Here is a 115,343-nt window from a genome sequence, read left to right as displayed (position 1 = left end):
TTATCTTCAGCTGATTTGATGACGCGGAATATGGAAAAACGAGTAGAAATATCCTTCCCAATTCTAGATATTGAAATGAAAGCGAGAATAAATTCAATTTTACAGCTTATTTTAGCTGATAATGTGAAAACACGTGAACAAAATAAAGATGGTGACTATTATTATATAACTAATAGTAGTATAGAAGAAATTGATAGCCAATTGAATTTATTTAAGATGGCGTATCAAAATACAGACACTGAATAATAGAAAAAAATAAAAACCTCTTAATCGAAATTAAGAGGTTTTTATTTTTTTCTCTACTTATATGTTCCGTAAATGGAAGAATGAGTAGAGAGGATAGTTTTTATCCCCCTATTTACGGGCAGTAAGACTCCCACCTCAAAATTCGGCGAATGCGAGGAGATTAAGTGGGAAATCAACTGCCCGTAAAAGCCCGATTGGTGAAGGCTAATAATCAGTGAGGATGTCCCCCACTGAATAAAGTTTCACTTTATTATAAGCGTGTGATGCGTCGGTTCGTTGAGAGAGTAATATTTGGAAGAATCGTTGTTTTAAATTAGTAATAGTATGGTTGTTGACAAGGCCCTCCGTAACAAGGAAAGGGTGCCGGTGGTGGGAAAGGCGGTGGATATGGCGGATAAAACGGTCTAGGGCCGAAAGCTAATGCTCCACCGAGTAACCCTCCAGCAATTCCAGCTAGAAATGGAATACCGAAAAATGGAAAGAAGCGTGAGTCGCCTGCTGGGCCAATAGGTGCTGAACGAAATGGGATTGGTTGATAATATGGATACATGAACAAACCTCCTTTACTGGACTCATTTTTATCATATGGTGGACCAAGTGTGGATGAGCGCGTACAAGAAAGGATATGTAAGAAAATAGGCGAATTGTTACGAATGTTGTAGGATGAAGAGTGTAATTTCAGGTTTTGACATAAAGCGGAATGGGACACGTGTTCTTCCAATACCTCGATTGACATAGAGAGTCAAACCTTGAATGTTATAGAAACCTTCAATATATTCTTTTGCAAGCGACGGGGTAATAATAGCACCTAAAAAAGGAATTTGTACTTGTCCGCCATGGCTATGACCAGAAAGTTGAAGATTGATTGGATATGTAGCGATTTGTGGCGCGATATCTGGTTCGTGAACGAGAACAATTGTATAAATATTTTGTTTTGCATGTTGTAAAGTTTCCACTATTTTTGGTTTACCTAGTAGCATATCATCGAGCCCGAAAATAGAAATTTCACTATTATCCAGTAAACGAATTCGCTTTTCGCTATTTTGCAAAAGTTCAAATCCAGATTCGCGCATGATGTGATCATAGTATTCAGTTCCATATCCACCATGGTCGTGGTTACCATAAATAGAAAATTTACCGAAGGGTGCCTGTATATTCTTTAAAATGGATGCAACAAAAGGAGCCTCGGTATATGTTTGGTAATCATCAATGAGATCACCAGTAAAAAGGACAATATCTGGCTTTTCAGCATTAATCTTGGAAACGATTTGAGATAAATGTTGGAGAGAGAAATAGTATCCTAGATGTAAATCGCTAAATTGAAGGATCTTCATACCATGAAAACCTTTTGGTATGAGCTGTGATTTAAGTGTGTGTTGCGTAAAAGAAAGCAAATAGGGCTCTATATATTTAGCATAATAATAGCCGATACTAGCGGTTATAAATGAATATAGACAAGTGTTTATTATAGATTTCAAAAAATCTCTTCTTGTAATTTTCTTCATATATGGGTTACTCGAATCTCCCTTCAGTTTTTTTAAAATATATTTTAAACACTAAAAAAGTAGTATAGATTACGAAAAAAAATGAACGAAAAGAAACCTCTTTACGTCAAAAAAGTCAGAAAAAATTGAAAAATATAAAGATTTCTATCAAATATAGTGATAAAATGAATGTATATTCATTTTTTGGAGGGGATGTATGTGAAAGAGAAGGTAGTTATTATAACAGGTGGATCAAGTGGAATGGGAAAAGGGATGGCTACTCGTTTTGCAAAAGAAGGGGCACGAGTTGTTATTACAGGGCGTACAAAAGAAAAGCTAGAAGAAGCAAAGTTAGAAATTGAACAGTTTCCAGGGCAAGTATTATCTGTACAAATGGATGTACGAAATACTGATGATATTCAAAAAATGATTGAACATATTGATGAGAAGTTTGGACGAATTGATATTTTAATAAATAATGCAGCCGGAAACTTTATTTGTCCAGCAGAGGACTTATCTGTGAATGGCTGGAATTCGGTAATTAATATTGTATTAAATGGTACATTTTATTGTAGTCAGGCTATCGGTAAATATTGGATCGATAAAGGTATAAAAGGAAATATTATTAACATGGTGGCAACATATGCATGGGATGCAGGCCCAGGGGTTATCCATTCGGCAGCAGCTAAAGCTGGTGTATTAGCGATGACAAAGACTCTTGCTGTTGAGTGGGGACGTAAATATGGGATACGAGTTAACGCTATCGCACCAGGACCAATTGAACGTACAGGTGGTGCCGATAAATTATGGATTTCAGAAGAAATGGCTAAGCGTACAATACAAAGTGTCCCACTTGGTAGGCTGGGGACACCAGAAGAAATTGCGGGTCTAGCTTATTATTTATGTTCAGATGAAGCTGCATACATAAATGGAACTTGTATGACAATGGATGGTGGCCAGCATTTGCACCAATATCCATTTTAAAAGGAATGAAAAATGAATGATTTATTAATTTTTCTTCGGTGAAATGTGACGAAGTTGTGACATGTGAGAGAAAGGTGTTTACAAAGGGGAATATATACGTTATATTTAAGACCTCTTTTTTCTTCATAGTAGAATTGCTAATTCCCCTTAGCATTTTACCCCTCTAATCCCTTCAGGAAAACTGAAGGGATTTTTTATTATTTTTCCGTAAATATCGTGTTATAATTTTTGAAAAGTAAAGGGAGGGAAGCACGTTGATAGATGCATTAGATGTAATGAGTAACTTGGATAAAGTCCTTCCTTATTATCAAGCTATTTTTAGTGCTGATGAACATACAGTAATTGGATATGAAGTTGTAGGACGTATTCAAACAGAAGAGGGTATACAAAGTTTAGCATCTTTCTTCCATGATGATTCTATTCCGAGTGAGTTCCAACTTGAAGCGGATAACATCATTGTAGAAAAAGCGTTAAATAGGTATTTAGAAACGGATCAAAAATTATTATTATTTATACATCGGAATGCTAATGTATTAATGAATGATGAAGATGAAAGTTTACTTCAACTTTTGCTGATGTATGAAGAACAAGGTTTGAACTTACAACGCATTGTTCTGGAAATAACAGAACATGAATGTAAAGAAGATATAGAACAATTTAATCATTTACTCATGTATTATCGTACATATGGTATTCAAATTTCGATTAATAAAGTCGGAACGGGTACAAGTAATTTGGAGCGTATTAGCGTGTTAGCACCGGATATTTTAAAAGTAGATTTAACAAATTTAAGGCAAACTGCACTTTTACAATCTTATCAAGATATTTTATATTCCTTATCTTTACTTGCTAGAAGAATTGGTGCGACATTGTTATATGAAGAAATTGATGCTTTTTATCAACTACAATATGCTTGGAAAAACGGTGGTAGATATTATCAAGGTAATTATTTGAAAGAATGTTTACCTGATTTTATTGAAACGAATGTTTTAAAAGAGCGACTTGGTAATGAATGTCATCAATTTATTCTGCATGAGAAGAAGAAGTTGCAAAAAATTTATAATTTAACAGAGATGTTACGTGATCGAATTGGTGATGTTCTGTCAAAACAAAAAAAGAATGAAGATATAAATGATTGGTTATTACAATTTAGCCAAAGCATATCACAATATAGTTTTCGGATATTTATTTGTAATGAAGATGGTTTTCAACAATCTGGTAATATTATGAAAAAAGATGGTGAATGGATCATTATGCCAGAGTATTATATGAAGAACTGGAGCTGGCGCCCGTATTTTCTAGAAAATATAATGAAAATGCGTTTTGAGAATAAGGCAAGACTTTCAGATTTATATGCTGATATCGAAACTGGTGAAATGGTACGAACATTTTCATTCCCGATTGATGATGAAAACTTTTTATTTATAGATTTATCGTACGAATATTTATATGAAGAAGATGTTTTATTTTAATGCACGAAGAGATTCGTGCATTTTTTTTGTTTGTTTTTATCATAAATTGGTAATAGTGAAAATGATGATGAAAATGCTGTCTATCGTTGTAAAGATTTTACGAACGAAATCATCCCTTTCTTTGCATAATCATTGTTACAATGAATACTACAAAGACAAGCTCTTTTAAAAGGAAGGTGAAAAAATGAAGAAATATGGAATATGGTTTGTTCTATTTATATGTGTTGCCTTTCTAGTTGGCTATAGTGTCACAACTGTTTTAGGAAAAGAAGAAGTGAAAGTGGATCGGAAAGAAGTGTTTACAACGATACAAAAAGGTTATGAGACGCAATTTTCAATTCGTGGGAAGCAAATATCTATGAATAAGATGATAGAGACGCTATCACCATATTTTACAAATAATTTCCTTCAAGTTTTTACAGATGAAAACAGTAGAAATGAAAAACAAAGTGGTGAATATTTACTTCCAGCAAAAGAAGCTCCGTTTTCCTTTAATTCAGAAACAAAAATGTCTTATGATGAAGAACATAAAAATTTATATGTCTATGAGCGGGCAAAGAGTGGACAATATCAAATTGTGACATTGCAAAAGGATAATGGAAAATGGAAATTAGCAGGGTATCATGAAAGTCAGGAACTATTGACTGAAATAAAAAGGTTACAACAATTATGAGAATAGGAATAGGTATCCCTATTCTTATTCTATACCGAGTAGTTGTTGTAATTTTTCAATTTGAAAACCTGCGACAACTTCTCCGTCAATTACAACTGTTGGAGTTGAATAGGATTCATAGTCAGATAAAAGACGATTGCGTGCAGCAGCGTCTTTTTTTACGTCAAATTCTTCATATACAACGTTATTATGTTTTAAAAATTCTTTCACAATGGTACAAGGCGGACAATCAGGTTGTGTATAAACCTCAATTTTTTTCATTGTAATTCCTCCCTTTTTCTGTTTTTTATTATATTCTGCCAGTATAAAAAGCGCAATAAAGAAGTAAAAAGATGCTCTTTCATCTTTTTACTTCGTATTTCGACAAATTTTAGTTGAGTTTCTGGCCAAGAACCTTTATCCTAGATTGTGGAACGTTTTTTCTGTTATGACGGATAGAATGAGTATAGCTGTAAAACCTATTGGTAGGAAGATCAGAGAAAGGAGAGATTTCATGTCTCTACTCCAAGGAATTTTAACTCGACTTGTTAGTCTACAAGAACAAGCTGAAAGCGGTGAAGTAGCACAACGCTATTTTGAAGTGAACGGTGAGCGCAAATGTAGCGTGAAATTTTTCGATAAAAGTGAAATGTATGAATTAGAAGTGTATCAACAAGGTGAAAAACCTCAAGTGTATCAATTCGATAACATCGATATGGTTGCAATTGAGATTTATGATATCATTAATTGATACATATAAAAAAGGTACTGCCAATGGCGGTACCTTTTTTAGTTATATTAATTAATGGGCTATACAGGTAGTAGAAGTTGCAATTTAAGTCGCGATTAAATAAAAGAGTTTTTACAAATGTATATGTATAGGAATTTTTTATTTTTCCTACAATGATAGTAAATATTAATAGGAGGTGCAAAGGATGGAACGCTTACCGATTGTTATTTGTCCTAATTGTCACAGTCATGCTGAAATTAATCATGTATTAACCGCCCAGTCTAATCAAAATGTAATTTATACATGTAAGTTTTGTAATTATGTAATTCGAAATATTGAAACGAATAAAGGGTAGTAAGTTATAATTTTTGTTTTTGTCCCATACAATGAGAATACGAAAAGTCTGCCTAATTGAAAGGACGTGACTATGTGGACGGTGAGCATACATTTTATAATGTTTCAGAGAGACATTTGAATTTTGATATGGTATTTAACCGTATTTGTAGTTTCATTGAAAAGGATCCACGAAATTTATATCGATTATCTATTGGGACAGACTCACAAGCGCATCAAAAGGATACGAGGTTTATTACAGCGATACATATTCATCGGGTTGGAAAAGGAGCATGGGGATGTTTGCATCATAAATCAGTGAAAAATAAGCCAGCAACGTTGCGAGAGAAAATATATTTAGAAACACAGTTTAGTCAAGAAATCGCCTATCTATTTACTCCCAATCATATACAAGCAATATGGGATTTATTGCACCCATACGCTCAAGATGGAGCAGGATTCATAATGGAAATTCATTTAGATATCGGGAATGATGGTTTAACAAAAGAATTTATTTTAGATATGACGATGAAAATTCAAGCAATGGGATTAACAGCAAAAATTAAACCAGATGCTTATGCGGCATTTAGTTATGCGAACAGATATACGAAATAATGTCTATATATTCGCAGTCGTTAAGTATTTTTATCGAAAACTGAATATTACGTCTGTTAAATAAGCTGAAAAATTTATATAATGAGAGTGCAAGGAGAGGAGCATATGGAAAAGGAATTTGTTTTAACAAGAGAAGAAGAAAATTTATTGTTGGACATTCTGTTTCGGCAAAATTACGCGAGCGAAATTTTAGCGGTGGAGCTTACAGACATTGAGAATGGTTTAAAACAGGCAGATGTGACGCAATATAAAAAAATCACAAGATTGTTTTACCGATTAAAAAATAAAGGGTATTAAGCGCTACCGGAATGGTAGTCTTTTTTTTATGTTGTATGCTAAAATAGTTGTGTATCTTTATTTTTATTAGAAGAATGTTAGGACAAAATAATAATGTGAAAACGCTATCATAAAATGTGAATAGGATTGGAGAATATAAGCAGGGGAAATGGGGGATGTAACATGATTAGTATTCCGAAAGATGAGTTTCAACAAATTCTTGTGAAGGATTTAATAATTTCATCAGAAAAAGTAGCACATGTCCAAATAGGGAATGGTTTAGAACATGCGTTACTCGTTCTTGTGAAATCTGGATATTCGGCGATTCCTGTTTTAGACCCTATGTATAAATTACATGGGTTAATTAGTACTGCTATGATTTTAGATGGTATTTTAGGATTAGAGCGCATTGAGTTTGAAAGACTTGAGAATATGAAAGTTGAACAAGTGATGAAGGAAGAGATTCCAGTTCTTATGTTAGAAGATTCTTTTGCAAAAGCTTTAGAAATGACAATTGATCATCCTTTTATTTGCGCTGTCAATGAAGAAGGTTACTTCGAGGGTATTTTAACACGTCGGGCTATTTTAAAATTGTTGAATAAAAAAGTGAGACAGCATAATCGATAACGTAGGGAAAGTGACTTCACAGAAAAGGCGAAGTCACTTTTTTTCGTGCATATCAGTTGTGTATGTATTATATTTAAAAAGACATAAAACATAAGAAAAGTTTGAACTAATAAACCGTTCTAATGTATAAAAGTATTCAATTAAATTAAGAATGAAATGCTTATTAAAATTAGGTGTATGGAAGCTAAGGAAAGAGGGAGAAAGTTGCAAATTGATGATTTTCAAATGATGGTTGTGTTAGCTCAGGAATCAAATATGAGAAAAGCGGCGGAACGTTTATTTGTTTCCCAACCTGCGCTTAGTCAACGATTACAATCTATGGAGAAACAATGGGGAATGAAATTTTTTATTCGTTCACAAAAAGGATTAACAATTACACCTGAAGGGGAAAAAGTTGCAAATTATGCAAAGGAAATGTTACAACGGGAAGAGGATATTAAAAGTGAACTGGCTCTTTTTAGAACGGAAACATACGGTACGTTAAAAATAGCTGTTGCATCAGTCATTGGTCAATATTGGCTTCCACCTGTTTTGAAAAAATTTGTGCATAAGTATCCTTCTGTGAAGATATCTCTGTTTACTGGCTGGAGTAGCGAAGTGCAAAAGCAATTTTATGAAGGAGACGTTCATGTCGCCATATTAAGAGGAACACAAGAATATAAAGGTCAGAAGCAACAATTATTTGAAGATGAATTATACTTAGTTGATAAAGAAATAAAAGATATTTCGATGTTAAAAGAGACAAATAGACCATTTATTCAATTTAAAAGTGATTCGACCTACTATGGACAAATACAAAATTGGTGGTACGGATTATTTTCAAATCCACCTAAGCGAACGATTGTAGTTGACCAAATTGAAACGTGCAAACAGCTTGTTTTAAATGGAATAGGTTATGCTCTTTTACCTTCGACTGTTTTAAGAGAAGTGCAGGAAAATATGTATAAAACACCTGTTCAATTAACGAGAGAAACATGGTTATTGACGAGTGACTCGGCAAGGCAGTTGAAGCAAGTACAAGCATTTTTAGAAATTATAGAAGAAATTCAAATGGAAAAATAAGATTATTGTCTTGCTACTCGCTCTATCGTTTGGTAGAGTAACATTATAAATGGATTTAGGAGGCAACAAGAATGAAAATGATGGACGCTAACGAAATTATTTCGTTTATTCAAAACAGTGAAAAGAAAACACCTGTAAAGGTATACATAAAAGGGGATTTAAAAGAGGTAACATTCCCTGAAACAGTACAAGCATTTGTAAATAAAAAATCTGGTGTATTATTCGGAGAATGGTCTGAAATTAAGGCAATTCTTGATGAAAATAACACGCACATTGTTGATTATGTAGTTGAGAACGACCGTCGTAATTCTGCAATTCCAATGCTTGATTTAAAAGGTATTAAAGCTCGTATTGAGCCAGGCGCGATTATTCGTGACCATGTAGAAATTGGTGACAACGCTGTTATCATGATGAATGCAACAATTAACATTGGTGCTGTAATTGGTGAAGGTACTATGATCGACATGAACGCAGTGCTTGGTGGACGTGCAACAGTTGGTAAGAACTGTCACGTAGGTGCAGGTGCTGTACTTGCAGGTGTTATTGAGCCACCTTCTGCAAAACCAGTTATCGTTGAAGATGATGTTGTAATTGGTGCAAATGTAGTTGTTCTAGAAGGTGTTACAGTAGGTAAAGGTGCAGTTGTAGCAGCAGGAGCTGTTGTAACAGAAGATGTGCCTCCATATACAGTTGTTGCGGGAACTCCGGCACGTGTAATTAAAGAAATTGATGAGAAGACAAAAGCAAAAACTGAAATTAAACAAGAGCTTCGTCAATTAAACCCAGAGAAATAAAAAACAAAAAGCGTAAGAGCATGAATGTGCTCTTACGCTTTTTATAGATAGAGGTGCAAAAATGACAGTAAGCAAATTTGTCCAAGTTCGTAGAGATTTACATAAAATTCCGGAAATCGGATTTAAAGAGTGGAAAACACAACGGTATATTTTAGATTATATAGGAACGCTTTCTAATGAATATTTGGAAGTGAAAACATGGAAAACAGGTGTAATTGTTAAAGTAAATGGAAAAAAACCAGAAAAAATAATAGGTTATCGTGCAGATATAGACGGTCTACCAATTACAGAGGAAACGGGATATGAATTCTCTTCCGTCCATGAAGGAATGATGCATGCATGTGGGCATGATTTGCATACAACAATTGGCTTAGGACTTCTAACAGCGGCTGTAAGCGAAAGAATAGATGATGATCTTGTGTTTATATTCCAACCAGCTGAAGAAGGTCCAGGTGGTGCACTTCCTATGTTAGAAAGCGATGAGTTAAAAGAATGGAAGCCTAATATGATTCTTGGACTTCATATTGCGCCTGAATACTCTGTGGGAACAATTGCTACAAAAGAAGGTTTATTATTTGCGAATACATCAGAGTTATACGTTGATTTAAAAGGAAAAGGTGGACATGCTGCATATCCCCATACAGCAAATGATATGATTGTTGCAGCGAGTCATCTCGTTACACAACTTCAATCAGTTATTAGTCGTAATGTAAACCCTCTTGACAGTGCGGTAATTACGATTGGGAAAATTACAGGTGGTACAGTTCAAAACATTATCGCAGACAAGTCTCGTTTAGAAGGAACAATTCGAACGCTATCAGTGGAATCAATGAAACGTGTTAAAAGCCGAATTGAGGCAATTGTTGCGGGAATAGAAGCTTCTTTTCAATGTGAAACTGTTATTGACTACGGAGCGATGTATCATCAAGTGTATAACCATGAAGAGTTAACGAGAGAGTTTATGCAATTTACACGTGAACAAACGAATATGGACGTAATTACATGTACGGAGGCAATGACAGGTGAAGACTTTGGTTATATGCTTCGAGAGATACCTGGATTTATGTTTTGGCTTGGAGTAAATTCAGAATATGGTTTACATCATGCGAAATTAAAACCAGACGAAGAGGTTATTGAGAAAGCGATTGTATTTTTAAATCAATATGTGAAGTGGAAGGGAAATAGAAAGTGAACTTACTCGCTAATTGTGCAATAGTTTAGAGTAGGGACTTCTTAGTTCAGAGACGAAAACATCTTTTGTATTTGTTAGTGTTAGACATCTTCACACAAATGAGTAAAGTTAAATTTGATGTCTTAATAATGAGCAGGGGGTTTTTTAGCCACTGCTCATTATTAATTATTGCTAATAGGGAAGATAATTATTTAACTACCCTATATATGTTTACTTTTAGTATGAAAAGTGTGTAAAATCAATGTGATACATAGAAAAAAGGGTGGGGAATTACGTGCAAATTAGCAGTGCGATTTTATGTTTCGTCTTATATGCATATGTTATTATTGCGGCGGTTTATTTTGGGATAAGTTTTTACGCCTATCGTTTAGCAAATAATAGTGAATATGAAGAAACATACAAATGGGTGAAAAGATATTTGTCACCTGTACTAGAAATTATGAATGGATTTGTTCTTTTTTTATTTATTGGATTAATTGCTTTCTCAACGAGTTTAGTAGGGAATAAGACTACATTATTTGTACTAGGTATCATTATTTTTATGCTATTAGGAATTCGGATTGGTAATACGGTGTTTTGGAACGAAAGAAAAATAGATGGTTGGACAGGGATGTTTATTCCATGTATGTTAGCTGCAATCGTGACGAATATAGAACATGAATATTATCAATTACATTTTTGGCTTATCATTGTTTTAACAATCCTTTCTGTTTTGTATATAAGTACTGTCGTGCTAACATACATTGCAAATGAAAAAGGAGATGCAAAAGGTGCACGCTTCTTTAGAGGGCGTGCATTATTATGGAGTGTACCTACGATGGCGGTTATAGGAATTATTGCGATATTAGTAAATGGATATCAATTTACTAATTGGCAACTGTTTTTAGAAACTTGGTGGATCTTCATTGTTTCGCTTGTAGCTTTTTTAGGCGCAACACATTATTTATTCCATCAACATCATTACATATTGGCACTGTTATTCGCATTTACACAACTTTTATTTGCTTTTTTCGGACAAGAAACGCTATTGTTCGTTTTTGAAACATTTAGTTCATTTGGAAATATATTTGTATTTGGTATGTTAATTTTCGGTGTCGCGTTTTATTTACAACAGTATTTTTATATGCAAAAACAAAAATAAGAATTATATACGGGTTTTTGTAGCAAATTTAAAGTATGTTACAATAAAAGTACATAGTACTTGATGTTATTGGAGGAATTCCTGTGGGCGAAAAAGAGAAAGAATTTGCTGTTATTGGGCTTGGCCGTTTTGGTGGAAGTATTTGCCGAGAACTCGCTCAATTAGGTATGGAAGTAATGGCAATTGATTCAGATGAGGATAAAATTAATGAGTTTGCAAATATAGCTTCGCATGCTGTAATTGCAGATTCAACAGATGAGATGGTATTAAAAAGTCTTGGTATTCGTAATTTTGATCATGTAGTCGTTGCTATTGGAGATAATTTGAATTCAAGTATTTTAACAACGTTAATTTTGAAAGAATTAGGTGTGAAAAATATTACTGTGAAAGCTCAAAATGACTATCATGAAAAAGTGTTAAGTAAAATAGGGGCAGATCATATTGTGCATCCAGAACGAGACATGGGAAAAAGGATTGCTAATAATATCGCATCAAGTAATGTGTTAGATTACCTAGAGCTTTCAGATGAGCATAGTATTGTAGAGATTATCGCAAATAAAAAAATTGATGGGCATTCTTTAATTGAATTAGATATTCGTGCGAAGTTTGGTTTGAACATTGTAGCAATTAAACGTGGAAAAGAAGTTATTGTATCTCCTCGAGCTACAGAAAACATTCAGGCGGGAGATATATTAATTGTAATTGGTCATGACGATGAAGTAGATCGTTTTAAGCATTTTTTAAGATAAGAGAAAAGGACAATGCCGAGGAGGCATTGTCCTTTTTCTTATATTTCCATAATGATTGGTAAAATCATTGGACGACGTTTCGTTTTTTCGTATAGGAATGGTGCTAATGTGTCTGTAATCTCATTTTTAATTTCAGACCATTGTGTTGTTTTTCGTTCCATTACTTTTTCTAAATGTGTTGTAATTAATGTTTGAGCATCGTTGATTAAATCGCTGCTTTCACGCATATAAACGAAACCACGCGAGATGATATCAGGTCCTGCTGCAACTTTAAATTCTTTCATATCAATGCTTACAACTACAATAACAAGTCCTTCTTCAGAAAGAATGCGACGATCACGTAATACGATATTACCGATATCTCCAATACCATTTCCATCGATATAGACAGAGCCAGATGGGATTTTCCCAGCTACGCTTGCTTCATCTGAACGTAAAGCAAGAACATCTCCATTATCCATGGTGAAACAGTTTTCTTCTGGAATACCACAATCATTCGCTAATTTCATATGCATACGTTGCATACGATACTCACCATGAATTGGCATGAAATACTTCGGTTTAATTAGACGTAGCATTAGTTTTTGCTCTTCTTGTCCACCGTGTCCACTCGTATGAATATTTGAGAGTTTGCCATGGATTACATCAGCACCAGCACGATACAACATGTTAATTGTACGGCTTACACTAATTGTATTGCCTGGGATTGGTGAAGAAGAGAAAACAACTGTATCGCCAGGGATAATTTGAATTTGACGATGTGTACCATTGGCAATACGTGAAAGTGCTGCCATTGGCTCCCCTTGACTACCTGTACATAACATAACAACTTTATTAGCTGGTAGGCGGTTTAGCTGAGATGTGTCTATGAATGTATCCTTTGGACACCGGATATAACCAAGGTTTTGTCCGATCTCAATAGCTGCCTCCATACTGCGGCCGAATACAGCTACTTTACGATTGTTTTCAACAGCAGCCTCAACGACTTGTTGTAAACGATGGATATTCGATGCAAAGGTTGCGAATATAATACGACCGTCTACTTTGCGGAATATATCTTGAATACTATCACCAACGCGGCGCTCAGACATCGTAAAGTTTGGCACTTCACTGTTTGTACTATCAGATAAGAGACAAAGTACACCATCTTTTCCGATTTCGGCCATTTTTGTTAAATCTGCTGGCTCACCTACTGGTGTGAAATCAAATTTGAAATCACCTGTATGAACGACTTGTCCTTGAGGTGTTTTCACAACAACTCCGTATGAATCCGGAATACTGTGAGTTGTACGGAAGAAGGAAACAGATGTCTTTTTAAATTTAATAACATCATCTTCTTGGATTTCGTAAAGTTTTGCTTTACGAAGTAATCCGTGCTCTTCTAATTTGTTTTTTATTAGGGCAATTGCTAATTTTCCACCGTAAATTGGAATGTTTACTTGACGTAATAGATAAGGAATTCCACCGATATGATCTTCGTGACCATGTGTAATGAATAACCCTTTAATTTTATCTTCGTTTCGCACAAAATAAGTGTAATCTGGTATTACATAATCGATCCCGAGGAGTTCGTCTTCTGGAAATTTAATTCCAGCGTCAATTATAATAATTTCATCTTGAAATTGAACAGCATATGTATTTTTACCGATTTCACCAAGACCACCGAGAGCAAAAACGGCAACTTGATCATTTTTTAGGAATTTCATATGACTATACGATCTCCGCTAATATTAAATCAGCGTTTTGTTTTTCATATTCAAGATGAGCGCCAGTAACAGACTGAACGAACTCGATATTATATGCGAACTTCTGTAATTTTTTACGAACATCCTTTTGAGACGTAGCCTCTAAATATAAAACTTTTGTATTTTCACGTACTGGGACCTCAGTTAATTTTTCTTGATAAAATACTTTAAAAATCATTTGGAAAACCTCTCCTTGTCTATGTTTTGCATTATCTGTTACTTATTATAAAGCAAACAGTCACGATTTTCATGTTTTTTCGAATGAGAATGAAGAAAAAGCCCGAAATGGGCACAATTTAAGCGATTGTCTTCTTACGGACTAAATCGTTTAAATAACGCTTGAGCTTTTTCTTCAGCTTCTTCAGCATGATTACTCCTTCCTTTCCTTATTTTAAACATGCATATTACTAATGATAACTCCGTCTCCCATACAAGAAAGAAGATTAGAAGTGAATAGTGAATCTTGTTCTTTTTAGTATAGTGTAAGTTATCCTGTAGTAACGATTAGTAGCCGTTAGTTATAGATATAGTATGAGGAAGAATAGAAAAGAAAATTCATCCGAACAAGTATCCACATTTTTTTGCTAATAGTATATGCACATTTCATAAATAAGGTCAGAAAGTGAACGCTTTCTTCACAGATGTTTAATATGTTATACTTTTTTTTGAAATTTGAAAAGTGATAATCAAATTAGGAATATAGAGTGCCAGAAAGGATTTTGACAAATGAATGATAAAATTGTCTTTTTTGATATTGATGGAACATTATTAGATCATGATAAAAAAATTCCGCAATCTACAAGAGATGCAGTAAGAGATTTACAAGAAAAAGGTGTGCATGTAGCGATTGCGACAGGGCGTGCGCCATTTATGTTTGAAGATATTCGTGAGGAACTCAATATACATAATTATGTTAGTTTTAACGGGCAGTACGTTGTATTTGAAGATGAGGTAATATTTAATAATCCGTTACACCCAGCTGCTCTACATAAGTTTACTCAGTTTGCAAAACAAGAAGGATATCCACTTGTATATCTTGACCATCAAGAAATGAGAGCGTCAGTGGAATATCATGACTATGTAAAAGAAGGTTTTGGAAGCTTACAATTCGAGCATCCAGCATATGAACCTGATTTTTATGAGAAACGCGATATTTATCAAACGCTTCTTTTTTGTGAAGTAAACGAAGAAGAAAAGTTTATTCATCATTATCCAGATTTTCATTTTATACGCTGGCATGCATATTCAATGGATATTATTCCTAATGGTGGTTCTAAGGCAAAAGGGATTGAGAAGTTTATTGAGAAAATAGGATTTAATCGTGAACAAGTATATGCATTTGGGGACGGATTAAATGATTTAGAAATGATTGAAGCAGTAGGAACGGGCATCGTGATGGGGAATGGTCATGAGGATTTGAAAAAACTTGCTAATTATGTGACAAAAGATGTTAATGAAGACGGTATTTATCACGGATTAAAGTGGGCTGGCTTGTTATAAGTAAGTGTGGAACCCATTTCATATAATAAAAAGGCGGAAGGTTAACTTCCGCCTTTTTATTATTATCGCTCTAGAGGTTTTGAGTCATCGGGAGCCACAAATGGATTATCTTTATTAATATGGTCATAGAACATAACACCGTTTAAATGGTCGATTTCATGTTGGAATACAATTGCTGGTAAACCTTTTAATCGCAGTTTTACGTCTTCACCGTTAATCGCTGTTGCCTTTACTGTAATTCTTGTGTAACGAGGGACATAACCAGGTACTTCACGGTCTACAGATAGACAACCTTCACCATTTTGTAAATATGTACGTTCAACAGAATGACTAATGATTTTTGGGTTAAATAATGCGTAGCTATATAACGTACCGTTCGTATCAGTTACATGAACCGCAATCATTTTCTTTGAAATACCGATTTGCGGAGCCGCTAATCCGATTCCGGGGCGTAAATTATATTTTTCAGCCATTTCAGGGTCCTGGCTATTTATTACAAATTCAATCATTTCTTCAAGGGTATTTGTATCTTCCTCGCTAGCAGGTAAGGAGACCTCTTCTGCGACGTCGCGCAAAACTGGATTTCCTTCACGAATTACCTCATTCATTGTAAGCATATGTAATCTCTCCTTTCTTCTTTAGTCTACCAAAGGAGATAAAAAAAGTCATCGGCAAGTAAGGAAGAGCTACTTGGAAACAAATCTTCTACAGATAAGTTATGTAATAAAAAGAAAAGACGGCAAAGCCGTCTGTTTCTTTCCATAGTTGTTTTATTTTACATTAATTAGCGAATGCAAGCAGCACCAACGATAATTAAAAGGATAAACAACACAACGATTAAGGCGAAGCCGCGTCCAGATCCGCCACAAGAACCGCCATAACCGTAGGAAGGATATGAACAAGTTGTTGGATAGCAATATGAGTATCCGTACATGAGATGACCTCCTTTATCAGTTCCCGCTAATACTGCGGTTACTATAATGTATGGAGGAATGATCAGAAATGTATAGGTATTTACCTATAAAAGGAAGAAGTGTTTGTATAATTTTATTGAGAAGAGAGAAAAACTAAAGAGAATTAAATCGTTTACATATTATTCTAAGAGAAAAAATAAGTTAAAAAGGGAATAATATAACAGTAGGTTATTGCTTACTAATACAGATGTGAAAAATAAAAACACGTTTGTGTAGAGGAAACCTGCATATTATTTATAAAAAAACGTATTCAAAGTAATTGACATCGTAATTAGAATAGTTGTAAACTAAAAAACGTGATCAAGATTGTATTAATATGTTTTTGAAAAAACATTAGTACAGATTGTTAGGTACACAAAATTATTCTCAACCGACAGACAAATTTGTTGGTTTACATTGTTGCGCTTTCAGTCTAGTTAATAGATAGTGAAAGCGTTTCAGAATATGGTTCAAGAGAGGAAGAGGTGAACGGAATGGGTACTAAAACAAAAAAGACCCTATTTAATGTTGATGAGCAAATGAAAGCTATCGCAGCTCAATTTGAAACATTACAAATTTTAAATGAAAAAGGCGAAGTTGTGAATGAAGCAGCTATGCCTGAATTATCTGATGATCAATTAAAAGAATTAATGCGCCGTATGGTGTATACTCGCGTACTAGATCAACGTTCTATTTCTTTAAACCGTCAAGGACGTCTAGGCTTCTACGCACCAACTGCTGGACAAGAGGCTTCTCAATTAGCAAGTCATTTCGCACTTGAAGCAGAAGATTTCATCTTACCAGGATATCGTGATGTTCCACAATTAGTGTGGCACGGTCTACCATTATATCAAGCATTCTTATTCTCTCGTGGACATTTCATGGGTAACCAAATGCCTGAGAATGTAAATGCACTTGCTCCACAAATCATTATCGGTGCGCAAATCATCCAAACTGCTGGTGTTGCGTTAGGTATGAAATTACGTGGTAAAAAATCTGTTGCAATTACTTACACTGGTGACGGTGGTGCTTCACAAGGTGACTTCTACGAAGGTATGAACTTTGCGGGTGCATTCAAAGCTCCAGCAATCTTCGTTGTACAAAACAACCGTTATGCAATCTCTACTCCAGTAGAAAAACAATCAGCAGCTAAAACTGTAGCACAAAAAGCAGTAGCAGCAGGTATTTACGGAATTCAAGTAGACGGTATGGATCCATTAGCTGTATACGCAGCAACTGCTTTCGCTCGTGAGCGCGCAGTAAATGGCGAAGGCCCTACTCTAATCGAGACTTTAACATTCCGTTATGGTCCACATACAATGGCTGGTGATGACCCAACTCGTTACCGCACAAAAGATATCGAAAACGAATGGGAACAAAAAGATCCAATCGTACGCTTCCGTGCATTCTTAGAAAACAAAGGCCTATGGTCTCAAGAAGTTGAAGAGAAAGTAATCGAAGAAGCAAAAGAAGATATCAAACAAGCAATTGCTAAGGCTGACCAAGCTCCAAAACAAAAAGTTACTGATTTAATGGAAATCATGTACGAAAAAATGCCTTACAACTTAGCTGAACAATATGAAATTTACAAAGAAAAGGAGTCGAAGTAAGCCATGGCTCAAATGACAATGATTCAAGCAATCACTGATGCTTTACGCGTTGAAATGAAAAATGATCCTAACGTACTTGTGTTTGGTGAAGACGTTGGTGTAAACGGCGGAGTATTCCGTGCTACTGAAGGTTTACAAGCTGAATTCGGTGAAGATCGTGTAATGGATACTCCACTTGCAGAGTCTGGTATTGGTGGACTTGCAGTTGGACTTGCACTTGAAGGTTTCCGTCCAGTTCCAGAAATCCAATTCTTCGGTTTCATTTATGAAGTAATGGATTCAGTTTCTGGTCAATTAGCTCGTATGCGTTACCGTTCTGGTGGACGTTGGACTGCTCCAGTAACAATCCGTTCTCCATTCGGTGGTGGTGTTCATACTCCTGAACTACATGCTGATAGCTTAGAAGGATTAGTGGCTCAACAACCTGGTCTAAAAGTTGTTATTCCATCTACTCCATACGATGCAAAAGGTCTTTTAATCTCTGCGATTCGTGACAACGATCCAGTTATCTACTTAGAGCATATGAAATTGTACCGTTCATTCCGTCAAGATGTACCAGAAGGCGATTACACAATTGATTTAGGTAAAGCTGATATCAAACGTGAAGGTACAGATGTATCTGTTATCGCTTACGGTGCTATGGTTCATGCTGCATTAAAAGCTGCTGAAGAACTTGAAAAAGAAGGTATCTCTTTAGAGGTTGTTGACTTACGTACAGTTCAACCATTAGATATCGAAACAATCATCGCTTCTGTTGAGAAAACAGGCCGCGTAGTTGTGGTTCAAGAAGCTCAAAAACAAGCTGGTATTGCAGCTAACGTTGTAGCGGAAATTAACGACCGTGCAATCTTAAACTTAGAAGCTCCAGTTGTACGTGTTGCAGCTGCTGATACAGTATTCCCATTCTCTCAAGCTGAGAGCGTATGGTTACCAAACCATAAAGATATTGTTGAAGCTGTTAACAAAGTAATGAACTTCTAATTTTTAGTTTTTCATGTGCAGAAGAAATCAGCACATGCTGGTTTCTTTTGTACATATTCCATAATAATGAAATGAATCAGGGGGCTGAATTCCGTGGCATTTGAATTTAAACTACCAGATATCGGTGAAGGTATCCACGAAGGTGAAATCGTAAAATGGTTTATTAAACCAGGCGATGAAGTAAATGAAGACGATGTACTTCTTGAAGTACAAAATGATAAAGCAGTAGTAGAAATCCCTTCTCCTGTTAAAGGTAAAGTACTTGAAGTACTTGTAGAAGAAGGAACAGTTGCAATTGTAGGAGATACATTAATTAAATTTGATGCTCCTGGATACGAAAACCTTAAATTTAAAGGTGACGATCATGATGAAGCTCCAAAAGCTGAAGAAGCAGCAGTAGAAGCTCCAGCAGCGGAAGCTACTCCAGCAGCAACTGCAGAAGTAGTAAATGAGCGCGTTATCGCTATGCCATCTGTTCGTAAATATGCTCGTGAAAAAGGTGTAGATATTCATAAAGTAGCTGGTTCTGGTAAGAACGGCCGTGTTGTGAAAACTGACATCGATGCATTTGCAAATGGTGGACAAACTGTAGCAGCAACTGAGGCTCCAGCAGCAGTAGAAGCTACTCCAGCAGCAGCGAAAGAAGAAGCACCAAAAGCACAACCAATCCCAGCTGGTGAATATCCAGAAACTCGTGAGAAAATGAGTGGTATCCGTAAAGCGATTGCGAAAGCAATGGTTAACTCTAAGCATACAGCTCCTCACGTAACATTAATGGATGAAATTGATGTAACTGAGCTTGTTGCTCACCGTAAGAAGTTCAAAGCTGTTGCAGCGGACAAAGGTATTAAATTAACTTACCTTCCATACGTTGTTAAAGCTTTAACATCTGCATTACGTGAATACCCAATGTTAAACACTTCGTTAGACGATGCATCTCAAGAAGTAGTTCATAAACATTACTTCAACATCGGTATCGCAGCTGATACAGACAAAGGTCTATTAGTACCAGTTGTTAAAGATACAGATCGCAAGTCTATCTTCACTATTTCTAACGAGATCAATGATCTTGCTGGTAAAGCACGTGACGGTCGTTTAGCTCCAACTGAAATGAAAGGTGCTTCTTGCACAATTACAAACATTGGTTCTGCAGGTGGACAATGGTTCACTCCAGTTATCAATCACCCAGAAGTAGCAATCCTTGGTATCGGCCGTATCGCTGAGAAACCAGTTGTGAAAAACGGTGAAATCGTTGCAGCTCCAGTATTAGCTTTATCTCTAAGCTTTGACCATCGTTTAATTGACGGCGCAACTGCTCAAAAAGCATTAAACCAAATTAAACGTCTATTGAATGACCCACAATTATTAGTAATGGAGGCGTAATAACAATGGTAGTAGGAGATTTCCCAATTGAATTAGATACAGTCGTTGTTGGTGCAGGTCCTGGTGGATACGTTGCGGCAATTCGTGCAGCACAATTAGGTCAAAAGGTAGCGATTATTGAAAAAGCTAACCTTGGTGGCGTATGCTTAAACGTTGGATGTATTCCTTCAAAAGCGTTAATCAATGCAGGTCATCGTTATGAGAATGCAATGCATTCTGATGACATGGGTATCACTGCAGAGAACGTAAAAGTTGACTTTACAAAAGTTCAAGAATGGAAAAACGGCGTAGTTAAGAAATTAACTGGCGGTGTTGAAGGCCTTCTTAAAGGTAACAAAGTTGAAATCATTCGCGGTGAAGCTTACTTCGTAGATGCTAACACATTACGCGTAATGACTGAAGATGCAGCACAAACTTATACGTTTAAAAATGCTGTTCTTGCAACTGGTTCTACACCAATCGAAATTCCTGGATTCAAATACTCTAAACGTGTTATCAACTCTACAGGTGCATTAAGCTTACCTGAAATTCCTAAAAAACTTGTTGTAATCGGCGGCGGTTACATCGGTATGGAATTAGGTACTGCATATGCTAACTTCGGTACAGAAGTTACTGTAGTAGAAGCTGGCGACGAAATCTTAGCTGGTTTCGAAAAAGCAATGAGCTCTGTTGTTAAACGTGCTCTTCAAAAGAAAGGTAACGTAAATATCCATACAAAAGCTATGGCTAAAGGCGTTGAAGAAACAGAAACTGGCGTAAAAGTTAGCTTCGAAGTTAAAGGTGAAATCCAAACTGTAGAAGCAGATTACGTATTAGTAACTGTAGGTCGTCGTCCAAACACTCAAGAAATCGGTCTTGAGCAAGTTGGAGTTAAAATGACTGACCGCGGTATCATCGAAATCGATGAGCAATGCCGTACAAACGTACCAAACATCTATGCAATCGGTGATATCGTTCCTGGACCACCATTAGCTCATAAAGCTTCTTACGAAGGTAAAGTAGCTGTTGAAGTAATTAGTGGCCATGCATCAGCAATCGATTACATCGGAATTCCAGCAGTATGCTTCACTGATCCAGAATTAGCATCTGTTGGTTACACGAAGAAACAAGCTGAAGAAGCAGGAATGACAGTAGCTGTATCTAAGTTCCCATTCGCTGCAAACGGTCGTGCGTTATCATTAAACAGCACTGACGGTTTCTTACAACTTGTAACACGTAAAGAAGATGGTCTTCTTGTAGGTGCACAAGTTGCAGGTGCAGGTGCTTCTGATATTATCTCTGAGATTGGTTTAGCTATCGAAGCTGGAATGACAGCTGAAGATATCGCTCAAACAATCCATGCTCACCCAACATTAGGTGAAATCACAATGGAAGCAGCTGAAGTTGCTCTTGGAATGCCAATTCACATTGTAAAATAATTTAATGTAAATACCCCATCTCTTATTTAAAGAGATGGGGTATTTTTATTTTCATAAAATGACTGCAAGGTCTTTATATGTACTTGTCGAATGAATATATAATACTTAAAATGAACCGTTAGAATATATGCCGTTATATAATATGTAATTGATTCATACTTAATCCCATATGTTAATAAAATAGAGCATGTCAAAGGAGAAGGTTCCATGAGAATATTACATGTTATATTTTATCATTTTCTATTATGGAGTGGTTTTTCCATTGTATTAACATTATCGAATGGTGATAAGTTTCATTATAAAGTAATTCTCTTTTTCGTATTTCTTTATTTGGCATATGTAATTGCATGTTTTGTATTACACGTAAGAAAGCAGGCATTATTCCTTACGTGTTCAAATTGCATACTTTTTTTAATCATATTCTCTATTTTTTAAATTAACGTTTATAGAAATACATTGTTCTTCCATTAAATAGTTGTAACTCTCCTTCTAATTTCTTCGCTAGAAAACGGCTAAATTCATTTGCTTTTCCTTTATCACCAAATGTTGCTGTAGTAGGTAAAGAAACCTGAATGAAAGATTGTTCCTTTTCTATTCCAATCCCAACATAAATAGAATCATATCGATCGTGACTCGATTGGAGTTTTAATGTTGTTGCTGATGTATCTAATATTTCATAAGGAAAAGCTGTATTTGTATAAGCATAATTAATTTGATCACCAGTCTTGGAAGTAACGGTTTTATAGTTATGAAAAAGGTGTTTAACATCCTCTATTGAAACAGATTGTTGATTGGATTTAGGTACAAGTGTGATAAAGGCGTGTTGCATACAAATTCCCCCTTAGCTTAGTAGAATACTATCATTCTACATCCTACTGAATTTTTTGACAATTAAAAGGAGTATTGCTTTTTTTGTTTAATATATTAATAAGTAGGAAGTGTTATTTAGAAAGGTGGAAACTGATGTTTGAAAAATTGTATGATGAGCATGAAAGTGTGAAGGTACGATTTTTAGGATTTATGACGCATGATACACGTTATGATTTTGGAGTTATTTATACAAATATGTTTTTTGGAAAGCCACTTATTGTTTGTATGCAAACAGGGAGATCTACTTTGCTTGGGCGAGATGATGTAGAAAACGTTCCATATATACAAGAAATTTTTAAGTTAGGATCGGAAGAAGAGGCGGAGGAGTTAGCTCAGTTTTTTAAATTTCTTGTTCCGTCTACTTCTTTGCATGCGGAGTATGAAGAATAATTAACACGAAACAGTCGTACGTATGAGATATGGCTGTTTTTTTGTGTTAATATCGCATACTAATTTAATTTTAAAATATTTAATGTGTTATACTGAAAACCTATTGACGTAAAAAGTATAACATATTAAAATAAAGACAGAAAGTTAAGCGGTTACAAAAGTTTTTGGGATTATAAACTTAGGGGGAAATGAAAAATGGGAACAATCGTATGTCAAGATTGTGAAGGTACAATTGCACACTTCGAGGATGAGAAAGTAACGGTACTTTACGGGAAATGTGGATCTTGCGGATGTGATCACACAGAACATACAAAAGCCCAATAATTGATAGGAAATTGACAGCTAAAAGTTTTTAGGACCATAAACTTAGGGGGAAATGAAAAATGGGAACAATCGTATGCCAAGTTTGCGAAGGAACAATCGGACATTTTGAGGATGAGAAAACGACAGTACTTTATGGGAAATGTGGTTCTAATTGTGACTGTGCTAGTAGAGACAATGCGAAAGCTTAATCATATATAAGTAGATTACTCTTAAAACTCAGGGGGAAATGAAAATGGGAACAATCGTATGCCAAGTTTGTGAAGGAACAATCGCACATTTTGAAGATGAAAAATCAACAGTACTTTATGGGAAATGTGGATCTCATTGCGAATGTGACCATAAAGAACATACAAAAGCTTAATAATTAAGAAAAAACGCCTACACATGTAGGCGTTTTTTTAATAGATTGTAGTTGTATTTCCGACTGTTGCAACGATTGCATCATCTCTAATAGGAATAAATCCTATTGATGTTTGTGGCGTGTTAGGAGAGGCATATTGACTCATCATACGGCTATCAATACGTGTAATAAAATCGGTTAAATAAGCTGAAATAAAAGCATAAGGAATCCTTCGTTCATTTAATGAATAAATAATTTCCTCTTTCGTTTTTACGCCTACGCCATGTCCGTAAAAAAAGAAGTTTCCTAGATAGATTGTATTTTCTCCTTGCCACTCAATCGTAGCTGGATTAACTTGTGGGTTTTTAAAGTAAACGAGGTCACCTGGAACGATATCGCCACTCGTTTTTGTTATGAGCTTTAAGTCGCGATCGTAGTCCCATGTATAAAGTAAGAGGTTTGCGAATAGACGGTTGAAAGTTTTTTCCTCATATAATGATAGTAATGCTTTGTAAAAAATGATAATCATTGCGGTGGCACATTCAGTTCCATATAGTTTTCCGTTTTTAAAAATATCTTGGATGGCAATAGAGGGTGGTACGTTTGGGAGTAGTTGAAATCCGCCAAGTGATGTTCTTTCCCAAAACTGAGGGTTGCAAAAAGATTGTTGAAACGTACGAAACTGAAATCCACTTTGAAAAAGTTCTAGCGCGGAAGTAATAATATTAACTCGTAAATTAAGATCAAAGCTGAGTTCATCGGCTGTTCGGAAGGAATAAACTTCTTGATTTCCCGCCATTATGGATAAAATCTGTTGTTTTTCAGCTGCAAATGGCTCATATTCATTTGTGATATAAGGGTGTACAATAGAACGGCCTATCACAATCATAATGGTATCCCCACCTATACGTTACAGATTTCGCGATACGGGAAAGCTTATATTGGACTTTAGACATAGGATGAAAGTATCGCTTTTTCATAGAAAAACATTTATCCCGCTATTTGCGGGCAGTAAGACTCCCACCTCAAAATTAGGCTGGAGCGAAGAAGTTAGGTGGGAGCCCTGCGGCCCGTAAACGCCCGATTGGTGAAGGTTAATAATCAATGGGGGATGAACAAAACCCCCACTGATTAAAGTTTCACTTTATATTTTGGTAGACTTTAACTACAGACAAGTACAAGTCTTTAAAACGCCAATGTGTTCTTTGAAAAAAGGTAGCATAGGGAGTTCGATAGCCGAATTCAAGCTATCGGTAAAATGATATGTGTCGTCAAGAACAAGACGCTAAAACACCTGAACACGAATCTGTACGGTATGGTATAGTACCGTAGCTCACGAACCTATACGGTCTGTTGTGAGAGTGGTGATGGCACACCGCAATCTTGCACGTCAGCGATACAAAAAATGGACTTCGCCTTTGGTAGCAAGAATCCCACTGATGTTAGTCAGCTTGCCCCATTAGGGGTGGGAATGTCAAATTCTTTAGTATCGTATGAAAAAAAGAGAAGAAAGGTGAAAGAAAAGCCTATCAACTGATAGGCTTGTACTCTTTAATAACACGCAATGTTTGTAATGTCATATCTTCGGGACCTTGTACCGGTAACCCAGCTTCTAAATTTTTACGAATATACTCTAAGTTATCTTGTGTAATAATTTCTCCCGGAGTAAAGATTGGAATCCCTGGCGGATAAACCATAACAAAATCAGCTATAATACGACCTGCTGCGTTTTCAAATGGAATGACTTCTGTTTCTGAATAAAAAGCATCTCTAGGAGAGAGTGCTAGCACAGGTATTTCTGGTATTTCTACTTGTACTTGGACACCTTTATCTGCTCTATTTCTATATGTTGCTGCTAAATCTTGTAATGCTGTAATAAGTGTATCTGTTTCACTTTCTGTATCTCCAAATGTGATAAGACAAAGTATGTTATATAAATCAGAGAGTTCTACTTCAATGTTGTAATGTTCTCTAAGCCATACTTCAGCCTGATGGCCTGTAATACCTAAATCTTTTACAGATACAATTATCTTTGTAGGATCATAGTTAAAAGTAGCATCTGTGCCTAGCATCTCTTTTCCAGGACAATAAAGATGCTCAATAACATTTATAGCATCACGAACATGTTCAGCTAATTGTATTGTTTGTTCTATGAGAGCTTTTCCTTCTGTAGCAAGACGTTTTCTGGCAACATCAAGAGATGCTAACAAAATGTAAGAAGTTGATGTAGTCGTAAGCATGCTAATAATGGATTGAACATGTTTTACGTTAACAAGACCCTCTTTTACATTAAGAATAGAGCTTTGGGTTAAAGACCCTCCTAATTTGTGAACACTTGTTGCTGCCATATCTGCACCCGCTTGCATAGCTGATATCGGCAGTTCATCATGAAAATGGATATGAACACCGTGAGCTTCATCAACAAGTACAGGAATATCGTAAGAATGAGCTAATTCTACAATTTGCTCTAAGTCTGCAGCAAACCCAAAATATGTTGGATTTATAACAAGTAAGCCTTTCGCATCTGAGTGCTCTTCAAGAGCCTTTTTGACAGATTGAATTGTGATCCCATGTGAAATGCCGAGCTTCGGATCAATCTCAGGATGCATGAAAATTGGTTTTGCACCTGAGAAAATAATAGCGGACATTACTGATTTATGCACATTCCGTGGCACGAGGATTTTATCCCCAGGACCGCAAACGCTCATCACCATTGTCATAATTGCACCACTTGTACCTTGAATCGAAAAGAACGTATGATCCGCACCGAAAGCAGCGGCTGCTAAATCCTGTGCTTCTTTAATCATACCCTTTGGATGATGTAAATCATCGAGCGGCGCAATATTAATTAAATCAATTGCTAATGCATTATGCCCAATAAATTCGCGAAATGTAGGATCCATGCCCTGTCCTTTTTTATGACCAGGAATATGGAATTGAACTGGATTTCGCTTACTGTGCTCAACTAAAGCGGTAAACAATGGTGTTTCGTATTGGGACAATCTATACACCCCTTCTTCTTCGTAATATTTATTAGAGTTTGTTTTATATGATTTCATCTCATTCTAAAAGCAAATTAAGATGGCAAACTTTTAGAACTTGACTTGTTTTTCTGCCATTCGCAAAAGCCTTTTTTGGGATGGTAGTCTCACTTTATTCTCTATAAAACACAAGCATTATATCACCAATAATTATAGATGTATAGAAAAATCTCATTTTCAAGGTGAGTATGTTTAATGGTTATATTTTAAATACTGCAAAGAGGAAGACAATTCCATTGAAATGGATAAATGGTGTATAATGCAGAGTGGCTATAGTGAAGAATAAAAGGTTCTCTTAAAGGTAGCATAATGGAAAAAGAAAGAATACTGAATGAGGTGCAAAAATGGAATATCAATATCCACTTGATTACGATTGGTCAAATGAAGAAATGGTAGCAGTTGTAAAGTTTTATGAAGCGATTGAAAAGGTATACGAAAAAGGAGTTTTGAGAGAAGATTTGATGGAATTATATCGTCGTTTTAAAGAGATTGTGCCATCGAAGGCAGCGGAGAAAAAAATTGATAAAGAATTTCAAGAAGTAAGTGGATATTCTATATATCGTACGATTCAAAAAGCAAAGGAAGTAGCAGAAAAAAAGATTGTAAAATTGTAAAAATATTTTGAAAAATAAAATACGAAGTGCTATAATGTGATAACAACTAAAAACGGACAATATAAATTGTCCGTTTTCTACTATCGATTACAAAGTGCATATAAAGGAAGGAGTGGTTGCATCGTAGATTCAATCTTAGCAAGGAATTGTTCGTTGGTCATTGCTGAAAACTCCTCTGGTGATATATGAATACCGACTAATAACTCTGCTTTTTTCACAGTAGCTAAACGTTCAATAATCTTTTGTAAGTCTTCCGTTTCAAGCGTCTCATGTAATTTTACACCTGGTTTAGTATGGTCAATGGACCAAACGAAGTTATTTGGAATATTTGTTTTTAAATCATTTAAATGTTCTAAGAAGGCGTGAGCCGTCTCCACTTTTTGTGGACACTCATAGATTAAACCAAAGTATATGAAGGCATGAGTACCCCATAAACCAATTTGAAAGTGTGGTAACATTTTATATCCACGTTTATTTGTTGAAAAAGCAACCCAAGTATCGTTTGGTGGATTGACTTTGCGGCGTGCATGTTTTGCTACATGGTAGAAAAAGTTTTCATCAGTTTGTTGTGATAAATATTCTGCAAACTGTTCCCCTAAAGCGTCTAGCTTAGGATGAATATTCGTTTTAATTGCGCTCATTCGTTCTTCAAGACCATCAACAGTAAAGACTTCAAAATCAGTTGATGTGAATGTTTGTAGTGTCATGATTGTTCCTCCAACTCCTATTTTGTTTTAATTTTAGCATAGCTTGTACTATTCATAAAAAAAACAGCACAAAAAAATTTAAATAAAAAAATATAATTTTGTTGCATAGATGATTTATCCAACATAGTATAGTATAAAACAAAAAATCAGAAAATTGAATCAATTCTAGTCCGAGGGCAAACGAATATTGGGAGGAGGCAAAAAAATGAGACAGGTGATTAATGCGTTAAAGAGAACAGATGCTGAAAAGAGAATTCCGGTGCTACGTTTGGAGCTAGATTATGAATTAGCAACTTTATATGATGCGATGATGGATAACGACAAACAGAAAAAAGAAGAGTGCGTACAAAAATTAGAAGTGTTAAGACTTGAAATGATCCGTTTAGAAGCGTAATAATAGTATATGTATAAATAATTAGTTGGTGCGAACCTTATAAAGGGTTCGTTTTTTCTGTGAACAGTATAGATCGGAGTGTTTAAACATGCAAGAAGTATGGAAAGACATCGATACACACGCGAAACAGTGGATTCGAGAAGCCGGAGAACATTTAATGGCGTCACTGAAAAAAACACTTATTATAGAAACAAAGTCAAATGCAGCTGATCTAGTAACAAACATGGATCGAGAAACGGAGCAGTTTTTAATTGGGAAAATTAAAGAAACATTCCCGGCTCATAATATTTTAGGAGAAGAAGGCTACGGAGATGAGATTACCTCTTCTAATGGGGTTGTTTGGTTAATTGATCCAATTGACGGCACGATGAACTTTGTTCATCAAAAAAGAAATTTCGCAATCTCAATCGGAATTTATGAGAACGGTATCGGAAAGATTGGTCTTATTTATGATCCAGTTCATGACGAACTATATCATGCGGTAAAGGGAGAAGGGGCTTTTTGCAATGATCTAGCTATTCCGATGTTGGAAAAAGGAACGGTAGAGCATGGAGTTATAGCTTTGAATGCGATATGGCTTACCGATAATCCATTGCTTAATATGGAAAAAATGATAATGCTCGTTAAGAAGGCGAGAGGTACGAGGTCATATGGTTGTGCAGCGTTAGAAATGGTATATGTTGCAACGGGCAGATTGGATGCATATGTAACACCGCGCTTATCGCCATGGGACTTTGGCGGGGGACAGATTATTGTAGAAGAAGTTGGCGGTAAAGTGACAACGTTCTTGGGAACGCCTCTTTCTATTGTAGAGAAAAGCAGTGTGTTAGTTGCAAAACCGGGAGTATACGAAGAAGTATTACCATTTGTATCGCAATAATGAAAAAAAGTAAGAGGCATAAAGAAGCTTCTTACTTTTTAATGTTATTGCGATTTACGCATTTTTCTTTTTGTTACAAAACCGTATCCAACTGTAACAAATGTGCCGATAATGCAAATAATAATGCCGATGGGACTATTTTCAGCAATCATAATTCCGATACCAATTAAGAAGATAACACCGATAATTGCTGTTAATAAAAAGCGATATTGAATGTGTTCCATTTCTTCACCCTCCAATCTCATTTTACTTTCACAAAAGTAAGAATACAACTATATTTTCATTCTTAGTTTTATTTTGATTGCCATTGTATCCCCTTCGCTCTTATAATAGAGAAGGATTAAAAAGACATTAGGAGTTGGACATGTTGAAAAAACGACAAGATTTACGAAATATAGCAATTATTGCCCACGTTGACCATGGTAAAACAACACTTGTTGACCAGTTATTACGTCAAGCGGGGACGTTCCGTGCGAATGAACATATTGAAGAACGCGCAATGGACTCAAATGATCTAGAAAGAGAACGTGGTATTACAATTTTAGCGAAGAATACTGCGATTCACTATGAAGATAAAAGAATTAACATTTTAGATACACCTGGTCACGCTGACTTCGGTGGAGAAGTAGAACGTATCATGAAAATGGTTGATGGTGTTCTACTTGTTGTTGATGCATATGAAGGTTGTATGCCACAAACACGATTTGTTTTAAAGAAAGCTCTTGAGCAAAACTTAACTCCAATCGTTGTTGTAAACAAAATTGACCGTGACTTCGCTCGCCCTGATGAAGTAGTTGATGAAGTAGTTGACTTATTCATCGAACTTGGTGCAAACGAAGATCAATTAGAGTTCCCAGTTGTATTTGCATCAGCAATGAACGGAACAGCAAGCTTAGATTCAAATCCAGCAAATCAAGAAGAGAATATGAAATCATTATTTGACACAATTATTGAACATATTCCAGCACCAGTTGATAACAGCGAAGAGCCACTTCAATTCCAAGTAGCACTTCTTGATTACAATGACTATGTTGGTCGTATTGGGGTTGGACGCGTATTCCGCGGTACAATGAAAGTAGGACAACAAGTTGCATTAATGAAAGTTGACGGAAGTGTAAAACAATTCCGTGTAACTAAATTATTTGGTTACATTGGATTAAAACGTCAAGAAATTGAAGAAGCAAAAGCTGGAGATTTAGTAGCTGTTTCAGGTATGGAAGACATTAACGTAGGTGAAACGGTATGTCCGGTCGAGCATGAAGAGGCTTTACCATTATTACGTATTGATGAGCCAACACTACAAATGACATTCCTTGTAAATAACAGCCCATTTGCAGGTCGTGAAGGTAAATTCATTACATCTCGTAAAATTGAAGAGCGTCTTCGTTCACAATTAGAAACAGATGTAAGTTTACGTGTAGATAATACAGATTCTCCTGATGCATGGATCGTATCTGGACGCGGGGAATTACATTTATCTATCTTAATTGAAAACATGCGTCGTGAAGGTTATGAACTACAAGTATCTAAGCCTGAAGTAATTATTAAAGATGTTGATGGCGTAAGAAGTGAGCCTGTAGAGCGCGTACAAATCGATGTGCCTGAAGAATACACTGGTTCTATTATGGAATCAATGGGTGCACGTAAAGGTGAAATGTTAGATATGGTGAATAACGGAAACGGTCAAGTTCGCCTTACTTTCATGGTTCCAGCACGTGGTTTAATTGGTTACACAACAGAATTCCTAACATTAACTCGTGGTTACGGTATTTTAAACCACACATTTGATTGCTACCAACCAGTACATGCTGGACAAGTGGGTGGACGTCGCCAAGGTGTTCTAGTTTCACTTGAAGCAGGAAAAGCATCACAATACGGTATTATGCAAGTTGAAGATCGCGGTGTAATCTTCGTTGAACCAGGTACAGAAGTATATGCTGGTATGATCGTTGGAGAACATACACGTGAGAATGATTTAACAGTTAACGTTGTAAAAATGAAACAACAAACTAACATTCGTTCTGCGACGAAAGATCAAACTTCAACAATGAAAAAACCACGCTTAATGACTTTAGAAGAGTCATTAGAGTACTTAAACGATGACGAGTTCTGTGAAGTAACTCCAGAATCAATTCGTCTACGTAAAAAGATTCTTGATAAGAGTGAGCGCGAAAGAGCTGCTAAGAAAAAGAAATCTGTTGAAGCATAAAATAATAGAACAGCTACCTTTTATAAAGGTAGCTGTTTTTTTTTTTTTTTTTTTTTTTTTTTTTTTTGTTGGTTTTTTTAGAATATTTACTCTTTTTTGTGGACAGTATTTTTTTCGCGAGTTACTCTTGTATTAAGTAAATAAAGAGAATTTGTTTCATGAGAAGAGGTGAAAGATAGTGTTAGAAAGAATGTCATTTTTCGCGAAACTTTGTAAAGTTGATGAAAATCCAGAGTTAGGGATGTGGTTGCTTTATGGAACAATAATTTTATTAAGTGCACTTGTATATAATTTAGGATTTGCAAGGAAGCTGTCGGTACTAAAAAATATAGTGATATATACATCTTTAGCAATTGGATGCACGGTATTAACTTTTTTTGCAGTTTTTTTACCCGTTGGAGAGGGACTCGTTGTAGCGGCAATTGTACTTGGAATTTATAGACTGCGTTTACGTCAAGCGAAACAACAAAAAACAGGGTGAAAAAAGGAGGGGCTTTCATGCGCTCAGTACAAGATGCACTATATAATTGGTTAACAATTAAAACGGTTGCGGAAGCACGTCCAGATGATAGCGCTGCACAAGAAACGTATGTATTATTTCAAAATATGATATATGAAGAGCATAAATTACGAAATGTAGAAGTTGAAAAGAACGAGGAGATGTATTTGATTACATATGAAATTGATGGAGAAATAAGGTGTGCAAGATTTCCGGTAGAAGCCATTGATTGTTTTTTGGATCAGATGAATCGTGACCCAGAAAAATACAAATAAGTCCTTATCTATATGATTAAGGACTTATTTCCGGTTTACCAATCGTCTTCTACTTTTTTATCACGATATAATCGGAAATTACCACTCGCATGGCGTTCCATAGTACGCTCTGCAATTCGTTCCGTACATTCCATGCACATATATGTATGAATAGGGCGATTACGCAGTTTTTTTGCCATAGGATTTTCGTCATCTAACATATCTTTTTTATCACAAATCATACATTTGACTCTCATTTCGTCACCTCAATACGAATTCTATCAGTATAAGTATATCATGGAAGTATAATGTTTTTGAATAATAGCGGGAAAAAATAATATTTTCGCAATTCGAAAAATAGGTTATGATAAGGATATATCAAGAATATTTGGAGGTGGAAATATGGCGAATGTAGTTGAGCCTACATTGACAGATGACTTAGTACAATCTTTGCGTAAAGAGTGTATCGTTATGATAGCAACAACAGATTTCGAAAAACAAATCCCTAACGTAAGTGCTATTTCTTGGGTATATGCAGTGAGTGAAACTAGTATTCGATTTGCGGTAGATCAACGCTCACGTATTGTGGAAAATATGCGGCATAGTGCAGGGGTAGTATTGACTATAATGGCGAATGAATCCGTATTTTCCATAAGTGGTGAAGGTAACATTTTAACAGATAGAATGGAAGGGATTCCTCTAAAATTAACGGTAGTAGAAGTGACTGTGCAAGAAGTTCGTGATGTTATGTTTTATGGTGCGAAACTTGCTACTGAACCAACATATGAAAAAACATACGATCTTCGAGCTGCTAAAAAGCTTGATAATCAAGTATTAGTAGGAATGAAAGAATTAAAAAGAAGATGAATAGGAACATCGTTCATAAACTTTTACAAGTGAGTATTGTGATTTAATGTGAAAAATTATAATTAAAAGTAATATATTGAATAGAAATGAATAAAAAATAAAGAAAAGGTTTAATTTCTATGAATTTCGATTCTACCTCGTTTTTACGGTACATATAATTATAACAATGGTTCGTCCATATTTTATGGATGAAACCCTTGTTCTACAAATTTAAAAGTGGAGTCAGGGGGTAACAGGTTGGATAAAATTTATGTGTTAGATACGAATGTACTTTTGCAGGATCCTTTATCTATTTTTTCATTTGCAACAAATGAAGTAGTGATTCCAGCAGTTGTATTAGAAGAGGTTGATTCGAAAAAACGTTATATGGATGAAGTAGGACGAAATGCTCGCTATGTATCTAAGTTAATCGACAAATTTCGTGAAATAGGAAAGCTGCATGAAAGTATTCCGTTAGAAAACGGCGGTACATTTCGTATTGAATTAAATCATCGCTCATTTGTTCAACTACAAGATATTTTTGTGGAAAAAACAAATGATAATCGAATTTTAGCGGTAGCCAAAAACCTAGCTTTAGAAGAACAAGAAAAAGAGGACGGGAAATCAGTTATTTTAGTAAGTAAAGATGTACTCGTAAGGGTAAAAGCTGATGCAATCGGATTGCAGGCCGAAGATTATTTAAGTGACCGTGTAATTGAAGTGGAAAATATATATTCAGGATTTTTAGAAGGGTATATATCAAAAGAACAGTTAGATTATTTTTATGAAAAAGGTGAACTGCCTTTATCTGAAATCGCAAATCATCCTTTTTATCCAAATCAGTTTGTTGTAATGAAAGATGCACTAGGGGGTTCTAGTTCTGCACTTGGGATTGTGGATCATTTAGGTAAGAAGGTAAAGAAACTTATTTTTCACAATGAGCAAGTGTGGGGGATACGTCCGCGAAACGTGCAGCAAATTATGGGATTAGAATTGCTACTTCGGGAAGATATTCCACTTGTAACGTTAACAGGGAAAGCTGGTACAGGAAAAACGTTACTTGCATTAGCTTCGGGACTAATGCAAACCGAAGATTTAGGGTTATATAAAAAACTACTTGTCGCGAGACCAATTGTACCGGTAGGAAAAGATATAGGTTATTTACCAGGAGAGAAAGAGGAAAAATTAAGACCGTGGATGCAGCCGATTTTTGATAATCTAGAGTATTTATTCAATACGAAAAAGCCTGGGGAGCTAGATGCTATTTTAGCTGGGATGGGTTCGATTGAAGTAGAAGCGCTTACCTATATACGCGGGAGAAGTATTCCAGACCAGTTCATTATAATTGACGAGGCACAAAATTTAACGAAGCATGAAGTAAAGACGATATTAACAAGGGTAGGCGAAAAAAGTAAGATTGTATTAATGGGAGATCCTCAGCAAATTGATCACCCGTATTTAGATGAATATAATAACGGTTTAACATATGTTGTGGAGAAGTTTAAAGAACAACGTATTAGTGGACATGTAAAGTTTGTTAAAGGAGAGCGTTCTAATTTAGCGCAACTAGCAGCGGATTTATTATAAAAAGGAGTGAGCCTAAGCTCACTCTTTTTTGCTTTTTAATTATACAATTTAAATGATTGTAAATTTACGGATGTTACGAATCGGATTTTGTCTATTAGATCCATCATGGAAATATAGATGAACAGGCCCGTCTTCTCGTAATGGTTTACCTTCTTTTGAAAAACCGAGAATAGCTTTATGGGCTGTTTCTAACGGAAGTGTAATTGTATTGTCTGTGGTTTCAATTTCGACTTGAGTAGCATCTTCTAAAATTTCAGCATTTTTAAGAAATGGATGAAGTGGTATGCCAAATGTCCCGTTAATAAGCTGTTCTTTTTTATATTTCTTTACACTTTGTTGTATTGGCGGGAAGGCAGCACCATCACGGATTTCGCGATCCCAATGCTCTGAAGTATGTTTTAAGTATGTTTCTAATTCGGATGATTCTTCTCTAGTTTCATCAAAGTAGGTTGTCAAATCTATTTTTCGGTCATCGAAAATCCATACAGTTGGATCGATAGTGATTGGAAAACGAACTTTTCCATTAATAAATAAAATTTCGCTCATTGTTGTTCCCCCATTTGTGTTATACTCCCACTTTTCAGTATAATAGTATTAGGCACTGTTGTCACAAAAAATGTTTCTATTGCAATTTATTAAAACTATCGCTAATATTAATAGATATGAGAGAGTAGGACGGAAACGGAGGGAATCAATTTGGCGTCTGAGACAGTATCAAATCATCAGGAAAAGGCACTAGCCCTTCTACAAGCGGATGCAGAGAAGATTTTAAGACTTATTAAGGTACAAATGGACAATCTTACAATGCCGCAATGTCCATTATATGAAGAAGTTTTAGACACACAAATGTTTGGACTATCCCGCGAGGTCGATTTTGCGGTTCGCCTTGGTCTTATTGCAGAAGAACAAGGGAAAGCAATGTTAGGAGAGCTCGAACGTGAGTTGTCTGCACTTCATGAAGCATTTACAAACAAACAACAATAACGGGTTCAAATAAGGGGGCTCAAACTGAAATAGTTTGGGCTTTTTATTTGTATAATAAAGCAGGAAGAATCAATGTACATATGGAATACAACAATAATTAAATTGAAACAGAGAGAGGAAATGAAATGAAAAAAGTATGGAAATCAATGGATTATTCATTGTTACTTCCTCTTGTTATCTTATGTGTGCTGGGAGTTATAATGGTATATAGTTCGAGTTCCATTGTTGCGATTTCGAGGTTTGATAAACCAGCAAATTTCTTTTTTAAAAGACAATTAATTACTTTAGCTGCTGGAACAGTGTTATTAATAATTCTTGCTATTATCCCATATAAAGTGTGGAGAAAACGAATCTTTTTATTGGGGAGTTATGGAATTAGTGTTGCATTATTAGCAGCAGCTGCATTTTTTGCTAAGACAGTAAATGGTGCAAGTGGATGGATATTTGGAATACAGCCTGCGGAATTTGTTAAGATAACAGTTATTCTTGTGTTGGCCAATTTCTTTGCGAAGAGGCAGGAAACGAATACGCCTGTTTTTAAAGGGTCAGGGCCAGTACTTTTGGGTGTTGGTTTAATTATGTTCTTAATTTTAAAACAAAATGACTTAGGTACCGATTTGTTAATTGCGGGAACGGTAGGAATTATGTTTCTTTGTTCGGGAGTCCGGATTAACTTATGGATTAAACGAATTGTTTTAACTTCTATAGTGTGGATTCCGGCACTATATTTTCTCGGAAATTATGCATTAAGCCCATATCAAAAGGCACGTTTTTCAGTTTTTCTTGATCCATTTAGCGATCCGCAAAAGGATGGATTCCAATTAATAAATTCATTTATTGGAATTGCTTCAGGTGGGTTAAATGGTCGAGGATTAGGAAATAGTGTACAAAAGTATGGTTATTTACCAGAGCCACAAACAGATTTTATAATGACGATTATATCTGAAGAGCTTGGGTTTATAGGTGTAGCTATCATTTTAATCTGTCTATTGCTTATTATTATTCGATCATTTAGAGTTGCACAAAAGTGTACAGATCCATTTGGAAGTTTAATAGTTATTGGAATTGCAAGTTTGTTTGGAGTTCAAACTTTTGTTAATGTCGGTGGTATGTCCGGATTAATACCGCTTACAGGAGTACCTTTACCATTTGTAAGTTATGGTGGTAGTTCTTTATTGGCTAATTTACTTGCAATGGGTATACTATTAAATGTTGCAAGTTATGTAAAACGACAAGAGAAACAACAAAACGAATTGACTAACGAAATAGAACAAGGTGGACCGCATCTTGTTGTTGTAAAATAAAAAACACATTGAGCTCTAGAGTTCAATGTGTTTTTTGTTTTGTTAGGTTTTAAATGTGATACAATATTGATTCTTTTGAAATGAAAAGTATATTACATTTAAGTAAATGTGATATACAATAGTATTGTTAGAAAAGGAAGAGATATGCTATACTATTTTTGTGAAACAAATTGATCAGAAAACTTATCATTTGTTGAAAAATAAGGTATGATGGATAAAAATAAAGTGAAGCTTTCTAAGTATAATATAATGTAGAAAGTGAAGAACTTCACGCTCTTTAGAGTGTGTATGTATTTTATCTCTAGAGTGGTAGGAAAATAGAGGGGGAAAATCATGACAAAGCTGCAACGTATTCAAAAAGTATTGGTAGCTAACCGTGGAGAGATAGCAATTCGTGTGTTCCGAGCATGTTCAGAACTTGGACTAAACACAGTTGCGATCTATTCTAAAGAGGATAGCGGTTCTTATCATCGCTATAAAGCCGATGAGTCCTATTTAGTTGGGGAAGGGAAAAAGCCAATTGATGCTTATCTAGATATTGAAGGCATTATTGAGATTGCGAAAAGTAATCATGTAGATGCAATCCACCCTGGATATGGTTTCTTGTCAGAAAATATTCAATTTGCAAAACGTTGTGAAGAAGAAGAGATTATCTTTATCGGTCCAAAAAGTAAGCATTTAGACATGTTTGGAGATAAAGTTAAAGCAAGAACACAAGCGCAGCTAGCACAAATTCCAGTTATTCCTGGTAGTGATGGTCCAGTAAATTCACTAGAAGAAGTCGCGGAGTTTGCTGAAAAGTATGATTACCCGATTATTATTAAAGCGTCTCTTGGCGGTGGCGGTCGCGGTATGCGTATTGTACGTGCTAGTGAAGAATTAAGAGAATCGTATAATCGCGCGAAATCAGAAGCAAAAGCAGCCTTTGGTAATGATGAAGTGTATGTTGAAAAATTCGTTGAAAAACCTAAACATATAGAAGTACAAATTTTAGCAGATGAAGAAGGTAATGTTGTTCATTTGTATGAGCGTGATTGCTCTGTACAACGACGCCATCAAAAAGTAGTCGAAATCGCACCAAGCGTGTCGCTTTCAGACGATTTGCGTCAACGTATTTGTGATGCTGCTGTTAAGTTAACGAAAAATGTAAACTATTTAAATGCAGGAACGGTAGAATTCCTTGTAAAAGGTGATGAGTTTTACTTCATTGAAGTAAACCCACGTGTTCAAGTTGAACATACGATTACAGAGATGATTACAGGAGTCGATATCGTTCAATCGCAAATTTTAATAGCTGATGGACATGCATTACATAGTAAAATGGTAGGTGTTCCTAAGCAAGAGGAAGTGGTTGTGCATGGATTTGCAATACAATCGCGTGTAACGACGGAGGATCCACTAAATAATTTCATGCCGGATACAGGGAAAATAATGGCGTACCGATCAGGTGGTGGTTTTGGTGTGCGTCTTGATACAGGTAATAGCTTCCAAGGTGCAGTTATTACACCTTACTATGATTCTTTACTTGTAAAAGTTACAACATGGGCGCTTACTTTTGAACAAGCTGCTGCAAAAATGGAACGTAACTTAAAAGAATTCCGTATTCGTGGTATTAAAACAAATATTCCATTCCTAGAGAATGTAGTAAAACATAAAAACTTTTTATCAGGAGAATATGATACTTCGTTTATTGATGTGTCACCTGAACTATTCTTGTTCCCGAAACGTAAAGACCGCGGAACAAAGATGTTAAATTATATTGGTTCAGTAACAGTAAATGGCTTCCCAGGAGTAGGGAAAAAAGAGAAACCAATTTTCCCAGATGCTCGTATACCGGATGTGAAGCATTCAGAACCAATCCAAAATGGCACGAAGCAAATTTTGGATGAGCGTGGAGCGGACGGGTTAGTAAAGTGGGTACAAGATCAAAAACGTGTACTTTTAACGGATACAACATTCCGTGATGCACATCAGTCCTTACTTGCAACTCGTATTCGTACAAAAGATTTACATCATATTGCAGAGCCAACAGCGAGAATGTTACCAAACCTATTCTCAGCGGAAATGTGGGGCGGTGCAACGTTTGATGTCGCGTATCGTTTCTTAAAGGAAGATCCATGGGAACGATTACTAGATCTTCGTGAAAAAATGCCGAACGTTTTATTCCAAATGTTACTTCGTTCTTCAAACGCAGTAGGTTACAAAAACTATCCAGATAATTTAATTCAAAAATTTGTGGAGTGTTCTGCTCAAGCAGGAATTGATGTGTTCCGTATTTTTGATAGCTTAAACTGGGTAGAAGGCATGAGAGTTGCAATTGATGCTGTGCGAGATACTGGTAAAATTGCAGAAGCAACAATGTGCTACACAGGAGATATTCATGATCCATTACGTAGTAAATATGATTTGAATTATTATAAAAACTTAGCAAAAGAGTTGGAAGCATCAGGAGCTCACATTTTAGGTATTAAAGATATGGCTGGCTTACTAAAACCAAACGCAGCATATGATTTAGTTTCAGCATTAAAAGAGACGGTATCGATTCCGATTCACCTGCACACACACGATACGAGTGGAAATGGTATTTTAACGTATACGAAGGCGATTGAAGCCGGTGTTGATATTGTCGATGTAGCGGTGAGTTCTATGGCTGGTCAAACGTCACAACCGAGTGCGAACACACTATTCTATGCACTAGGTGGAAACGAAAGACAACCAGATGTTAATATTGATTCTTTAGAAAAGCTATCTCATTATTGGGAAGATGTACGCAAATACTATGCACCGTTTGAAAGTGGTATGAATGCACCTCACACAGAGGTATATATGCACGAAATGCCGGGCGGACAGTATAGTAATCTTCAGCAACAAGCGAAGGCGGTTGGTTTAGGAGATCGCTTTGATGAAGTTAAAGTGATGTACCGTCGTGTGAATGACATGTTTGGAGATATTGTAAAAGTAACACCATCATCTAAAGTTGTGGGTGATATGGCATTATTTATGGTTCAAAATCACCTGACAGAGCAAGATATTTTAGAACGTGGACATGCTATGGACTTCCCAGGATCCGTTGTTGAAATGTTCTCTGGAGATTTAGGACAACCATATGGTGGTTTCCCGAAAGAATTACAAAAAATTATTTTAAAAGGGAAAGAGCCATTAACAGTAAGACCGGGTGAATTATTAGAGCCAGTAGATTTTGACGCTTTAAAAGAAGAGTTATTCCACAAACTTGGACGCGAAGTAACAATTTTTGATGTGGTCGCATATGCATTGTATCCAAAAGTATTTATGGACTACGAAAAAGTTGCTGGGCTTTATGGAAATGTATCTGTACTTGATACACCGACATTCTTCTACGGTATGAGACTTGGTGAAGAAATTGATGTGGAAATCGAGCAAGGTAAAACATTGATGGTTAAGCTAGTATCAATTGGAGAGCCTCAGCCAGATGGGAATCGTATTCTTTACTTGGAATTTAACGGTCAACCACGTGAAATCGTAGTAAAAGATGAAAGTGTGAAAGCAACAGTTGCACAACGTGTGAAAGGGAACCGTGAAAATCCAAATCATATTAGCGCAACGATGCCAGGAACAGTTATTAAAGTAGTTGTAAAAGAAGGCGATGAAGTGAAAAAAGGTGATTCCATGGCGATTACAGAAGCGATGAAAATGGAAACGACGGTTCAAGCGCCATTTAGTGGTAAAGTGAAAAAAGTATATGTAAATGATGGGGATGCAATTCAAACGGGAGATTTACTCATTGAATTAGATCATTAAAATAAAGAAAAAGAGCTGTGCGAAAGCAGCTCTTTTTTGTGTGTAAATAATACCTTGCCGAATTGGCAAGGTATTAAAATTTTACTTTATTTTGTTTGTTTAGAAGTTGATTCAGTTTCTTTTGCATTGACGGTACTTCTTGTACCTATCATAACTAAATAGCATAGTACAGCAAACAGGCAAGAAATGAAGAGTGAATGTAATAATGCCATTGCTAAACTAGCATTTGTCAATACGACTAAAATTCCTACTATAGCTTGAAGTGTAACAAGGATAAAGGAAATAATCCATCCCCAGTATACTACACGCTGCTGTTTGTAATGACGAATAGCTATAAACATTGCGTATAGTATCCAAACGAATATTAACATAGCTGCAACTCTATGCCCCATTTGGACCCACTCATGTAGTTGAGTTGGCATAGGTCTATTTTTACTGCATAAAGGGAAGTCTGGACAGGCTAAGGTAGCTCGTTCGTGACGTACTAAAGCTCCTGTGTAGACAACGATATAACTGTAAATTGTTACACCATAAATATGAAATTTCATTTTTTTGTCCATAATAAGTGAACGTGCATCAAATTTCTGATCAATTTCAAAAATAAGACACGTTAACAAGATGACAGAAGCAAATGAAATTAAGGAAATACCGAAATGAATAGCTAATACAGCAGGCATTTGACCCCAAACAACCGCCGCCGCCCCCATTAATGCTTGTGCAACTAAAAATACGAAGGATAAAATTGCTAACGTCTTTGTTTCGCGCACATGTTTATAATATTTCCAGGACAAGATACAAAGAAGAGTAACAAGGATTCCTGCTGATCCAGATGTTAAGCGGTGACTTAGCTCAATAATAGTTTCCATTGATAAATTAGATGGAACAAATTCACCGTTACAAAGAGGCCATGATTTGCCGCATCCTTGGCCTGAACCCGTTTTTGTAACTAAAGCGCCTCCTAGTAAAACTAATAATAAATCGAGACTTGTAATGACTGCTAACCATTTAATAAAGCGTTGCAATCTCTTTCACCATCTTTCTGCTATGAAGTTATTGAGAGATATTTTCATTCCATTATGTATAGAATAAAACGTGCTACAGTCCTATGATATATAAAAAATAATAAAATAGCAAAGAAATGGAGGGCGAGGACAACGCACGTAGTATAAAGAAAAAAATGGGATTTTAAATACATATTTTAGGAGTAATTTAGGCTATTTTGAAAAGAAATGGGGAGAATACATGCTAAATATGACAAAATAGTTTATTATAGAAGATAACATCATGTTATGATAAGGATAAATTAGAATAAAGTTTTTTAATGTTCGACACAAAAAGTTCATGTTTTCTTCACAAAATGTTCGGGAAATGTGATTTAATATATTGGAGTATGGGCGTAGATTAGTAGTAGAATGGGTTAACAATATTTCTACTGTAATAATATTGCTATATAGAAGCGAAATATTTCACATGAAATATGTGCTTAGAAAGATGATAGGTTTAAGAGGGGGTTAAAGTGATGAACCATGCAACAAGTGAGCTGCATGATGAGTCAGCTGTTTCAAGTGTACCGGAAACAACTCGGTTACAAGATTTATCAGCGCTCGTTAAAATGGGGATTGTAAACTCAAATACACTTACTGTATTTACAGGATTTTGGTTGGCTTTACATTTTAATGGATTGAGTGTTATGGACAATCTAGATAAGCTATTTTTCACAATCGTTGGTTCTGCATTAATTATGGCTGGGGTATGTTGTTTAAATAACTACATTGACCGAGATATTGATCCATTAATGGAAAGAACAAAAAACCGTCCAACGGTAACAGGTAAATATAAACCTGGCTTTGCACTTGCATTTGGACTTGTAATTTTACTACTTGGCTTTGCATTTTTATTACTTACTACACCGATGGCAGTGTTAATCTCATTTATTGGTGCCTTCACATATGTTGTTTTATATACGTTATGGACGAAGAGAAAATATACGTTGAATACTGTTGTAGGTAGTATATCAGGAGCAGTTCCACCTTTAATTGGATGGGCGGCAATTGATCCGTCTTTAAATCATCCAATTGCTTGGATGTTATTTTTAATTATGTTTATTTGGCAAATCCCACATTTCCTCGCATTAGCGATGAAGCGTGTTGATGAATATCGAAATGCAGGAATCCCAATGCTTCCTGTTGTACAGGGATTTGATATTACGAAACGTCAGATTATGATTTGGACAGTATGTTTATTACCACTACCATTTTATATGAGTGGGCTTGGAATAACATTCATGGTAATTGCAACATTGCTTAACATCGGATGGATCGCATTAGGGTTTTATGGCTTCCGTAAGCAAGATGACATCAAATGGTCCGTAAAAATGTTTGTTTATTCCCTGAATTACTTAACAATCTTATTTGTGTCAATGATTGTAGTTACATTCTTCTAAGACAACGACATGATTGGATTTCTTTACGTTGAGATTTACTTTACTTAACTATAAAGTACAATCTAATTCACAAAGAAAGTGGGGGTTGTTTGTATGAAGAAACAGTGGCGACTGCTTTCGTTCGTTTCACTGCTGGCTTTACTGTTAGGGGGATGCGGTAAAGCTTTTCAGTCTACTTTAATTCCGCAAGGGGAAGTAGCAAAAATGCAATATGATTTGCTCTTACTAGCGAGTGCAATCATGGTAGGAGTAGTACTTGTAGTTACTATTATTTTCTTATATGTAATTGTGCGTTTCCGACAAAAAAAGGGTGAGGAAGATTATATTCCAGAGCAAGTTGAAGGAAATCACAAACTAGAAATTATATGGACAGTTATTCCGATTATTCTTTTGTTAATCTTGGCTGTTCCGACTGTTACATATACATTCAAGCTTGCTGATGTAAGTGCGATGGAGAAAAAGAATATTGATAAAGATACTATCGTTGTTGATGTAACAGCGAATCTTTATTGGTGGGAATTTTCTTATAAATCAGAAAAAATAGTAACTTCTCAAGATTTAGTTATCCCCACAGGTAAGAAAGTGTATTTGAATTTAAAGGGTGCCGATATTAAACACTCGTTTTGGGTTCCATCTTTAGCTGGGAAAATGGATACAAATACAGATAATGTAAACAAAATGTGGTTAAAGGCAGATAAATCGGGCACTTATAATGGTTTTTGTACAGAATTTTGTGGCCCATCACATTCTTTAATGCAGTTCAAAGTGAAAGCTCTGGATGAAAGCGAGTACAAAAAGTGGCTTGCTGACATGAAGAAAATTGATGGGAAAAAAGAAGTAGCTTCTACAAAGGCGCAAGAGGGTCAAGAAATATTTAATAAAAGCTGTATTGGTTGTCATGCAGTTGGATCAAATGATAGTAGACCACCTTCTGCTCGTATCGCACCGAACTTAGCAAACTTTGCAGATCGCGATATGGTTGCTGGTATTGCCGAAAATAATGAAGAAAACTTAAAAAAATGGCTCAAAGATCCTGAAAATATGAAACCAGGTAATAAAATGACTGGTAAATATGGCAACTTAACGGATGATCAAATTAATGCATTAAATGCATATTTACAAACGTTAAAGATTGAAAAGTAAAGAGGGATCATTTGCGAAGGGGAGGTTGAAAACGTGAGTTCTGTAGCAAAAAAACAGGGGATGGGTGCTGTCATATGGGATTATTTAACGACAGTAGACCATAAAAAGATTGCCATTCTCTATTTAATTGCAGGTGGATTGTTTTTTGTAATAGGTGGAATAGAAGCACTATTTATTCGCCTGCAGTTAGCGATTCCTAACAATGCTTTTCTTGTTGGGGATGCTTATAATCAAGTATTAACGATGCACGGTACAACAATGATTTTCCTCGCAGCTATGCCACTCGTGTTTGCATTTATGAACGCCGCTGTGCCACTTCAAATTGGAGCACGTGATGTGGCGTTCCCGTTTTTGAATTCGCTCGGATTTTGGTTATTCTTCTTTGGTGGATTATTTTTAAATTTAAGTTGGTTTTTAGGAGGCGCGCCTGATGCAGGGTGGACATCGTATGCATCTTTAGCTTTAGCCTCTAAAGGACATGGTGTTGATTTTTATGTACTCGGCTTGCAAATATCAGGTATTGGTACATTAATTGGAGGTATTAACTTCCTTGTTACAATTATTAATATGCGCGCGCCAGGGATGACGTACATGCGCATGCCGATGTTTACATGGACAACATTTGTAACATCTTCACTTATTTTATTTGCATTTCCACCATTAACTGTAGGGTTAGGACTTTTAATGTTAGATCGTTTATTTGGCACAAGTTTCTTTAATCCGGCACTAGGTGGGAACACGATTATATGGGAGCATTTATTCTGGATCTTCGGTCATCCGGAAGTATACATTCTTATACTTCCAGCTTTCGGAATATTCTCAGAAATCTTCGCCACATTTTCGAAAAAACGATTATTCGGTTATTCCTCGATGGTGTTCGCGACAGTATTAATAGGGTTTTTAGGATTTATGGTATGGGCGCATCATATGTTTACTGTTGGTCTTGGCCCTGTTGCAAATGCTATCTTCTCGGTTGCAACAATGGCGATTGCAGTCCCGACGGGTATTAAAATATTTAACTGGCTCTTTACAATGTGGGGGGGCAGTATTCGCTTTACAACACCAATGATGTGGGCAGTAGCTTTTATTCCATCATTCGTTATGGGTGGAGTTACTGGAGTTATGCTTGCGTCTGCACCAGCTGATTATCAGTTCCATGATAATTATTTCGTAGTAGCACACTTCCATTACGTAATTGTCGGTGGTGTTGTATTTGGTTTACTTGCAGGTGCACACTATTATTGGCCGCTTATGTTTAATAAAGTATTAAATGAGACGTTAGGAAAGATAACATTTTGGTTATTCTTTATAGGTTTCCATTTAACATTCTTTATCCAACATTTCCTTGGTTTAATCGGTATGCCTCGTCGTTACTACACATATTTAGAGGGGCAAGGATTAGAGGTTGGAAATATGGTTAGTTCAATTGGAGCAGTTTTCATGGCTCTTGGAACGATTGTTCTTTTGTTCAATGTTATAAAAACAACAGTATCAAAAGAAAAAGCTGGTCGTGATCCATGGGATGCACGTACATTAGAGTGGACAATGCCCGCACCTACACCGGAATACAATTTCAAACAGTTACCATTTGTTCGTGGACTAGATCCGTTTTGGATTGAAAAGCGCGAGGGTAATAAAGAGATGACAGCGGCGGAACCAGTCGGTGATATTCATATGCCGAATGCTTCATTTTCACCATTTATCATTTCTCTAGGTCTATTTATAGCCGCTTTCGGTGCGATGTATATGCAAGGCGGCAAAGATAAGTTTTGGTTATTAGTAGCAATTATAGGTTTGATCATTACATTCGGTACAATGTTCCGTCGCTCAGTAATCGATGATCATGGATATCATATTCATAAGGAAGATTTAGAAGATAAGGGGGGCAAGGCATAATGCATGTAGATGAAAAATTAACGAATGAAACATTTCCAGCAGAGCCTGAAAAAGCAACCCTTGAGGGAAAAAATAAGTTTGTCGGTTTTTGGTTATTTCTTGGAGGCGAAACAGTGTTGTTCGCTTCCTTGTTTGGCACATATTTAGCGTTAAAGAATTCTACAAATGGTGGGCCAACATCTCAAGAGATGTTTCAAATGCCGCTCGTTTTCATTATGACGATGCTTTTGTTAACAAGTAGTTTAACGAGTGTATACGCAATGTATCATATGAAAAATTTCAACTTTAAGAAAATGCAACTTTGGTTACTTGTAACAGTGTTGCTTGGCTTAGGATTTTTGGGGTTTGAAATATATGAGTTTTATCATTATACGCATGAATTTAAGCATACTATGAGAAGTAGTGCATTTGGTTCTGCATTTTATGCTCTTGTTGGTACACACGGGCTCCACGTGTTGTTTGGATTATGTTGGATTTTAACATTAATCTTTAGAAACGCGAAGAGAGGTTTAAATTTATATAACGCACCAAAGTTTTATGTTGCATCAATTTATTGGCACTTTATTGACGTAGTTTGGGTGTTTATTTTCACTGTAGTATATTTGATGGGAATGGTGGGATAAACAATGGCTTTTAAGCAAACGAATAATCCTAAGGTGGATCTTGTTTATCGGAAGAGAAAAAGTGCAGAGGAAATGAAGCACCAAGTTATTACATTTTCACTAATGATTTTTTTAACATTAGTTGCATTTGCAGCGGTGGCATATCCGAAAACATTTAGCCCGATTTTTTCGGTTCCATTTATATTATTGTTAGCAGTCGTTCAAGTTATATTTCAGTTATATTATTTCATGCATATGAGTCATAAAGGGCATGAAGCGGCGAGTTTCTTCTTATACTCTGGATTGTTAATTGGTTTATTAACAATATTAGCCTTTATGACAATTGTGTGGATTTAAACAGTGATAGTAGGGGGCTCTGATTTATCATAGCCCTCTTTGTATATGAAATATTAGGATTTTGAAAAGGTAGGTGTGGAAATGGAAAACTTATGGGTATTTGGTTTTCAAGCTTTATGGAGTCCGATTTTTTTATTATTTATGATCTCGATTCTTATTAGTTATTTTTTAGTTATTGGACCATATAGAACGCGATTTGAAAATGCGACGAAGGTAAGTAAGAAGCAAATTTTTTATTTTACGACCGGGATTGTTCTTTTGTATTTTGTAAAGGGAGGACCTATTGATTTAATTGGTCATATTATATTTAGTGCACATATGCTTGAGATGGCAGTAATGTATATTGCGGTGCCTCCGTTATTACTGCTTGGTATACCCGTATGGTTATATCAATATATTACTTCTTTTAAGTTCGTTCAAATTGTGCTAAAGGTTTTTGGAAAGCCGCTTATTGCGTTGTTGGTATTTAACGGTCTGTTTTCCTTTTATCATTTGCCAGTTGTTTTTGATACAGTAAAACAAAGTCAAATAGCGCATCCTATTTGCCTTGCTATATTGTTTTTTGCAGCAATGATGATGTGGTGGCCGATGTTAAATCCGCTACCAGAATATCAAACTTTAAGTGATATTAAGAAGCTTGGTTATATGTTTGCTAACGGTATTTTATTAACGCCAGCTTGTGCGTTAATAATTTTTGCGACTGCACCATTATTTGCAACATATACAGATCCGGCCGCTTGGATGAAGGCAATGGAGCTCTGTGTACCGGCGGGGACCTTATCAGATTTAAATATAACTGGACCAGAATTTTTACATTGGATGCCGGTAGTAGAAGACCAACAAACAGGCGGTATCATTATGAAAATTGTCCAGGAAATAGTGTACGGTACGATTATCGGTTATGTGTTCTTTAAATGGGCACGTAGAGAGCGTGAAAAGGATAAAGAGCAGTTGCAAGAATTGCCGCCGTATTTACAGACTAAGTAAAAAAAGTGTATGGGATTGCATACACTTTTTTCTTCTTTGGTTTTAGCTAATTATAAAAGATTGAATTTTCAAACTTTTTATGTTAAGTTAGTGTAGGCATGTACTAAAGTGGATATAAAACTTACTACTAGCTTTAATACGTAATAATTCCATATGTAGTACAAGTTTTTTAGAGAATTACAAATTTATCCCGCATTAACGGGCAGTAAGACTCCCACCTCGAAATTTGGCGACTGCGAGGGAGTTAGGTGGGAGATCAACTACCCGTAAAAGCCCGATTGGTGTAGGCTAATAATCAGTGGGGGATGGACAAAACCCCCACTGATTAAAGTTTCACTTTATATTGTTATCTTTAATAAACATGAACTATTTTAAGGGGGAATTTAAATGGGTAGTAGTGGAAGCATGGTAAAGCCGATTAGTGGTTTTTTAACAGCGTTAATTCAATATCCAGTACCGGTAGTAGAGTCGCGTGCAGACATTGATAAACAAATTAAACAGATCATAAAAACAATTCATTCAACGAAATCAGGTTATCCTGGATTAGAATTGATAGTATTTCCCGAATATAGTACACAGGGGCTCAATACAAAAAAATGGACTACAGAAGAGTTTTTATGTACAGTTCCTGGACCAGAAACAGACTTATTTGCTGAGGCATGTAAAGAATCTGAAGTATATGGTGTTTTTTCTATAATGGAAAGAAATCCTGATGGTGGAGAACCGTATAATACAGCAATTATTATTGATTCACAGGGTGAAATGATTTTGAAGTATCGTAAGTTAAATCCTTGGGTGCCAGTCGAACCTTGGAAAGCTGGAGATTTAGGCTTACCTGTTTGTGATGGACCTGGAGGAAGTAAATTAGCTGTTTGTATTTGTCATGATGGCATGTTCCCTGAAGTAGCCCGTGAAGCGGCCTATAAAGGTGCAAATGTCTTGATTCGTATTTCCGGATATAGCACACAAGTTAGTGAACAATGGATGTTAACTAATCGTTCAAATGCATGGCAAAATTTAATGTATACATTGTCAGTGAACTTAGCGGGTTATGATGGTGTATTTTATTACTTTGGTGAAGGACAAGTATGTAATTTTGATGGGACTACTTTAGTGCAGGGACACCGAAACCCTTGGGAGATTGTTACTGCCGAAGTATATCCAGAGCTAGCAGATCAGGCTAGATTAGGATGGGGTCTCGAAAATAATATATATAATTTAGGTTCAAGGGGATATGTAGCGACTCCTGGTGGGGTGAAAGAAAACCCGTATACGTTTGTAAAAGATTTAGCTGAAGGTAAATATAAGGTTCCTTGGGAAGATGAGATTAAAGTAAAAGATGGATCCATTTATGGGTATCCAATCAAAAAGACGATTCATTCTTAGGTAAGAGAAATAGAACAAGCGCATCGATATGATGCGCTTGTTCTATTTACTCAATAATTTGAAATTCTTTCAACTCTTTTTCAATATTTTGTAGGAGTTGTTCGCTTTTTTGAAGTACATTCGTTGGAAAAATCTCATCATCTCCATATTCAACGCCATGAGGATAATAATGTTTTCCTAATAAGGGTGGCAATAGTTTTACTTGGGCGTGTCTGCCGCCGATGTCACCTTCAACAGCAAATCCTTGTACACGTAAATAATAAATATCCTTTAATATTTCAAATTTATAATCATATGTAACGCGTTCGTAATCCCATTGTCCAGCAAGTACAAAATGATTGTTTTCCATAATCTCAGTTAAAAGAGTTAAATCAACGACTGCATCATTAAAGTTTGTATTTGTAAATTGCATAGAATACCTCCTTCTTTTAATGTTAGTTCATTATTTTTATAATAGTATGAATAATAAGAAAGTGCAATTCATATTGCGAGAAAAGGGATAATCCAGACTTTTTTCGTGAAAATATGATATAGTGAAAAGAGTACGGTACACACAAAAAAAGGAAAAAAAAGGATTTGTGTATATCTCGATTTTATGCTTTGTTCAGGAGGTATATCGTTTGAAGAAATTATTGCGTATCGTAATGATTACATTTTTAATTTTAGCTGTTGATTTATACGGGAAGTTACTCGTGTCACAATATATATTAACCCCATCTCACTCTAAGCAAGAAAATAAAATTGTGAAAAAGAAGAAGCAAGTAAATGAAGAATCCACAGACACTGTTTTAAATATGATTGGTGGGGACTCTGAGAATTTATTAGCAAAGTGGGGCGAACCATCTCGAATAGAGCCATCTGCTTATGGATATGAATGGTGGGTGTATAATCAAGATTTAGCTCAGTATGTTCAATTTGGAGTTGCTGAACGTAAAGTTGTAACGGCGTATGTTGCTGGTGAGCAAGTTAAGGTGGCTCCCTATTATATAAATGAAAAGTATGAAGAGGTATATAAAAAGAATCCACTTTCACATGAGATATCATTAAAAAGAGGAAAGAATAGTTATCAATTTGAGTTATCTGATACGGAAGTAATGGAACAACCGCTAGTACCTGTAGAAGATGGATGGGCACAATTATATTTTGATCACTTTACGCATGAACTTGTTGGTCTTCGTTATATGGATGATGAAACGTTATTACGACAAAGACCATATCAACTTGTTTATTCAGGTGAATTAATAGCGGAACAGCCGCTGACGCCAGAAAAAATGAAGCAAGTAGAAAATGGAAATATGCAGCAAATTCTCGATTTAACAAATATTATTCGAAGTCGTCATCAATTACCGTTGTTAACATGGGACCAACAAACTGCAACTGTTGCATTTGGCCATAGTAAAGATATGAAGGATAATAATTATTTTTCGCACGATTCACCTACTTTTGGTACGTTAGGAGATCGTTTGCAACGTGGGCAAGTGGCTTTTCAACTTGCTGGTGAGAATATAGCGGCGCAACATAGTGATGGAATTGCGGCGGTACAAGGTTGGTTAAATAGTGAGGGTCACAGAAAGAATTTATTAAATGAACAATTTACTGGATTAGGTGTTGGGGTATATGATAAATTTTATACTCAAAACTTTATCCGAAAATAAAATGAAACTTTAATCAGTGGGGGCATCCTTCACTGATTATTAGCCTTCATCAATCGGGCTTTAACGGGCAGTAAGACTCCTGCCTAATTTCTGCGTATTCGTAGAAGTTTAAGGTGGGAGTCTTACTGTCCACAAATAGGGAGAAAAAAAGGTGCATGAATCGTCTAAAAATAGGCGAACCATGTGCCTTTTTTTTCTTACAATATAGTAGATATACATGGAGAGGTGAGGATTATGCCAATAACAAAAGGGCCGTTACATCCATCGGTTCAACAGTTTAAAGAGTTTGTGAACCATCACCCTAAAATGGTTCATGAGGTTAGAAGTGGTCAAAAAACTTGGCAGCAATTTTATGAAGAATGGTACTTACTTGGTGAAGAAGATCAAATATGGACAGCGTATAGACCTGATGGAGCACCTGCTTTTTCTTCGATAAAAGAAAGTAAAGAAGAAAAAGAAAATCGAACAGAAGAGGAAAAAACTGCTGATGTGATGGGGCAAATGCTTTCTTTCTTTAAAAAGCTAGACGTAGAACAAATGCAACATCATTTAGCAAATGTAACGAGTGCGATTGGTAGTGTGCAACAAGTTATCCAACAATTTCAAGGGAACCGTGCGCAGCAAGAACAAAGTACTTCTGAAAATAATCCTTTTTTCTTTCAAAAGGACTAGGGGGAAAGAGGATGAGAGCGGAAATTATGGAGTTTATAAAAGCTGATGAGGATTTAGCTAGCTATATTCGGGAACAGCCATACTGGTACCGGAAATTGACGCGTAACCCAGAAGAAAAAGAAGCTTTTGAGTTAGCTGCCATGCAGCATTTCAAAAAAACGATACCAGATAAAGTGGAAAAATTTCAAAATCAATTGGCCGTTGCTTCAATTATGATTGATATGTTCCAGTATATGAAGCAGCAAAATACGACGTAATTGGAAGGGAAAACTATGTCCGTTATGCAAAACTTTTGTTACAATAGAATCGGATTATTTAAAAAAGGAGTTGCAGCATGACGGAAATTTGTTTAGTACGACATGGACAAACTGATTGGAACTTTCAAGAGATTATTCAAGGGCGCGAAGATATTCCACTCAACGAAGTTGGGAAGAAGCAAGCGAGTCAAAGTGCAGCTGCCTTGCAAGCGGAATCGTGGGATGTAATTATAAGTAGTCCGTTAATTAGAGCGCAAGAAACAGCTAAGGAAATTGCTGGGGCTATTGGATTACCATCTATTTTATTAGATGAGCGATTTATGGAACGTAATTTTGGGGAAGCTTCTGGGAAACCAGTTGCGTCCGTTAGAGAGTTAATTGCAGAAGGTAATATAGAAGGAATGGAGCAGGATGAAGAAATTGTAGAGCGCTGTTTTACAGCTTTACAAGAGGTTGCAGCAGCACATGGAGATAAACGTATTATCATTGTTGCGCATTCACATGCAATAAAAGCTATTTTACATGCAATTGCACCAGATGAAATTACATTTAAAACGCCGTTGAAAAACGCATGTATTAGCTACGTGAAAGAGAATAGCGGGAAATGGGATGTTCTTAAATATAATATTGCGAAGCATATTAGTGTATAAGAGTGCAAGGGGATTGTATGAAAAGTAGTTAGAATCATATCTTTCTTTTAGGTGAGACACTTCAATTAGTAGTTCTGTTCCAAATGTGTTATGATGAATATTCGGAGGTGTCTCTCATGATTGTAGCGACGCTGGAAAGCGTATTGATTTTAGATAAGGCAGAGCAGCTTGCAAAAGCGATCATCTGTTCAGATATAGCAGAAGATTACCGTAAGTATTATAAGGATTTACAAGAAGATATAGAAGTTCAGACGTTAATTCAGCAATTTACAGCGATGAAAGAGCGATACGAAGAAGTGCAACGTTTTGGTAAATATCATCCTGATTATACTTTCGTTTCGACGAGAATGAGGGAATTAAAGCGTTCAGTAGATATGCATGATAAGGTTGCAGCCTTTAAAAGAGCAGAAACTGCTTTACAAAAGTTATTAGATGAAGTTAGTGTAGCAATTGGTTCTGAGGTGTCTCCTTCCGTTAAAGTTCCAACAGGAAATCCATTTTTTGATGCGGGTGGCTGTGGCGGTGGTTGTGGTACCGGAGGCGGTTGTGGTTGTAAAAAAACAGGGTAATTTACCCTGTTTTTTAGAATATAGAAGAAAACGTATACAGAGTTTGTCCTTTAATGTCATAAATTTTTGATTGGTTTTCATAAAATATAAGAATATAAGTTTTTAAAAGGAGAAGATGGAGAAGATTATGTTCGGGCAACGACAAAGTATGATTGTTTATTTACATTCATTGAAACATGCCAAGATTTTAAGGAAATATGGTAACATTCATTACATATCAAAACGTTTGAAATATGCCGTTGTATATTGTGATATGGAACAAATTGAGCATATGATGCAAAAATTGAATAAACTTCCTTTTGTAAAAAAAGTAGAACAGTCGTATCGCCCATTTTTAAAAACGGAATTCGAAAATTCGCGTCCTGATCGGGCAAAAGAATACGATTATAGCTAAGTAAAAAAATCCCCTGCTAAATTTAGCAGGGGATTTTTTTACTTGAAATAACGTGTTATTTCATTGGAGGAATGAAATTGTTCATTCGTAAAATACCAATTAGATGATTAAAAAATAGTTCTTTTTCAGGGAAAGTTGTTGATGGTTTTACAGTAAAGGGAGTAACTTTTTTCCCTATTTGTTCCGCCATTTCTTCAAATAAAACGACACGTTTACTTTTTTTATTTTCAAGTACAGGAATGCCTTCACGACATATGTATAATGGTTGGAAATCACCAGTAGTTGTCGGTTTTAGTATTACAACAAGTGAACACACTTTTTTTTCGTTTTTTACAGTTTCGAATTGTAACATATGTGTTACACGTTCTTGGTTTGTTTTGGCAATTTCAAGTAATTCATATAAGTCAGAGTAGCCTTCTCCGAGTTCTATAAAGCGTTGAATCATATTTTTTCCTCCTCTTTCTTTTACTGTACCACCTCACTTTTTAAATGAAAAGTAGACAAATAAAAAAACCCTGCAAAGCAGGGCCCTTCTAATACTAGTATGTACTAGTAAGAAGGCAAAGGGAGAGGAGAAACCGGAGGAAGAACTTATGGGGAAACGTAAGTCTTCTCCGCGGTTGGCAACAACATCGAAGATGATGTTGTTATATTTATTTATGTCCAATCTGAATGAAGATATACATAATGAAATTAAAATTTATGTTAGGCTTTTTATTTTTCTTTTTTTTATTTTATGATAGGATAAAAAAGGTAAAGTGGAACTGATGTGCATAAAGGGTTTTTGTTCGCAAATAGTGAGATGAATATGCAAGAAATAGCGAACGGTTATTTTAACTAAAGTTATCTATAGGTTAAGTAACGAATTAGTGAAGAATTGTATGGTTTGGTAGCGGTTACTGACTTGAGATGGATTTACTGTAATCGCTCGATAGATTGAAATAAAGGTAGTGACAACAGATGAGAGTAGTTTCAGGAAAATGTAAAGGGCACCCACTTAAAGCGGTACCTGGTAATACAACACGTCCAACGACAGATAAAGTGAAAGAATCTATTTTTAATATGATAGGTCCTTATTATGATGGTGGTATCGCTCTTGATTTATTTGGTGGTAGTGGTGGTCTTGGAATTGAGGCCATAAGTAGAGGGATTGATAAAGCGATTTTTGTTGACCGAGATAGTAAAGCGATAAAAGTCATTCATCAAAATTTAGAAAGCTGTAGAATACAAGAACAAGCTGAAGTGTACCGAAATGATGCGGAACGTGCGGTAAAGGCGCTTGTAAAGCGTGAAATATCATTCGATCTTATACTAATAGATCCTCCATATAAAGGTCAAAAAATTGTGTCTTTAATTAGTGTGATGGATCAACATGGATTGTTAAATAAAGATGGAATCATTATGGCAGAGCATGGGGATGACGTGGTTTTACCTGATTCTATAGGAGAACTTGTAAAAGTACGAGCAGAAAACTACGGGATTACAGCAATTTCGATTTATAAGTATGAAGGTGAGGGGACAGAATGACAAGTATAGCTATTTCTTCAGGGAGTTTTGATCCAATTACCCTTGGACATTTGGATATTATTAAAAGGGGAGCAAAAGTATTTGATGAAGTGTATGTAGTTGTTTTAAACAATTCATCAAAAAAACCATTCTTTTCGGTAGAAGAACGCCTAGAGTTAATTCGAGAGGCGACAAAGGATATTCCGAATGTAAAAGTTGATTCACATAGTGGATTATTGGTGGAATATGCAAAAATGCGTAATGCAAATGCAATATTACGTGGTTTGCGAGCGGTTTCTGATTTTGAATATGAGATGCAAATTACGTCAATGAATCGAAAATTAGACGAAAGTATCGAAACCTTCTTTATTATGACGAATAATCAATATTCATTTTTAAGTTCAAGTATTGTGAAAGAAGTTGCGAGATATGGGGGAAGTGTAGTAGACCTTGTTCCTCCGATTGTAGAGCGTGCTTTAAAAGAAAAGTTTCAAACCCCGTTAAAGTGAACGGGGTTTTTCTTTATAAATGCGTAAAAACAATAAGATAACATATAAATATAAACAAAATAAGGTGAAGATTGGTCCGTAGTGTATAAATGATGTCCAAATATCAGTTAGTGTATAAGAATGATTCAATAAAAATACGGGAAGATCTTCTTGCGTAGGCGAGAAAGAATGAACTTTTTCATAAAATGGTCCCCAAAATATAAAAGTGAAAATAGGAGCGAGAATACTTTGGATAATTCGAGCTAAAAAATATGGTTTAAAGCGGATATCTGTCTCCGCTAATATGCTTGCTACTTGTGCCTGAATAGAAAGGCCGCTGAATGCTAAAATGAAGCTTGTTACCATCGCTTGTTGAAGAAGTGTTGATTCATTAATTTGACTAATCATTTGGCTTCCAAGCGTCATTTCAAAAATACCGGATAATATCGGAATACTAAAATGGGATGTAAGTTGGAAGAATGATAAAATATGTTGCATAATAAAAGAAAGCGCTTCTGTAATTTGGAAAACAGTAATCATTTTATTTAAAACAGAGAATAAAATAATAAACCCACCAATCATGAGCAATGTTTGAATAGAAGAAACAATAGCGTCACCGAGTAGTTTTCCGATTGGTCTTTTTTCTTGCATACGTGCTTGGTGGAGGATGGAAAAAGGGTTTTGAAAGGCACGCTTTTGATTCGTATGTTTGTCTTTTATGTAAGTATCGTTATTACCATAAAAGCGCATAAGTAATCCGACGATAAAGTTACTTATATAATGTGCTGCTGCTAATACGAGCCCTAATTTCGGATTATTGAAAAAACCAATAGAAACCGCTCCAAAAATAAAAAGTGGATTAGAAGAATTTGTGAAAGATACGAGCCGTTCCGCTTCAATTTGTGTTAGTTGATTGCTCTTGCGTAGTCTAGCGCTTAATTTGGCGCCAGCGGGAAATCCTGAAGCCATTCCTATTGCCCAAACAAACCCACCTACCCCTGGAACACGAAACAGTGGACGCATTAGTGGTTCTAATATAACGCCGATAAATTTTACCACACCGATACTGATTAGAAGTTCTGCAATGATGAAAAACGGTAGTAGTGAAGGGAATACAACTTCCCACCATATATTTAACCCGCGAATTGAAGCTTGCAAAGCATCTTGGGGGTGAAGTACAAGAGAAAAGGTTAAAAACAACATTGATATGGTAAGAAAAGCAGTTTTCCATTTTTCGTACATGTAAGAAAATCCCCCTTTGTCCCAAAAACGTTCATTTCAGTATACGTGGATATGTGGTGAATTTAGACCATAAGTATGAAAAAGGAATGAAAAAAATTAAAGGGTGAGAAAAATGAAGGAACCAAAAATCGGTTTAGCACTTGGATCCGGAGGTGCAAAAGGTTTTGCTCACATAGGGGTAATAAAAGTGTTAAGGGAAGCTGGTATCCCTATTCATATGGTAGCAGGTAGTAGTATAGGAGCGCTAATTGGTACATTTTATGCAGCGAGTTGTAACGTTGAAAGACTGTATAAATTGGCAGCTGTTTTTAAAAGGAAATATTATTTGGATTTTACAGTTCCTAAAATGGGATTTATTGCTGGAAAACGTATTAAAGATATGATTAAAATGTTTACATATAATAAAAATTTAGAAGAGTTAGATATCCCGACTGCTGTTGTGGCTACTGACATTTTGAAGGGGGAAAAAGTTGTTTTTACAAGTGGTCCGATTGCGGAGGCGGTTCGAGCTAGTATATCTGTGCCAGGGGTGTTTGTTCCAGAAAAAATAGATGGCCGCTTATTAGTGGATGGAGGGGTAATTGACCGTATTCCCGTATCGGTTGTAAAAGATTTAGGTGCTGATATTGTTATTGCTGTTGATGTATCTCCAATTAAGGTGAATGGAGAGGTTACATCGATTTATGATGTGATTATGCAAAGTATTGAAATTATGCAACATGAACTTGTGATGAACCGGCAAATAGCATCAGATTTAATGATGCGGCCAGCCGTAGAACAATTTAGTTCGCGTGCTTTTACACATATTGAAGACATCATTCGGGTCGGAGAAGTGGAAGCAGAAAAACACATTTCAAACATTTATTTACTAATTGAGCAGTGGAAGGAGAAACATAATGTTTAAGCGTTTTCGGTTTATATATGCAATTTTAATAGGGGTTATATTGGCGATGCTACTTGTTTATGTGCGTTTGCCGTATTATGTGACAAAACCAGGTATGGCGGCGAAATTAGCGCCATACGTTCAAGTAGATGGTGGAACGAAAGAGTCTGGTGATTTCATGCTTGTCACTGTCTCAATGGGACCTGCCAATGTGGTGAACTTAATTGCTGCGCAATTTAATAAATATACACACATTTCGAAGGCGGAAGAAATATTGCAAAAAGGTGAGAGTGATGAAGAATATCAATTTCGCCAAAATTATGCAATGAAAGATTCGCAAAATGCAGCGATCTATAACGCATATAAACGTGCAAATCGCTCTGTTTCTTTTGAAAATAAAGGAGTACTAGTGGCTGGTGTAGCAAAGGGTATGCCGTCAGAAGGAAAGCTTAAGCTTGGAGATGTTATTATAGCTGTCGATGGAAAAACATTCGACAAGACGGAACAATTTATTGAGTATATGACAGGGAAAAAAGAAGGGGATGCAGTAAATATTGAATACAAGCGGGGCGGAAAACAGTTTAAAGAAAATTTAAATGTAAAGACGATTCCTAATGGGAATGGGCGCGTCGGTATAGGGGTCTCTATCGTTACGGAAAGAGAGTTAGTAGTAGATCCGAAAGTGAAAATTGATTCCCATGAAATAGGGGGACCATCAGCGGGGTTAATGTTTACACTAGAAATTTATAATCAGCTCGTTGAAGAAGATTTAACAAACGGGCATGAAATAGCTGGAACAGGTACAATCAATGATAAAGGAGAAATTGGTCCAATTGGTGGTATTCAGCAAAAAGTAGTAGCTGCTAGTGATGCGGGAGCTGAAGTGTTTTTTGCGCCAAATGAAAAAGGTGTAGAGAAATCGAATTATAAAGATGCTCTTGAGGCTGCGAAAGATATTAAAACAAAGATGAAAATTGTACCGGTGGACACACTGGATGATGCATTAACGTATTTGGAAAAAATGGGTAAAACAAAGTGAACCTCTCTGAAGAAGAGAGGTTTTTTTTATAGAAATTTTTTCGTTATTTCATCATAACGAATTGGATGATGCGTTGCGTCTTGTTTTAGCAGTTGTGTCCGCAAAGGTTCTTGCATTATGGAGAAATATACAGCATTTGATTTTCGTTCTATGTCTAAAGTTGGATGTTCGAATGTTTTTGTATGAGTAAGGATTGGAAGTTCTATTTTTTTCTTATTTCTAGAAAGATAAGTTTGTCCCTTTTGTGACATTCCGAGAAGACGGATATACGGGGCATGTTGCTCTATATTTGCTTTGTGTATTTCTTCCTTCGTTGTATTTGTTAAAATATGTGTACAAGCTCTTTGCAATCTAGTCCATGTATAACGTTTTGTTTTTAATGCTTCCATGAATGAATAGAAAGATGAACTGTTTTGTATTTTTGATAAAATACGATGCTCTAAACCTTCTTCCATTTCATATATATGTTGTAAGTCCTCTGAAGACATCGTCATAAGTTTGTATTTAAAAAATGAAAAGTATTTTTCCCAGTTATGTAACGTCCCGTAGTTTTGCTTGTAGTTTTCTAAAAGAGAAGCAGTTATTTTTGGGATAAAAGGCTCAATAGTTGTAGAGGAACTGTTTTCATTAAATAGCTGTTTGCGAATACTTGTTGCACTTGCAATATGTTGATCATGAAATGTTTCATCATGATAATGAGAGGCGAATCTTTTTATAGTTTGTGCTTGCATGGAACTATTTTGTAAGAGAATTGCTTTAATGTACTGTAAGCCTAAAATGTTATTTGGTTGTGACATATCTACGTTTTTTTCGGGTGGTAAGATGTGTAGAAAGGCTTCAGATGTAGCTTTTGCATAACTATTACCTGCATTCATAAATTGCTTCACAAGACGATTAAAAGTCTCTTCTTCATTTTTTTGTATAGCGATGGTAGTGTAGAAATTTTCAGTTTGTCCATCTTCACTGCCGAAACAAATGTCAGAAACACCAAGGGCGTTTAAAATCGAAATTGCGCCATTTGCGAAAGTTTCGGCCTTTTGTGTTGCGAATGCATAAGGAAGCTCCACAACAAGGTCTACGCCGTTTGTTAAGGCCATTTTAGTACGATACCATTTGGAGATGAGTGCGGGCTCACCACGCTGTAAAAAAGGACCGCTCATAACGGCGATAATAATATCAGACTGTGTTAACTTTTTTGTTTGTTGCACATGATAAGCATGACCGTTATGAAAAGGGTTATATTCAACAACAATACCACTGGATTTTATGGTAATCTCTCCTTTCGATGTAGCATCTTTTTGGAAAACGTGATAATCTATATATTATTTCCTATGATGACTTCATTATAGTGTAAAGAAAAAACATTGACAAATATAAAATGGCTAGCTATAATTTTGTTTGTTGCCTTGAGGTGATATGATATGAAATGGTCCATCCATCAATTGAATAAATTGAGAAATAAAGGATTGACATTAAATGAAATGGTAGATGTAAGTGAGCTAAAAGAGGTCGAGAAAGATATTCGTGAAATTAATCCTGTTCATGTAACAGGAAGAGTTGATTTTGGCTCCGGTAAGTTTACGTTTCATCTACATATAACTGGAAACATGGTTTTACCATGTTCTCGCTCTTTAGTAGATGTGACATTACCATTTGACATTAAAACAACTGAGGTGTTCCAAACTTCAGAAGAAGAATTTGAAACAGAAGCTGAAATTCATTGTTTAGAAGGAGAAGTACTTGACTTACTGCCCGTAATCAAGGAAAATATACTTTTGGAGATTCCAATGCAAATTTTCAGTGATGATGTTTCTGATGGAGCACCGATGCAAGGTCAAGACTGGCAAGTGATTTCGGAGGAAAACAAAGAAAAGACTGTTGATCCAAGATTAGCAGGACTTGCAAAGTTTTTTGACAAATAATCGGAAGACTGGTTTAGGCCTTCATATGAAAATAACTATTTCTTTTAAGGAGGTGGGAAGAATGGCTGTACCTTTTAGAAGAACTTCTAAAACAGTAAAAAGAAAGCGTCGTACGCATTTCAAATTATCAGTACCTGGTATGGTAGAGTGCCCAAGCTGTGGTGAAGCGAAATTAGCTCACCGTGTATGTAAAGCATGCGGTACTTACAAAGGTAAAGAAGTAATCAGCAAGTAATTGCGAAAAATAAACGTAGAAGATATCTTCTACGTTTATTTTTTTTGTCTTATTCTTTATTTGTTGTATTCTATCTTTTCTAGTAACTGCATATGCTTAATAAAAAATGCATAGGGAGGACTAGAGAGATGGCGACAACAAGACAAGATGCTTGGATTGATGATGAAGATTTGCTTCTGGCAGAAGTAGTACTCCGGCATATTCGTGAAGGTGGAACGCAACTTTCTGCTTTTAAAGAAGTGGGGAGGCATTTGTCTCGTACACCTGCAGCTTGTGGATTTAGGTGGAATTCTTACGTTAGAAAGCAGTATAAAGAACGTATTGAAGAAGCAAAGCAACTTCGTAAGGTAGAAAATTATGAAGTGAAAGAGACAACCGTAGTAGAGCCAAAATCTATTACGTTGAATGATGTTATTGAATTCTTGCGAAATTATAAAGATGAAAGCTCTTTAATGGTGTTGCAACAACAAATCGAATCGTTACAAACAGAGAAAGAACGTCTTCTGGAGCGATTATCAGTATATGAGGAAGAATATAGAACATTACTTGACTATATCGATCAAAAAAGAAGTGTAATGGTAGCAGAAAGAAATGGTGCTCGCTCGAATGGAGAATTAGAAAAATTAAAGAAATAAAAAACAGCTGTTACGCAGCTGTTTTTTTATTTCTTATGCAGATTCTTCGTTTGTAATCGCATTCGAATTTGTTTCTGGATGCCAAATATAAAAATCACCATTAGTTACTGATACTGGCTGGAAACTTAATTTATCCCAAAAACCAGCTGACTGGATACGTGCTATCGTTTTAATTGGGAATTGTAGTTGTTTCGCATAATTAACAAGCATTTGTCCGAATCCTTGTTTTTGAAAAGTCGGCAATACTTCAAGTTTATAAAGTTCTAGGTAAGTACCTGTAATTTCAAATGGTTCTCCACCGTTCCTTTTCATATATAGACTCATACGTGCGATTAGCGATCCTCCATAATAAATACCGTAAAATGGAGACTCACTATCATTTTCAATAATGTTTGCTTGTAATTCTTCCAGCATGGATAGTTCTTGAGCTCCGCACCCTTTAAATTTTTTAAATTCATCTAATGTTTTATAATTGATGAGCAAGCGTTCGACTTTTGGGAATCCCATTACATCACATCCTTTTCTTATCTTGTTGAATGCAGAAAAGTTAAAATATTTATAATAATATTATAACTCATTTTTTAATTTTTATGAAGAAGATAGAATATTTCTTTCATTATTTTTTTGAGGATTTGCTAAACTAAGAATAGAACTATGTATATAGGTAGTATATACATAGTGAAAGAAGAGGTTGCGTTTGTTAAAAGATAATTGAACCCTCAACTATGTAATTGTAATTTAATAAGATGTAAAGGGGGAAGGGCAAGGGAACTTATATCACTTGTTAATATGAGTTCTTTGTGTGAAGATGAAAATTGGAATTGTTGGACCGGGAGCTATTGGTCTCCTATACGCATTTTATTTACAAAAAAGCAATCAAGATGTTACGTTGTTTACAAGAAGCGCTAAGCAAGCAGAAGAATTAAACTTAACGGGTGTAACTTGTATTAGGAATGGAGAACGTGAAACAGTATTTCCGTCTATTTTACCGATAGAAAGTATGCTGGATAAACAGTTAGATTATACATTTATTGCTGTAAAGCAATATCATATAACTGATATATTACCTTTTGTGCAGGGAGAATCGTCATTAATCTTTTTGCAAAATGGAATGTCACATCTTCACGTTATGCAAAAAATAGGAAATGAACGTATAGCAGTCGGGATTGTGGAGCATGGTGCAAAAAAAGAGGATGGACATACAGTTCATCATGCTGGAATAGGTGTTACAAAGTTTGGTGTAGTGCGTGGTCAATCTAGTTGTTTTAAAAAGGTATTTAATTGTTTTCCTTGTGATTATTTTCCGATTCAGATAGAAGATGATTGGAAGGGGATTATGCGTAATAAATTAGTAGTCAATGTATGTATTAATCCATTGACGGCATTATTGCGGGTTGAGAACGGAGAGTTAATTTCAAATCCGTTTTTTTATCAAATGATGGAGCGAGTATTTCAGGAAGTTGCATTTCTTATTAAAGAAGAAGATAAGGAAATGGTATGGCAAATGGTATGCCAAGTATGTGAAAAAACATCTCATAATACTTCATCTATGTTAGCGGACGTAAGAGCGAATAGACAAACGGAAGTTAATGCGATTGTTGGATATGTACTAGAAGAAGCTAAGGAACAACACCGATCTGTTCCGACACTTCGATTTTTGTTCAATGCAATAAGAGGAATGGAATTATAAGTGTTTTTCTTTGCTTTTACGTGAAACATTGACTACAATGTGGGTTGGTGAGAGAACAGGATACGAAAGGAAGAATTATATGGAGATAAAAGAAATCTCTGTTCCGCTACAAGGTGTTGTAGCGGACTATATGAACGGTAAAAAAGAGATACAGTCATGTTTTGATTATCTGTTAACGGAGGATGCTTTTAAACAGCGTTTACATGATTTACGTGAGAGAGAGTATTTCCGTCAAGATTTAGTGACGCATTTATTAGAATATAATACACAATTGCAAGCGGGAGAAGTTACAATTCAAAATATAAAAGCGCTTGAAGATGAAAATACATATGTTGTTATAGCTGGACAACAAGCTGGGTTATTAACTGGTCCGCTTTATACAGTGCATAAAATTATTTCAATTTTACAGCTTGCAAAAGAACAAGAAAAGAGCTTAGGGATTCGGGTTGTTCCTGTCTTTTGGATTGCCGGTGAAGACCATGATATGGATGAAATTAATCATACATTTGTAACGAAAAATAAAAAAATAAAAAAGACCATTTTTCATGATCGTTATCCGAAAAAGGCAAGTGCTTCTGAGTCTGAGATTTCTATTGAAGACTGTAGAAAATGGGTCGAAGAGATTTTTAAAACATATCCGGAAACGAATTTTACAAAGGATGTATTACAATTTATTGATGATGCTTTAGGTAAATCGCATACATATGTAGATTTCTTTGCACGCCTTATTACGAAAATGTTCGCAAATTCTGGTTTAATTCTTGTAGATTCACATCATCCTGCATTAAGAAAATTAGAAGTACCGTTTTTACAACAAATTATAAGTAAATATAAAGAAATTCAAGTAGCACTTCATAATCAACAGGAAGTAATTAAGGAATTAGGATTTAAACCGATTATTGAAACGAAGACAAATGCAGTGCATATATTTATGGAAATTGATAATGAGCGAGTATTGCTTGAAGAGAATCAAGGGAAGTTTATTGGAAAAGATGGAGTGCATTCATTTTCGTATGAAGAATTGATGGAAGAGATGGAAAGAAGTCCAGAACGTTTTAGTAATAATGTTGTAACGCGCCCTCTTATGCAAGAATATGTGTTTCCCACGTTAGCGTTTATTGGCGGTCCGGGGGAGTTAGCTTATTGGAGTGAATTACAACAAGTGTTTCATACGGCCGGTTTCCAAATGCCACCTGTCGTTCCGCGTCTTACGATTACTTATATGGAGCGAGATATAGCGACAGATTTATATGATTTAGATTTGCAAGAGATTGATCCATTTCTAAATAATATAGATAATCTGCGTGACGATTGGCTTTCTAATCAAATAGAGGAACCGATAGACGAGCGATTTATAGAAGCGAAAAAAGAAATAATGGATATTCATACATCATTACAACAATTCGTGAAAAAAATAGATCCAGGGTTAAATGAGTTTGCTGGGAAAAATGAACTGAAAATTAATGAGCAAATTGAACTGTTAGAAAGAATGTTGAAAAGAAATGTTGAGAAGAAACATGAGGTTCAACTAAATAAATTCCGTCGTTTACAATTTGCGCTTCGTCCATTAGGAGCACCGCAAGAACGTGTGTGGAATGTCTGTTATTATTTAAATCAGTTCGGTCTTGATTTTGTTGATCGGGTAATGGAACAATCTTTTTCGTGGGACGGAAAACATCATGTAATAAAACTATAGAATCTTGCTCTTTTGAGCAGGATTTTATTTTTATTCTGTTGAATTAACTGTGAAGTGAAATATTTCTGAATTATCCATCTTATGTTAATGTAATGAATCGCTATGTATCAGGTATATATATATGACAAAATAGCACAAAATGTAAACGGATTAATATCTTTTTCGACAGGTTTTTGTTTAAATTCCCGCAAAAAATGATAAAATTTAGTATATAATAAAATAAAATAGCGATTTGTATAGCATGCTACCTTGTTGGAAGTTAAATGAGTCGTTCTTTATTAGCATTTCATCCTCTAGTAGTAAATTATGTTTGTAGAGTGAGAAATGTATTTAACATAATTAATTGGAAAAAGAGTAGGTGCAGCAATGTTCAAACACGTAACAGTACTTTTGAAAGAAACAGTAGATGGCTTAGATATAAAGCCGAGTGGTACATATGTAGATTGTACACTGGGTGGAGGAGGACATAGTTCTTATTTATTATCTCAGCTAACAGATGGTGGAAAATTAATAGCATTTGATCAAGATGAAATAGCGATTCAAAATGCGAAGGAAAAATTTTCTTCTTATGGTGAACAATTTGTAACAGTGAAGAGCAACTTCCGTTATTTATCTGAAAAACTACATGAATTAGGTATCACAGAAGTAGACGGGATTTTATTCGATTTAGGTGTTTCATCCCCACAATTAGATACACCAGAGCGTGGCTTTAGTTATCATCATGATGCACCGTTAGATATGCGGATGGATCAAGATGCCCCATTAACAGCATATGATGTTGTGAACAGCTGGTCATATGAACAACTCGTAAGAATTTTCTTCCAATACGGCGAAGAAAAATTTTCAAAGCAAATAACAAGGAAAATTGAAGCTTATCGCGAGAATAAGGCTATTGAAACGACAGGAGAATTAGTGGAATTAATTAAAGAAGGTATTCCAGCTCCGGCACGTAGAACAGGTGGACATCCTGCGAAGCGAGTATTCCAAGCGATTCGTATCGCTGTAAATGATGAATTAAAAGTATTTGAAGAAGCGTTGGAATCTGCAATTGATATGGTCAAGCCTGGTGGAAGAGTTAGTGTTATAACATTCCATTCTTTAGAAGATCGTATTTGTAAAACGACGTTTAAGCGAAATAGCACAACACCGCAATTACCACAGGGACTACCGATTATTCCGGATGAATTTAAGCCGAAATTAAAGCTTATTACAAGGAAACCGATTTTACCTTCTGACATTGAATTAGAAGAAAATAATCGAGCGCGTTCTGCGAAGTTGAGAATCGCTGAAAAACGATAAAAGGAGAGAGAGGTATGACTAATTTAGCTGTAAAGTATAAACAACAGGCGCAAGAAGAGGTACAAATTCAAGCGCCACCACAGCAGATGGTTAAGCCAAAAGTTAAAACGAAAATTACAAGAATTGAAAAGCTATTGTACGTAACGTTTATTGGATTTTTATTATATGCCTGTGTAGCTTTTATTGGGAATAAAGCGGGCTTATATCAAGTTAATGTAGAAGCAGCGACGATAGAAGAACAAATTGTGAAAAAACAAAAGGAAAATCAAGAATTGCAGGCTGAAGTAGAGAAGTTAAGTCGCTATGAACGTATCGCTGAAGTTGCAAAAAAACACGGGCTAGAAATTAATGCGAATAATGTGAAAGGCCTAAAGTAAGGCAAGTAGGTGTGAAGAAAAGATGAAGAGAAATATGACCAAATTTCATACCAATAAGGGAGCAGGTTATTTTATGATATTTTTCCTCCTGCTCTTTTTGCTGTTATTAGCCCGATTTTTTTACATACAAGTAACAGGAACAGTGGACAATCATGATTTAAAGAAACTTGCTGAGCAGAAACATAGTAAAAAGGGAGTTCTCGAAGCGAATCGAGGAACAATTTATGATCAAAATGGTCATGTCCTAGCACAAGACGCAAATTCCTATAAAATGGTAGCGGAATTAAAAGGTGCTAAGCCTGTTGAGGATAAAGAGGATACTGCAAAGAAAATCGCTGGAGTACTTGGAACGGGCGAAGATGCGATCTTAGCCGCTTTAAATAAAGATAGAAGTCAAGTGGAATTTGGAACATTAGGTAGGGGCTTGACGAAAGAAAAGAAAGAACAAATAGAAGCATTGAAATTGCCAGGAATCTCTTTTATCACCGAAAATGCGAGAGTGTATCCAAACGGTGATTTCGCATCTTACGTCATAGGGCATGCGAAACCTGATGAGAATGGAATCGCAGTAGGTCAATTTGGCCTAGAAAAGAGTTTGGACAAGTATTTAGGTGCTTCTAATGGTGAGGTAGCTTATACAGGGGACCGTAAAGGTGTATCTCTTGACGGTGGGAAAGTGAATGTAAAGGCACCTAAAAATGGAGATAATGTGTATTTAACGCTTGACCAACGTATTCAAAGTTATTTAGAAGACGCAATGAAAGAAGCGAGTAAACATTATGAACCAGAAAATTTAATTGGAATTGTTGCGGATCCAAAGACGGGGAAAATATTAGCGATGTCTAGTAAACCTGGTTATGATCCGAACCAGGGAAAGATGAATTATTATTATAACGATGCAATTGCAAATGCATTTGAACCGGGATCAACAATGAAGATTTTCACATTAGCGGCGGCCATTAATGAAGGTGTATACAATGGACAAGACTTTTATCAGTCTGGTACATATCAAGTTGGTAATCGCAAAATAAAAGATCATAACGGCGGTGCTGGATGGGGTTCTATTACTTTTGATGAAGGGGTAGAGCGCTCTTCAAACGTAGCGTTTGCAATTTTAGGTGATCAAAAACTTGGTCCAGATCGTTTCCGGAAATATATTCATAATTTTGGATTAGATGAAAAAACAAACATTGATTTACCTAGTGAAGGGTCAAATACAATTTTATTTGATCAACAAATACAACAAGTAACAACAGCATTTGGACAAGGTTCTACAGTTACACCAATTCAACTTGTACAAGCTGCAACAGCGATTGCAAATGATGGGAAAATGATGAAACCTTATACAATTGATAAAATTGTGGATCCAATAACAGGTAAAGTACAGCTAGAGCATAAACCAGAAGAAGTAGGAAAACCTGTTACCAAAGAGACAGCAGCGCAAGTAAGGCAATTACTAGAACGTGTTGTTACATCACCGAAAGGAACAGGGACTGCATATAAAATTGATGGGTACTCAGCCGGGGGGAAAACAGGTACAGCGCAAATTCCTGACGGGAAAGGTGGCTATATGACAGGAAGAGAGAATTATATATTCTCATTCTTAGGTATGGCACCGATGGACGACCCACAACTTGTTGTGTATGTGGCCGTTAAACAACCAAAATTAAAAGATGATGAAAACGGGGCTAAACCTTTAGCTGATATCTTTAAATATGTAACGAAAAATAGTTTAGAGTATTTAAAGATTAAGCCAAATGAAGTAAAGGATCCGAAGAAATATGTGAAAGAGCAACAAACTGTCGTTCCGGATGTAACAGGAAAAACGATGGATGAAGCGAAAAAAGCAATTGATAAAGCAAAACTTCGTCCAATTGTATTAGGTGAAGGGAAAGTACAGCAGCAAGTGCCAAAAGCAACTGAACAAACATTAAAAGGTGATCGAGTCTTCTTAGTAGGAGATAAGCCTACAATGCCAAATATACAGGGATGGGCACTGCGTGATGTTATGAATTTAGCAAAAACATTAAAGCTTAACTTAAAACCTTCTGGTACAGGATATGTAACGGAACAAAGTGTGGCGGAAGGAACATTGTTGCAACCTGGTACAGAACTAGGTGTAACACTCGTACCACCACTTGAGCCACAGCAAGAAGCAGAAAAGCCATAATGGTAATAGGGAAGAAGTTCTAATTGAATAAGTACAAGCATATATTGGAACAAGCTAGGCGTAAGGGAGGCTTGTTCCAATATGCGTGTATCAAATGTAACAGTTAGGAAACGACTTATTTTTATACTTATATCGGGTATACTCATTTTCACCATCATCGATATTCGTCTTGGATATGTGCAATTTTTTCTTGGAAATATGTTAACAGATCGTGCGAAGGATTCATGGAGTCGTAATATTACTTTTGAACCAGAGCGAGGGAAGATTTTAGATCGAAATGGTGTGGAGCTTGCTACGAATAAAAGTGCACCGACCGTCTTTGTTGTGCCGAGGCAAATTGAAAAACCAGCAGAGACTGCAGAGAAGTTAGCTGCAGTATTAGGTGTGGAAAAAGATGATATTTATACGCGGATTACAAAAAAAGAGTCGATTGTAAGGCTTGATAAAGGCGGAAGGAAAATATCGCATGACAAAGCGAAAGAAGTACGCGGATTAAGTTTAAAGGGTGTGTATATCGCTGAGGATTCTATCCGGTACTATCCATTCGGTAATTTTTTATCACACGTATTAGGATTTGCGGGCAGTGATAATCAAGGGCTTATGGGACTAGAGAAATATTATGATAAAGAGTTAAATGGTGATAAAGGTCATGTGCGATTTTTTGCAGATGCGAAAGGACAGAGAATGCCTAACGTTGGAGATGATTTCAAAAAACCAGAAGCCGGCTTGAATTTAGGGTTAACAATTGATTCCCGCATTACGAGGATTATGGAAAGAGAAATGAATATTGCGGAATCGACGTATAATCCCGACGGTATGATAGCAATTGCAATGAATCCGAAAAATGGTGAAATTTTAGGTATGTCAAGTCGGCCAAGTTTTGATCCAGCAGATTTTCAAAGTGTTTCTCCCGAAGTATATAACAGAAACTTACCTGTATGGAGTACGTATGAGCCGGGGTCAACATTTAAGATTATTACATTAGCTGCAGCCTTGAATGAAAATTTGGTAGACTTAGAGAAAGATACGTTTTATGATGATGGAGCAGCTGAAGTTGGTGGAGCTAGATTGCGGTGTTGGAAAGCTGGAGGCCATGGTAGCCAAACGTTTTTAGAGGTAGTTCAAAACTCTTGTAACCCAGGATTTATTGAACTCGGTGATCGTCTTGGTAAAGATCGATTGTTTAAATACATTCGCAATTTCGGATTTGGACAGAAGACCGGAATTGACTTACAAGGTGAAGGTAGCGGGATTTTATTTAATTTAGATAAAGTTGGTCCAGTCGAGCAAGCGACGACTTCATTTGGGCAAGGTGTTTCTGTTACACCGATTCAACAAGTAGCAGCTGTAGCGGCCGCTGTAAATGGAGGAACTTTGTATCAGCCATATATAGCGAAGGAATTTATTGATCCGAAGAATAATCAAGTGGTCAGCAAAAAGACACCTGTTGCGAAAAGGGAAGTTATTTCCAAGGAAACTTCAGAGAAAGTTCGTTACGCATTAGAGAATGTTGTAGCGAAAGGTTCTGGTAAAGGAGCTTACATTGATGGATATCGTGTAGGTGGAAAAACTGGAACTGCTCAAAAGGTAAAAGACGGAAAATATTTAGATAATAACTACATTGTATCATTTATCGGTTTTGCTCCAGCCGACGATCCGCAAATTGTTGTTTATGTAGCAGTGGATAACCCAAAAGGAGTCACTCAATTTGGTGGAGTTGTAGCAGCACCTATTGTTGGGAATATTCTTCGTGACGCACTTCCTGTAATGGGAGTGGAACCAAGAAAAGAGCAAGTTGAGAAAGAATATAAATGGGGCGATACACCAACTGTGGAAGTTCCAAATTTAATTGGTATGAAAAAGAAAGATTTACAAACGCAACTTGTAGACTTGAAGCTTGATATAAGTGGTGATGGTGGGAAAGTAATTAAACAATCACCAGAAGCAGGAGCTAAAGTAAAAGAGGGTTCAAAAGTTAGAATTTACTTCGGGAATTAAAGGTAACTGATTGTGTTTTATGGTACAATTGGTGGAAGTGAGTTTTTTATAGGAAAATTGCTTTATTTGAGACGATAAGTGTCTCATTAATAAATAAATCTATTGATTAGACTATAGTAGCACTTACCTCCTATTTTTATATAACTTAGGAGGTAACGTGTTACTTGCTAAAATAAGAGATAAATAAACAATGTAGAGAGGGTTTAGTGAAATGAAGTTGCATACACTTTTATCATGTTTGCATGATTTTCCAGTTTTTCCAACAGAAAATCCAGAAATAACATCTATTGAAGCGGATTCACGTAAAGTGAAAGAGGGAAGCTTATTTATATGTATGAAAGGATATACGGTTGATAGCCATGACTTTGCTAAGCAAGCAGCCGCACAAGGAGCGGCTGCTATTGTTGCGGAAAGACCAATTGATGTTGACGTTCCAGTTGTACTTGTGAAAAATACTTTTCGTTCGCTAGCGGTTTTAGCTGATTATTTTTATGGCCAACCAACACACAAGTTACATTTAATCGGTATTACAGGTACAAATGGAAAGACAACAACATCGCATATTATGGATGAAATTATGCGCGCACATGGTCATAAAACAGGGCTAATTGGAACGATTAATATGAAAATCGGTGATGAAACATTTGAGGTGAAAAATACAACACCAGATGCACTAACACTTCAACAGACGTTTTCAAAAATGGTTGAACAAGGTGTGGATAGCACAGTAATGGAAGTTTCGTCTCATGCTTTAGATCTTGGCCGTGTACACGGGTGCGATTACGATGTTGCAGTATTTACGAATTTAACACAAGATCATTTAGACTATCATAAAACGATGGAAGAATATAAACATGCGAAAGGGTTGCTTTTTGCACAGCTGGGCAATAGTTATCATCATAATCGTGAAAAATACGCTATATTAAACAGTGATGATCCAGTAGCAGAGGAGTATATGAGAAGTACAGCAGCTACTGTTGTAACATACGGTATAGATGTTGCAAGCGACATTATGGCACGAGATATCGTAATGACGAGTGGTGGTACAACATTTACACTTGTAACACCGTATGAAACTGTAAATGTTACGATGAAATTAATTGGTAAGTTTAATGTATACAACGTGTTAGCTGCTACAGCAGCAGGTCTTGTTTCAGGAGTGAGCTTACAAACAATTATTGATGTAATTAAAGAGCTTGCTGGCGTTCCTGGACGTTTTGAAGTTGTTGATGGTGGACAAAATTACACAGTTATTGTTGACTATGCACATACACCTGATAGCTTAGAGAACGTACTAAAAACAGCAAAACAGTTTGCAAAAGGTGATGTATATTGTATCGTTGGTTGCGGTGGAGATAGAGATAGAACGAAAAGACCAATAATGGCAAGTGTTGCAACCGAATATGCAACTCATGCAATTTACACATCGGATAATCCAAGAAGTGAAGATCCGAAGGCTATTTTAGATGATATGGTAAATGATGCAAATGGGAATAATTATGAAGTAATTGTTGATCGAAAAGAAGCGATACGTTCCGCTATCTCGAAAGTGAAAGCAGAAGATATTATTATTATTGCTGGTAAAGGGCATGAAACGTATCAAATTATTGGTAAAGAAGTTCATCATTTTGACGATCGTGAAGTTGCTAAAGAAGCAATCACGGAGCGTTTAAACAACGAAGTGTAACAGCATGAGAGGAGGACTACATGTGCTTGAACAAGGTTTATTAGTAACGGCTGGGGTAGCATTCTTAATTTCTGTTGCCCTTTCGCCATTATTTATTCCATTTTTAAGAAAGTTAAAGTTCGGCCAGAGTATTCGTGACGAAGGACCGAAGTCACACCAAAAGAAATCAGGGACACCAACGATGGGTGGTATTGTCATATATGTATCTATGATGGTGACTACGCTTATTATGGCGATTAAATTTAACAATTTAGGTGCAGAGGTATCATTGTTATTATTAGTTACATTTGGGTACGGATTAATCGGATTTTTAGATGACTACATAAAAGTAGTAAAGAAAAGAAATCTTGGTTTAACATCAAAACAAAAATTGATTGGTCAGCTTGTAATTGCTATTGCGTTCTTTTTAATTGGAAAAGGGCAAGCATTTCACACGTATATCATGATTCCAGGAACTGATGTTAAATTTGAATTAGGTTGGGCATATTTTGTTCTTGTATTATTTATGCTTATTGGTGGATCAAATGCGGTTAATTTAACAGATGGTCTAGATGGTTTATTATCAGGAACAGCTGCTATTGCATTCGGAGCATTTAGTATTATTGCTGTAGCTCAAGAACAATTTGGGGTAGCGATTTTCTGTATGGCAGTTGTAGGAGCTGTACTTGGCTTTTTAGTATTCAATGCGAATCCAGCGAAAGTATTTATGGGGGATACAGGTTCTCTAGCTTTAGGCGGTGCTATCGCAGCTGTAGCGATTTTGTTAAAACAAGAATTGTTACTCGTTATTATTGGTGGTGTATTTGTAGCGGAAACTTTATCTGTTATTATCCAAGTTATTTCGTTCAAAACAACAGGAAAGCGTGTCTTTAAAATGAGTCCATTACATCATCATTATGAATTATGTGGTTGGTCAGAGTGGCGCGTTGTTGTAACGTTTTGGTCTGTAGGATTTTTATTAGCTGTGTTAGGAATTTATATCGGGGTGTGGATGTAATTGAAAACTGTAACTGAATATCAAAATAAAAATGTTCTTGTATTAGGTATTGCTAAAAGTGGTTATGCAGCAGCTACTTTATTAAAAAAATTAGGGGCAAACGTCATTGTAAATGATGGGAAACCATTAGTGGGTAATGAGCTTGCAGCTGAGTTACAAGCGGAAGGAATGGATGTTATATGTGGTGGGCATCCGTTAGAATTACTGGAGAGAAACATTTCACTTATCGTAAAAAACCCAGGAATTCCATATTCTAATCCACTCTTAGTGGCGGCGAACGAAAAACAAATTCCAATTGTAACTGAGGTTGAATTAGCATATCGCATTTCAGCAGCACCGTTTGTTGGGATTACGGGATCGAACGGCAAAACAACAACGACGATGTTAGCGTTTGAAATGTTAAAAGAAGGACAAAAACACCCAGTTATTGCGGGGAATATAGGTACTGTAGCTTGTGAAGTTGCACAATTGGCGAAAGAAAATGAAGTTGTCGTTACAGAACTTTCATCGTTTCAATTGATGGGAGTGGAATCGTTCCAACCAAAAATTGCAGCCTTTTTAAATTTATTTGAAGCGCATTTAGATTATCACGGGACGAAGAAAGAGTATGGTTTGGCGAAAGCGAATATTTTCAAAAACCAAACTGAAACAGATTATAGTGTGATTAACGCAGATGATGCAGATGTCATGGCGTTATCGGCATATAGTAAAGGGCAGAAAGTATTATTTTCGACGACGAAAGAAATTGAAGATGGTGCGTATATAAAAGATAACGCTCTTTATTTTAAAGGCGAAAAAGTAGTTAAAGTAAGTGATATTGTTTTACCTGGTAAGCACAATTTAGAAAATATTTTAGCAGCAATGAGTATTGCTAAATTACTAGGTGTTTCTAATGAAGCAATTACTGCTGTGCTAAAAAGTTTTACAGGTGTAAAACATCGCTTAGAATATGTAACAACGATTAATAATCGTAAATTTTACAATGATTCAAAAGCGACGAATATGCTAGCGACAGAAAAAGCATTATCGGCATTTACACAACCGATTGTATTATTGGCTGGTGGACTTGATCGTGGTAATGAATTTGATGATTTAATTCCATACTTTAAACATGTCAAAGCGATTGTAACATTTGGACAAACTGCACCAAAATTAGTAAGAGCGGCAGAAAAAGCAGGATTAGATGTAATTGAAAGTGTCGATACTTTAGATGATGCAGTAGTGAAGGCTTATGCTCATTCTACCGATGGTGATGTTATTCTTCTTTCACCAGCATGTGCAAGCTGGGATCAATTTAAAACATTTGAAGAAAGAGGAGACATTTTTATACAAGCTGTGCATAAACTTATATAAAGTAAATCAAAACATCAGTAGGCTAACACCTACTGATGTTTTGTTACATAGGGCAAAGGTTCTGCCCAAAGAGGTGGTGTTCATGGGTAATGAAGAAAACGCCTGATTTTATTCTCATCATCGTTACACTTGCGTTGTTAACAATCGGAATGATTATGGTTTATAGTGCGAGTGCGGTTTGGGCCTCTTATAAAATGGGGGATTCATTCTTTTTTGCAAAAAGACAATTGTTATTTGCAAGTCTTGGGGTAGTGGCTATGTTTTCTCTCATGAAAATTGATTATTGGGTGTGGCGTACGTATTCAAAAGTAATTTTACTAGTTTGTTTCGTTCTTCTTATTCTCGTTCTTATTCCTGGAGTAGGTCTCGTTCGTGGGGGGGCGCGAAGTTGGATTGGAATCGGAGCATTTTCTATCCAACCGTCAGAGTTTATGAAATTCGCGATGATTATTTTCTTAGCAAAATTTTTAGCGGAACGACAAAAATTAATTACATCGTTTAAACGAGGTTTGCTACCGGCTCTTAGTTTTGTATTTCTTGCTTTTGGGATGATTATGTTACAACCAGATCTTGGTACAGGAACGGTAATGGTTGGGACATGTATTATTATGATATTCATTTCGGGAGCAAGAGTTTTTCACTTTGCAATGTTTGGTTTGCTTGGTGCAGCGGGATTTGTAGGGTTAATTGCATCAGCACCATATCGAATGAAACGCATCACATCATATTTAGATCCGTGGTCGGATCCGCTCGGAAGTGGATTTCAAATTATCCAATCGTTACTCGCAATTGGACCTGGTGGTTTATTTGGGCTTGGACTTGGACAAAGTAGACAAAAATTTCTTTATTTACCTGAACCACAAACAGACTTTATATTTGCAATCTTATCCGAGGAATTAGGTTTTATTGGTGGTTCATTTGTGTTATTATTATTTAGTCTATTATTATGGCGCGGGATTCGTATAGCATTAGGAGCGCCAGATTTATATGGTACGTTTTTAGCAGTAGGTATTGTGGCGATGATTGCGATTCAAGTAATGATTAATGTTGGTGTTGTAACAGGGCTGATGCCTGTTACGGGTATTACTTTGCCATTTTTAAGTTATGGTGGATCAAGTTTGACCTTAATGTTAATGGCAGTAGGTGTATTATTGAATATAAGTCGCCATTCTCGCTATTAAACCCTGTTTAAAAGACAGGGTTTTTCGTGTGTGTGTGAAAATACAATATGTATATAGAAATAAATACGATTGAATAAGAACAGGGAAGTGGAGGAATCAGTAGTGCGAGTATTAGTAAGTGGTGGGGGTACTGGAGGACATATTTATCCAGCTCTTGCTTTAATTAGAGAAATAAAAAAACTAAATCCAGAAGCAAGATTTTTATACATTGGTACAGAGAATGGATTAGAGAGTACCATCGTACCGAAAGCGGGTATTCCGTTCCAATCTATTGTTATAAGTGGATTTAAACGAAAAATATCTCTTGATAATGTAAAAACAGTGATGCGTTTCCTAAAAGGTGTTCAAGATAGTAAACGATATATTCGTCGTTTTAACCCTGATATTGTGATTGGTACGGGTGGATACGTATGTGGGCCAGTTGTGTATGCTGCGGCTAAATTAGGTATTCCGACTATTGTACATGAACAAAATAGTGTACCTGGTGTAACGAATAAATTTTTAAGTCGTTATGTCGATAAAGTTGCAGTTTGCTTTGAAGCAGCTGCAGAACATTTCCCACAGTCAAAAGTGGTTATGACAGGTAATCCACGTGCATCAGAAGTAATGGACCAAAATGGAATGAAAGGAAAACGTTCGGTAGGACTATCCCTTTCTAAAAAATCCGTGCTTATTTTTGGTGGGAGTCGCGGGGCTAGACCGATTAACGATGCTTTTGTAGAAGCGATTGAACAATTTGGGAATAAAAGTTACGAAGTATTATATGTAACAGGCGAAGTACATTATGATAAAGTTATGGAAGCAGTGAAACAAAAAGGGAATCCGAATAATGTTATTATTAAACCTTTTATTCATAATATGCCAGAGGTACTGACGGGTGTAGATCTTGTTGTTTCAAGAGCAGGGGCTACAACGCTTGCAGAATTAACAGCGTTAGGAAAGCCAAGTGTATTAATTCCAAGTCCATACGTAACAAATAACCATCAAGAAAAAAATGCACGATCAGTTGTTGATAAAGGAGCAGCTAAAATGCTACTTGAAAAAGATTTAACATCTGAAACGCTTATTCGTGACATTGATGAGATTTTATTAGATACACAAACATTACAAAATATGAAACTGGCTACTAAGCAACTTGGTATTCCAGATGCAGCAAATAAGCTATATGAAGTAATGAACAAGCTTATTAAAAAATAACATTAGGTGAACGCCCTGCATATTACTGTAATAAGGAGACTTAATATGGGGGAGATTGTCTATGGAACAATTAGTAAAAGAGCTTTTAGAAGCAAATGTTGGTCGCGTGTTAGTTAATGAACCGTTAGCGCGTTACACGACTATGAAAATAGGCGGACCAGCTGATATTTTAATTGTGCCAAAGCATGTTGCTGGTATTGAGAAGACGCTAGAGTTAGTAAAGAAGTACAAGACAGGGTGGACTGCAATTGGTCGTGGTTCAAATCTACTCGTATCTGATCAAGGTATAGAAGGTCTGGTTATTCGTTTAGGAGAAGGATTAGACCACTTAGAAGTCGAAAAACATAGAGTAAGAGTTGGTGCTGGATATCCCCTTATTAAATTGTCAACTTTACTTAGCCGACAGGGATTAGCTGGCTTGGAATTTGCAAGTGGTATTCCAGGAAGTGTTGGCGGTGCAGTGTATATGAATGCAGGCGCTCATAAGTCAGACATATCGAGTATATTAACAAAAGCTCGTATTTTGTTTGAAAATGGAACAATTAATTGGTTGACGAATACCGAAATGGGGTTTTCTTATCGCACATCTGTATTGCAAATGAAACGCCCTGGTATTGTTTTAGAAGCTGAATTCCAATTGGAGGTAGGCGAACGCGAGGAAATTGTAAGAAGCATGCAAAAGAATAAAGAGTATCGCCGTGAAACGCAGCCTTGGAATCACCCTTGTGCAGGAAGTATATTTCGAAATCCAGTCCCATATTTTGCAGGAGATTTAATAGAAAAAGCAGGGCTTCGTGGCTATAGAATAGGTGGAGCTCAAATTTCTGAAATGCATGGAAATTTTATTGTTAATACTGGTGTGGCTTCAGCGCAAGATGTATTAGACTTAATTGCATTGGTAAAGCGTACAATTAAGGATAAATTTGGTGTTGAAATGCATACAGAAGTAGAAATAATTGGAAGATAACGGTTGTTCGTTCCGCTCATTATCATTTATGTTATAATAAGAAGATAAGAACGGCATGAGGAACATGCCGTTCTTTATGTTACATAGGGGGATCGTACATGAAAAATAGTAAAGTGATTAAACTACAAGATCGTGTACCAAAATTAAAGAATCAAAAGAAAAAGAATAAGAAACCGGTTAATCATCGGTTAATTTTATACATATCGATTTTATTTTTATTAGTACTCTTTTTAATTTATTTTCGGTCTCCGCTTAGTAATATAAAGAAGATAAGTGTGTTTGGAAATCATTATATGACAGATGAACAAGTTATGAAGGAATCAGGTGTGACATATGATACGAGTTATTTCCGAGTAACAGCACATAAAGCAGAAGAAAACTTAACGAAACGAAAAGAAATTAAAGCGGTAAATGTAAAAAAACGCTTCCCAAACAAAATTGATGTTCATATCGAAGAATATTTAACAATTGGCTATATAAACAAAGATGGGAAATTACAACCGTTATTAGAAAATGGGAAAACACTCGATGTACTTCCGAACGGAAAACTTCCAGTTGCAGCACCAATTTTTGAACCGTTTAAAGAGGAGAAAATGAAGGAATTAATTGAAGAACTAGAAAAATTAACGCCGACTATTTTAAGGTCTATTTCTGAAATTCGTTATACACCAACGAACGCAAATGAAGATCATCTTACTTTATATATGAATGAAGGATATGAAGTGAGCACCACTATTCAAAATTTCGCAAAGCGAATGGAAGCTTATCCACTTATTTTAAAAACAATTGAACCTGGCAAGAAGGTTTTAATTGACTTAGAAGTGGGTGCATATACGAAGGAACTAGGCGCTGAAGAAAAGAAAGAATAGAATGATAGTTTTTATTGCGTTATTACGTATGAAATGAAACGAATGTTCTTTTATATGGATGCTAATTTGCAAGAATGCTTAATTTGATGAAAAAAATGTAAATTTTCTTAGATTCATACTAGGATTGGTACAAGTTTCACTTTTCTACAAGTACATCTTAGTGTAGACTTATACTTGGCGGTAATCTTTACACTTGGAATATAATTATTTCAAGATAAAGCAGTTATTCACAGGTTACTGCGATATTCTTAAATGAATGTTAAATAAAAATAAGAAAAATATAGGGTTAAAAAAGGGAAACGTATAAAGACGTTGAATATTTTTCTTATAAATAGTAAAGTTGCGATTGTTGTTCCATATATTGAGTTGTATGGTATAAATAAAGAAGGAGGTGCCAAAGAATGAACAGCAATGAAATATATGTTAGTCTTGACATCGGTACATCCAATGTTAAAGTCATCATTGGTGAAATGGTTAATGATAGCTTAAACATTATTGGTGTTGGAAACGTAAAATCAAATGGTTTGAAGAAGGGATCGATAGTTGATATAGATGAAACTGTTCGATCAATTAAAAAAGCAATTGAACAGGCTGAGCGCATGGTGGGTATCCACATTGAGCAAGTTGTAGTAGGTGTCAATGCAAACCAGGTACAGTTGCTCCCGTGTCACGGAGTAGTCGCTGTTTCAAATGAAGATCGTGAAATCGGGAATGAAGATGTCTTACGCGTTCTAGATGCAGCGCAAGTTGTGTCAATTGCTCCTGAACGTGAATTTATTGATGTGGTACCTCGACAGTTCATTGTAGACGGTCTTGACGAGATTAACGATCCACGCGGGATGATCGGTGTAAGATTAGAAATGGAAGGTACACTTATTACAGGCTCGAGAACTTTACTACATAACCTACTTCGTTGTGTAGAAAAAGCAGGTCTTGAAATTGTTGATATTTGTCTGCAACCTTTAGCGGCAGCGACAGTTGCGTTATCTTCGGATGAAAGACATAGAGGGGTAGCCCTTGTTGATATGGGTGGAGGATCTACAACCTTATCTATTTTTAAAGATGGAGAATTGCAAGCTACGAGCGTATTGCCATTAGGTGGAGATCATATAACGAAGGATATAGCGATTGGGCTAAAAACTTCAACAGAAAATGCAGATCAAATTAAGCTGAAATATGGACATGCTTTTTATGATACAGCATCTGAAGAAGAGATGTTTACGGTTCCTATTATGGGAAGCGATCAAACAGAACAATATTCACAGTTGGAATTATCGGATATAATAGAGGCTCGTGTAGAGGAAATTTTAATGTTTGTTCAAGATGAAGTGCGTAAGTTAGGAGTAAAGCAAGTAGCTTCTGGATATGTACTAACTGGTGGGATAGCTTCTATGCCAGGTATTCTTGATCTTGCATACGATATTTTACATGAAAATGTTCGTATAGCAACTCCTGATTATATTGGTGTTCGTGAGCCTCAATATACAAGTGGAGTTGGATTAATTAAACATTCTTATCAAAAAGCTAAATTACGTGGGAAAAATGTGCAGGAAAAGCAAGAACATTTTGAACCAGTACCAGCACCAATGCCGGTACAACAGCAACCTGCGAAGCAAAAAACTCGTAATCAAAACAATACTAATCAAAATGATGACCGTATGATGTCAAAAGTAAAACGTGTATTCCGTTATTTATGGGATTAAAATTGGACACGAAAAATGAGGTTCTAGGGGGATTTCGACATGTTAGAGTTTGATACTACTCAAGATCAATTAGCGAATATAAAAGTTATCGGTGTCGGCGGTGGCGGAAACAATGCTGTAAACCGTATGATTGAACACGGTGTACAAGGTGTAGACTTTATCGCTGTGAATACTGATGCACAAGCATTAAATCTATCAAAAGCTGAAACGAAAATGCAAATTGGTGGAAAATTAACGCGTGGACTTGGTGCAGGCGCAAACCCTGAAGTAGGGAAAAAAGCTGCAGAAGAAAGTAAAGAACAGATTCAAGAAGCGCTTCGTGGCGCGGATATGGTCTTCGTAACTGCTGGTATGGGCGGCGGAACTGGAACTGGTGCAGCTCCAGTTGTTGCTCAAGTTGCAAAAGAACTAGGCGCGTTAACAGTTGGAGTTGTAACACGTCCATTTACATTTGAAGGGCGTAAACGTGCAACTCAAGCTGCATCTGGTATTGCGTCATTTAAAGAAAATGTAGATACACTTATTGTAATTCCAAATGATCGCTTATTAGAGATTGTTGATAAAAATACGCCAATGTTAGAAGCGTTCCGTGAAGCAGATAACGTATTACGTCAAGGTGTTCAAGGTATTTCTGATTTAATTGCAACACCAGGTCTAATTAACTTAGACTTTGCAGACGTAAAAACAATTATGTCTAATAGAGGTTCTGCTTTAATGGGTATCGGTTCTGGTAATGGTGAAAATCGTGCTGCTGAAGCTGCGAAAAAAGCGATTTCTAGTCCATTACTAGAAACATCTATTGATGGAGCTCAAGGTGTTATTATGAACATTACGGGCGGCGCAAACTTAAGCTTATATGAAGTACAAGAAGCAGCAGACATTGTAGCTTCAGCTTCGGATCCAGAAGTAAATATGATCTTCGGTTCTGTTATTAATGAAGGATTAAAAGATGATATCGTTGTCACTGTAATAGCAACTGGTTTTGATGATAGTGCTTCAACGCAGCCACCAAAACCAATTATCCGTCCGACTGCGAATCACACGCAACAACAACAACCAGTAGCTCAACCTTCAAAACAACGTGAAGTTAAGCGTGAAATGAAACGTGAAGAGCCGGTTGTGCATGATCGTCATACAGATTCAGATGACATCGATATTCCAGCATTCTTACGTAACCGTCGTAGACGATAAAAGAAAAGGAGCTTTCATGCTCCTTTTTTTGTTGTCTAAATAGAAAAGATCTGCTAAACAGATCTTTTTTTATTATTTTGCATATGGAGAGTCTAGTCCTATTTTTAAGCTATAGGCTGTGATAAATAAAGTGAAATCCATCCGAAAATGATTGTTAGGCCGACGCCCACTTAACTTCTGTACTTTTTTATAGCTGAATTTTGAGGCAGGGATCTTACTGCCCGCAAATAGCAACATAAACTTTGTATATATAATTCAATTATTATGTATACAGGTAAGAAAAGTATATTATTCTATGAAAAATACACTTTTATTTTTTACCGACAGATTATGTCTAGAAATCACAAAATAACAAAAAAACCCCTCCACCAATTGACACACTTTCCTATTGGATATGCATTATACTAGTCTCAACTTAAAAAAAGAGGTGAATTGTTTGGTTGTTTACGCCGACATTGTTTGGTTGTTAAACGCCTGCATTGATTTTCTTTTACTTTTATTAACAGCCACCGTGTTAAAAAAGAGAATCAAAAGATGGAGGCTTGTGTTAGGGGCATTTATAGGTTCAACTATTGTTATTTTCGCCTTTACGCCTTTTGCTTCTATGATGACACATCCAATTATGAAACTATTGTACTCGTTACTTATTGTGTATACAGCATTTGGGTTTTCGACATTTAGAAATTATGCACAAACTGTTTTTACTTTCTATTTTGTAACCTTTATGGTTGGTGGAGGATTAATTGGAACGCATTACTTTTTGCAAACGAACGAAATGGTAAATGGATTAGTTCAATCTAAATCAGTTTCTTACGGTGATCCAATTAGTTGGTTGTTTGTTATTTTTGGTTTTCCAGTAATTTATTATTTTTCTAAAAAGCGTATAGAAAGCGTAGAGGTCACAAAGATACACTATGATCAAATCGTGAAAGTGAAAATTCAATTAGCTGGAGAGGAACTAGAACTAGCAGGTCTAATTGATAGTGGGAACCAACTTTATGACCCGTTAACGAAAACACCCGTTATGATTATGCATATTTCATCATTAGAACATTGTTTGCCAGCTTGGTTAACAGAACAAATTTATTCCAAAACAGAAATTCCTCAAATACCAGAAAATGATTCTGGATGGGCAACGAAACTACGTTTAATTCCTTTCCGAGCAGTAGGAGTAGAGAATCAATTTTTATGGGCAATTAAGCCAGATTGTGTGCAAGTTTATCATGAAGGTAGTTCGGTTGTTGTAAACAAAGTGCTGATTGGATTAAATACACAACAATTATCTACCAATGGAGAGTATCAATGCATTGTACATCCGAAAATGTTGATTTCGCAAAAGATGGTAATTGCTTAATTATGAGAGGCGGGATAATATGGTGAAATTTAAATTTTATTTGGTATACCTTTGGTATAAAGTATTGCTAAAATTAGGAATTAAGACCGATGAAATTTATTATATTGGCGGAAGTGAAGCGTTGCCACCGCCGTTAACGAAAGAAGAAGAGGCAGTTCTTTTGAATAAATTACCAAATGGAGATCAAGCTGCGAGGTCGATGCTTATTGAACGTAACCTACGGCTTGTTGTATATATAGCAAGAAAATTTGAAAATACAGGGATCAATATTGAGGATTTGATTAGTATAGGAACAATTGGTCTTATTAAGGCAGTGAATACATTTAATCCAGAAAAGAAAATTAAATTAGCAACATATGCATCTCGTTGTATAGAAAATGAAATTTTAATGCATTTGCGTCGAAATAATAAAAATCGTTCGGAAGTTTCTTTTGATGAACCGCTTAACATTGATTGGGACGGAAATGAACTGTTATTATCAGATGTTTTAGGTACAGATGATGACATTATTACAAAAGATTTAGAAGCTACTGTAGATCGTCATCTTTTAATGAAAGCATTGCATCAATTAAACGATCGTGAAAAACAAATTATGGAGCTCCGGTTTGGACTCGCTGGTGGCGAAGAGAAGACACAAAAAGATGTGGCTGATATGCTTGGAATTTCACAGTCTTATATTTCTCGTTTGGAAAAAAGAATTATAAAAAGATTACGAAAAGAATTTAATAAAATGGTGTGAAGAATAAGACCAGTCGGTATCTAGACTGGTCTTATTCTCTTTTTGTGCATTAGGAAATATGATGTTTGTGAAAAACGATGGAAAAACCATATGCATAAAATCCCCTTCAAAGGAAATACTTTACACTGTACAGCAACTCCCGATAGGAGGGAACACTTTGACGAGAAACAAAGTAGAAATTTGCGGTGTTGATACAGCTAAACTTCCAGTACTAAAAAATGAAGAGATGCGTAAATTATTTCGTGAAATGCAAAGTGGAGAGATAAGCGCCAGAGAGAAATTAGTGAATGGAAACTTACGTCTTGTACTGAGCGTCATCCAAAGATTTAATAACAGAGGAGAATATGTTGATGATTTATTTCAAGTTGGTTGCATTGGACTTATGAAATCCATTGATAACTTTGATTTAGGCCAAAATGTAAAATTTTCAACGTATGCTGTGCCGATGATTATTGGGGAGATACGCAGATATTTGCGTGATAACAATCCAATTCGCGTATCTCGCTCATTACGAGATATTGCGTATAAAGCGTTGCAAGTAAGAGAAAAATTGATTGCTGAAAATTCAAAAGAACCAACAGCAATGGATATTGCAAAAGTTCTTGAAGTGACTCATGAAGAAATTGTTTTTGCTTTAGATGCGATTCAAGATCCAGTTTCATTATTTGAGCCGATTTATAACGATGGGGGAGACCCGATCTTTGTTATGGATCAGTTAAGCGATGAAAAACAAAAGGACGAGCAGTGGGTTGAAGAACTAGCGTTGAAAGAAGGGATGAAGCGTTTAAATGATCGTGAGAAAATGATTATTCGAAAACGGTTCTTCCAAGGAAAGACACAGATGGAAGTTGCTGAAGAAATTGGGATTTCTCAAGCACAAGTATCACGTTTGGAGAAGTCTGCTATTAAGCAAATGAATAAGACGATTCAAGGATAAGGTCCTCATCAGTTATGGTGAGGCTTTTTTTATATAATATTTTGCGCTCATAGTAGAGTGGGTAGGTTCATATAATGAAAATAAAATGGATGTTCTATTAGTAGCGGTTATATATTGTTTATCCGCTTCAAAATTCGGCTGAAGTAAGAAGTTAGATGGAAGCGGAGCTACCCGTAAAAGTCCGATTAGCATGGACTAATAATCAGTAAGGATGGGAAAAAACCCACTGATTAAGGTTTCACTTTATTTGAGAGCGTAATTACGATTCATGATATAAGGGAGAGGATGAGCATGATACGAATTTCGGAGTTTCAAATGAAGGATGTTGTAAATATTTCAGATGGAAAAAGGCTTGGAAATATTGGAGATATTGATTTTGATATAGACACAGGGAAGATTAGGGCAGTAATTATTTCTAAGCAGACACGTATGCTAGTACTCTTTGGAAAGGAAGTAGAATTCGTGATTCCTTGGGAGCAAATTATGAAAATTGGGGAAGATGTCATACTTGTCAGAGTAGATAATATTAATTCTGTAACAGAATCAATACAAACACCGACAATTTCATAAAGAATATTACAAATTCCTCTTTTTTTTCAGTTGTCATTATGAAAAAATAAAAGTATGGTAAAATAGACAGGAAGTACCATGCTTTTTTCTGTTATTTTAATTAAAAGGAGCCCTTTATGAGAGAACCATTTAAATATGTGGACGGTATACTGTATTTACAAGCGTGGAAAGAACTTGGAAACATTACTGTTGGATTTACGACAAAAGATGGTGGAGTAAGTACAGGCTCCTTTCATGCGATGAATTTAGGATTACATGTGAATGATATCGTGGAGAATGTTCATGAAAACAGACGCATTTTAGCGAATAAGTTACAAAAACCATTAGAAAAATGGATTTGCTCTGAACAAGTTCATGACCATCATGTTGAGAAAGTAGGAATGCAAGAAAAAGGGAAAGGCGTTTATTCCTATGAAGACGGTATTCCAAAAACGGATGGCATTTATACGACTAACAAAGATGTTCTCTTAACATCTTGTTACGCTGACTGTGTTCCGCTCTATTTTTATGCACCATCACATGATATGATAGGACTTGCGCATGCTGGGTGGAAAGGGACTGTAACAGAGATTGCGAAAGAAATGATTCAAAAGTGGAATGCAGAAGGTGTTTCAAGTGATGAAATTCATGTCGCAATTGGTCCTGCAATCGGATCATGTTGTTATGTTGTTGATGATCGTGTATTAACAGCAGCACAGCAAGTAGTAAACGGATCTGTTCCCTATAAAGTAATTTCTGATGGTCAGTATGCAATTAATTTAAAAGAAGTTAATCGTATATTATGTGTACAAGCAGGCATAAAAGAAGAACATATTGTAATGTCATCTCTTTGTACAAGCTGTGAAGAACAATTATTTTTCTCTCATCGTCGTGATCAAGGTAAGACGGGGAGAATGTTGAGTTTCATAGGTTTTAAGGGGGAGTGAAGTAAGTGACAGTGCAAGGGAATTTAGCAGATGTAAACGAAGCAATTAAAGAATCTTGTGCACGAGCTGGACGTTCGATGAAAGATATTAAGCTCGTTGCAGTTACAAAAACTGTAGGAATTGAAAAAACAAGCGAAGTAATTGCAGCAGGAATTATTGATTTAGGTGAAAATAGAAATGAAGGTTTCTTACAAAAATACGAGCATTTCGGTTCAAAAGTGAATTGGCATTTTATTGGCTCATTGCAAACGAGAAAAGTAAAAGAAATCATTAATGAGATTGATTATTTACATTCATTAGATCGTCTTTCGCTTGCAAAAGAAATTCAAAAACGTGCTGATAAGAAAGTTAAATGCTTTATTCAAGTGAAAACATCATCTGAAGAATCAAAGCAAGGATTGGCGATAGAAGAAACAATTTCTTTTATTCAAAGTTTGCAAGAATTGGATAAGATTGAAGTGGTAGGATTAATGACAATGGCTCCGTTTACAGGAGAAGAGGAAGAGATTCGTCGCTGCTTTAAGGAATTGCGCATGCTACAAACAGAGGTGCAGGAGCTAGAATTATTACATGCACCATGTAAAGAATTATCAATGGGAATGTCAAATGATTACACGATTGCAATTGATGAAGGCGCTACATATATTCGTTTGGGAACGGTTTTAGTAGGAAAAGCGTAAGAGGAAGGAGAAAGTTATTATGAGTTGGTCAAAAGTAAAATACTTCTTTTTTGACACACCGGAAGAAAAAGAAGCAGCTCAATATAGTTATGAAAAGGAGCAAACAGACATGAAAAAGCAACAAGATCCCCCAGAACAACAAGATGTTCCGTTTGCGAAAGTGCAACCGAAGCAAAATGTAGTGAGTATTGAAACAGCGAAGCAATCTTCAAAAGTTGTTTTACTAGAACCACGCACATATTCGGAAGCGCAAGGCATTTCGGATCACTTAAAAGGTAGACGAGCTGTTGTAATTAATTTGCAAAGAATGTCTACAGATCAAGCTGTACGTATCGTTGACTTTTTAAGTGGTACTGTATACGCTATAGGCGGGGATATTCAAAAAATAGGCCCGAAAACATTTATGTGTACACCTGAAAATGTTGATATCGTTGGTGCGATTTCAGAGTTATTCGGTGAAGAAGAAGAGACAAATATAAAGAGGTGGTAATACGCCATGACAACAGTTTTAACAGTGTTACTTACTGCTATCGAGATTTACTCGTGGGCACTAATTATTTACATTCTCCTATCATGGTTTCCTGGCGCAAAGGAATCAGCTTTTGGAGATTTTCTTGCGCGTATTTGTGAACCGTATTTAGAGCCGTTTAGGAGGTTTATTCCACCATTTGGTATGATTGATATTTCTCCACTTGTTGCTATTATTGCCTTGAAACTTGCTAGAGGTGGTTTAGTGAGTTTATTCAACTATTTTTTATAGTGTGAGGTTAAATACATGAGCATCTACGAGCATTTTAGACCTGATGAAGAGGTCTTTGTGGATAAAGTATTAGAGTGGAAACAGGCTGCTGAGTACCATCAAGTCAAGTTAACAGATTTTCTTGATCCAAGACAGCAACAAATTGTTTCTATGGTAATAGGGCAAGGAGATGTAGCTGTACGGTTTGATGGTGCGATGCCTGAAGCCGAACGGAAAAGAGCACTAATTTATCCAGATTATCTAGAATTAAATGAAGAGGAATTTCAAGTAGAAGTATTAGAAATTGACTATCCTTCCAAGTTTTTCACGCTAGAACATAGGCAAATATTAGGTGCATTCATGTCACTTGGTTTAACAAGGGAAAAATGTGGTGATATTTTGCTTCAAGAAGATCGTGCCCAAATTGCAGTTGCAAAAGAAGTTGTATCCTATATTGAAATGAACTTACAATCAATAGGGAAAATGAAAGTCACACTCGCTCCTATACAAGTAGAGAAAATTTTGCGTGTAGGTGAAAAGTGGGGAGAAAAATCTGGAACAGTTTCGTCACTTCGTCTAGATGTTTTATTAGCTGAAATGCTGCATATATCTAGGCAGAAGGTACAGCCTCTTATAAAAGGTGGCTTAGTAAAAGTCAATTGGAAAACAGTAGAGCAAACTTCGTATGAATGTTTTCCGGGGGATGTTTTCTCGGTTAGAGGGTATGGACGAAGTAAATTATTTTCTGTAGAAGGTAAAACGAAGCGCGACAAATGGAGAGTTTTGTATGGTATACTAAAATGATTGGTTTTTTAGAAGGAAATTCTCTTATTTTGTCGAAGAAAAGATATAATTGAAAGAGGAAATTTAGATAACTACTTGGAGGTGGCGTTGTGCCGTTAACACCATTAGATATTCATAACAAAGAATTTGGTCGCGGATTTCGTGGCTACGATGAAGATCAAGTAAATGAGTTTCTTGATCAAATCATCAAAGATTATGAATTAGTCATTCGTGAGAAAAAAACTTTAGAAGAAAAGGTTGCACAATTAGAAGGAAAGTTAGATCATTTTTCTAATATTGAAGATACGTTGAACAAATCTATTATTGTCGCACAAGAAGCTGCTGAAGAAGTGAAGCGTAATGCACAAAAAGAAGCGAAATTAATTGTACGTGAAGCAGAAAAAAATGCAGATCGTATCATTAATGAAGCGTTAGTGAAATCAAGAAAAGTTGCTTTTGATATTGAAGAGTTGAAGAAACAAGCGAAAGTATTCCGAACTCGTTTCCGTATGTTATTAGAAACACAACTTGAAATGTTAAACAACGATGATTGGGATAAACTAATTGAATTAGAAGACGAAGTGGACGAGCTGTTGAAAAAAGAAGAAACAGTGTAAGCTTGACGTTTTTCTCATTATTACATATAATTTTAAACAACATATTTATTAAGAAAAACGAAGATAGGGATAAGTACCTTTTTCATACCTTATATAGCGAACTGAGGATGGTGTAAGCTCAGGATAAGGAGATAATGGGAATATCACCCTGGAGTTCCGCGCTGAACAAATGGAGTAAGCGTAGGCGTATATTCGCGTTAAGAATATAAAGAGGACCTTATGCATTTGTATAGGATCTACTAGGGTGGTACCGCGGGAGACTTTCTCGTCCCTTTTTGGGGATGAGAGGTCTCTTTTTTATTCCCTTTTTTAAGGTCTGTCGTTTATATATTTAAGGAGGAATTGAGCATGGAGTACAAAAATACATTATTAATGCCAAAAACAGAGTTCCCAATGCGTGGAAATTTACCGAAACGCGAGCCTGCAATGCAAGAAAAATGGGCTGAAATGAATATTTATGAAAAAGTGCAAGAACATACAAAAGGTCGTCCTTTATTTGTACTACATGATGGACCTCCATATGCAAATGGTGACATTCATATGGGACACGCACTAAATAAAGTGTTAAAAGACTTTATTGTTCGTTTTAAATCAATGACAGGATACTGTGCACCATATGTGCCAGGTTGGGATACGCACGGTTTACCAATTGAACAAGCTTTAACGAATAAAGGTGTAAAGCGTAAAGAAATGACAGTTGCTGAGTTCCGTAAGTTATGCGCAGAATATGCATATGAACAAGTAGAACGTCAACGTGAACAATTTAAGCGTCTAGGTTTACGTGCAGATTGGGATAATCCATACATTACTTTAGAGCCTGCTTATGAAGCACAGCAAATTAAAGTGTTTGGTGACATGGCGAAGAAGGGTTATATCTATAAAGGTCAGAAACCTGTTTATTGGTCTCCAACAAGTGAATCTGCTTTAGCAGAAGCTGAAATTGAATACCAAGATAAAAAATCAGCATCTATTTACGTAGCATTCCCTGTAAAAGACGGAAAGAACGTATTAGAAGGTGATGAGAAGTTCATTATTTGGACAACAACACCTTGGACGTTACCTGCTAACTTAGGTATTTCTGTTCATCCAGAACTTGAATACGCTATTGTGAAAGTAAATGATGAGAAATATATTATTGCTTCTGAACTATTTGAGACAGTTGAAAAAACGTTAGAATGGGAAAATGCTGAAGTTGTGAAAACGGTAAAAGGTAGCGAACTTGAGTATACAGTTGCAAAACACCCATTCTACGATCGTGACTCATTAGTTATGCTAGGGGAGCACGTTACGACAGATGCTGGTACAGGTTGTGTTCATACAGCACCTGGACACGGGGAAGACGATTTCCTTGTTGGTAAGAAATATGGTTTAGAAGTTCTTTGCCCAGTTGATGATAAAGGTGTATTAACAAGTGAAGCACCTGGATTTGAAGGCTTATTCTATGATAAAGCTAATAAACCAATTACGGAAAAATTAGAAGAGGTAGGCGCGTTACTAAAATTAACATTTATTACGCATTCATACCCACATGATTGGAGAACGAAAAAGCCAATTATTTTCCGTGCAACAGCACAGTGGTTTGCATCTATTGAAGCATTCCGTAAAGAATTATTACAAGCTGTTGAAGAAACGAAATGGGTGCCAGCATGGGGTGAGACTCGTCTTCATAATATGGTTCGTGACCGTGGTGATTGGTGTATTTCTCGTCAACGTGCATGGGGTGTACCAATTCCAGTATTTTATGCGGAAAATGGAGACCCAATTATTACAGATGAAACAATTAGCAATGTAGCAGATTTATTCCGTGAACACGGCTCTAACGTATGGTTCGAGCGTGAAGCGAAAGATTTATTACCAGAAGGATTTACACATCCAGGTAGCCCAAATGGTGAATTCCGTAAAGAAACAGATATTATGGATGTATGGTTTGATTCAGGTTCTTCTCACCAAGCGGTATTAGAAGAGCGTGATGATTTACAACGTCCAGCAGATTTATATTTAGAAGGATCTGACCAATATCGTGGTTGGTTTAACTCTTCATTATCAACAGCAGTTGCTGTAACAGGTAAAGCACCGTATAAAGGTGTTCTAAGCCATGGTTTCGTACTAGATGGTGACGGACGTAAAATGAGTAAGTCGATTGGAAACATCGTCGTACCGAAGAAAATTATGGATCAATTAGGCGGAGATATTTTACGCTTATGGGTTTCTTCTGTTGACTATCAATCTGATGTACGTATTTCAGATGATATTTTAAAACAAGTAGCAGAAGTATATCGTAAAATCCGTAATACATTCCGTTTCTTATTAGGAAACTTAGATGACTTTAATCCAAGTGAAAATACAGTGGCGGCAGCTGAGCTTCGTGAAGTGGACCGTTATATGTTAGTAAAATTAAATGAATTAATTACAAAAGTTAAAGAAGCGTATGAAGCATATGACTTTGCAGCAGTATATCACGCAATTCATAACTTCTGTACAATTGATTTAAGTTCATTCTATTTAGACTTTGCGAAAGACATTTTATACATTGAAGGTGAAAATCACCAAGATCGCCGCGCGATTCAAACAGTATTATATGATGTTCTTGTTGCATTAACAAAACTTGTAGCACCGATCTTACCTCATACAGCTGATGAAGTATGGCCTTATGTTCCTGGTGTAGAAGAAGAAAGCGTACAGTTAACTAATATGCCAGAAGTTGTAGAAGTAGATGGTGCTGAAGCGTTAAAAACAAAATGGGACGCATTTATGACGTTACGTGATGATGTATTAAAAGCTTTAGAAGTCGCTCGTAATGAAAAAGTAATTGGTAAGTCATTAAATGCAAGTATTACACTATATCCGACTGCAGAAATGAAAGCTATGTTAGAGTCTATTAGTGAAGACTTAAAGCAACTATTTATTGTTTCTGAGTATAAACTTGGTGGTATGATGGAAGAAGCACCAAAAGAAGCGCCTAAGTATGAGCATACAGCGGTTGTTGTAGCTCAGGCAACGGGTGACACATGTGAACGTTGTTGGGTTGTTTCAGAAACAATTGGTAAAGATGCGGAACATGAAACATTATGTGAGCGTTGTGCAACGGTTGTTAAAGAAAACTATGTAAAATAATAAAAAAACTGACTGCTCATAATAGCAGTCAGTTTTTTGTTGATGATATATTGAAATAACTTTCACTCTCTTTCCTATGAAGGAAAAATGTGTGTGAGGTAAGCGTAGAAATTTCGGACACACTAATTGTACATTGCAGCTGGGAGGAATGTACACGTGAATGAAATTTATATGGAAATAAAAGAAGAATTGCAATTGATGAGAAAAGAATTGCAAGATAGACTGGCTAAAGAAGTAATGCACACATACTATATGGAATTTGGGCAAGAACTTGGGTATGAAATAAAGGAAGAGACAAAGAAAAAGTTGCTATTACATGATATAAAAGAGGATTTAAAAGATGTAGAACGTGCATTGTTTAAAATGGAAATAGATATGTACGGTATTTGTGAAGAAACTGGAAGAGTGATTCCTACAAAACAAATGAAAACAATGCCGACTGCTCGTACTATTCATGAATTTTTCTATGAAAAGGTAAATGTATGAATACGCACAACGATATTATGTTACCTTTTTTTAATTTATTTTATTCTTCTATAAAGGTTCATTGTGAAAAGGTAGCAGCTATGCTAAAATTTTGAGGTACACTGTCTTTATGGGGGAAATGAAAATGATATATTATGTAATAGCGTTATTTGTCATTGCCATCGATCAAATATCGAAGTGGCTAATTGTAAAGAACATGGAATTGGGTACAAGCATTCCGATTATCGATAATGTATTATACATAACATCACATCGAAATAGAGGAGCTGCCTGGGGTATTTTAGAAAATAAAATGTGGTTCTTCTACATTATTACAGTCGTTTTCGTAGCCTTTATCGTATTTTATATGAAAAAGTATGCGAAAACAGACAAGCTTCTAGGTATTTCATTAGGTCTAATTTTAGGCGGAGCAATTGGCAATTTTATTGATCGTGTATTTAGACAAGAAGTAGTGGATTTCATTCACGTGTATATTTTCTCGTACAACTATCCAGTATTCAATATAGCTGACTCAGCATTATGTATTGGAGTTGTATTAATTATTATTCAAACAGTATTAGAAGGAAAGAAAACGAAGGAGTAATTGAATGAGTGAAGTAGTACAAGTAACAGTTGCAGAAGAACAAAAAAGCGAGCGAATTGATAAATTCGTTGCAGAAATAAACAGTGAATGGTCACGTTCACAAGTGCAGCAGTGGATTAAAGATGCTGTTGTGACAGTAAATGGAAAATCGGTTAAAGTGAATTACAAAGTAAAAGAAAATGATGAAATTACAGTAACAATTCCCGAGCCAGAAGAGTTAGATATTCAACCGGAAGATATGAATTTAGAAGTTTATTATGAAGATGCCGATGTACTAGTTGTAAATAAGCCGCGTGGCATGGTAGTACATCCAGCACCAGGGCATACGAAGGGTACACTTGTAAACGGACTTATGCATCATTGTACAGACCTATCAGGTATTAACGGTGTAATGCGTCCTGGTATAGTACACCGTATTGATAAGGACACATCTGGATTATTAATGGTTGCTAAAAATGATATGGCGCACGAATCACTTGTAAATCAACTTGTAGCCAAAACGGTAACAAGACGCTATAAAGCGATTGTACATGGTGTAATTCCACATGATAAAGGGACAATTGATGCTCCAATTGGTCGTGATAAAAAAGAACGTCAAAGTATGACTGTTGATGAAAATGGTAAGAATGCAGTTACACATTTCCAAGTGTTAGAGCGATTTAAGGATTTCACACTTGTAGAATGTCGCTTAGAAACGGGACGTACACACCAAATTCGTGTTCATATGAAATATATTGGTTATCCACTTGCAGGGGATCCAAAGTATGGTCCGAAGAAAACATTAGATATGAATGGACAAGCACTTCATGCAGGAATTTTAGGTTTCGATCACCCTCGTACTGGTGAATATATTGAGTTTGAGGCACCGATTCCAGAAGTGTTTGAAGAAGCTCTAAATATTTTACGGAAATAGTATTGACAAATCATAAGAAAACTGAGATACTGGCAACAGTTAAATAATGATCCTTTAACACAGCCCCGTGAGGTTGAGAAGGTAACGGTTTGAAATACTTAGGGTATGCTGTACCCTTTTTTCAAAAGTCCTCTCGCACACGCTGAGAGGACTTTTTTTATACCATTACTCTCACGCAAGAAAAAAAGCTTGGAGGTGTAGAGCATGCAAGAGAAAGCAGTCGTTTTAGATGACCAAATGATTCGCCGCGCTTTAACACGAATTAGTCATGAAATCGTGGAACGTAATAAAGGTGTCGATAATTGTGTTCTTGTCGGAATTAAAACACGTGGAATTTTTATTGCACAACGTTTGGCAGAACGAATTGGTCAAATTGAAGGAAAAGAAATGGAAGTAGGAGAGTTAGACATTACGTTATATCGTGATGATTTAACACTACAATCGAAACATAAAGAACCACTTGTAAAAGGTTCTGATATTCCTGTAGATATTACGAAGAAAAAAGTTATCCTTGTGGATGATGTGTTATATACAGGAAGAACAGTTCGAGCAGCAATGGATGCTCTTATGGATTTAGGTAGACCATCACAAATCCAATTGGCTGTTCTTGTTGATAGAGGTCATCGTGAATTACCAATTCGCGCTGATTATGTAGGAAAGAACATTCCAACATCTAGTGAAGAGCGTATCGAAGTTGATTTGCAAGAGACAGATCAACAAGATCGAGTAAGCATATACGATAAGTAAAGCCCTTTTAAATGTAGTCCTGTGAGGCTGCCAAAGGGTCTTGGCTTTCATATGTCAAATTTGGCATACGAAAGTGTAGGACTCTTTGTGCACAGGCACAAAGAGTTTTTTTATTGCAAAAATTAACACTGAAGGAGGATGTAACAATGGAGCAAAAGCCAGTGTTAGACATTCATGAAGTACCGAAACCGGGAAAATGGTTATTATTAAGTATACAACATTTGTTCGCAATGTTTGGATCAACAGTGCTTGTTCCGTTTTTAACAGGACTGAATCCATCAGTAGCTTTAATATCAAGTGGATTAGGAACGCTAGCGTTTCTTCTAATAACGAAAGGCCAAGTACCAGCATATTTAGGATCATCATTCGCCTTTATTGCACCAATTATTACAGCAAAAACAGCAGGTGGACCTGGAGCAGCAATGCTTGGTGGAATGCTTGCGGGACTTGTGTACATCTTAATCTCACTCGGAATTAAGAAATCTGGGTCAGAGTGGATAATGAAATTACTTCCGCCAATCGTAGTTGGCCCAGTCGTAATGGTAATCGGTTTAGCTTTAGCACATACAGCGGTGAACATGGCGATGAATGGTGCGGATGGTAAGTATAGCATTACACACTTTTCAGTAGCACTAGTAACATTAGCAATTACAATCATTTGCTCCATATTTGGAAGAGGATTTTTCAGCATCATACCGGTATTACTTGGAATCGTCGGCGGATATATCTTCGCTTACTTCCAAGGACTAGTAGATTTAAAGCCAGTAGCTGAGGCAAAATGGTTTGTCATACCAGACTTCACAGTACCGTTTGTAACATATACTCCGGAGTTTTCATGGAAAATTGTACTCTTAATGGTACCAGTTGCACTTGTAACAATTTCAGAACATATCGGACATCAAATTGTACTTGGAAATGTTATTAAAAGAGATTTAATTGAAAAACCAGGTTTACATCGTTCAATCTTCGGTGATGGGATAGCAACATTGATCGCATCACTAATAGGTGGACCACCGAATACAACGTACGGTGAAAACATCGGTGTGCTAGCAATTACGAGAGCATACAGTGTATACTTATTCATCGGTTCAGCAGTGTTCGCAATCATGTTTGGATTTATCGGTAAGATTTCAGCACTGATTCATTCGATCCCAACACCGGTTATGGGTGGTGTATCAATCTTACTATTCGGTGTAATCGCATCAAGCGGTTTACGCATGATGGTAGACGATAAAACAGACTTAAGCGACAAACGAAACTTAATGATTGCATCAGTTATACTAGTGATCGGTATTGGCGGGGCGGTACTACACGTAGGTGAATCGTTCCAAGTAGAAGGAATGGCACTAGCGGCAATTGTAGGTGTACTATTAAATCTACTACTACCAGAAACAAAACAAGTAAACAAAACAAAACAATCTAAGCAGATTGCTTCATAAAAACAACCTTTTAATTCAGTCCTGTGAGACAGAAAAGGGTGGCTTCTTCCTTGCACCCTAGTCTCACATGACTAGGGTATTTTTATACAAATGTTGTTATAAAAATCCATAAGTGCTATCATAAAAAACAGAAAGATGAGGGATGACGATGAGCCATTTGTTAACGATGAGTGAATTATCGGAACTAGAAATTTCAGAAATCCTAAAAGACGCAGAAGATTTCGCGAATGGAAAAGAGAGCAAAACAACAGAGCAAACTTTTGTTGCGAACTTGTTCTTTGAGAATAGTACGAGAACGAGATTTAGCTTCGAAGTTGCTGAGAAGAGATTAGGACTTGACGTGTTAAACTTTTCAGCAGATTCATCTAGCGTACAAAAAGGAGAAACGTTATACGACACGATAAGAACACTAGAATCAATCGGAACAAAAGCGGTAGTCATCCGCCACGAGCAAGATCGTTACTTCGATGAGCTAAAAGATCAAGTAAACATTCCAATCTTAAATGCTGGAGATGGATGTGGAAATCATCCAACGCAATGTCTGCTCGACCTTCTAACAATTAAACAAGAGTTTGGAAGTTTTGAAGGTTTAAAGATTGCAATTGTTGGAGATATTCGCCATAGCCGAGTAGCACGATCCAATGCTGAAACATTAACGAAACTTGGGGCAACGATTTATTTTGCAAGCCCAGAAGAGTGGAAAGATGAAAAAAACACATTTGGAACGTACAAAAACTTAGATGAGCTTGTTCCAGAAGTTGATGTGATGATGTTACTTCGTGTACAGCATGAGCGTCATGATCATTATGAAACAGACATTATGAAAGAGTATCATGAAAAACACGGATTAACGCTTGAAAGAGAAAAACGTATGAAAGAAGGAAGCATTATTATGCATCCAGCTCCTTTCAACCGTGATGTGGAAATTGCTAGTGAACTTGTTGAGTGTGAGCGTTCACGCATATTTAAACAAATGGAAAATGGAGTTTACGTAAGAATGGCTGTACTAAAACGCGCCTTACCAAATGTATTAGGAGGAATGAAACATGAATTATTTGTTTAAAAATGGTCGTTATATGAATGAAGAAGGAATAATCGTAGCAACGGATCTTCTCGTACAAGACGGTAAAATTGCGAAAGTAGCAGAAAATATTACGGCAGATAATGCTGAAGTAATCGATGTGAACGGAAAGTTAATCGCACCTGGATTAGTAGATGTACACGTACATCTTCGTGAACCAGGTGGTGAACATAAAGAAACAATTGAAACAGGCACACTAGCAGCGGCAAAAGGTGGATTCACTACAATTTGTGCAATGCCAAATACACGCCCAGTACCAGATTGCAGGGAACATATGGAAGACTTACAAAAACGTATTAAAGAAAAAGCGCACGTAAATGTATTACCATATGGAGCAATTACAGTACGTCAAGCAGGTTCTGAAATGACAGATTTCGAAACGTTAAAAGAGCTTGGAGCATTCGCTTTCACTGATGATGGAGTAGGCGTACAAGATGCGAGCATGATGTTAGCTGCTATGAAGCGTGCAGCGAAGTTGGATATGGCAGTAGTTGCACACTGTGAAGAAAATACACTTATTAATAAAGGTTGTGTACATGAAGGGAAGTTTTCTGAGAAACACGGATTAAACGGTATCCCATCAGTATGTGAATCTGTACATATTGCAAGGGATATACTGCTTGCTGAAGCGGCAGATTGTCACTATCACGTATGTCACGTAAGTACGAAAGGGTCTGTACGTGTAATCCGTGATGCAAAACGTGCTGGGATTAAAGTAACAGCAGAAGTAACACCGCATCACTTAGTGTTATGTGAAGATGATATCCCATCAGTTGATCCTAACTTTAAAATGAACCCACCGCTTCGTGGAAAAGAAGACCATGCAGCGTTAATTGAAGGGCTATTAGATGGAACGATCGATATGATTGCAACTGACCATGCACCGCATACAGCGGAAGAGAAAGCACAAGGAATTGAAAGAGCACCATTCGGAATTACTGGTTTTGAAACAGCATTCCCGCTTTTATATACGAACCTTGTGAAAAAAGGAATCATTACATTAGAGCAACTAATTCAATTCTTAACAGAAAAACCAGCCGATACATTCGGTTTAGAAGCAGGTCGCCTGAAAGCAGGTAGAGTAGCTGATATTACAATCATTGATTTAGAACAAGAAGAAGAAATTGATCCAACAACATTCTTATCAAAAGGAAAAAATACACCATTTGCAGGTTGGAAATGCCAAGGTTGGCCGGTTATGACAATCGTTGGTGGTAAGATCGCATGGCAAAAGGAGAGTGCATTAGTATGAAAAGACAACTTATCTTAGAAGATGGAACAGTATTAATTGGAAAAGGTTTCGGGGGAGAAATCGAAAAGTCAGGTGAGGTTGTATTTACAACTGGGATGACTGGATATCAAGAAACTTTATCTGATCCATCATACTGCGGTCAAATCGTAACGTTTACGTATCCATTAATCGGAAACTACGGCATTAACCGTGACGATTTTGAATCAATTCACCCATCTGTAAATGGTTTAATCGTAAACGAAATTTGTGATCACCCATCAAACTTCCGTAATGAAATTTCGTTAAATGATTACTTGAAAGAAAGAAATATCCCAGGATTAGCAGGAATTGATACGAGAAAATTAACGAGAAAAATTCGTCAATACGGTACATTACGCGGACGTCTTTGTAATATGGATGTGGATGTAGAGGACATCGTTAGCCAATTGAAAGCAACTGTCTTTACAGATCATGTGAAACGCGTATCAACAAAAGATCCATATCCAAGCCCAGGCCGTGGTCATCGTGTTGTACTTGTAGACTTCGGAATGAAACATGGTATTTTACGAGAATTAAATAAGCGTGACTGTGATGTAATTGTAGTACCTTACAATACATCAGCAGAAGAGATTTTACGCCTTAGCCCAGATGGAATTATGTTAAGTAATGGACCTGGAGATCCAAAAGATGTACCAGAAGCAATTGAAATGTTACAAGATATTATCGGTAAAGTTCCTTTATTCGGAATTTGCTTAGGACATCAATTGTTTGCTCTAGCATCTGGTGCAAATACAAGTAAGTTAAAATTCGGTCACCGTGGTTTAAATCATCCAGTGAAAAATCTTGCAACTGGAAAAGTAGCAATCACTTCTCAAAACCATGGTTACGCAGTAGAAGAAGAATCAGTTGGAAATACAGAACTTGAAATTACACATGTTGCTTTAAATGATGGAACAGTAGAAGGTCTTCGTCATACGAAGTTCCCAGCATTTACAGTGCAATACCATCCAGAAGCTTCTGCAGGACCAGAAGATGCAAATGATTTATTCGAAGATTTCTTAGCAATGATTGAAAACTTCAAGAAAGAAGGGGAAGAGTTATGCCAAAACGCCTAGACATCAACACAATTTTAGTAATCGGATCAGGACCAATTGTAATTGGGCAAGCAGCAGAGTTTGATTACTCTGGTACACAAGCTTGTCAATCTCTTAGAGAAGAAGGTTACAAAGTAATCCTTGTTAACTCTAACCCAGCAACAATTATGACAGATACTGCAACAGCAGATAAAGTATATATAGAACCATTAACACTAGAATTCGTAAGCCGTATCATTCGTAAAGAACGTCCAGATGCGATCCTACCAACATTAGGTGGTCAAACAGGCTTGAATATGGCTGTGGAACTTGCAAAATCAGGCATACTTGAAGAGTGCGGAGTTGAAATTTTAGGAACAAAATTATCAGCAATCGAGCAAGCGGAGGATCGTGATTTATTCCGTACATTAATGCAGGAATTAAATGAACCAATTCCATCTAGTACCATTATTCATACGCTAGAAGAAGCACATGAATTTGTAAAAGAAATTGGTTATCCAGTAATTGTTCGCCCAGCATTTACAATGGGGGGAACAGGTGGTGGAATCTGTAGTAATGAAGAAGAACTAATTGAAATCGTATCAGGTGGATTAAAACATAGTCCAGTAACACAATGTCTATTAGAAAAGAGTATTGCTGGTTGTAAGGAAATTGAATATGAAGTAATGCGTGATTCGAATGATAACGCGATTGTAGTATGTAACATGGAAAATATCGATCCGGTTGGGGTTCACACAGGTGATTCTATCGTTGTAGCACCGAGTCAAACGTTAAGTGACCGTGAGTATCAAATGTTACGAAACACTTCATTACGAATTATTCGCGCATTAGGAATTGAAGGTGGATGTAACGTTCAGCTTGCACTAGATCCACATAGCTTCCAATACTATGTAATCGAAGTAAACCCGCGTGTGAGTCGTTCGTCTGCACTAGCATCTAAAGCAACTGGATATCCAATTGCGAAGCTAGCGGCAAAAATTGCAGTCGGTTTAACATTAGATGAAATTATAAATCCAGTAACACAAAAAACATACGCTTGCTTCGAGCCAGCATTAGACTATGTCGTTTCAAAAATTCCACGTTGGCCATTTGATAAGTTTGAATCAGCAAACAGAACACTTGGTACACAAATGAAGGCGACTGGTGAAGTTATGTCAATCGGACGTAACTTAGAGCAATCATTACTAAAAGCGATCCGTTCTTTAGAGCTTGGCGTGTATCACCTAGAGTTAGACCACTTAAAAGAGCTTGATAAAGAAACGATGAAAAAGCGTATTATAAAAGCTGATGATGAGCGTCTGTTCGTTGTAGCAGAAGCGATCCGTCAAGGTGTAACGAAAGAAGAAATCAACGAATGGTGTGAAATGGACTTCTTCTTCTTACAAAAAGTTGAAAACATCGTAAACATGGAATGCGAAGTAAAAGCGAATGTAGGAAATATGGAAGTGTTACAATCTGCGAAAGAAATGGGCTTCAGTGACCATTACATCGCCAATGCTTGGAACAAAACAGAGCGCGAAATTTACGATATACGTAAAGAAAGCAATATGACTCCTGTGTATAAAATGGTAGATACTTGTGCGGCGGAGTTTGAATCTGCAACACCTTACTACTACAGCACATATGGTGACGAGAATGAATCGGTTAGAACAGATCGTAAGAGTGTGGTTGTACTAGGGTCTGGTCCAATCCGTATCGGTCAAGGTGTTGAGTTTGACTACGCAACAGTTCACTCTGTATGGGCAATTAAAGAAGCTGGATATGAGGCAATCATTGTTAATAACAACCCAGAAACAGTTTCAACAGACTTCAGTATTTCTGACAAATTATACTTTGAACCATTAACAATCGAAGATGTAATGCACATCATTGATTTAGAGAAGCCAGAAGGTGTTATCGTTCAGTTCGGTGGACAAACGGCAATTAACTTAGCGGCGAAATTAGAAGAACACGGCGTGAAAATCTTAGGAACATCACTTGAAGATTTAGACCGTGCAGAAGATCGTGATAAATTCGAAGCTGCATTAACACAATTAGGTATCCCGCAACCAGTTGGTAAAACAGCAACAACTGTAGAACAAGCGGTAGCAATCGCTGACAAAATTGGTTACCCAGTATTAGTAAGACCATCTTACGTACTAGGTGGACGTGCGATGGAAATCGTATATCGTCAAGAAGAATTACTGCACTACATGAAAAACGCAGTTAAAGTTCACGCAGAGCATCCTGTATTGATCGACCGTTACATGGTTGGTAAAGAAATTGAAGTAGACGCAATTTCAGACGGTGAAAATGTATTCATTCCAGGTATTATGGAACATATTGAACGCGCTGGAGTTCACTCTGGTGATTCAATTGGAGTATATCCACCACAGAGCTTATCTGCAAAACTGAAAGAACAAATTATCGAACATACAATTGCACTTGGAAAAGGATTAAACATTGTTGGATTACTAAATATCCAGTTTGTAGTATTCAAAGATCAAGTGTATGTAATTGAAGTAAATCCACGTGCGAGCCGTACAGTACCATTCTTAAGTAAAATTACAGGCGTACCGATGGCGAATGTTGCAACGAAAGTTATTTTAGGTCAAAACCTAGTAGAGCAAGGATACGGAACTGGCTATCACCCAGAAGAGAAAGAAGTATATGTAAAAGCACCAGTATTCTCATTTGCAAAACTACGCTCAGTTGATACAACATTAGGACCTGAAATGAAATCAACAGGGGAAGTAATGGGGAAAGACTTAACGCTTGAAAAAGCATTATACAAAGGGCTAGTTGCCTCAGGAATTAACATCCCAACGCACGGATCAGTAATCATCACTGTAGCGGATAAAGATAAAGAAGAGGCGATGGAAATTGCAAAACGTTTCCACGAAATCGGCTATAACTTATTAGCAACAGCTGGAACAGCACAAACATTAGCAGAGCAAAATATCCCAGTACAAGTTGTAAACAAAATTGATTCTGAAGACTACAACTTACTAGATATTATCCGTCAAGGAAAAGCACAGTTTGTAATCAATACATTAACAAAAGGAAAACAACCAGCGCGTGATGGTTTCCGCATTCGCCGTGAATCAGTAGAAAATGGTGTGGCTTGCTTAACATCACTTGATACAACGAGAGCAATCTTACGAGTATTAGAATCTATGACATTCTCAGCTCATTCAATGAAAGAAATTACGCAAACAAAGCGTCACGAGGTGGTACATGCATGATGCAAAAGCAAAATATGATCGTCGTTAACCAAAAAGAAATCGCAAAAAACATTTACGAATTAGTGCTTCAAGGAACGTTAGTACAGCAAATGAACGAACCAGGGCAGTTTGTACACATTAAGGTAGCAGAGGGCATTGCGCCCCTTCTGCGCCGCCCGATTAGTATTTGTAATGTAGATCAAGAGAAGAATGAGTTTACAATGCTATATCGTGCGGAAGGGCAAGGGACAAAAACATTAGCAACTAGAAAACAAGGTGAAATGGTAGATGTACTAGGACCATTAGGACATGGTTTTCCTGTAGAAGAAGCAGAAGCTGGTCAAACAGCTTTGTTAGTAGGCGGGGGAATTGGTGTACCACCACTTTATGAATTATCACAGCGCCTCGTTGCAAAAGGTGTACGCGTCATTCACATCTTAGGTTTTCAAACGAAAGATGTGGTTTTCTACGAAGAAAAATTTGCAGAACTTGGTGATACGTATGTTGCAACAGTAGACGGCACACACGGTACAAAAGGGTTTGTCACAGATGTAATTGACAATTATGGAATTGACTTTGACATTCTTTATTCATGTGGTCCGTTAGCGATGCTTCGTGCATTAGAAGGACGTTACAAAGAGAAAAAAGCCTATATTTCATTAGAAGAACGTATGGGTTGTGGTATTGGAGCTTGTTTCGCCTGTGTATGCCACTTACAAGAAGATCCAAATGGACATTCTTACAAGAAGGTGTGTAGCGACGGACCAGTATTTCCAATCGGGGAGGTTGTACTATGAGCAGATTGCAAGTTGAATTACCGGGATTGTCATTAAAAAATCCAATTATACCGGCATCTGGATGCTTTGGATTTGGTCGTGAATATGCACAGTTTTACGATTTAAGTGTACTAGGATCAATCATGATTAAAGCGACGACAGAACAACCACGTTATGGAAATCCGACGCCTCGTGTTGCTGAAACACCGGGCGGCATGTTAAATGCAATTGGACTTCAAAACCCAGGTTTAGAAAAAGTAATGAATTCTGAATTACCATGGTTAGAACAATTTGATCTTCCAATCATTGCGAATGTTGCGGGCTCACAAGCTGAGGATTACGTAGCAGTTGCAAAGGAAATTTCTAAAGCGCCTAATGTCCATGCACTAGAATTAAATATTTCTTGTCCGAACGTAAAAACAGGTGGTATCGCTTTTGGTACAAATCCTGAAATTGCTGCTGATTTAACGAAGCGAGTAAAAGAGGTTTCTGAAGTACCTGTATATGTGAAATTGTCACCGAACGTGGCAAACATTGTGGAGATTGCAAAAGCGATTGAAAATGCAGGTGCAGATGGTTTAACGATGATTAATACATTGCTTGGTATGCGTCTAGATTTAAAAACAGCTAAACCAATTTTAGCAAACCGTACTGGCGGACTATCAGGTCCTGCGATTAAGCCAGTGGCAATTCGTATGGTGCATGAAGTGAGCCAAGCGGTTAACATTCCAATTATCGGAATGGGTGGTGTTGAGACAGCGGAAGATGTAATTGAGTTCTTCTACGCTGGTGCAAGCGCAGTTGCAGTAGGTACAGCGAACTTCATAGATCCGTTCGTATGTCCGACAATTATTGAAGAGTTACCAGCATTATTAGATGAATTAGGATTCGATCACATTTCGGAATGTCAAGGAAGGAGCTGGAAGCAAACATGTCACAGTCGTTAATCGTTGCGCTAGATTTTCCAGGGAAACAAGAAGTAGAACAATTCTTACACCACTTTGAAGGGGAAGAGTTATTTGTCAAAGTTGGTATGGAGTTATTTTACAAAGAGGGCCCTGCAATTATTACGTACTTAAAAGAAAAGGGACATAAGATCTTCCTAGATTTAAAACTTCATGATATTCCGAATACAGTAAAAAGCGCTATGCGTAGCCTAGCTAGTCTAGATGTTGATATGGTAAATGTTCATGCTGCTGGGGGAAGTAGCATGATGAAAGCGGCGATTGAGGGATTAGAGGAAGGTAAGCAAGAAGGAAAAGAGAGACCGATTTGTATTGCAGTTACACAACTAACAAGCACTTCGGAAGCTATGATGAAAAAAGAGATCGGCATTGAGAAAACGTTAGAAGAAGCGGTTGCTCATTATGCAAAATTAACGAAAGAAAGTGGACTTGATGGAGTTGTTTGTTCAACACTTGAAGTTCCAAAATTACGTGAAGTATACGGAGATGAATTTGTAACAGTAACACCGGGGATTCGTCTTGCAAGTGATGATGTAAATGACCAGGTGCGCGTAGCAACACCGAAACGTGCGAGGGAACTTGGCTCAAGCTACATCGTAGTTGGACGTAGTATTACGAAAGCAGAAAATCCGCTTGAAGCGTATAAAACAGTAAAACAACAGTGGGAAGGTGTAACAGTATGAAAAAAGAAATCGCATCGCATTTATTAGAAATTGGAGCAGTATTTTTACAACCGAATGATCCATTCACATGGTCTTCTGGTATGAAATCACCAATTTATTGTGATAACCGTTTAACTTTATCTTATCCAAAAGTACGTCAAGCGATTGCAGCTGGATTAGAAGAGTTAATTAAAGAGCACTTCCCAACTGTAGAAGTTATTGCAGGAACAGCAACTGCTGGTATTGCGCACGCTGCATGGGTAAGCGATCGTATGGATTTACCAATGTGCTACGTACGTAGTAAAGCAAAAGGCCACGGTAAAGGGAACCAAATCGAAGGAAAAGCTGAAAAAGGTCAAAAAGTAGTAGTAGTAGAAGACTTAATTTCAACTGGAGGTAGTGCAATTACATGTGTAGAAGCACTTCGCGAAGCTGGTTGTGAAGTATTAGGAATCGTATCAATCTTCACATACGAGCTTGAGTCAGGAAAAGAGAAACTAGAAGCAGCTAACGTAGCATCATATTCTTTAAGTGATTACAGTGCATTAACTGAAGTTGCAGCAGAAAAAGGTATGATTGGACAAGCTGAAACGAAAAAATTACAAGAGTGGCGTAAAAATCCAGCGGACGAGGCTTGGGTTACAGCGTAATATGAAAAAAGACGACTGCGGGGGAACGCGGTCGTCTTTTTATATCATTGTTAAAATTTCATGTAAAGAACATATAGTAGGAACAGCGCATTTTAGCTGCGAATTATTCCGATTTAACCATATCCCTTGCATGCCGGCTGTTGTACTACTAATGGCATCTGTTTCTAATCGATCGCCAATATAATAGCAATCTTTCATTTCAAGATTCGATTGTAATACGGCGCTGTGAAAAATTTCCGGATCTGGTTTTGATATACCAATTTCACTAGAAGTAAAAATATATTTGAAATATTGTAGAATGTTTAGAGCTGTTAATTTTTCGATTTGTTGTTCATAGTCCCCATTACTGATGATACCTAATGAGTATCCTCCTTGCTGCAAGCTTTGTAATGTATAGAGTACATCTTCAAACGCGATCCAGTTTTTCTTATATAGTTCTATATATTGATTGAATCTATGCTGAGATTCCTGGGGTGATAAATCAACTCCATATACTTTAAATAAATGAGATATTCGCAACCCTTGTTGGTCTTGAAAAGATAATTCTTTGGATAAAAATTTATTGAAATATTGTTCGGATAATTCGTGCCATAGTTTCGTAGCCTCTAATTCATTTCCTAAAAAAATACCATTATACTCTTGGAAGAAATGTGAGATGCCATTTCTCTCAGCGGTATCATAGTCAAGTAAAGTTCCATCGATATCAAAGAAAACCATATTACAATCTCCTTAATGATAATTACTTAGCATTTTCCGCAACCTCATATCCTCTCACAAACAATAGAGTCATATAAGAAACAATAAACGAGAAGATGCTATACATGCCAACCCAAAAGAAAAACTTTGGAGTAAAGGCGATAACACCTAGTATTAAAAAACTAGCAAACGTTACAATCGGCATTACGTAATACATTTTCGTTCTACGTGTTCCAATAACAGAAACAATAAAGATAAGTAATGGACAAATTAATAAGACGAAAATCAATTCATTCATAGGTATGTCCCCTTTTCTAATTGGAGTGATCTGTTCTTCGTAAACGTTTTGAAATAAATACTCTCCTAATATAATTTCGCTAACATATAAATAATCCCTTTTGAAAGTCAGTAATTAATGATGAATTTTACAATGAAAAAAACGAAAGCAAGAGAATACTTGCTTTCGTTATAGGATAAACATCGCAACGATAGTGGTGACGATTAAGCCGATAACAACTGGTAAAAAGTTTCGACGTGCGAGTTCAAATGGATCTACTTTACATATAGCGGCGGCAGGAATAAGTGCCCAAGGAATTAATGTTCCTCCCCCGGTCCATAGAGCTGCAATTTGTCCGAGTGCTGTTAATGTAGCTGTTCCATGACCAAGTGCTGTGCCGAAAAGATTTGCAATCGAACCAGCAAGTGACATACCTGAAAAACCTGATCCATCTAACCCTGTTATAACACCAACGATAGTTAATGTTCCTGCGGATACATATTGATTTAAAGGAACCGTTTGAGATAAGGCGATTCCTAAGTCGTTAATAATTCCGTGTGAACCTTTCGGTAAATAGTCTCCGATAATCCAGTAGGCGAGGGTAGGGGTACGAATCATTTTTGTAAATGGTGAAATCATCGTATCATTTATGCCAGTATGAACGAGTAGATTACTCATTGATACGATAATGGAGATGATCAATATTGTTGGTAATAGCTCAGTAATGGCGAAAATGAAACTTTGAAAAATACCGCTAATAGCAAGAGGGATAGAACTTGTAGCGGTTAATGCTAATAAAAAGATAAAAACGATACAAATAATCGTCGTATCTTTCCGGAGAATAAAAAAGGTAATAATAGTGAGTAAACAAAGAATATAGAGAGCGTGCAACAGCGTTAATTCAACTCCCATAACATGCACATCCTTTAGGCATTTGTGTAGTTCATTGTATGAAAGCAGTGAAAGTATGTGAGTATAGAAAAAAGAAAATTTCATGTACTGTAATGGTAAGAATGAGAAATGGATGTTACAATACAATTAATCCTAAAAATGGAATTTAAGGAGGAGCTATGCACAAAAAAATTGGATTTTGGGGATTCATCATATCTTGCAGTCTATTAATCATTTTAAGTCAGTTTACAAACAATGAATGGGTAAGTATCATACCTGTTTTCGGGTTTGTTTTTGTACTGTTATATAACTGGGATGATATGAAACAATATAGCAAGAAAAGCATTGGAATTATGATAGGTATCACTGTTGTTTGCTCATTTTTCATAGGGTTTATTTTAATAGAAGGGCAGAAACAGATGGAGAAAATGTCTATTTTTCAAGAATGGATGTCTTCTGCAAAAGGTCTTTATATTGTACTTGTAGTTGTTATTTTTCTAAGAATTGTTATAAGCATAGCAAGTTACATATTAAAGGCGAAGTAGAATGGGGGAGTACGAATGAGAGAGAAAATAGGGTATTATGGTGTGCTCGTTTGTTTACTATTATCAGTTATTTCAGGGCAATTTCTTAAAAGTGAATGGGTACCAGTTATATTATGTATAGGAGTATTGATTTTTGCTCCTATGTATCGCTGGGATGAATGGAAAGCATATAGTCGAAAAAAGAAAATTGTTTTCAGTATCGAGTTTGTTATTATAATTAGCACGATTCCGTTTTTGTTATTGAAAGGAAATGAGATAATAGATGGAATTGTAATGTTTCAAGGGTGGTTATTTATTGCGAAAATGCTATATTTAATATGCATTTTAATTTCGGTAGCGGTAGTCGCTAAAAAAGTAAACGAAAAGTTATTCGTTAATGAATAAAAGAAAATGCCACCTTATTCGGTGGCATTTTCTTACTTTACTGAATGAGCTTTTTGCATCTTTTTAATTAAACGAATTTGTCCGCGATGGTTGATCTCATCTTCAAATACGTGAAACCACTTAAAGTAGTTATTTGCTGGTTTGTCATGCCAAAAGTCTGTCGTTTTAAATAGCCATTAATCAGGTAACGATTGAAAAGTTTCAATTGTTTTAGAGCGTACTTCTTGTAATGTATGGATGTAAAACTCTATGGAGTTTCCTTTTATTTTTTCTCGTCCAAGATCCCCTAACTCAACAGCAGGTAACCAACGTTCTAATTCAGCATCAGTCGGTTCGCGATCTTCAAAGGTATGAATTTGGTAGTAAAATTCAATAGCAGCCATATGGTACAATAACATGCCAATTGAATTTGCTTCCTCATCATATAAATAATCAAGTTCTTCCATTGTTAAGCCTTCCACCGCTTGCATTGTTGTATAGCGTGCGTAATGCATCATGGAAACAAGTTTTGAAAATTCAACTTGTAAACCATCTATCTTGTCGATTACAAAATTCAATTGAAATTAAACGGTGACTCCAGAGAAAGAATTCTATGTGTAGAGAAAAACTCCTTTTAAAAAAGGCCATGCTTTTAACAAGGAATAACAATTAGTTCTCTATTTGATTTTGTAATAACTTCATATCCGTCTTTTGTAATGACGATATCATCTTCAATTCTACAACCGCCCCAGTTCGGTATATAAATACCCGGCTCAACCGTAACAACCATACCTTCTTCTAAAGTAGCCTTACTTTCTTGGGATAGGCGAAGCGGTTCATGTATTTCTAACCCAAGACCGTGCCCGGTAGAGTGGCCAAAGTATTGACCGTATCCATGCTCTGTAATGTAATCTCTCGTTATATCATCGATACTTTTCGCAGTTTCTCCAGGTTTAATTGCTTCAGTTCCGCGTTTTAATGCTTCAAGTACAACATTGTATATCTTTTTGAATTCTTCTGATGGTTCCCCGATTGCTACAGTGCGTGTTATATCGGAACAATATCCGTCGTAAAGTGCACCGAAGTCTAATGTAACGATATCACCTCGTTCGATTATTTTATTTGATGCAACGCCATGGGGAAGAGAAGAACGAACACCAGAAGCTACAATAATTTGAAATGATGAGGATGTAGCTCCTTTTTTTCGCATGAAAAATTCTAATTCATCTCGGACATCAGTTTCACTTATTCCTGGTTTTAGAAACGTAAGGATGTGGTGAAATGCTTCGTCAGCAATAGTAGCTGCGATTTTCATTGTTTCTATTTCGGGCGTGTCTTTAATAATACGAATATTTTCGATGATTTCGCACACTTGCACCATTTCCGCATGTACGTATTTTTGTAAGTTTTTATATTGTTGCAATGTCATGTTATTTTCTTCAATTCCAAGTTTTTGAATGTGTAATCTCGATACTTGATTGGCAACTTCTTCTTCCAAATTCCCTTTATGCATAATGATTTCCGCGTCTTTTATTTGTGCTTTCGCTTGATCTACATAGCGAAAATCAGTTATAAAAACAGCTTGATCCGCAGAGAGTAAGACGACACCAGCACTACCTGTAAAGCCTGTTGCATATTGGAGATTTTCTTTTTTTGTAATAAGTAATCCATCAATTGCATAGTTTTGTAGTTGATTTTGGATTTTATTAATTTTTAAAGTCATGTTAATTCCCCCTTTTCACAGTATTGAATAAAGCAAATAGCGTGCCAAAAAATATCTTTAGAGAAAAGATAGTGGGAATTACATATGTTTTAGAGAAGATAAGAAATTTAGCCCATTATTTGTGGGCGGTGGGCTGCTCGTGAAATACAGATTACTTCAATTAGCAGTGGGAGAATGAAAAAAACATCAACTCAAGATTAAATTTCTTTACAAACTGTAAAAAAATTTATACAAATATGAAATAGAACTGTCAAATTTTTTGACAATATTGAAGTTAGGAAAGTAAAGTTAAAGCAATTGTTACAGATGAAAATAATGGAACGATGAAATATATCGAAGCTGCAGATGAAAAATATAAGATGACAAAAGAAAGATGTTATGAATTAGTGAATGGGTATATGAACTAAGCTGAATACATAGAAAAATGCGTTGCTTGCTAGCAACGCATTTTTAAGTATTTACGCTTTTAATTTCATTACTGTATCAGCATCTGGTGTTACATATAATGTTTGTTGATTGTCATATGTAACAAATCCAAGTTTTGCACCGCTCGGTTTTTTGACATGGCGTACCTTTGTGAAATCTACAGGAACAGAGCTAGAATCTTTTGCTTTACTGTAATAAGCAGCGATTTTAGCGGCCTCGTGTAAAGTCTCTTCCGTAGGTTCAAGAGAACGAATGACAACGTGGGACCCAGGTATGTCTTTCGTATGTAACCAAATTTCATCACGACGGGAGAATTTCGTTGTTAAATAATCATTTTGCTTATTATTTTTACCGACGAAAATTTCTGTACCATCACTAGCTAAATATTTGTCTAACACTGTTTTTGTCGGTTTTTTCTTTGCGTTTTTCGTCTTACGATTGCGTACATAACCTTCTTCGGCCAATTCCTCACGAATTTCTTCAATATCTTTTGAAGAAGCAGCCTCCATTTGTTGAAGTAAGCTATCGAAATAAAGAATTTCTTCATTTGTTTTTACGATTTGTTCTTCTACAATAGCAACTGAATTTTTCGCTTTTTGATACTTTTGGAAATAGCGTTGTGCATTCTCAGATGGTGTTTTTAAAGGATTTAATGTGATTTTTACAGTCCCACCATTTTCGTCGTAATAGTTAACGACTTCAATCTCTTTATCACCTTTTTTCAAAGCGTACATATTGGCTGTAAGTAGCTCTCCAAATAGTTGATATTTATCTGCTTTTCCGGCATCTTGTAATGTTTTTTCTAGTTTAATTAGCTTCTTTTCGTTTTTTGTTTTTTCATTTTGCATAAAGCGTTCTAAATCGTGAGCTTGTTGTTTTACACGATCGCGCTCTGCTTTCCCAAAGAAGAAACGATCTAATAATTCACTAACAGATGAAAATGTTTTTTCGTTTCCTTGTAAGTGAGAAAGAGGGAATAGATAAAAGAACTCTTTTCCATTTGCTGTTATCATTGCTGGCACGTACTGATGTGTTAGCAAAGGTTTTTGCAAGTTGAAGAAAGCTTCAGATAACGCTTTTTCATTTGCCATACCTGCTTTTTTTACAACTTCTTTTGCAAATAATGGGGAAATTCCCATGAATGCTCCGACAAGTTGTTTGTCCATGTTGCCAGATAAAAAGTCTAGCGGTTTAATAAAATCATCTTCTGTTTCAATAAGAAGCGGATTAACTTTATGTTGTGCTGGTGGGGCAACATATTCAGCTCCAGCATATACAGTACGATGTCGGTTTACCGCTAAAGAAACGTGTTTTAAGCTATCTAAAATAACATTTGTTTTCGTATCTACTAAGATAATATTACTGTGTCGTCCCATTATTTCAATCACTAATGTTTTTACTGATTCGTCACCGATTTCATTGCGACTGCGGACTGTAATTTGAATAATACGTTCTAAGTCAATCTGTTCAATTTTTTCAATAAATCCACCTTCTAAATGTTTGCGAAGAAGCATACAAAACATCGGCGGTTGCGCTGGTGAATCGTAGTTTTGATTTGTTAAGTGCATACGCGCGTATGTAGGGTGAGATGAAAGAATCAGCTTTTGATTTTTTCCGTTTGCTCGAATATGTAATAAAACTTCATATTTTGAGGGTTGATATATTTTTGAAATTCTTCCTGTTTGAAGAGAATTTGCAATTTCATGTGTAATTGCTCTTGTAAATAATCCATCGAATGCCATGAATGAACACTCCTTTCTAACTAAAAGTTAATTATAGCATTTTTTTGGACGAGGCTGAATAAGCTTTCATTAGAGTATGTCTGGAATCAGGAGGTCGATGGCAGGATGAACTGGTATGAAATGCGAGCACATGAAGTGGAGGAAAGAACGAATACGAATGTGGAGGTAGGTCTTACAGAGCAAGAAGCAGAGGGCCGATTAAAGAAATTTGGTACAAATGAATTGCAAGAAGCAAAGCGGCCTTCTGCGCTTATGGTGTTTTTAGCGCAATTTAAAGATTTTATGGTACTTGTTTTATTTGGTGCTACAATTATTTCAGCTTTTTTAGGAGAGTATATTGATTCGATTGCAATTGTTGCAATTGTTATTATCAATGGTGTCCTCGGTTTCTTTCAAGAGAGGAAAGCTGAAAAATCGCTGGAAGCTTTAAAAGAATTGGCAGCCCCTCAAGTTACTGTACTAAGAAATGGGAAGTGGATAAAAGCGCCGTCAAAAGCGCTTGTACTAGGTGATATTATTAAGTTTTCTAGTGGTGACCGTATTGGCGCGGATGTTCGCCTTGTGGAATCTTCAAGTTTATATATTGAAGAATCGGCTCTTACAGGAGAATCATTACCTGTACAAAAGAAGGTAGAGGCGTTACAAGGCCAAGACGTTTCAATTGGTGATCAAAAAAACATGGCATTTATGGGGACGATGATAACGAGAGGTGCTGGAACAGGGGTAGTCGTAGCGACTGGAATGAATACAGCTATGGGGCAAATTGCAAATATGTTGCAAAATGCTGAGCAAATGGAAACGCCATTACAAAGAAGATTAGAACAGCTTGGAAAAATTTTAATTATTGTTGCTCTTATTTTGACGGCTCTTGTTGTACTAGCTGGTGTATATCAAGGGAATGAAGTGTATCACATGTTTTTGGCTGGGGTTTCGCTTGCTGTTGCGGCTATTCCAGAAGGATTGCCAGCTATCGTTACGGTTGCGCTATCACTTGGCGTACAGCGTATGATTAAAAAAAGGGCAATTGTGCGAAAGTTGCCAGCTGTAGAAACGTTAGGTTGTGCTTCTGTTATTTGCTCAGATAAAACAGGAACAATGACACAAAATAAAATGATGGTAACACATATGTGGTCAGGAGGAGAATTGTGGAAAGTAACAGGTCAAGGCTATGAGCCGGCAGGTTCGTTTATGAAAGGTGAAGAAGTAATTGACCCTACTAAGACGAAATCATTGTATCAACTACTTACATTTGGCTGTTTATGTAATAATGCGAATGTTATTCAAAAGAAAAAGACGTATGTGTTAGATGGGGATCCGACAGAGGGAGCTCTCGTTGCTGCTGCAATGAAGGCGGGAATATCACGTGAAGCTCTTAAAGGAAAGTTTGAAGTCATTCGTGAATTTCCTTTTGATTCAACTAGAAAAATGATGAGTGTTATTGTTCGTGATCGTGAAGGCAAAAAATTTGTTATTACAAAAGGAGCACCAGATGTTCTTTTGCAAATGAGTCAAACAATTTTGTGGGGAAATAAGCAGCAACCTTTAAGTGAAATGTATCGAAAAGAAGTGCAGGCAGCGATTCATAGTTTAGGAAGTCAAGCTTTACGAACGATTGCGGTGGCATTTAAACCGTTAAAAGCTACAGATTCAATTGAACATGAAAGAGAAGTAGAGCAGGATTTTATGCTTGTTGGAATACAAGGAATGATAGATCCGCCAAGACTAGAAGTGGCGCAAGCAGTGAAAGAGTGTAAGGAAGCTGGTATTAGAACGGTAATGATTACGGGAGATCATAAAGTGACAGCAATGGCAATTGCGGAACAGCTAGGGGTTTTACCCGCGGGTGGACGCGTTGTTGAAGGTGTAGAACTTGCGAATATGGATGTAGAGGCATTAGAAGATATTGTAGAGGATACGTATGTATTCGCTCGTGTGTCTCCTGAGCATAAATTGAAAATCGTTAAGGCGCTGCAAAATAAGGGGCATATAGTAGCTATGACAGGTGATGGGGTGAACGATGCTCCGGCTATTAAAACAGCGGATATAGGGATTGCGATGGGAATTACAGGGACAGATGTTGCAAAA

At 36.3% G+C, this 115,343-nt stretch carries 121 protein-coding genes, 3 pseudogenes and 1 other annotated feature (2 of these 125 cut by a window edge); of the genes and pseudogenes, 98 read left to right on the top strand and 26 right to left on the bottom strand.

Translation table 11 applies throughout. The features are described from left to right. A pseudogene (locus KPL75_RS06545) lies at positions 1 to 246 on the top strand (polyphosphate kinase); it begins 1,874 nt to the left of the window's first position. A 313-nt stretch (positions 247 to 559) separates the two neighbouring features. Here the strand turns inward: KPL75_RS06545 and KPL75_RS06540 are convergent. Together KPL75_RS06540 and KPL75_RS06535 are read right to left on the bottom strand one after the other, a co-directional pair. Then, on the bottom strand, positions 560 to 796 hold the full coding sequence (locus KPL75_RS06540) for a hypothetical protein (protein WP_219919849.1): 237 nt from the start codon (positions 794 to 796) through the stop codon (positions 560 to 562). Positions 797 to 893: 97 nt separating this feature from the next. Next, complete coding sequence (locus KPL75_RS06535; RefSeq protein WP_219919847.1) at positions 894 to 1,751, bottom strand: metallophosphoesterase; 858 nt, start codon at positions 1,749 to 1,751, stop codon at positions 894 to 896. Between the two features lie 198 nt (positions 1,752 to 1,949). Here KPL75_RS06535 and fadH point away from each other — a divergent pair, with 198 nt between their 5' ends. The 3 genes from fadH to KPL75_RS06520 all read left to right on the top strand — a co-directional run bounded on the left by fadH (position 1,950) and on the right by KPL75_RS06520 (position 4,859). After that, the gene (gene fadH / locus KPL75_RS06530) at positions 1,950 to 2,714 is read left to right on the top strand and encodes a 2,4-dienoyl-CoA reductase (RefSeq protein ID WP_219919845.1); all 765 of its coding nucleotides are present in this window, start codon (positions 1,950 to 1,952) and stop codon (positions 2,712 to 2,714) included. 254 nt (positions 2,715 to 2,968) lie between these two features. Continuing rightward, positions 2,969 to 4,186 (top strand): EAL domain-containing protein, encoded by a 1,218-nt coding sequence (locus KPL75_RS06525; protein WP_002111513.1) that lies wholly within the window; start codon positions 2,969 to 2,971, stop codon positions 4,184 to 4,186. 184 nt (positions 4,187 to 4,370) lie between these two features. Further along, positions 4,371 to 4,859 (top strand): DUF3993 domain-containing protein, encoded by a 489-nt coding sequence (locus KPL75_RS06520; RefSeq protein ID WP_002111512.1) that lies wholly within the window; start codon positions 4,371 to 4,373, stop codon positions 4,857 to 4,859. Positions 4,860 to 4,883: 24 nt separating this feature from the next. On the opposite strand, the gene KPL75_RS06515 is transcribed toward KPL75_RS06520, so the two are convergent. Beyond that, a complete protein-coding gene (locus KPL75_RS06515) occupies positions 4,884 to 5,120 on the bottom strand; it encodes a glutaredoxin family protein (protein WP_070144681.1) in 237 nt (78 codons plus the stop codon). 232 nt (positions 5,121 to 5,352) lie between these two features. On the opposite strand from KPL75_RS06515, the gene KPL75_RS06510 reads away from it, so the two are divergent. The 10 genes from KPL75_RS06510 (at position 5,353) to KPL75_RS06465 (ending at position 12,357) form a co-directional block, all read left to right on the top strand. Further along, positions 5,353 to 5,589, top strand: coding sequence for a YkuJ family protein (locus tag KPL75_RS06510; RefSeq protein WP_002111509.1), 237 nt, complete (start codon positions 5,353 to 5,355; stop codon positions 5,587 to 5,589). 184 nt (positions 5,590 to 5,773) lie between these two features. After that, complete coding sequence (locus KPL75_RS06505; RefSeq protein ID WP_002160670.1) at positions 5,774 to 5,923, top strand: hypothetical protein; 150 nt, start codon at positions 5,774 to 5,776, stop codon at positions 5,921 to 5,923. A 74-nt stretch (positions 5,924 to 5,997) separates the two neighbouring features. Then, positions 5,998 to 6,516 (top strand): ribonuclease H-like YkuK family protein, encoded by a 519-nt coding sequence (locus tag KPL75_RS06500; protein ID WP_002033829.1) that lies wholly within the window; start codon positions 5,998 to 6,000, stop codon positions 6,514 to 6,516. A gap of 105 nt (positions 6,517 to 6,621) precedes the next feature. After that, a complete protein-coding gene (abbA, locus tag KPL75_RS06495) occupies positions 6,622 to 6,813 on the top strand; it encodes an antirepressor AbbA (protein WP_219919843.1) in 192 nt (63 codons plus the stop codon). A gap of 162 nt (positions 6,814 to 6,975) precedes the next feature. Further along, a complete protein-coding gene (gene cbpB / locus KPL75_RS06490; RefSeq protein WP_219919841.1) occupies positions 6,976 to 7,419 on the top strand; it encodes a cyclic-di-AMP-binding protein CbpB in 444 nt (147 codons plus the stop codon). Between the two features lie 177 nt (positions 7,420 to 7,596). Beyond that, positions 7,597 to 8,481, top strand: coding sequence for a transcriptional regulator CcpC (locus KPL75_RS06485; protein WP_219919839.1), 885 nt, complete (start codon positions 7,597 to 7,599; stop codon positions 8,479 to 8,481). Between the two features lie 71 nt (positions 8,482 to 8,552). After that, complete coding sequence (gene dapD / locus KPL75_RS06480) at positions 8,553 to 9,275, top strand: 2,3,4,5-tetrahydropyridine-2,6-dicarboxylate N-acetyltransferase (protein ID WP_219919837.1); 723 nt, start codon at positions 8,553 to 8,555, stop codon at positions 9,273 to 9,275. Positions 9,276 to 9,336: 61 nt separating this feature from the next. After that, a complete protein-coding gene (locus tag KPL75_RS06475; RefSeq protein ID WP_219919835.1) occupies positions 9,337 to 10,467 on the top strand; it encodes an N-acetyldiaminopimelate deacetylase in 1,131 nt (376 codons plus the stop codon). 274 nt (positions 10,468 to 10,741) lie between these two features. Next, positions 10,742 to 11,608, top strand: a complete 867-nt coding sequence (locus KPL75_RS06470; RefSeq protein WP_219919833.1) for a cytochrome C oxidase assembly protein — start codon at positions 10,742 to 10,744, stop codon at positions 11,606 to 11,608. Positions 11,609 to 11,691: 83 nt separating this feature from the next. Beyond that, the gene (locus KPL75_RS06465; protein WP_000504032.1) at positions 11,692 to 12,357 is read left to right on the top strand and encodes a potassium channel family protein; all 666 of its coding nucleotides are present in this window, start codon (positions 11,692 to 11,694) and stop codon (positions 12,355 to 12,357) included. Between the two features lie 38 nt (positions 12,358 to 12,395). Here the strand turns inward: KPL75_RS06465 and rnjA are convergent, their stop codons facing one another. Together rnjA and KPL75_RS06455 are read right to left on the bottom strand one after the other, a co-directional pair. Further along, complete coding sequence (rnjA, locus tag KPL75_RS06460; protein WP_219919831.1) at positions 12,396 to 14,063, bottom strand: ribonuclease J1; 1,668 nt, start codon at positions 14,061 to 14,063, stop codon at positions 12,396 to 12,398. Between the two features lie 4 nt (positions 14,064 to 14,067). Continuing rightward, entirely contained in the window at positions 14,068 to 14,280 is a 213-nt protein-coding gene (locus tag KPL75_RS06455) for a DNA-dependent RNA polymerase subunit epsilon (RefSeq protein ID WP_000576437.1), read from the bottom strand. Positions 14,281 to 14,828: 548 nt separating this feature from the next. Here KPL75_RS06455 and KPL75_RS06450 point away from each other — a divergent pair. Continuing rightward, on the top strand, positions 14,829 to 15,602 hold the full coding sequence (locus KPL75_RS06450; protein ID WP_219919829.1) for a Cof-type HAD-IIB family hydrolase: 774 nt from the start codon (positions 14,829 to 14,831) through the stop codon (positions 15,600 to 15,602). Between the two features lie 62 nt (positions 15,603 to 15,664). On the opposite strand, the gene def is transcribed toward KPL75_RS06450, so the two are convergent. Together def and KPL75_RS06440 are read right to left on the bottom strand one after the other, a co-directional pair. Then, entirely contained in the window at positions 15,665 to 16,219 is a 555-nt protein-coding gene (gene def / locus KPL75_RS06445; protein ID WP_219919828.1) for a peptide deformylase, read from the bottom strand. A 167-nt stretch (positions 16,220 to 16,386) separates the two neighbouring features. Continuing rightward, on the bottom strand, positions 16,387 to 16,536 hold the full coding sequence (locus KPL75_RS06440; protein ID WP_000274565.1) for a YjcZ family sporulation protein: 150 nt from the start codon (positions 16,534 to 16,536) through the stop codon (positions 16,387 to 16,389). A 513-nt stretch (positions 16,537 to 17,049) separates the two neighbouring features. On the opposite strand from KPL75_RS06440, the gene pdhA reads away from it, so the two are divergent. The 5 genes from pdhA (at position 17,050) to KPL75_RS06415 (ending at position 22,382) form a co-directional block, all read left to right on the top strand. Next, complete coding sequence (gene pdhA, locus KPL75_RS06435) at positions 17,050 to 18,165, top strand: pyruvate dehydrogenase E1 component subunit alpha (RefSeq protein ID WP_000536893.1); 1,116 nt, start codon at positions 17,050 to 17,052, stop codon at positions 18,163 to 18,165. Positions 18,166 to 18,168: 3 nt separating this feature from the next. After that, positions 18,169 to 19,146 (top strand): pyruvate dehydrogenase complex E1 component subunit beta, encoded by a 978-nt coding sequence (gene pdhB / locus KPL75_RS06430; RefSeq protein ID WP_000068162.1) that lies wholly within the window; start codon positions 18,169 to 18,171, stop codon positions 19,144 to 19,146. A 93-nt stretch (positions 19,147 to 19,239) separates the two neighbouring features. Continuing rightward, a complete protein-coding gene (gene pdhC / locus KPL75_RS06425; protein ID WP_219919826.1) occupies positions 19,240 to 20,529 on the top strand; it encodes a pyruvate dehydrogenase complex dihydrolipoyllysine-residue acetyltransferase in 1,290 nt (429 codons plus the stop codon). 5 nt (positions 20,530 to 20,534) lie between these two features. After that, complete coding sequence (gene lpdA / locus KPL75_RS06420) at positions 20,535 to 21,947, top strand: dihydrolipoyl dehydrogenase (protein WP_000260105.1); 1,413 nt, start codon at positions 20,535 to 20,537, stop codon at positions 21,945 to 21,947. A gap of 207 nt (positions 21,948 to 22,154) precedes the next feature. Beyond that, complete coding sequence (locus KPL75_RS06415) at positions 22,155 to 22,382, top strand: hypothetical protein (RefSeq protein ID WP_002088334.1); 228 nt, start codon at positions 22,155 to 22,157, stop codon at positions 22,380 to 22,382. Between the two features lies 1 nt (position 22,383). Here the strand turns inward: KPL75_RS06415 and KPL75_RS06410 are convergent, their stop codons facing one another. Beyond that, positions 22,384 to 22,776 (bottom strand): DUF1885 family protein, encoded by a 393-nt coding sequence (locus tag KPL75_RS06410; RefSeq protein ID WP_002014853.1) that lies wholly within the window; start codon positions 22,774 to 22,776, stop codon positions 22,384 to 22,386. 134 nt (positions 22,777 to 22,910) lie between these two features. On the opposite strand from KPL75_RS06410, the gene KPL75_RS06405 reads away from it, so the two are divergent. The 4 genes from KPL75_RS06405 (at position 22,911) to KPL75_RS06390 (ending at position 23,892) form a co-directional block, all read left to right on the top strand. Next, positions 22,911 to 23,207, top strand: coding sequence for a DUF3055 domain-containing protein (locus tag KPL75_RS06405; RefSeq protein WP_000462036.1), 297 nt, complete (start codon positions 22,911 to 22,913; stop codon positions 23,205 to 23,207). Positions 23,208 to 23,402: 195 nt separating this feature from the next. Further along, on the top strand, positions 23,403 to 23,531 hold the full coding sequence (locus KPL75_RS06400; protein WP_000536778.1) for a GapA-binding peptide SR1P: 129 nt from the start codon (positions 23,403 to 23,405) through the stop codon (positions 23,529 to 23,531). A gap of 59 nt (positions 23,532 to 23,590) precedes the next feature. Beyond that, the gene (locus tag KPL75_RS06395; protein WP_002033839.1) at positions 23,591 to 23,719 is read left to right on the top strand and encodes a GapA-binding peptide SR1P; all 129 of its coding nucleotides are present in this window, start codon (positions 23,591 to 23,593) and stop codon (positions 23,717 to 23,719) included. Positions 23,720 to 23,763: 44 nt separating this feature from the next. Next, on the top strand, positions 23,764 to 23,892 hold the full coding sequence (locus KPL75_RS06390; protein WP_000536785.1) for a GapA-binding peptide SR1P: 129 nt from the start codon (positions 23,764 to 23,766) through the stop codon (positions 23,890 to 23,892). Between the two features lie 37 nt (positions 23,893 to 23,929). Here the strand turns inward: KPL75_RS06390 and KPL75_RS06385 are convergent, their stop codons facing one another. Both KPL75_RS06385 and speA read right to left on the bottom strand, forming a co-directional pair. After that, entirely contained in the window at positions 23,930 to 24,760 is an 831-nt protein-coding gene (locus KPL75_RS06385; protein WP_219919824.1) for a protein-glutamine gamma-glutamyltransferase, read from the bottom strand. 640 nt (positions 24,761 to 25,400) lie between these two features. Then, on the bottom strand, positions 25,401 to 26,873 hold the full coding sequence (speA, locus tag KPL75_RS06380; protein ID WP_219919822.1) for an arginine decarboxylase: 1,473 nt from the start codon (positions 26,871 to 26,873) through the stop codon (positions 25,401 to 25,403). A 383-nt stretch (positions 26,874 to 27,256) separates the two neighbouring features. Here speA and KPL75_RS06375 point away from each other — a divergent pair, with 383 nt between their 5' ends. Then, the gene (locus KPL75_RS06375; protein WP_219919820.1) at positions 27,257 to 27,526 is read left to right on the top strand and encodes a UPF0223 family protein; all 270 of its coding nucleotides are present in this window, start codon (positions 27,257 to 27,259) and stop codon (positions 27,524 to 27,526) included. A gap of 80 nt (positions 27,527 to 27,606) precedes the next feature. On the opposite strand, the gene KPL75_RS06370 is transcribed toward KPL75_RS06375, so the two are convergent. Then, positions 27,607 to 28,233, bottom strand: a complete 627-nt coding sequence (locus KPL75_RS06370; protein ID WP_219919818.1) for a YktB family protein — start codon at positions 28,231 to 28,233, stop codon at positions 27,607 to 27,609. A gap of 205 nt (positions 28,234 to 28,438) precedes the next feature. Between KPL75_RS06370 and KPL75_RS06365 the strand changes: the two genes are divergently transcribed. Both KPL75_RS06365 and KPL75_RS06360 read left to right on the top strand, forming a co-directional pair. Continuing rightward, entirely contained in the window at positions 28,439 to 28,627 is a 189-nt protein-coding gene (locus KPL75_RS06365; RefSeq protein ID WP_002121995.1) for a hypothetical protein, read from the top strand. Between the two features lie 88 nt (positions 28,628 to 28,715). Beyond that, on the top strand, positions 28,716 to 29,507 hold the full coding sequence (locus KPL75_RS06360) for an inositol monophosphatase family protein (protein WP_219919816.1): 792 nt from the start codon (positions 28,716 to 28,718) through the stop codon (positions 29,505 to 29,507). Positions 29,508 to 29,551: 44 nt separating this feature from the next. Here KPL75_RS06360 and KPL75_RS06355 read toward each other — a convergent pair whose 3' ends face one another. Further along, a complete protein-coding gene (locus KPL75_RS06355; protein ID WP_000400127.1) occupies positions 29,552 to 29,731 on the bottom strand; it encodes a DUF5325 family protein in 180 nt (59 codons plus the stop codon). Between the two features lie 140 nt (positions 29,732 to 29,871). Between KPL75_RS06355 and typA the strand changes: the two genes are divergently transcribed. The 3 genes from typA to KPL75_RS06340 all read left to right on the top strand — a co-directional run bounded on the left by typA (position 29,872) and on the right by KPL75_RS06340 (position 32,490). Continuing rightward, entirely contained in the window at positions 29,872 to 31,716 is a 1,845-nt protein-coding gene (typA, locus tag KPL75_RS06350; RefSeq protein ID WP_002111487.1) for a translational GTPase TypA, read from the top strand. Between the two features lie 178 nt (positions 31,717 to 31,894). Then, positions 31,895 to 32,197 (top strand): YlaH-like family protein, encoded by a 303-nt coding sequence (locus KPL75_RS06345; protein ID WP_002066917.1) that lies wholly within the window; start codon positions 31,895 to 31,897, stop codon positions 32,195 to 32,197. 17 nt (positions 32,198 to 32,214) lie between these two features. After that, the gene (locus tag KPL75_RS06340; RefSeq protein WP_219919814.1) at positions 32,215 to 32,490 is read left to right on the top strand and encodes a hypothetical protein; all 276 of its coding nucleotides are present in this window, start codon (positions 32,215 to 32,217) and stop codon (positions 32,488 to 32,490) included. Positions 32,491 to 32,525: 35 nt separating this feature from the next. Here KPL75_RS06340 and KPL75_RS06335 read toward each other — a convergent pair whose 3' ends face one another. Next, on the bottom strand, positions 32,526 to 32,726 hold the full coding sequence (locus KPL75_RS06335; RefSeq protein WP_002111485.1) for a YlaI family protein: 201 nt from the start codon (positions 32,724 to 32,726) through the stop codon (positions 32,526 to 32,528). A 145-nt stretch (positions 32,727 to 32,871) separates the two neighbouring features. Here KPL75_RS06335 and KPL75_RS06330 point away from each other — a divergent pair, with 145 nt between their 5' ends. Both KPL75_RS06330 and KPL75_RS06325 read left to right on the top strand, forming a co-directional pair. Further along, positions 32,872 to 33,336 carry a PNPOx family protein gene (locus tag KPL75_RS06330; protein WP_219919811.1) on the top strand — a complete coding sequence of 155 codons (465 nt, stop codon included), beginning with the start codon at positions 32,872 to 32,874 and terminating at the stop codon, positions 33,334 to 33,336. Positions 33,337 to 33,573: 237 nt separating this feature from the next. Beyond that, positions 33,574 to 34,902, top strand: a complete 1,329-nt coding sequence (locus KPL75_RS06325) for a PhoH family protein (RefSeq protein ID WP_219919809.1) — start codon at positions 33,574 to 33,576, stop codon at positions 34,900 to 34,902. 48 nt (positions 34,903 to 34,950) lie between these two features. Here the strand turns inward: KPL75_RS06325 and KPL75_RS06320 are convergent, their stop codons facing one another. After that, complete coding sequence (locus KPL75_RS06320) at positions 34,951 to 35,448, bottom strand: hypothetical protein (protein ID WP_078172903.1); 498 nt, start codon at positions 35,446 to 35,448, stop codon at positions 34,951 to 34,953. Between the two features lie 150 nt (positions 35,449 to 35,598). Here KPL75_RS06320 and KPL75_RS06315 point away from each other — a divergent pair, with 150 nt between their 5' ends. The 3 genes from KPL75_RS06315 (at position 35,599) to pyc (ending at position 40,970) form a co-directional block, all read left to right on the top strand. Beyond that, entirely contained in the window at positions 35,599 to 35,886 is a 288-nt protein-coding gene (locus KPL75_RS06315; protein WP_000135698.1) for an Fpa/YlaN family protein, read from the top strand. A gap of 125 nt (positions 35,887 to 36,011) precedes the next feature. After that, on the top strand, positions 36,012 to 37,190 hold the full coding sequence (locus KPL75_RS06310; protein ID WP_219919806.1) for an FtsW/RodA/SpoVE family cell cycle protein: 1,179 nt from the start codon (positions 36,012 to 36,014) through the stop codon (positions 37,188 to 37,190). A 333-nt stretch (positions 37,191 to 37,523) separates the two neighbouring features. Continuing rightward, a complete protein-coding gene (pyc, locus tag KPL75_RS06305) occupies positions 37,524 to 40,970 on the top strand; it encodes a pyruvate carboxylase (RefSeq protein WP_219919804.1) in 3,447 nt (1,148 codons plus the stop codon). An 86-nt stretch (positions 40,971 to 41,056) separates the two neighbouring features. On the opposite strand, the gene ctaA is transcribed toward pyc, so the two are convergent. Further along, positions 41,057 to 41,992 (bottom strand): heme A synthase, encoded by a 936-nt coding sequence (ctaA, locus tag KPL75_RS06300; protein ID WP_219919802.1) that lies wholly within the window; start codon positions 41,990 to 41,992, stop codon positions 41,057 to 41,059. A gap of 497 nt (positions 41,993 to 42,489) precedes the next feature. On the opposite strand from ctaA, the gene ctaB reads away from it, so the two are divergent. The 7 genes from ctaB (at position 42,490) to KPL75_RS06265 (ending at position 49,784) form a co-directional block, all read left to right on the top strand. Continuing rightward, positions 42,490 to 43,413 (top strand): protoheme IX farnesyltransferase, encoded by a 924-nt coding sequence (gene ctaB / locus KPL75_RS06295; RefSeq protein WP_002111479.1) that lies wholly within the window; start codon positions 42,490 to 42,492, stop codon positions 43,411 to 43,413. Between the two features lie 93 nt (positions 43,414 to 43,506). Continuing rightward, positions 43,507 to 44,556 (top strand): cytochrome c oxidase subunit II, encoded by a 1,050-nt coding sequence (gene coxB, locus KPL75_RS06290; protein ID WP_002088304.1) that lies wholly within the window; start codon positions 43,507 to 43,509, stop codon positions 44,554 to 44,556. Between the two features lie 60 nt (positions 44,557 to 44,616). Next, entirely contained in the window at positions 44,617 to 46,452 is a 1,836-nt protein-coding gene (gene ctaD, locus KPL75_RS06285; protein ID WP_219921074.1) for a cytochrome c oxidase subunit I, read from the top strand. Continuing rightward, complete coding sequence (ctaE, locus tag KPL75_RS06280; RefSeq protein WP_000557861.1) at positions 46,452 to 47,075, top strand: cytochrome c oxidase subunit III; 624 nt, start codon at positions 46,452 to 46,454, stop codon at positions 47,073 to 47,075. The genes ctaD and ctaE overlap by 1 nt, the downstream gene beginning before the upstream one ends. Before the next feature lie 3 nt (positions 47,076 to 47,078). Beyond that, positions 47,079 to 47,411, top strand: a complete 333-nt coding sequence (ctaF, locus tag KPL75_RS06275; RefSeq protein WP_219919800.1) for a cytochrome c oxidase subunit IVB — start codon at positions 47,079 to 47,081, stop codon at positions 47,409 to 47,411. 81 nt (positions 47,412 to 47,492) lie between these two features. Continuing rightward, positions 47,493 to 48,398, top strand: a complete 906-nt coding sequence (gene ctaG, locus KPL75_RS06270; RefSeq protein WP_219919798.1) for a cytochrome c oxidase assembly factor CtaG — start codon at positions 47,493 to 47,495, stop codon at positions 48,396 to 48,398. 387 nt (positions 48,399 to 48,785) lie between these two features. Beyond that, positions 48,786 to 49,784 carry a formamidase gene (locus KPL75_RS06265; RefSeq protein ID WP_219919796.1) on the top strand — a complete coding sequence of 333 codons (999 nt, stop codon included), beginning with the start codon at positions 48,786 to 48,788 and terminating at the stop codon, positions 49,782 to 49,784. A gap of 46 nt (positions 49,785 to 49,830) precedes the next feature. Here the strand turns inward: KPL75_RS06265 and KPL75_RS06260 are convergent, their stop codons facing one another. Continuing rightward, complete coding sequence (locus KPL75_RS06260; RefSeq protein WP_002066906.1) at positions 49,831 to 50,196, bottom strand: YugN family protein; 366 nt, start codon at positions 50,194 to 50,196, stop codon at positions 49,831 to 49,833. Between the two features lie 208 nt (positions 50,197 to 50,404). Between KPL75_RS06260 and KPL75_RS06255 the strand changes: the two genes are divergently transcribed. The 6 genes from KPL75_RS06255 (at position 50,405) to KPL75_RS06230 (ending at position 53,981) form a co-directional block, all read left to right on the top strand. Next, positions 50,405 to 51,439, top strand: a complete 1,035-nt coding sequence (locus KPL75_RS06255; RefSeq protein ID WP_219919795.1) for a CAP domain-containing protein — start codon at positions 50,405 to 50,407, stop codon at positions 51,437 to 51,439. A gap of 234 nt (positions 51,440 to 51,673) precedes the next feature. Beyond that, positions 51,674 to 52,111 (top strand): YlbD family protein, encoded by a 438-nt coding sequence (locus KPL75_RS06250; protein ID WP_219919793.1) that lies wholly within the window; start codon positions 51,674 to 51,676, stop codon positions 52,109 to 52,111. 11 nt (positions 52,112 to 52,122) lie between these two features. Further along, positions 52,123 to 52,368: a YlbE-like family protein gene (locus tag KPL75_RS06245; protein ID WP_219919791.1), complete on the top strand. Its 246-nt coding sequence runs from the start codon at positions 52,123 to 52,125 to the stop codon at positions 52,366 to 52,368. Between the two features lie 77 nt (positions 52,369 to 52,445). After that, on the top strand, positions 52,446 to 53,018 hold the full coding sequence (locus KPL75_RS06240; protein ID WP_219919789.1) for a histidine phosphatase family protein: 573 nt from the start codon (positions 52,446 to 52,448) through the stop codon (positions 53,016 to 53,018). Positions 53,019 to 53,134: 116 nt separating this feature from the next. Then, a complete protein-coding gene (locus tag KPL75_RS06235; RefSeq protein WP_219919787.1) occupies positions 53,135 to 53,587 on the top strand; it encodes a YlbF/YmcA family competence regulator in 453 nt (150 codons plus the stop codon). 127 nt (positions 53,588 to 53,714) lie between these two features. Further along, positions 53,715 to 53,981, top strand: a complete 267-nt coding sequence (locus tag KPL75_RS06230; protein WP_002088292.1) for a YlbG family protein — start codon at positions 53,715 to 53,717, stop codon at positions 53,979 to 53,981. A gap of 55 nt (positions 53,982 to 54,036) precedes the next feature. On the opposite strand, the gene KPL75_RS06225 is transcribed toward KPL75_RS06230, so the two are convergent. Beyond that, complete coding sequence (locus KPL75_RS06225) at positions 54,037 to 54,426, bottom strand: DUF7147 family protein (RefSeq protein ID WP_002014762.1); 390 nt, start codon at positions 54,424 to 54,426, stop codon at positions 54,037 to 54,039. 515 nt (positions 54,427 to 54,941) lie between these two features. On the opposite strand from KPL75_RS06225, the gene rsmD reads away from it, so the two are divergent. Both rsmD and coaD read left to right on the top strand, forming a co-directional pair. After that, a complete protein-coding gene (rsmD, locus tag KPL75_RS06220) occupies positions 54,942 to 55,508 on the top strand; it encodes a 16S rRNA (guanine(966)-N(2))-methyltransferase RsmD (protein ID WP_219919785.1) in 567 nt (188 codons plus the stop codon). Then, on the top strand, positions 55,505 to 55,996 hold the full coding sequence (coaD, locus tag KPL75_RS06215; protein WP_002088286.1) for a pantetheine-phosphate adenylyltransferase: 492 nt from the start codon (positions 55,505 to 55,507) through the stop codon (positions 55,994 to 55,996). Before rsmD ends, coaD begins: the two co-directional genes overlap by 4 nt. Here the strand turns inward: coaD and ylbJ are convergent. Then, positions 55,988 to 57,217: a sporulation integral membrane protein YlbJ gene (gene ylbJ / locus KPL75_RS06210; protein ID WP_219919783.1), complete on the bottom strand. Its 1,230-nt coding sequence runs from the start codon at positions 57,215 to 57,217 to the stop codon at positions 55,988 to 55,990. The genes coaD and ylbJ overlap by 9 nt on opposite strands. A gap of 112 nt (positions 57,218 to 57,329) precedes the next feature. Between ylbJ and KPL75_RS06205 the strand changes: the two genes are divergently transcribed. Next, a complete protein-coding gene (locus KPL75_RS06205) occupies positions 57,330 to 58,121 on the top strand; it encodes a patatin-like phospholipase family protein (protein ID WP_098778504.1) in 792 nt (263 codons plus the stop codon). Further along, positions 58,114 to 59,139, top strand: coding sequence for a SepM family pheromone-processing serine protease (locus KPL75_RS06200; protein ID WP_219919782.1), 1,026 nt, complete (start codon positions 58,114 to 58,116; stop codon positions 59,137 to 59,139). Before KPL75_RS06205 ends, KPL75_RS06200 begins: the two co-directional genes overlap by 8 nt. Positions 59,140 to 59,165: 26 nt before the next feature. On the opposite strand, the gene KPL75_RS06195 is transcribed toward KPL75_RS06200, so the two are convergent. Continuing rightward, the gene (locus KPL75_RS06195; protein ID WP_258237017.1) at positions 59,166 to 60,347 is read right to left on the bottom strand and encodes a nucleotidyltransferase; all 1,182 of its coding nucleotides are present in this window, start codon (positions 60,345 to 60,347) and stop codon (positions 59,166 to 59,168) included. Between the two features lie 213 nt (positions 60,348 to 60,560). Here KPL75_RS06195 and KPL75_RS06190 point away from each other — a divergent pair, with 213 nt between their 5' ends. From KPL75_RS06190 to KPL75_RS06180, 3 genes are all read left to right on the top strand, one after another. Continuing rightward, complete coding sequence (locus KPL75_RS06190) at positions 60,561 to 61,061, top strand: YceD family protein (protein WP_219919781.1); 501 nt, start codon at positions 60,561 to 60,563, stop codon at positions 61,059 to 61,061. Between the two features lie 61 nt (positions 61,062 to 61,122). Further along, a complete protein-coding gene (gene rpmF, locus KPL75_RS06185) occupies positions 61,123 to 61,296 on the top strand; it encodes a 50S ribosomal protein L32 (RefSeq protein WP_001984764.1) in 174 nt (57 codons plus the stop codon). Between the two features lie 128 nt (positions 61,297 to 61,424). Continuing rightward, positions 61,425 to 61,931, top strand: a complete 507-nt coding sequence (locus KPL75_RS06180) for an RsfA family transcriptional regulator (protein ID WP_219919780.1) — start codon at positions 61,425 to 61,427, stop codon at positions 61,929 to 61,931. Positions 61,932 to 61,964: 33 nt separating this feature from the next. On the opposite strand, the gene KPL75_RS06175 is transcribed toward KPL75_RS06180, so the two are convergent. Next, on the bottom strand, positions 61,965 to 62,438 hold the full coding sequence (locus tag KPL75_RS06175; protein WP_219919779.1) for an N-acetyltransferase: 474 nt from the start codon (positions 62,436 to 62,438) through the stop codon (positions 61,965 to 61,967). A 295-nt stretch (positions 62,439 to 62,733) separates the two neighbouring features. Here KPL75_RS06175 and panE point away from each other — a divergent pair, with 295 nt between their 5' ends. The 39 genes from panE (at position 62,734) to pyrE (ending at position 106,595) form a co-directional block, all read left to right on the top strand. Then, a complete protein-coding gene (gene panE / locus KPL75_RS06170) occupies positions 62,734 to 63,621 on the top strand; it encodes a 2-dehydropantoate 2-reductase (RefSeq protein WP_219919778.1) in 888 nt (295 codons plus the stop codon). A 79-nt stretch (positions 63,622 to 63,700) separates the two neighbouring features. Beyond that, entirely contained in the window at positions 63,701 to 65,317 is a 1,617-nt protein-coding gene (bshC, locus tag KPL75_RS06165) for a bacillithiol biosynthesis cysteine-adding enzyme BshC (protein WP_219919777.1), read from the top strand. 366 nt (positions 65,318 to 65,683) lie between these two features. Beyond that, complete coding sequence (gene rsmH, locus KPL75_RS06160) at positions 65,684 to 66,616, top strand: 16S rRNA (cytosine(1402)-N(4))-methyltransferase RsmH (RefSeq protein WP_002014746.1); 933 nt, start codon at positions 65,684 to 65,686, stop codon at positions 66,614 to 66,616. Positions 66,617 to 66,630: 14 nt separating this feature from the next. Beyond that, positions 66,631 to 66,993 (top strand): cell division protein FtsL, encoded by a 363-nt coding sequence (ftsL, locus tag KPL75_RS06155; protein WP_002014745.1) that lies wholly within the window; start codon positions 66,631 to 66,633, stop codon positions 66,991 to 66,993. Positions 66,994 to 67,066: 73 nt separating this feature from the next. After that, positions 67,067 to 69,163, top strand: coding sequence for a penicillin-binding protein (locus KPL75_RS06150; protein WP_219919776.1), 2,097 nt, complete (start codon positions 67,067 to 67,069; stop codon positions 69,161 to 69,163). 81 nt (positions 69,164 to 69,244) lie between these two features. Further along, positions 69,245 to 71,161, top strand: a complete 1,917-nt coding sequence (locus KPL75_RS06145) for a stage V sporulation protein D (protein ID WP_219919775.1) — start codon at positions 69,245 to 69,247, stop codon at positions 71,159 to 71,161. A 211-nt stretch (positions 71,162 to 71,372) separates the two neighbouring features. Further along, positions 71,373 to 72,848 (top strand): UDP-N-acetylmuramoyl-L-alanyl-D-glutamate--2,6-diaminopimelate ligase, encoded by a 1,476-nt coding sequence (locus KPL75_RS06140; RefSeq protein ID WP_219919774.1) that lies wholly within the window; start codon positions 71,373 to 71,375, stop codon positions 72,846 to 72,848. Positions 72,849 to 72,870: 22 nt separating this feature from the next. Continuing rightward, a complete protein-coding gene (gene mraY, locus KPL75_RS06135; protein ID WP_002014738.1) occupies positions 72,871 to 73,845 on the top strand; it encodes a phospho-N-acetylmuramoyl-pentapeptide-transferase in 975 nt (324 codons plus the stop codon). Continuing rightward, positions 73,846 to 75,198 carry a UDP-N-acetylmuramoyl-L-alanine--D-glutamate ligase gene (gene murD / locus KPL75_RS06130; RefSeq protein ID WP_219919773.1) on the top strand — a complete coding sequence of 451 codons (1,353 nt, stop codon included), beginning with the start codon at positions 73,846 to 73,848 and terminating at the stop codon, positions 75,196 to 75,198. Between the two features lie 89 nt (positions 75,199 to 75,287). After that, positions 75,288 to 76,379 (top strand): stage V sporulation protein E, encoded by a 1,092-nt coding sequence (gene spoVE / locus KPL75_RS06125; protein ID WP_002111438.1) that lies wholly within the window; start codon positions 75,288 to 75,290, stop codon positions 76,377 to 76,379. Between the two features lie 102 nt (positions 76,380 to 76,481). After that, positions 76,482 to 77,576 carry an undecaprenyldiphospho-muramoylpentapeptide beta-N-acetylglucosaminyltransferase gene (murG, locus tag KPL75_RS06120; RefSeq protein ID WP_002088269.1) on the top strand — a complete coding sequence of 365 codons (1,095 nt, stop codon included), beginning with the start codon at positions 76,482 to 76,484 and terminating at the stop codon, positions 77,574 to 77,576. Between the two features lie 61 nt (positions 77,577 to 77,637). After that, positions 77,638 to 78,543 carry a UDP-N-acetylmuramate dehydrogenase gene (murB, locus tag KPL75_RS06115; protein ID WP_219919772.1) on the top strand — a complete coding sequence of 302 codons (906 nt, stop codon included), beginning with the start codon at positions 77,638 to 77,640 and terminating at the stop codon, positions 78,541 to 78,543. Positions 78,544 to 78,641: 98 nt separating this feature from the next. Then, the gene (divIB, locus tag KPL75_RS06110) at positions 78,642 to 79,412 is read left to right on the top strand and encodes a cell division protein DivIB (protein ID WP_219919771.1); all 771 of its coding nucleotides are present in this window, start codon (positions 78,642 to 78,644) and stop codon (positions 79,410 to 79,412) included. Between the two features lie 401 nt (positions 79,413 to 79,813). After that, positions 79,814 to 81,115: a cell division protein FtsA gene (ftsA, locus tag KPL75_RS06105; RefSeq protein WP_098777376.1), complete on the top strand. Its 1,302-nt coding sequence runs from the start codon at positions 79,814 to 79,816 to the stop codon at positions 81,113 to 81,115. Positions 81,116 to 81,154: 39 nt separating this feature from the next. After that, positions 81,155 to 82,306, top strand: coding sequence for a cell division protein FtsZ (gene ftsZ / locus KPL75_RS06100; RefSeq protein ID WP_219919770.1), 1,152 nt, complete (start codon positions 81,155 to 81,157; stop codon positions 82,304 to 82,306). Between the two features lie 436 nt (positions 82,307 to 82,742). Further along, the gene (gene spoIIGA / locus KPL75_RS06095; protein WP_219919769.1) at positions 82,743 to 83,660 is read left to right on the top strand and encodes a sigma-E processing peptidase SpoIIGA; all 918 of its coding nucleotides are present in this window, start codon (positions 82,743 to 82,745) and stop codon (positions 83,658 to 83,660) included. Positions 83,661 to 83,679: 19 nt separating this feature from the next. Beyond that, positions 83,680 to 84,399, top strand: coding sequence for an RNA polymerase sporulation sigma factor SigE (sigE, locus tag KPL75_RS06090; RefSeq protein WP_002128857.1), 720 nt, complete (start codon positions 83,680 to 83,682; stop codon positions 84,397 to 84,399). 157 nt (positions 84,400 to 84,556) lie between these two features. Beyond that, positions 84,557 to 85,336 (top strand): RNA polymerase sporulation sigma factor SigG, encoded by a 780-nt coding sequence (gene sigG / locus KPL75_RS06085; RefSeq protein ID WP_000197755.1) that lies wholly within the window; start codon positions 84,557 to 84,559, stop codon positions 85,334 to 85,336. Between the two features lie 291 nt (positions 85,337 to 85,627). Next, the gene (locus KPL75_RS06080; protein ID WP_219919768.1) at positions 85,628 to 85,906 is read left to right on the top strand and encodes a YlmC/YmxH family sporulation protein; all 279 of its coding nucleotides are present in this window, start codon (positions 85,628 to 85,630) and stop codon (positions 85,904 to 85,906) included. A 116-nt stretch (positions 85,907 to 86,022) separates the two neighbouring features. Further along, positions 86,023 to 86,832, top strand: a complete 810-nt coding sequence (gene pgeF, locus KPL75_RS06075; RefSeq protein ID WP_219919767.1) for a peptidoglycan editing factor PgeF — start codon at positions 86,023 to 86,025, stop codon at positions 86,830 to 86,832. 5 nt (positions 86,833 to 86,837) lie between these two features. Continuing rightward, a complete protein-coding gene (locus KPL75_RS06070; protein WP_219919766.1) occupies positions 86,838 to 87,512 on the top strand; it encodes a YggS family pyridoxal phosphate-dependent enzyme in 675 nt (224 codons plus the stop codon). Between the two features lie 19 nt (positions 87,513 to 87,531). After that, positions 87,532 to 88,002 (top strand): cell division protein SepF, encoded by a 471-nt coding sequence (locus KPL75_RS06065; RefSeq protein WP_002014721.1) that lies wholly within the window; start codon positions 87,532 to 87,534, stop codon positions 88,000 to 88,002. Between the two features lie 6 nt (positions 88,003 to 88,008). Continuing rightward, entirely contained in the window at positions 88,009 to 88,272 is a 264-nt protein-coding gene (locus KPL75_RS06060; protein ID WP_002088250.1) for a YggT family protein, read from the top strand. A gap of 15 nt (positions 88,273 to 88,287) precedes the next feature. Next, positions 88,288 to 89,055, top strand: coding sequence for a YlmH family RNA-binding protein (locus KPL75_RS06055; protein WP_219919765.1), 768 nt, complete (start codon positions 88,288 to 88,290; stop codon positions 89,053 to 89,055). Positions 89,056 to 89,144: 89 nt separating this feature from the next. Beyond that, the gene (gene divIVA, locus KPL75_RS06050) at positions 89,145 to 89,651 is read left to right on the top strand and encodes a septum site-determining protein DivIVA (RefSeq protein WP_219919764.1); all 507 of its coding nucleotides are present in this window, start codon (positions 89,145 to 89,147) and stop codon (positions 89,649 to 89,651) included. 51 nt (positions 89,652 to 89,702) lie between these two features. Further along, positions 89,703 to 89,927, top strand: a binding site (T-box leader). Positions 89,928 to 89,999: 72 nt separating this feature from the next. After that, a complete protein-coding gene (ileS2, locus tag KPL75_RS06045) occupies positions 90,000 to 92,765 on the top strand; it encodes an isoleucine--tRNA ligase (RefSeq protein WP_219919763.1) in 2,766 nt (921 codons plus the stop codon). A gap of 156 nt (positions 92,766 to 92,921) precedes the next feature. Continuing rightward, positions 92,922 to 93,251 (top strand): TraR/DksA C4-type zinc finger protein, encoded by a 330-nt coding sequence (locus KPL75_RS06040; RefSeq protein WP_219919762.1) that lies wholly within the window; start codon positions 92,922 to 92,924, stop codon positions 93,249 to 93,251. 124 nt (positions 93,252 to 93,375) lie between these two features. Further along, positions 93,376 to 93,834 (top strand): lipoprotein signal peptidase LspA, encoded by a 459-nt coding sequence (gene lspA, locus KPL75_RS06035; protein WP_000642178.1) that lies wholly within the window; start codon positions 93,376 to 93,378, stop codon positions 93,832 to 93,834. 4 nt (positions 93,835 to 93,838) lie between these two features. After that, positions 93,839 to 94,747 (top strand): RluA family pseudouridine synthase, encoded by a 909-nt coding sequence (locus KPL75_RS06030; protein WP_002146047.1) that lies wholly within the window; start codon positions 93,839 to 93,841, stop codon positions 94,745 to 94,747. 204 nt (positions 94,748 to 94,951) lie between these two features. Further along, a complete protein-coding gene (pyrR, locus tag KPL75_RS06025; protein WP_001156489.1) occupies positions 94,952 to 95,494 on the top strand; it encodes a bifunctional pyrimidine operon transcriptional regulator/uracil phosphoribosyltransferase in 543 nt (180 codons plus the stop codon). Positions 95,495 to 95,640: 146 nt separating this feature from the next. Then, positions 95,641 to 96,933, top strand: coding sequence for a uracil permease (uraA, locus tag KPL75_RS06020; protein WP_219919761.1), 1,293 nt, complete (start codon positions 95,641 to 95,643; stop codon positions 96,931 to 96,933). A 148-nt stretch (positions 96,934 to 97,081) separates the two neighbouring features. After that, positions 97,082 to 97,996 carry an aspartate carbamoyltransferase gene (pyrB, locus tag KPL75_RS06015; protein WP_219919760.1) on the top strand — a complete coding sequence of 305 codons (915 nt, stop codon included), beginning with the start codon at positions 97,082 to 97,084 and terminating at the stop codon, positions 97,994 to 97,996. Further along, positions 97,980 to 99,266: a dihydroorotase gene (pyrC, locus tag KPL75_RS06010; protein WP_219919759.1), complete on the top strand. Its 1,287-nt coding sequence runs from the start codon at positions 97,980 to 97,982 to the stop codon at positions 99,264 to 99,266. The genes pyrB and pyrC overlap by 17 nt, the downstream gene beginning before the upstream one ends. Then, positions 99,263 to 100,360, top strand: a complete 1,098-nt coding sequence (locus KPL75_RS06005) for a carbamoyl phosphate synthase small subunit (protein WP_128281171.1) — start codon at positions 99,263 to 99,265, stop codon at positions 100,358 to 100,360. Before pyrC ends, KPL75_RS06005 begins: the two co-directional genes overlap by 4 nt. Then, positions 100,345 to 103,563, top strand: a complete 3,219-nt coding sequence (gene carB / locus KPL75_RS06000; RefSeq protein ID WP_219919758.1) for a carbamoyl-phosphate synthase large subunit — start codon at positions 100,345 to 100,347, stop codon at positions 103,561 to 103,563. Before KPL75_RS06005 ends, carB begins: the two co-directional genes overlap by 16 nt. Continuing rightward, the gene (gene pyrK, locus KPL75_RS05995) at positions 103,560 to 104,339 is read left to right on the top strand and encodes a dihydroorotate oxidase B electron transfer subunit (RefSeq protein WP_219919757.1); all 780 of its coding nucleotides are present in this window, start codon (positions 103,560 to 103,562) and stop codon (positions 104,337 to 104,339) included. The genes carB and pyrK overlap by 4 nt, the downstream gene beginning before the upstream one ends. Beyond that, positions 104,336 to 105,265, top strand: coding sequence for a dihydroorotate oxidase B catalytic subunit (gene pyrD / locus KPL75_RS05990; RefSeq protein ID WP_219919756.1), 930 nt, complete (start codon positions 104,336 to 104,338; stop codon positions 105,263 to 105,265). The genes pyrK and pyrD overlap by 4 nt, the downstream gene beginning before the upstream one ends. Continuing rightward, a complete protein-coding gene (gene pyrF, locus KPL75_RS05985) occupies positions 105,250 to 105,966 on the top strand; it encodes an orotidine-5'-phosphate decarboxylase (RefSeq protein WP_219919755.1) in 717 nt (238 codons plus the stop codon). The genes pyrD and pyrF overlap by 16 nt, the downstream gene beginning before the upstream one ends. Next, entirely contained in the window at positions 105,963 to 106,595 is a 633-nt protein-coding gene (pyrE, locus tag KPL75_RS05980; RefSeq protein WP_000711455.1) for an orotate phosphoribosyltransferase, read from the top strand. Before pyrF ends, pyrE begins: the two co-directional genes overlap by 4 nt. A gap of 39 nt (positions 106,596 to 106,634) precedes the next feature. Here the strand turns inward: pyrE and KPL75_RS05975 are convergent, their stop codons facing one another. The 3 genes from KPL75_RS05975 to KPL75_RS05965 all read right to left on the bottom strand — a co-directional run bounded on the left by KPL75_RS05975 (position 106,635) and on the right by KPL75_RS05965 (position 108,480). After that, a complete protein-coding gene (locus tag KPL75_RS05975) occupies positions 106,635 to 107,312 on the bottom strand; it encodes an HAD family hydrolase (RefSeq protein ID WP_219919754.1) in 678 nt (225 codons plus the stop codon). A gap of 22 nt (positions 107,313 to 107,334) precedes the next feature. After that, complete coding sequence (locus KPL75_RS05970) at positions 107,335 to 107,589, bottom strand: YbeF family protein (RefSeq protein ID WP_219919753.1); 255 nt, start codon at positions 107,587 to 107,589, stop codon at positions 107,335 to 107,337. A 168-nt stretch (positions 107,590 to 107,757) separates the two neighbouring features. Further along, positions 107,758 to 108,480, bottom strand: a complete 723-nt coding sequence (locus KPL75_RS05965; RefSeq protein WP_219919752.1) for an MFS transporter — start codon at positions 108,478 to 108,480, stop codon at positions 107,758 to 107,760. Between the two features lie 158 nt (positions 108,481 to 108,638). On the opposite strand from KPL75_RS05965, the gene KPL75_RS05960 reads away from it, so the two are divergent. Both KPL75_RS05960 and KPL75_RS05955 read left to right on the top strand, forming a co-directional pair. Continuing rightward, the gene (locus KPL75_RS05960; RefSeq protein ID WP_113735497.1) at positions 108,639 to 109,004 is read left to right on the top strand and encodes a YoqO family protein; all 366 of its coding nucleotides are present in this window, start codon (positions 108,639 to 108,641) and stop codon (positions 109,002 to 109,004) included. 15 nt (positions 109,005 to 109,019) lie between these two features. Then, entirely contained in the window at positions 109,020 to 109,388 is a 369-nt protein-coding gene (locus KPL75_RS05955; RefSeq protein WP_219919751.1) for a YoqO family protein, read from the top strand. A gap of 32 nt (positions 109,389 to 109,420) precedes the next feature. On the opposite strand, the pseudogene KPL75_RS05950 reads toward KPL75_RS05955, so the two are convergent. Together KPL75_RS05950 and KPL75_RS05945 are read right to left on the bottom strand one after the other, a co-directional pair. After that, positions 109,421 to 109,945 (bottom strand): annotated as a pseudogene (locus tag KPL75_RS05950) (DinB family protein). Positions 109,946 to 110,019: 74 nt separating this feature from the next. Next, positions 110,020 to 111,090 (bottom strand): M24 family metallopeptidase, encoded by a 1,071-nt coding sequence (locus tag KPL75_RS05945; RefSeq protein WP_219919750.1) that lies wholly within the window; start codon positions 111,088 to 111,090, stop codon positions 110,020 to 110,022. Between the two features lie 278 nt (positions 111,091 to 111,368). Between KPL75_RS05945 and KPL75_RS05940 the strand changes: the two are divergent. Continuing rightward, positions 111,369 to 111,497: pseudogene (locus KPL75_RS05940) on the top strand (DUF1311 domain-containing protein); the annotation flags it as partial. Between the two features lie 51 nt (positions 111,498 to 111,548). Here the strand turns inward: KPL75_RS05940 and KPL75_RS05935 are convergent. Then, positions 111,549 to 113,258, bottom strand: a complete 1,710-nt coding sequence (locus tag KPL75_RS05935; protein WP_219919749.1) for an Rqc2 family fibronectin-binding protein — start codon at positions 113,256 to 113,258, stop codon at positions 111,549 to 111,551. Positions 113,259 to 113,363: 105 nt separating this feature from the next. Here KPL75_RS05935 and KPL75_RS05930 point away from each other — a divergent pair, with 105 nt between their 5' ends. After that, positions 113,364 to 115,343: the 5' portion of a calcium-translocating P-type ATPase, SERCA-type gene (locus KPL75_RS05930; RefSeq protein ID WP_219919748.1), read on the top strand. 744 nt of this gene lie beyond the right edge of the window; the window shows 1,980 of its 2,724 coding nt (coding positions 1–1,980); its start codon is at positions 113,364 to 113,366; its stop codon lies off the right edge, out of view.

It is taken from the genome of Bacillus sp. NP247, from assembly GCF_018966865.1.
Lineage (GTDB): Bacteria > Bacillota > Bacilli > Bacillales > Bacillaceae_G > Bacillus_A.
Note: the sequence above shows the minus strand (reverse complement) of the source record. Positions and strands in the feature narration are given on the sequence as shown.

Excerpts from the sequence above, each read along its gene's own strand:
- KPL75_RS06080 (WP_219919768.1), top strand. The coding sequence starts at position 85,628 with ATGATACGAATTTCGGAGTTTCAAATGAAGGATGTTGTAAATATTTCA.
- KPL75_RS06485 (WP_219919839.1), top strand. The coding sequence starts at position 7,597 with ATGGAAGCTAAGGAAAGAGGGAGAAAGTTGCAAATTGATGATTTTCAA.
- pyrK (WP_219919757.1), top strand. The coding sequence starts at position 103,560 with ATGATGCAAAAGCAAAATATGATCGTCGTTAACCAAAAAGAAATCGCA.
- KPL75_RS05955 (WP_219919751.1), top strand. The coding sequence starts at position 109,020 with ATGAGAGAGAAAATAGGGTATTATGGTGTGCTCGTTTGTTTACTATTA.
- KPL75_RS06515 (WP_070144681.1), bottom strand. The coding sequence starts at position 5,120 with ATGAAAAAAATTGAGGTTTATACACAACCTGATTGTCCGCCTTGTACC.
- carB (WP_219919758.1), top strand. The coding sequence starts at position 100,345 with ATGCCAAAACGCCTAGACATCAACACAATTTTAGTAATCGGATCAGGA.
- KPL75_RS06055 (WP_219919765.1), top strand. The coding sequence starts at position 88,288 with ATGAGCATCTACGAGCATTTTAGACCTGATGAAGAGGTCTTTGTGGAT.
- uraA (WP_219919761.1), top strand. The coding sequence starts at position 95,641 with ATGGAGCAAAAGCCAGTGTTAGACATTCATGAAGTACCGAAACCGGGA.
- rsmH (WP_002014746.1), top strand. The coding sequence starts at position 65,684 with ATGTTCAAACACGTAACAGTACTTTTGAAAGAAACAGTAGATGGCTTA.
- KPL75_RS06240 (WP_219919789.1), top strand. The coding sequence starts at position 52,446 with ATGACGGAAATTTGTTTAGTACGACATGGACAAACTGATTGGAACTTT.
- pyrE (WP_000711455.1), top strand. The coding sequence starts at position 105,963 with ATGAAAAAAGAAATCGCATCGCATTTATTAGAAATTGGAGCAGTATTT.
- KPL75_RS06145 (WP_219919775.1), top strand. The coding sequence starts at position 69,245 with ATGCGTGTATCAAATGTAACAGTTAGGAAACGACTTATTTTTATACTT.
- KPL75_RS05975 (WP_219919754.1), bottom strand. The coding sequence starts at position 107,312 with ATGGTTTTCTTTGATATCGATGGAACTTTACTTGACTATGATACCGCT.
- ileS2 (WP_219919763.1), top strand. The coding sequence starts at position 90,000 with ATGGAGTACAAAAATACATTATTAATGCCAAAAACAGAGTTCCCAATG.
- KPL75_RS06235 (WP_219919787.1), top strand. The coding sequence starts at position 53,135 with ATGATTGTAGCGACGCTGGAAAGCGTATTGATTTTAGATAAGGCAGAG.
- ftsL (WP_002014745.1), top strand. The coding sequence starts at position 66,631 with ATGACTAATTTAGCTGTAAAGTATAAACAACAGGCGCAAGAAGAGGTA.
- KPL75_RS06190 (WP_219919781.1), top strand. The coding sequence starts at position 60,561 with ATGAAATGGTCCATCCATCAATTGAATAAATTGAGAAATAAAGGATTG.
- KPL75_RS06510 (WP_002111509.1), top strand. The coding sequence starts at position 5,353 with ATGTCTCTACTCCAAGGAATTTTAACTCGACTTGTTAGTCTACAAGAA.
- KPL75_RS05965 (WP_219919752.1), bottom strand. The coding sequence starts at position 108,480 with ATGGGAGTTGAATTAACGCTGTTGCACGCTCTCTATATTCTTTGTTTA.
- cbpB (WP_219919841.1), top strand. The coding sequence starts at position 6,976 with ATGATTAGTATTCCGAAAGATGAGTTTCAACAAATTCTTGTGAAGGAT.
- KPL75_RS06410 (WP_002014853.1), bottom strand. The coding sequence starts at position 22,776 with ATGCAACACGCCTTTATCACACTTGTACCTAAATCCAATCAACAATCT.
- pyrF (WP_219919755.1), top strand. The coding sequence starts at position 105,250 with ATGTCACAGTCGTTAATCGTTGCGCTAGATTTTCCAGGGAAACAAGAA.
- ctaD (WP_219921074.1), top strand. The coding sequence starts at position 44,617 with ATGGGTGCTGTCATATGGGATTATTTAACGACAGTAGACCATAAAAAG.
- KPL75_RS05970 (WP_219919753.1), bottom strand. The coding sequence starts at position 107,589 with ATGAATGAATTGATTTTCGTCTTATTAATTTGTCCATTACTTATCTTT.
- divIB (WP_219919771.1), top strand. The coding sequence starts at position 78,642 with ATGAAAAATAGTAAAGTGATTAAACTACAAGATCGTGTACCAAAATTA.
- murB (WP_219919772.1), top strand. The coding sequence starts at position 77,638 with ATGGAACAATTAGTAAAAGAGCTTTTAGAAGCAAATGTTGGTCGCGTG.
- KPL75_RS05935 (WP_219919749.1), bottom strand. The coding sequence starts at position 113,258 with ATGGCATTCGATGGATTATTTACAAGAGCAATTACACATGAAATTGCA.
- KPL75_RS06030 (WP_002146047.1), top strand. The coding sequence starts at position 93,839 with ATGAGTGAAGTAGTACAAGTAACAGTTGCAGAAGAACAAAAAAGCGAG.
- ctaB (WP_002111479.1), top strand. The coding sequence starts at position 42,490 with ATGAACCATGCAACAAGTGAGCTGCATGATGAGTCAGCTGTTTCAAGT.
- rsmD (WP_219919785.1), top strand. The coding sequence starts at position 54,942 with ATGAGAGTAGTTTCAGGAAAATGTAAAGGGCACCCACTTAAAGCGGTA.
- KPL75_RS06140 (WP_219919774.1), top strand. The coding sequence starts at position 71,373 with ATGAAGTTGCATACACTTTTATCATGTTTGCATGATTTTCCAGTTTTT.
- pyc (WP_219919804.1), top strand. The coding sequence starts at position 37,524 with ATGACAAAGCTGCAACGTATTCAAAAAGTATTGGTAGCTAACCGTGGA.
- coxB (WP_002088304.1), top strand. The coding sequence starts at position 43,507 with ATGAAGAAACAGTGGCGACTGCTTTCGTTCGTTTCACTGCTGGCTTTA.
- bshC (WP_219919777.1), top strand. The coding sequence starts at position 63,701 with ATGGAGATAAAAGAAATCTCTGTTCCGCTACAAGGTGTTGTAGCGGAC.
- abbA (WP_219919843.1), top strand. The coding sequence starts at position 6,622 with ATGGAAAAGGAATTTGTTTTAACAAGAGAAGAAGAAAATTTATTGTTG.
- pyrB (WP_219919760.1), top strand. The coding sequence starts at position 97,082 with ATGAGCCATTTGTTAACGATGAGTGAATTATCGGAACTAGAAATTTCA.
- KPL75_RS06200 (WP_219919782.1), top strand. The coding sequence starts at position 58,114 with ATGTTTAAGCGTTTTCGGTTTATATATGCAATTTTAATAGGGGTTATA.
- KPL75_RS05960 (WP_113735497.1), top strand. The coding sequence starts at position 108,639 with ATGCACAAAAAAATTGGATTTTGGGGATTCATCATATCTTGCAGTCTA.
- ftsZ (WP_219919770.1), top strand. The coding sequence starts at position 81,155 with ATGTTAGAGTTTGATACTACTCAAGATCAATTAGCGAATATAAAAGTT.
- KPL75_RS06310 (WP_219919806.1), top strand. The coding sequence starts at position 36,012 with ATGAAAAAAGTATGGAAATCAATGGATTATTCATTGTTACTTCCTCTT.
- pyrD (WP_219919756.1), top strand. The coding sequence starts at position 104,336 with ATGAGCAGATTGCAAGTTGAATTACCGGGATTGTCATTAAAAAATCCA.
- pdhA (WP_000536893.1), top strand. The coding sequence starts at position 17,050 with ATGGGTACTAAAACAAAAAAGACCCTATTTAATGTTGATGAGCAAATG.
- lspA (WP_000642178.1), top strand. The coding sequence starts at position 93,376 with ATGATATATTATGTAATAGCGTTATTTGTCATTGCCATCGATCAAATA.
- KPL75_RS06005 (WP_128281171.1), top strand. The coding sequence starts at position 99,263 with ATGAAAAGACAACTTATCTTAGAAGATGGAACAGTATTAATTGGAAAA.
- rpmF (WP_001984764.1), top strand. The coding sequence starts at position 61,123 with ATGGCTGTACCTTTTAGAAGAACTTCTAAAACAGTAAAAAGAAAGCGT.
- KPL75_RS06335 (WP_002111485.1), bottom strand. The coding sequence starts at position 32,726 with ATGAGAGTCAAATGTATGATTTGTGATAAAAAAGATATGTTAGATGAC.
- KPL75_RS06390 (WP_000536785.1), top strand. The coding sequence starts at position 23,764 with ATGGGAACAATCGTATGCCAAGTTTGTGAAGGAACAATCGCACATTTT.
- coaD (WP_002088286.1), top strand. The coding sequence starts at position 55,505 with ATGACAAGTATAGCTATTTCTTCAGGGAGTTTTGATCCAATTACCCTT.
- pgeF (WP_219919767.1), top strand. The coding sequence starts at position 86,023 with ATGAGAGAACCATTTAAATATGTGGACGGTATACTGTATTTACAAGCG.
- typA (WP_002111487.1), top strand. The coding sequence starts at position 29,872 with ATGTTGAAAAAACGACAAGATTTACGAAATATAGCAATTATTGCCCAC.
- KPL75_RS06475 (WP_219919835.1), top strand. The coding sequence starts at position 9,337 with ATGACAGTAAGCAAATTTGTCCAAGTTCGTAGAGATTTACATAAAATT.
- KPL75_RS06395 (WP_002033839.1), top strand. The coding sequence starts at position 23,591 with ATGGGAACAATCGTATGCCAAGTTTGCGAAGGAACAATCGGACATTTT.
- rnjA (WP_219919831.1), bottom strand. The coding sequence starts at position 14,063 with ATGAAATTCCTAAAAAATGATCAAGTTGCCGTTTTTGCTCTCGGTGGT.
- KPL75_RS06405 (WP_000462036.1), top strand. The coding sequence starts at position 22,911 with ATGTTTGAAAAATTGTATGATGAGCATGAAAGTGTGAAGGTACGATTT.
- KPL75_RS06400 (WP_000536778.1), top strand. The coding sequence starts at position 23,403 with ATGGGAACAATCGTATGTCAAGATTGTGAAGGTACAATTGCACACTTC.
- sigE (WP_002128857.1), top strand. The coding sequence starts at position 83,680 with ATGGTGAAATTTAAATTTTATTTGGTATACCTTTGGTATAAAGTATTG.
- pyrR (WP_001156489.1), top strand. The coding sequence starts at position 94,952 with ATGCAAGAGAAAGCAGTCGTTTTAGATGACCAAATGATTCGCCGCGCT.
- pdhB (WP_000068162.1), top strand. The coding sequence starts at position 18,169 with ATGGCTCAAATGACAATGATTCAAGCAATCACTGATGCTTTACGCGTT.
- KPL75_RS06180 (WP_219919780.1), top strand. The coding sequence starts at position 61,425 with ATGGCGACAACAAGACAAGATGCTTGGATTGATGATGAAGATTTGCTT.
- pyrC (WP_219919759.1), top strand. The coding sequence starts at position 97,980 with ATGAATTATTTGTTTAAAAATGGTCGTTATATGAATGAAGAAGGAATA.
- KPL75_RS06535 (WP_219919847.1), bottom strand. The coding sequence starts at position 1,751 with ATGAAGAAAATTACAAGAAGAGATTTTTTGAAATCTATAATAAACACT.
- KPL75_RS06230 (WP_002088292.1), top strand. The coding sequence starts at position 53,715 with ATGTTCGGGCAACGACAAAGTATGATTGTTTATTTACATTCATTGAAA.
- lpdA (WP_000260105.1), top strand. The coding sequence starts at position 20,535 with ATGGTAGTAGGAGATTTCCCAATTGAATTAGATACAGTCGTTGTTGGT.
- KPL75_RS06450 (WP_219919829.1), top strand. The coding sequence starts at position 14,829 with ATGAATGATAAAATTGTCTTTTTTGATATTGATGGAACATTATTAGAT.
- KPL75_RS06225 (WP_002014762.1), bottom strand. The coding sequence starts at position 54,426 with ATGATTCAACGCTTTATAGAACTCGGAGAAGGCTACTCTGACTTATAT.
- KPL75_RS06385 (WP_219919824.1), bottom strand. The coding sequence starts at position 24,760 with ATGATTGTGATAGGCCGTTCTATTGTACACCCTTATATCACAAATGAA.
- ftsA (WP_098777376.1), top strand. The coding sequence starts at position 79,814 with ATGAACAGCAATGAAATATATGTTAGTCTTGACATCGGTACATCCAAT.
- KPL75_RS06440 (WP_000274565.1), bottom strand. The coding sequence starts at position 16,536 with ATGTACGGATACTCATATTGCTATCCAACAACTTGTTCATATCCTTCC.
- KPL75_RS06205 (WP_098778504.1), top strand. The coding sequence starts at position 57,330 with ATGAAGGAACCAAAAATCGGTTTAGCACTTGGATCCGGAGGTGCAAAA.
- KPL75_RS06370 (WP_219919818.1), bottom strand. The coding sequence starts at position 28,233 with ATGACACTACAAACATTCACATCAACTGATTTTGAAGTCTTTACTGTT.
- KPL75_RS06340 (WP_219919814.1), top strand. The coding sequence starts at position 32,215 with ATGCGCTCAGTACAAGATGCACTATATAATTGGTTAACAATTAAAACG.
- KPL75_RS06375 (WP_219919820.1), top strand. The coding sequence starts at position 27,257 with ATGGAATATCAATATCCACTTGATTACGATTGGTCAAATGAAGAAATG.
- KPL75_RS06320 (WP_078172903.1), bottom strand. The coding sequence starts at position 35,448 with ATGAGCGAAATTTTATTTATTAATGGAAAAGTTCGTTTTCCAATCACT.
- KPL75_RS06175 (WP_219919779.1), bottom strand. The coding sequence starts at position 62,438 with ATGGGATTCCCAAAAGTCGAACGCTTGCTCATCAATTATAAAACATTA.
- KPL75_RS06540 (WP_219919849.1), bottom strand. The coding sequence starts at position 796 with ATGTATCCATATTATCAACCAATCCCATTTCGTTCAGCACCTATTGGC.
- KPL75_RS06360 (WP_219919816.1), top strand. The coding sequence starts at position 28,716 with ATGCAAGAAGTATGGAAAGACATCGATACACACGCGAAACAGTGGATT.
- KPL75_RS06260 (WP_002066906.1), bottom strand. The coding sequence starts at position 50,196 with ATGCAATTTACAAATACAAACTTTAATGATGCAGTCGTTGATTTAACT.
- KPL75_RS06520 (WP_002111512.1), top strand. The coding sequence starts at position 4,371 with ATGAAGAAATATGGAATATGGTTTGTTCTATTTATATGTGTTGCCTTT.
- ctaF (WP_219919800.1), top strand. The coding sequence starts at position 47,079 with ATGGCTTTTAAGCAAACGAATAATCCTAAGGTGGATCTTGTTTATCGG.
- KPL75_RS06365 (WP_002121995.1), top strand. The coding sequence starts at position 28,439 with ATGAGACAGGTGATTAATGCGTTAAAGAGAACAGATGCTGAAAAGAGA.
- spoVE (WP_002111438.1), top strand. The coding sequence starts at position 75,288 with ATGAAGAAAACGCCTGATTTTATTCTCATCATCGTTACACTTGCGTTG.
- KPL75_RS06455 (WP_000576437.1), bottom strand. The coding sequence starts at position 14,280 with ATGATTTTTAAAGTATTTTATCAAGAAAAATTAACTGAGGTCCCAGTA.
- ylbJ (WP_219919783.1), bottom strand. The coding sequence starts at position 57,217 with ATGTACGAAAAATGGAAAACTGCTTTTCTTACCATATCAATGTTGTTT.
- KPL75_RS06150 (WP_219919776.1), top strand. The coding sequence starts at position 67,067 with ATGATATTTTTCCTCCTGCTCTTTTTGCTGTTATTAGCCCGATTTTTT.
- KPL75_RS06330 (WP_219919811.1), top strand. The coding sequence starts at position 32,872 with ATGGCGAATGTAGTTGAGCCTACATTGACAGATGACTTAGTACAATCT.
- KPL75_RS06505 (WP_002160670.1), top strand. The coding sequence starts at position 5,774 with ATGGAACGCTTACCGATTGTTATTTGTCCTAATTGTCACAGTCATGCT.
- KPL75_RS06415 (WP_002088334.1), top strand. The coding sequence starts at position 22,155 with ATGAGAATATTACATGTTATATTTTATCATTTTCTATTATGGAGTGGT.
- KPL75_RS06060 (WP_002088250.1), top strand. The coding sequence starts at position 88,009 with ATGACAACAGTTTTAACAGTGTTACTTACTGCTATCGAGATTTACTCG.
- def (WP_219919828.1), bottom strand. The coding sequence starts at position 16,219 with ATGCTTACAATGAATGAGGTAATTCGTGAAGGAAATCCAGTTTTGCGC.
- KPL75_RS06250 (WP_219919793.1), top strand. The coding sequence starts at position 51,674 with ATGCCAATAACAAAAGGGCCGTTACATCCATCGGTTCAACAGTTTAAA.
- KPL75_RS06355 (WP_000400127.1), bottom strand. The coding sequence starts at position 29,731 with ATGGAACACATTCAATATCGCTTTTTATTAACAGCAATTATCGGTGTT.
- KPL75_RS06065 (WP_002014721.1), top strand. The coding sequence starts at position 87,532 with ATGAGTTGGTCAAAAGTAAAATACTTCTTTTTTGACACACCGGAAGAA.
- dapD (WP_219919837.1), top strand. The coding sequence starts at position 8,553 with ATGAAAATGATGGACGCTAACGAAATTATTTCGTTTATTCAAAACAGT.
- ctaG (WP_219919798.1), top strand. The coding sequence starts at position 47,493 with ATGGAAAACTTATGGGTATTTGGTTTTCAAGCTTTATGGAGTCCGATT.
- KPL75_RS06245 (WP_219919791.1), top strand. The coding sequence starts at position 52,123 with ATGAGAGCGGAAATTATGGAGTTTATAAAAGCTGATGAGGATTTAGCT.
- KPL75_RS06265 (WP_219919796.1), top strand. The coding sequence starts at position 48,786 with ATGGGTAGTAGTGGAAGCATGGTAAAGCCGATTAGTGGTTTTTTAACA.
- KPL75_RS05945 (WP_219919750.1), bottom strand. The coding sequence starts at position 111,090 with ATGACTTTAAAAATTAATAAAATCCAAAATCAACTACAAAACTATGCA.
- ctaE (WP_000557861.1), top strand. The coding sequence starts at position 46,452 with ATGCATGTAGATGAAAAATTAACGAATGAAACATTTCCAGCAGAGCCT.